We start from the raw sequence: 115343 nt of genomic DNA, 5'->3' as shown, positions 1-115343 counted from the left end.
CCTATACGTCCACTTTCGTGTTTGCAGAGTGCTGTGTTTTTAATAAACAGTCGCAGCGGCCTGGTATCTTCGACCGGCGTGGGCTTACGCAGCAAGTGCTTCACCCTCACCGGCGCACCTTCTCCCGAAGTTACGGTGCCATTTTGCCTAGTTCCTTCACCCGAGTTCTCTCAAGCGCCTTGGTATTCTTCTACCCAACCACCTGTGTCGGTTTGGGGTACGGTTCCTGGTTACCTGAAGCTTAGAAGCTTTTCTTGGGAAGCATGGCATCAACCACTTCGTCACCCAAAGGGTAACTCGTCATCAGCTCTCGGCCTTAGAATCCCGGATTTACCTAAGATTCCAGCCTACCACCTTAAACTTGGACAACCAACGCCAAGCTGGCCTAGCCTTCTCCGTCCCTCCATCGCAATAACCAGAAGTACAGGAATATTAACCTGTTTTCCATCGACTACGCTTTTCAGCCTCGCCTTAGGGACCGACTAACCCTGCGTCGATTAACGTTGCGCAGGAAACCTTGGTCTTTCGGCGTGGGTGTTTTTCACACCCATTGTCGTTACTCATGTCAGCATTCGCACTTCTGATACCTCCAGCAAGCTTCTCAACTCACCTTCACAGGCTTACAGAACGCTCCTCTACCGCATCACTTGCGTGATACCCGTAGCTTCGGTGTATGGTTTGAGCCCCGTTACATCTTCCGCGCAGGCCGACTCGACTAGTGAGCTATTACGCTTTCTTTAAAGGGTGGCTGCTTCTAAGCCAACCTCCTAGCTGTCTAAGCCTTCCCACATCGTTTCCCACTTAACCATAACTTTGGGACCTTAGCTGACGGTCTGGGTTGTTTCCCTTTTCACGACGGACGTTAGCACCCGCCGTGTGTCTCCCATGCTCGGCACTTGTAGGTATTCGGAGTTTGCATCGGTTTGGTAAGTCGGGATGACCCCCTAGCCGAAACAGTGCTCTACCCCTACAGTGATACATGAGGCGCTACCTAAATAGCTTTCGAGGAGAACCAGCTATCTCCGAGCTTGATTAGCCTTTCACTCCGATCCACAGGTCATCCGCTAACTTTTCAACGGTAGTCGGTTCGGTCCTCCAGTTAGTGTTACCCAACCTTCAACCTGCCCATGGATAGATCGCCCGGTTTCGGGTCTATTCCCAGCGACTAGACGCCCTATTAAGACTCGCTTTCGCTACGCCTCCCCTATTCGGTTAAGCTCGCCACTGAAAATAAGTCGCTGACCCATTATACAAAAGGTACGCAGTCACCCAACAAAGTGGGCTCCCACTGCTTGTACGCATACGGTTTCAGGATCTATTTCACTCCCCTCTCCGGGGTTCTTTTCGCCTTTCCCTCACGGTACTAGTTCACTATCGGTCAGTCAGTAGTATTTAGCCTTGGAGGATGGTCCCCCCATATTCAGACAAAGTTTCTCGTGCTCCGTCCTACTCGATTTCACTTCAAGATCCTTTCGCGTACAGGGCTATCACCCACTATGGCCGCACTTTCCAGAGCGTTCCGCTAAAATCAAAGAAGCTTAAGGGCTAGTCCCCGTTCGCTCGCCACTACTAAGGGAATCTCGGTTGATTTCTTTTCCTCAGGGTACTTAGATGTTTCAGTTCCCCTGGTTCGCCTCTTGCACCTATGTATTCAGTACAAGATAACCATCTTATGATGGCTGGGTTCCCCCATTCAGACATCTCCGGATCAAAGTCTGTTTGCCGACTCCCCGAAGCTTTTCGCAGGCTACCACGTCTTTCATCGCCTCTGACTGCCAGGCATCCACCGTATGCGCTTCTTCACTTGACCATATAACCCCAAGCAATCTGGTTATACTGTGAAGACGACATTCGCCGAAAATTCGATCTTGCTCTAAGAGCAACTCACAAATTTTACCTTAGCCTGATCCGTTACCAGTGAAAGTAACGTTCAGTCTATCTTTCTATCACATACCCAAATTTTTAAAGAACGATCTAATCAAAAGACTAGAAATCAACATTCACCATCACGTATGGAATGCTCATTTCTAAGCTTTCAGAAGCAGTTTATGGTGGAGCCAAGCGGGATCGAACCGCTGACCTCCTGCGTGCAAGGCAGGCGCTCTCCCAGCTGAGCTATGGCCCCATTACAAAATTGGTGGGTCTGGGCAGATTCGAACTGCCGACCTCACCCTTATCAGGGGTGCGCTCTAACCAACTGAGCTACAGACCCAATTTCGAGCTTGTAACTGTTAGCGTGAGCTATCAGCTTGGAGCTTAAAGCTGCTTCTATCGTCTTCTTCAATGAATCAAGCAATTCGTGTGGGAGCTCATGGAGCAGCTGCGGTCGTCGATTAAGGAGGTGATCCAGCCGCAGGTTCCCCTACGGCTACCTTGTTACGACTTCACCCCAGTCATGAATCACACCGTGGTAACCGTCCCCCCGAAGGTTAGACTAGCTACTTCTGGTGCAACCCACTCCCATGGTGTGACGGGCGGTGTGTACAAGGCCCGGGAACGTATTCACCGCGACATTCTGATTCGCGATTACTAGCGATTCCGACTTCACGCAGTCGAGTTGCAGACTGCGATCCGGACTACGATCGGTTTTGTGGGATTAGCTCCACCTCGCGGCTTGGCAACCCTCTGTACCGACCATTGTAGCACGTGTGTAGCCCAGGCCGTAAGGGCCATGATGACTTGACGTCATCCCCACCTTCCTCCTGGTTTGTCACCGGCAGTCTCCTTAGAGTGCCCACCATTACGTGCTGGTAACTAAGGACAAGGGTTGCGCTCGTTACGGGACTTAACCCAACATCTCACGACACGAGCTGACGACAGCCATGCAGCACCTGTCTCAATGTTCCCGAAGGCACCAATCCATCTCTGGAAAGTTCATTGGATGTCAAGGCCTGGTAAGGTTCTTCGCGTTGCTTCGAATTAAACCACATGCTCCACCGCTTGTGCGGGCCCCCGTCAATTCATTTGAGTTTTAACCTTGCGGCCGTACTCCCCAGGCGGTCAACTTAATGCGTTAGCTGCGCCACTAAGAGCTCAAGGCTCCCAACGGCTAGTTGACATCGTTTACGGCGTGGACTACCAGGGTATCTAATCCTGTTTGCTCCCCACGCTTTCGCACCTCAGTGTCAGTATCAGTCCAGGTGGTCGCCTTCGCCACTTGTTCCTTCCTATATCTACGCATTTCACCGCTACACAGGAAATTCCACCACCCTCTACCATACTCTAGCTCGACAGTTTTGAATGCAGTTCCCAGGTTGAGCCCGGGGCTTTCACATCCAACTTAACGAACCACCTACGCGCGCTTTACGCCCAGTAATTCCGATTAACGCTTGCACCCTCTGTATTACCGCGGCTGCTGGCACAGAGTTAGCCGGTGCTTATTCTGTCGGTAACGTCAAAACACTAACGTATTAGGTTAATGCCCTTCCTCCCAACTTAAAGTGCTTTACAATCCGAAGACCTTCTTCACACACGCGGGGCTGGATCAGGCTTTCGCCCATTGTCCAATATTCCCCACTGCTGCCTCCCGTAGGAGTCTGGACCGTGTCTCAGTTCCAGTGTGACTGATCATCCTCTCAGACCAGTTACGGATCGTCGCCTTGGTGAGCCATTACCCCACCAACTAGCTAATCCGACCTAGGCTCATCTGATAGCGCAAGGCCCGAAGGTCCCCTGCTTTCTCCCGTAGGACGTATGCGGTATTAGCGTCCGTTTCCGAGCGTTATCCCCCACTACCAGGCAGATTCCTAGGCATTACTCACCCGTCCGCCGCTCTCAAGAGGTGCAAGCACCTCTCTACCGCTCGACTTGCATGTGTTAGGCCTGCCGCCAGCGTTCAATCTGAGCCATGATCAAACTCTTCAGTTCAAACATCTTTGGGTTTTGAGAAAACCCTAAACTTGGCTCAGCAATCGTTGGTTACATCTTTGATTTCTCGCGGAGTAACTTGTGATGCTGATAATCTGTTGACTAGCAGTCTGACTCCACAAGCACCCACACGAATTGCTTGATTCAGTTGTTAAAGAGCGGTTGGCTGAGTCTTTCGTCTCAACCGAGGCGCGCATTCTACAGCGCCCGTGTATCTGTCAAGCGGTTATTTTAGAAGTTTTCAAAGTTTCCTTATCAACTTCAACCACTTGCGCTTCCGATCTCTCGTTAGCGGGAGGCGAATTCTACAGCGTTACTCGCTGCTGTCAACACCTCTTTTTCACCGCTTTCGACCGAGAAGATCGAACCGCTGATAGAGCCAAACAACACCGCTCTATCTGCTCCTTCCAGACCTCGATGAACTGAAGCCAAACCCCTTCGAAACTTACTTAACTCATTGAATCTCAAGGAGTTTTCCGTTTCGACTGCGCCGGAAGTGGGGCGAATTATAGACGTCCAGAATCTGCCGTCAACCCTTAATTTCGCTTTTCTATCAATAACTTGCGCAGTACCGCTTTTACCCTTTCAAAATGCTCCTCTATATAGAAGAGAAGACTCACAGCACCCCAGCCTCCCTGAACGCCGCAACCGCAGCTTCGTCCAACCCCAACACTCGCTGCAGCACCTCCAGCGTATGCTCCCCTAATAAAGGCGGTGCATTGCGATACTCCACTGGCGTCTCGGACAGTCGAATCGGACTGGCCACCTGCGGCACTTTACCGGCCAGCAGGTGAGGCAATTCCATCGCCAACCCACGAGCCTGCACCTGAGGATCGGCAAACACCTGGGCCAGGTCGTTGATAGGCCCGCACGGCACACCCGCCTGCTCCAATTGGGTCACCCATTCAGCGGTGGTCTTGAACACCGTTGCCTGGCGAATCAACGGAATCAACACCGCCCGGTTCGCCACCCGGACCTTGTTAGTAGCAAAACGCGGATCATCAGCCCACTGCGGTTGACCAGCAACCTCAGCGAACTTTCGGAACTGACTGTCATTACCCACGGTAAGGATGAAGTCGCCATCAGCCGTAGGAAAATCCTGATAGGGCACGATATTCGGATGAGCATTACCCAGCCGCTTCGGCGCATTGCCCGTGGTCAGGTAATTCATCGCCTGGTTGGCCAGGCAAGCCACTTGAACATCCAGCAAGGCCATGTCGATGTGCTGCCCGCCGCCGGCATGATCACGATGAGCCAGCGCCGCCAAAATGGCAGCCGTCGAATACAACCCCGTGAGGATATCCGTCAGCGCAACCCCCACCTTAACCGGTCCCGCCCCCTCATCCCCCTCAGGGCGGCCGGTCAGGCTCATCAAGCCCCCCAGCCCCTGAATCATGAAGTCATACCCGGCGCGCTTGGCATAAGGACCCGTTTGACCAAAGCCAGTTATCGAGCAATAGATCAATTGCGGGTTGATCGCCTTTAGCGAGTCATAGTCCAGGCCATACGCCGCCAGGCCGCCCACCTTGAAGTTCTCGATCAGAATGTCGGACTTGGCTGCCAGTTCTCGTACCAGCCGCTGGCCCTCTGGGCGCGTGAAATCGATGGTCACCGACTGTTTATTGCGATTGGCCGACAGATAATAAGCGGCTTCGGTCGTGTTCTCGCCTCGGGCATCCTTCAGGAAGGGTGGCCCCCAGGCGCGTGTATCGTCACCATTGCCGGGACGCTCGACCTTAATGACATCAGCCCCCAGGTCCGCCAGGATCTGTCCGGCCCACGGCCCGGCCAAGACCCTCGATAAATCCAATACCCGCAGATGCGAAAGCGCGCCCATGACCGTTCTCCTATTAATAGAACGCCTGGATACCGGTTTGCGCACGCCCCAAAATCAGCGCATGAACGTCGTGCGTGCCTTCATAAGTGTTCACGACTTCCAGGTTCACCAGATGACGCGCGATGCCGAACTCATCGGAAATACCATTGCCGCCCAGCATGTCCCGCGCCATGCGAGCAATATCCAGGGACTTGCCGCAGGAGTTGCGCTTCATGATCGAGGTGATCTCGACTGCCGCCGTGCCTTCATCTTTCATACGTCCCAGACGCAGGCATCCCTGCAGGGCCAGCGTGATTTCAGTCTGCATATCGGCCAGTTTCTTCTGGATCAACTGATTCGCAGCGAGCGGACGACCAAACTGCTGGCGGTCCAGCGTGTACTGGCGAGCGGTGTGCCAGCAGAATTCAGCAGCCCCCAAGGCGCCCCAGGAGATGCCGTAGCGCGCCGAGTTCAGACAAGTAAACGGACCCTTCAAGCCACGGACATCGGGGAAAATGTTCTCTTCCGGAACGAATACATTGTCCATGACGATTTCGCCGGTGATCGAGGCGCGCAGCCCGACCTTGCCATGAATAGCCGGCGCACTCAGACCTTTCCAGCCTTTCTCGAGAACGAAGCCGCGGATATCGCCAGCGTCATCCTTGCCCCAGACCACAAATACGTCAGCGATCGGACTGTTGGTGATCCACATCTTGCTGCCCGTCAGGCTGTAGCCACCTTCCACTTTGCGCGCACGAGTAATCATCGCGCCCGGGTCGGAACCATGGTTCGGCTCGGTCAGACCAAAGCAGCCGATCCATTCACCCGACGCCAGCTTCGGCAAATACTTCTGCTTTTGCGCCTCAGTTCCGAATTCATTGATCGGCACCATGACCAGCGAGGACTGCACGCTCATCATCGAGCGATAGCCGGAATCAACGCGTTCCACTTCACGAGCGATCAGACCATAGCTGACGTAGTTCAACCCACTGCCGCCGTACTGCTCAGGAATGGTTGCCCCCAGCAGGCCCACTTCTCCCATCTCGCGGAAAATCGCCGGGTCGGTTTTCTCATGGCGGAATGCTTCCAGCACTCGCGGTGCGAGCTTCTGCTGGGCGAACTGCTCGGCAGTATCGCGGATCATGCGTTCTTCTTCGGTGAGCTGTTGATCCAGCAATAATGGATCGATCCAGTTGAAGCTCGCTTTACCGGCCATGAAAGAGTCCTCGCCAATTAAATGAAAATCGTGGATTGATCCTAGGCTTGGTTTCCTACAAGGGCAAACGAGGATTACGCACTATCTTGTGCTAATTTCTCACTCCGGAAACGCCGAAAACCCCGTTTATCCGGCTATCGAGTGAGGCTTACGTATATGCGCCGCAAAATCCCCAGCACCGCCGCCCTGGTCAGTTTCGAGGCTGCCGCGCGCCATGAAAGCTTCACCAAGGCGGCGCAGGAGCTTTCTCTCACGCAAGGCGCTATCTGCCGACAGATCGCCAGCCTGGAGGACTTCCTCAGCGTGGAGCTTTTCCGACGCTCGCGCCGCGGGGTCAAACTGACCGAAGCAGGTCTTTCCTACAGCCGACGGGTTGCCACCCAACTGGACGCCGTCGAGCGCGACACGCTTTCAGTGATGGGCCACACCGGTGCGAACGTGATCGAACTGGCGGTGGTTCCAACTTTCGGCACCCAATGGCTGCTGCCACGCCTCAAGGACTTCCAGCAGCAGCATCCGGAAGTCACCGTCAACCTGACCAACCGCACGCGCCCCTTTCTCTTTGCAGACACGGAGTTTGACGCCGCTATCTATTTTGGCGATGCGGACTGGTCCGGTACCGAATCCCACAAGCTGATGGGCGAAAATCCGATGCCGGTATGCAGCCCTACCTTGCTAGACGGTCGCAAGAGCCTGACGCCGGAGGCCATCGCCGAGTTGCCCTTGCTCCAGCAGACCACTCGCCCGTATGCGTGGCGCCAGTGGTTCAACGCTCAGAACCTGAACATTGCACGAGACCTGACAGGCCCGCGTTATGAACTATTCTCCATGCTCGCCCAAGCAGCTATGCATGACATGGGCATTGCGCTGATTCCGCCCTTTTTGATTCAGCGCGAGCTGGCAGAGAAACGACTGATCGTGGCCAACCGTAACGCGCTGTCGAGCATCAAGGCCTACTACCTGATGATTCCAGAGCGAAAGGTCGAATCTGCCTCCCTTCGAGCTTTTCGTGATTGGCTCGTGAAACAAGCAAGCACCTATCTTCTTGATTAAAAAGGAAAAAGCAAAAACACACCTAGGTAGTCAACTAACAAAAGTCGCTACAGATATAAGTTTATGTCGCATTCAGTCAATCTGTTATCAAGCCCGTGCAGTAGTCTCCAAAGCGTCTAAATACATGGCTTTGAGCCATATCGCGCAACGCATCAGCGCTTATTCATCTGGCCGATGGGAAAAATAGTCAATTTGAACCTGAATCCTTGGAAAGCACGGCCCACAAGGGCTGTCGATCGATAATTGCGACATTCGGTCACAGGGTGACTTGTAGTTAATTTTCCGTCACCCGTCATAATCCCTTGAAGGGCTGAATTTTCGCCTGCAAAATGCCGCGCCCCGCCTGGTTTGGCGGGATCGTGCTGATCGGCCGCCCCAGCCGCACCATCCGAAGTGCCTGGGTTTACTCAATAAGATCACGCAGGAGATTTGACGTGCACATTGGTGTTCCCCTCGAAACCCAAACGGGTGAAACACGGGTTGCTGCTACCCCGGAAACCATCAAGAAGTTGATCGGCCAAGGCCATAAAGTCACTGTTCAAAGCGGCGCCGGTATCAAGGCCAGCGTTATCGACAGTGCCTATGAGGCAGCGGGCGCAACCATTGGCAGCGCCAGTGATGCATTCGGGGCCGAGCTAATCCTCAAGGTGGTGGCCCCCAGCGACAGCGAACTGACGCTGATCAAGAGCGGCACCGTTCTGGTGGGCATGCTCAATCCGTTCAACAACGAAACCATCGCCAAGCTGGCCGAACGCGGCATTACCGCTTTCGCCCTCGAGGCCGCGCCACGTACTTCCCGAGCCCAGAGCCTGGATGTGCTGTCGTCTCAAGCGAACATCGCCGGTTACAAAGCCGTGCTGCTGGCCGCCCATCACTATCCGCGCTTCATGCCGATGCTGATGACCGCGGCGGGTACCGTGAAAGCAGCGCGGGTGCTGATTCTCGGTGCGGGTGTGGCCGGGTTGCAGGCGATTGCCACTGCCAAGCGCCTGGGTGCGGTGATCGAGGCTTCGGATGTGCGTCCGGCGGTCAAGGAGCAAATCGAATCCCTCGGCGCCAAGTTCGTCGACGTGCCCTACGAGACCGACGAAGAGCGTGAATGCGCCGTCGGTGTCGGTGGATACGCCCGGCCCATGCCGGCCAGCTGGATGCAGCGCCAGGCTCAAGCCGTGCACGAGCGCGCCAAGCAGGCGGACATCGTCATCACCACTGCATTGATTCCGGGCCGCAAGGCACCGACTTTGCTGAGTGCCGAAACCGTCGCGCAAATGAAACCTGGCTCGGTGGTCATCGACCTCGCGGCAGCCCAGGGCGGTAACTGCCCGTTGACCGTGGCCGATCAGGTGGTTGTCGAGAATGGTGTGACCATTTGCGGTCCGACCAACCTGGCCGGTGAAGTCGCGGCTGACGCTTCGGCGCTGTACGCCCGTAACCTGCTGGACTTCCTGAAGCTGGTCTTCACCAAGGAAGGTCAGTTCGACGTGAACCTGGAAGACGACATCGTCGCCGCGTGCCTGATGTGCCGCGACGGCCAAGTCATCCGCAAAAACGCCTAAGCAGGGATTCAGACAATGGAAGAGCTTATCTCCCCCGGTATCTACAACCTGATCATCTTCGTGCTGGCGATTTATGTCGGTTACCACGTGGTCTGGAACGTAACGCCCGCGCTGCACACGCCGTTGATGGCGGTGACCAACGCCATTTCGGCGATCGTGATCGTTGGCGCCATGCTCGCCGCCGCGCTGACCGTGACCCCTTTGGGCAAGACCATGGGCACCCTCGCCGTGGCCCTCGCCGCGGTGAACGTGTTCGGTGGCTTCCTGGTGACGCGCCGCATGCTTGAGATGTTCAAGAAAAAAGCCCCGAAAGCCGTAAAAGAAGAGGCGCCCAAGTAATGAGCATGAACCTGGTAACGACGCTCTACCTGATCGCGTCGATCTGCTTCATCCAGGCCCTCAAAGGCCTGTCGCACCCCACCACCTCTCGCCGTGGCAACCTGTTCGGCATGCTCGGCATGGCGCTGGCGGTGCTCACCACCGTGGGCCTCATCTATAAGCTCGGTGCTGAGCTTGCGACTGCCGGCATCGGCTACGTCATCGTCGGCCTGCTGATCGGCGGCACCGCCGGCTCGATCATGGCCAAACGCGTCGAAATGACCAAGATGCCGGAGCTGGTGGCGTTCATGCACAGCATGATCGGCCTGGCGGCGGTGTTCATTGCCATCGCGGCGGTCGTCGAGCCGCAATCCTTGGGCATCGTCAAGCAATTGGGCGATTCGATTCCGGCGGGCAACCGCCTGGAGCTGTTCCTCGGCGCCGCCATTGGTGCAATCACCTTCTCCGGTTCGGTGATCGCGTTCGGCAAGCTGTCGGGCAAGTACAAGTTCCGCCTGTTCCAGGGCGCACCGGTACAGTTTGGCGGCCAGCACAAGCTCAACCTGATCCTGGGCCTTGCCACACTGGGCCTGGGCCTGGCCTTCATGTTCACCGGCAACCTCGGCGCGTTCGCCCTGATGCTGGCCCTGGCCTTTGTGTTGGGCGTGCTGATCATCATCCCGATCGGCGGCGCGGACATGCCGGTGGTGGTCTCGATGCTCAACAGTTATTCCGGTTGGGCCGCAGCGGGTATCGGCTTCTCGCTGAACAACTCGATGCTGATCATTGCCGGTTCGCTGGTGGGTTCGAGCGGTGCGATCCTTTCGTACATCATGTGCAAGGCGATGAACCGTTCGTTCTTCAACGTGCTGCTCGGTGGCTTCGGCAATACCGCAGACGCTGCTGGCCCCGCAGGCTCGAAAGAAGCCCGTCCGGTTAAATCCGGCTCGGCTGACGACGCAACCTTCCTGCTGACCAACGCCGACACCGTGATCATCGTGCCGGGCTACGGCCTGGCGGTGGCACGGGCGCAGCATGCGCTCAAAGAGCTGACCGAGAAGCTGACCCACCACGGCGTGACCGTTAAATACGCGATCCATCCGGTGGCCGGTCGCATGCCCGGGCACATGAACGTATTGCTGGCCGAGGCCGAAGTGCCCTACGACCAGGTGTTCGAGATGGAAGACATCAACTCCGAGTTCGGCCAGGCCGACGTGGTGCTGGTGTTGGGCGCCAACGACGTGGTCAACCCGGCCGCGAAGAACGATCCGAAGTCGCCGATTGCCGGCATGCCGATCCTCGAAGCGTTCAAGGCCAAGACCATCATCGTCAACAAGCGCTCGATGGCCAGCGGCTATGCGGGCCTGGATAACGAGCTGTTCTATCTCGACAAGACCATGATGGTGTTCGGTGACGCCAAGAAGGTCATCGAAGACATGGTCAAAGCGGTGGAATAACCCCTCACTGCTTCACCCAAAACGCCCCGACTTGTCGGGGCGTTTTGATTTGCATCAAAGCAAAATATTACCGATCCGGTAATGATGTTTTGCCTGAAACGCCCGTAATAGACGCCTGAAATGCGACCTTTGTAGCGGGTCGGGCACAGCGCTAATTCACTAGACTGCGCATCTTGCTTTCCAGCCCGAGATAACCACCTATGTACCGTGATCGCATCCGCTTGCCTTCGTTATTGAATAAAGTGATGAGCGCTGCCGAAGCAGCCTTGTTGATTCAGGACGGCATGACCGTCGGCATGAGCGGCTTTACCCGCGCCGGAGAAGCGAAAGCAGTGCCCCACGCCCTGGCTGAACGGGCCAAGGTCACTCCGCTGAAAATCAGCCTGATGACCGGTGCGAGCCTGGGCAACGACCTCGACAAGGAGCTCACCGAAGCCGGTGTACTGGCGCGACGCATGCCGTTCCAGGTCGACAGCACGCTGCGCAAGGCGATCAACGCAGGCGAGGTGATGTTCATCGACCAGCATCTCTCGGAAACCGTCGAACAACTGCGCAACGGCCAGCTCAAACTGCCCGATATTGCCGTGATCGAAGCGGTGGCCATTACCGAGCAAGGGCATATCGTACCGACCACATCGGTGGGTAATTCAGCCAGCTTCGCCATCTTCGCCCGGCAAGTGATCATTGAGATCAACCTGGCTCACAACCCTAATCTGGAAGGGCTGCACGACATCTATATCCCGACCTATCGCCCCACCCGCACACCCATCCCCTTGGTGAAAGTCGACGACCGTATTGGCAGTCCCGCTATTCCGATCCCGCCGGAAAAAATCGCCGCCATTGTCATTACCAACCAAGGGGACTCGCCTTCGACCGTCGCGCCACCGGACAGCGACACCCAAGCTATTGCGGATCACCTGATCGACTTCTTCAAGCAGGAGGTTTCGGCCGGACGCATGACCAACAAGCTCGGACCGTTGCAGGCCGGGATTGGCAACATCGCCAATGCCGTGATGTGCGGGCTGATCGATTCCCCGTTCGAAGACCTGACCATGTATTCCGAGGTTCTGCAGGACTCGACCTTTGACTTGATTGACGCCGGCAAGCTGAGTTTCGCCTCCGGCAGCTCGATCACCCTGTCGGGTCGACGTAACGCCGATGTGTTCGGAAACCTGGAAAGGTACAAGGACAAATTGGTCCTGCGCCCACAGGAAATCTCCAACCATCCCGAGGTGGTGCGCCGTCTCGGCATCATTGGTATCAACACCGCGCTGGAGTTCGACCTATACGGCAACGTCAATTCCACCCATGTCTGCGGCACGCGGATGATGAATGGCATCGGCGGCTCGGGGGATTTCGCCCGCAATGCTCACCTGGCGATTTTCGTTACCAAATCGATTGCCAAGGGTGGTGCCATTTCCAGTGTCGTACCGATGGTCAGCCATGTGGACCATACCGAACATGACGTCGACATCCTGGTGACCGAGATCGGCCTGGCCGACCTGCGAGGCCTGGCACCCAGGGAACGCGCACGAGTGATCATCGACAACTGCGTGCACCCCACCTACCGCCAAGCCTTGAATGAGTATTTCGACGCTGCGTGCGCCTTGGGCGGACATACCCCACATATCCTGCGCGATGCACTGAGTTGGCACCTGAACCTGGAAGAAACCGGGCGCATGTTGGCCGTCTGATACAGCTGGATCACCGCTACCGCAAATACAGTTTTGGTTGCAGGCTGTCATTCGAGCCAGGATCGACAAAAACTGTACTGCTGTACCGGTGTTTTCTTACAGTCTTTTCCCACAAAACAACCATCTAACTGTAAATTTGCACCAATAATGTGCAGATAGGTACAGTTGCCTCAATATCGACCAGTACACCACCCTTTAACAGTTAACTGGTCTCTCACAATACAGGTGAACTGTATCTAGAGAGACTGGCCAAACGAGAGGATCATGGGCACCAGTCAAACCACTACCTAATCCCGCCACAAGCGGAAGGATGTCAACCATGGAACGTACACTCAGTTCCGAGCTGTTTTTCGAAGACAAAGCTGAAAAAAACCAGGCTTCCCTGCCTCTTCGCGTTATCGCCAACCTGATGTTGTGGCAGCGCCGCATCGCCAGCCGTCACCAACTGGCACGTCTGGATTCGCGCCTGCTGGCTGATGCCGGTATCAGCGAAGCACAACGCTACGAAGAGCTGAGCAAGCCGTTCTGGCGCTAACTCAGCGTCGCTGGCCCTGACCCACCGGGTCCACCGCCAGCACCGAATTGAACAAACAAGACCCGTCGCGGGTAACCGCGACGGGTCTTGTCGTTTCCGGGCCTGTTTTTTGGGAAACCGGAGAGAAATAACAGTTTCCTCACAGACAAAAAAATACCAGTACAGTTATTCTTGAGCCGTAACGGACAATGCAAGCCTCCGCAGCCAATGGCTCGCGCAAGGGCTGTCAGCCAACGCGTTCCTGTCCTAATATCGGAGCGAACGTGGCGAAGCGAGTCGAGCATGCGTCTCCTCTTCCAGCTACACGCACCGGCATCACCTCATCATTCAAGGAGTTTCATCATGATCCGTCTTCGCCTGCTCAGCGCGGTTGCCCTGCTGGCCGTAGCCGCCCACTCCAACGCCAGCAGCTTCATCGTCACCACCGACTCCCTCGTCGGAGCACTCAAGGCCACCTCCGACGTGACCTCCGATGCAACCTCATCCCTGCGGGACAACAAGATCGTTCAAGCCGCCCGTGATGACGCCGCCAGCTTCGTGGCCAGCGAAGGCGCCATCCGTGGTGTGAAACTGGAAAGTGCCCTGGATTACATCCGCCAGCAGGCACCGCAGCTCAACGCCACCGATGCACAACTGGCCCAGGCCATCCTGGTGATCTGAAGCAACATGAAACATCGGACGCCAAAGGGTGTTCCGATGTTTCAGCACTGGCTCTGGCCCGCAGGTTTGAGCTAGCCTTCAGGCTCGCCATCAACCGTCGAGTCCCATGCGTTTTTACTCAGATCTGTTCATCGCATCTTTCTTCGTCGTTTTTTGCTGGTCCGTGCCGGCCCATGCTTTCGATGTATCCACCCAGCAAGTGGTGGTCAGCGGCTATGCCACGAGCATGGTGACCTCCGCGCCCTTCGACCATAAACTGATCGTCGCCGCTCACGATGATGCTGCGGCCTTCATTGCCAGCGACGGGCAGTTGCGAGGTGCACAACTGGAATCGGCCCTGAATTACCTGCGCCGGACCCAGCCAAAACTTCATGCCAGCGACCTTGAACTGGCACAGGCAATTCTCGTCCAATAGTTATCCTTATTTTTCCGGAGTCGTTCCATGCGTAGCCCGCTGATTGCTGCCGCCCTAGGCCTGCTGGTGTTGGCCGATGTGGCCCAGGCACATACCCTGGTAGCCACCAGTAACATCATCGTTCGCGCCTCCCAGCGCACGATTGATTTCACTTCAGACACCACCACGTCCATCCGTGATTCGAAAATCGTCCGCGAAGCCCATGACGATGCGGCCAGTTTTGTCGCCAGCAATGGTGAAATTCGTGGCGCGCACCTCGAGGCTGCCTTCGACACCTTGCGCACCCGCGTGCCGGAAGCCCGCGACGCCAGTGACCAGGTTCTCGCCGAAGCCATCCTCGCATTGTGAGGCGGTTCGCCGCCTGGCTGGCGGCCGGGGTCTTGCTGCTCACGGGCAGCATGGCCCACGCCGGCCTGCAATTGCACCTCAACGCCGAAGGCCTGAGCCCGGCGCAACAGCAGGCCAGCCAGGCACTGCTCGATGAAGCCATGCAGGCCCTGCCGCCGCGCTTCATCGAGCGGCTGGACCGACGCATCGATGTCGGCTGGACCGACCAGATGCCCGTCAACGCCTACGGCCAGGCCTCGCTGGTGTCGCAACTGGACCTCAATAGCAACCTGCTCGACAGCCTTGTCGACGGCAGCGCCGCGACGCAAAAGACCCATCGTCCCCACGGCACCGTACGCCGGGAAATGCTCGCCACGGTCCTGCACGAACTGACCCACATCTATGACCGCTCGCGTCTATGGCCAGATGTCGAACGCGCACTGATCCAGCGTTGCACCCGACGCAACAGCAGCGCCGGGTTGATCGGTCTTCCCGATGAATGCCGGGGCCAGAACGACCGCCGCTTCACCCTCAGCGATGATCCCCGCTTGCTGGACCTCGCCGGCTGGCCGCAATACGTCGGTCGTCGCGGAGAACGGGAACAGCACAACCGCCAGGTCGCCCGCAGCCCGGATCTCTATGAAACGAGCAGCCCCAAGGAGTTCGTCGCGGTCAATATGGAGTACTTTCTCCTGGACTCCAGCTATGCCTGCCGACGCCCCGCCCTGTATCGCTATTACCAGGAACACTTCGGTTGGGCACCCGCCGCCAAGGACACCTGCGCCCAATCGTTCGCCTTCCTCAACGCCGGCAACGACTTCGCCAAGACACCACTGGGCAAGGTCGATCCAGAACGGGTCTATGCCATTGATTACCTGCTGGCCGAAGCCAATCAGAACTGGGTGAGCCGCTGGGGTCACAGCATGCTCCGGCTGGTGATCTGCGCACCGGGCCGGCCACGTGGCCCGGACTGTCGACTGGATCTGGACCAACACCTGGTGCTGTCGTACCGCGCCTTCGTGGGCGATGTGCAGTTGTCGAGTTGGGACGGGCTGGTCGGTAAATACCCGTCGCGCCTGTTCATATTGCCATTGGCCCAGGTGATCGATGAATACACCAAAACCGAACTGCGCAGCCTGGCATCGGTGCCACTGAACCTGTCGCGCACCGAGATCGAGGAAACGGTCGAGCACGCCGCCGAAATGCATTGGAGTTACGACGGCAACTATTACTTCCTGTCCAATAACTGCGCCGTGGAGAGCTTGAAGCTGCTGCGCAGCGGCAGCAATAACGAGCAGCTCAAAGGCCTGGACAGCATCATGCCCAACGGCCTGCTGGAGGTACTCAAGGGCCGGGGCCTGGCGGATACCAGCGTGCTGGACGATCCCAAGGAAGCCTTGCGGCTGGGCTACCGCTTCGACTCCTTCCGCGAGCGGTATCAGGCGATGTTCAACGTGCTGAAGAAGTATCTGCCGATCAAGCAACAGACGGTGGAAGACTGGCTGGCCCTGGACGCCGCCGAACGCCGCGTCTGGTTCGAGCAAGCCGACCTGCGCACCAGCGCGGCGTTGTTGCTGCTGGAACAGGCCAGTTATCGTCGGCAACTGTTGTTGGCGCAGGATGAGGTCAAACAGCGTTACCTCGGCGCCCGTGAGTTGCAGAACGGCGGTATGGAAAGGGCTAACGCGACACTGCAGCAGATCCTCGCCAACAGTGGTTTCCTGAGCCGTCCGGCCGAACTGTTGGGCAGCAGCGGCTACGGCTTGCCACAACCCAGCGAGTGGCAACGCTTGGAATCGGAAAGCAGTTTGCGGCAGAAACAACTGCAAACGCTGACAGGCGATCTGGACAAGGAAGTCCGGGCGTTGCTCGAGCCGAGCCGCGCGGCTGAAATTGCCGCGAGCGAGGCGAATGTGAAAGCGATCGGCGAACATTTGCGCAAGCTGCACAAGGCCGGAGGCGGATTGGAGTTGCCCTGACGAACAATGCCGCCGTTGTGGCGAGGGAGCTTGCTCCCGCTGGGTCACAAAGCGCCCCAAACAGGCTTCATGCAATTTTTCAGACAGGCCGCATTGGCTGGTTTACGACTGCTTCGCAGCCGAGCGGGAGCAAGCTCCCTCGCCACAAGAGCAGTCGTGACGTAATAGAAAAAAAGGGGTTCAGAACTTGGTTCTGAACCCCTTTTTCGTGGCTGCGAGTCGAATCAAAATCAGCCAAGACGCGCCTTGCGCACACCATCAGCCAGAGCGGCACACAAGCTCAACACGCCATCAATCGCCTGTTCCGACGTATCGGCACTGGCGATATGGTCGATCAGCGCCGAGCCCACCACCACACCATCGGCCAATCGTGCAATGGCGGCAGCCTGCTCTGGCGTGCGGATGCCAAAACCAATGCTGATGGGCAGATCGGTATGACGACGCAGGCGCGCTACAGCTTCTTCCACATGCTCCAGGGTCGCGGCACCAGCACCGGTCACACCCGCCACCGACACGTAGTACACAAAACCCGAACTGCCGTTAAGCACCGTCGGCAAACGCACATCGTCAGTGGTCGGCGTGGTCAGTCGGATGAAGTCCAGGCCAGCTGCCTGGGCCGGTTCACACAGTTCGCTGTTGTGCTCGGGCGGCATGTCCACAACGATCAGGCCATCCACGCCAGATTCCAGCGCCTCGCCAATGAAACGCTGCACGCCATAACGGTGGATCGGGTTGAAGTAGCCCATCAGCACCAGCGGTGTCTCAGTATTGTCTTTGCGGAACTCGCGAACCATCTGCAGGGTTTTCGCCAGGTTCTGCTGGGCGCCCAAGGCACGAATATTCGCCAACTGGATCGCCGGGCCGTCGGCCATCGGGTCGGTGAACGGCATGCCCAGCTCGATCACGTCGGCACCGGCCGCTGGCAGGCCCTTGAGGATTGCCAGCGAGGTGTCGTAGTCCGGGTCGCCAGCCGTGACAAAAGTCACCAGGGCGGCGCGGTTCTGTTCCTTGAGTTGGGCAAAACGGGTTTGCAGGCGGCTCATCAGTGTTTCTCCTGCTGGGACTGTTCCATGTGGTGCATCACGGTTTGCATGTCTTTGTCGCCACGGCCGGACAGGTTGACCACCATCAGGTGATCTTTCGGCAGGTTGGGTGCGCGTTTGAACACTTCCGCCAGGGCATGGGCGCTTTCCAGTGCAGGAATGATCCCTTCCAGGCGGCAGCATTTGTGAAAGGCTTCCAGCGCTTCGGCGTCGGTCACCGAGGTGTACTGGACACGACCAATGTCGTGCAACCAGGCATGTTCCGGGCCGATGCCGGGGTAGTCGAGCCCCGCGGAAATCGAGTGGGCGTCGATGATCTGGCCATCGTCATCCTGCAACAGGAAGGTGCGGTTACCGTGCAGTACCCCCGGAACGCCGCCGTTCAGGCTCGCCGCGTGCTTACCGGTCTCGATGCCATAACCGGCGGCTTCGACGCCGATGATTTCGACGCTCTTGTCGTCCAGGAACGGGTGGAACAGGCCCATGGCGTTGGAACCGCCACCGATGCACGCCACCAGGCTGTCCGGCAGGCGACCTTCCTGGGCTTGCAGTTGATCGCGGGTTTCCTTGCCAATCACGGCCTGGAAGTCGCGCACCATAGCAGGGTACGGATGCGGGCCAGCCACGGTGCCGATCAGGTAGAACGTGCTGTCGACGTTAGTGACCCAGTCGCGCAGGGCCTCGTTCATTGCGTCCTTCAGCGTGCCGGTGCCGGCGACCACCGGGATCACTTCAGCGCCCAGCAGCTTCATGCGGAACACGTTGGCCTGCTGGCGCTCGATGTCGGTGGTACCCATGTAGATCACGCAATCCAGACCGAAACGCGCGGCCACGGTGGCGGTGGCCACGCCGTGCATGCCGGCGCCGGTCTCGGCGATGATGCGTTTTTTGCCCATGCGCCGCGCCAGCAGGATCTGGCCGATGCAGTTGTTGATCTTGTGCGCGCCGGTGTGGTTCAGCTCTTCACGCTTGAGATAGATCTTGGCGCCGCCGCAGTATTCGGTCAGGCGCTCGGCGAAGTAGAGCGGGCTCGGACGACCAACGTAGTCGCGCTGGAAGTAGGCCAATTCCTCGATGAATGCAGGATCTTCTTTCGCCACTTCGTATTCACGGGCCAGATCGAGGATCAGTGGCATCAGTGTCTCGGCCACATAGCGGCCGCCGAATGCACCGAACAGGCCGTTGGCGTCGGGGCCGCTGCGCAGGTTGAAGGGGGTCGTAGGCTGGGTCATCGGGCGCTCCAGGCAAATGCGTTGAAAGACAATGAGGCTCACTCTACCCCTGACATCCCGCGCTGAAAACCGATAAGATCGCCACAACCTGTCAGGAAAACTCACATATTCCATGAGCCACGACCTGCCTCCCCTCAACGCCTTGCGCGCCTTCGAAGCCACCGCCCGCCTGAACAGCGTAAGCCAGGCGGCCGAACAGTTGCACGTCACTCACGGTGCCGTCAGTCGACAGTTGAAGGTGCTGGAAGAGCATTTGGGTGTCAGCCTGTTCGTCAAGGATGGACGCGGCTTGAAACTCACAGATGCCGGCATGCGTTTGCGCGATGCCACCACTGACGCGTTCGAGCGGTTACGCAGCGTTTGCGCGGAGCTGACACAAAGTACGGCAAATGCCCCGTTTGTCCTGGGCTGCTCGGGAAGCCTGCTGGCGCGCTGGTTCATTCCCCGCCTGGGCAGACTCAACGCCGACTTGCCGGATTTGCGCCTGCATTTATCCGCCGGCGAAGGCGACTTGGACCCCAGGCGGCCGGGGCTGGACGCGTTGCTGGTATTCGCCGAGCCGCCCTGGCCGGCCGATATGCAGGTGTACGAACTGGTGAGCGAGCGGATCGGCCCGGTGATGAGCCCGCACTATGCCGGATTCACCCGCTTGCAGGGTGCACCGGCCAGCGCGCTGCTGGATGAACCGTTGCTGCACACCACGTCCCGCCCCCAGGCCTGGCCGACCTGGGCACGACAAAACGACCTTGAACCCCAGGCACTGAAGTTCGGGCAGGGATTCGAGCATTTGTATTATTTGCTGGAGGCCGCCGTAGCGGGGTTAGGCGTGGCGATCGCGCCCGAGCCACTGGTGACTGAGGACGTGCGCGCCGGTCGCCTGGTCGCGCCGTGGGGCTTTGATGAAACCACGGCGCGACTGGCGTTGTGGCTGCCCAAGCGCGCCGCAGACGGACGCGCTCGGCAACTGGCCCAGTGGCTCAGGCATGAGCTGAGCCAACCGACTCAGTCGCCGCGCTTGCACAGCAGGTAAGCGGCCAGCAGACCCAACGCACCGACAGCGACACCGGCCGTGGTCCATGGGTGTTCCTGAGCGTAGTCCCGTGTGGCGATCCCGGTTTCACGGGTTTTCACCTTGACCTCTTCATAGGCATCGCTGAGCAGATGGCGAGAATGTTTCAGCGCGTTCTCGGCATTGGCCTTGAGCGACTTGAGGGTCTTACGCGACTCGTCCGAAGCATCGTCCTTCAGGCTTTCCAACGACTTGAGCAGACTCTCGATCTCCGCTTCCATGCTTTGCAACGAGGCTTTACGTAACGAATTGCTGGCCATGGTGGCTCTCTCCTGCAGTGGTTGAGTGGCGTGTGTGAATTGGGACTCCAGTCGTTTCTGAAAGTGCAGTAAATCTGAACTTCAGCGCGCGAACGACGACACACGTAAGGCGAAAAATCGCTGCTAGGCTGTTAAACACAACCAAGGAGAATCCCCATGAGTGATCATCACACTTACAAAAAGGTCGAGCTGGTCGGCTCGTCTCCCTCCAGCATTGAAGACGCCATCAACAACGCCCTGGCCGAGGCCAGCAAAAGCCTCAAGCATCTGGAATGGTTCGAAGTCACAGAAACCCGCGGCCACATCGAAAATGGCCGGGCCGCGCACTTTCAGGTGACCATCAAAGTCGGGTTCCGGATCGCCAATAGCTGAGGTTCTTTTGAACTTGCACGCTGGCGGAGTGCCATAGGGAGTGGCGATGCGCTATGGTCTGCGCATTACGTTTTTCCAAAACCTGCCCTATTGATCCGACCAAGGAGTGCGAGCGATGAAAAAGTTGATGGTGGCCCTGGGTTTGCTGAGCCTTGCCGGTGGTGCGTTTGCGGCCGCTAAGCCCTGCGAAGAGCTGAAAAGCGAAATCGCAGCGAAGCTGGACGCCAAGGGCGTGTCAGGTTATTCGCTGGAAATCGTCGATAAAGGCGCAGCGGCTGAAGGACAACGAGTCGTCGGCACCTGTGAGGGCGGTACGAAAGAAATCGTCTATAAAAAGTGATTCTTTTCGAACATCAAAGCCGACGCACAGCGTCGGCTTTTTTTTATTGGCCGCGATTCAGCCTTTCATGACCTGCGCCAGCAACTCGTAGGAGTGCAAGCGATCGGCGTGCTCATACAGGTCACTGGTGAAAATCAGCTCATCGGCCTGGGTTTGCTCGATCAGCACTTGCAGCTTGGCGCGAATCTTCTGCGGACCGCCAACCATGGCCAGGCCCAGGAAATCGCCGACCGCCTCTTTCTCATGGGGCAGCCAGAGACCGTTCATGGTTTCCACCGGCGGACGCTGCACCAGGCTCTGGCCACGCATCAGCGCCAGGATCCGTTGGTACACCGATGTCGCCAGGTAATTGGCCTGTTCATCGGTATCCGCCGCCACCAGCGGCACACCGAGCATCACATAAGGCTTGTCGAGCACCGCCGACGGTTTGAAGTGGTTGCGGTAGATGCGAATTGCCTCGTGCATGAAGCGCGGAGCGAAATGGGAGGCGAATGCGTAGGGCAAACCGCGTTCACCGGCCAATTGCGCACTGAACAGGCTCGAACCCAGCAGCCATACAGGCACTTTGGTCCCGGTGCCGGGCATGGCGATGATGCGTTGATCCGGGGTGCGCGGGCCCAGGTAGCGCATCAGTTCGGCCACGTCTTCGGGGAAATCGTCCGCACTGCCGGAGCGCTCGCGACGCAGCGCCCGGGCGGTCATCTGGTCGGAACCTGGCGCACGACCCAACCCCAAATCGATTCGACCGGGGTAGAGGCTCTCCAGCGTGCCGAACTGTTCGGCGATGATCAACGGCGCGTGATTGGGCAGCATGACGCCGCCGGAGCCGACGCGAATGGTCGAAGTACCTCCCGCCAGATAGCCCAGCAACACCGCCGTCGCCGAACTGGCAATACCGTCCATGTTGTGGTGTTCGGCCACCCAGAAGCGGGTGTAGCCGTATTTTTCCACGTGCTGCGCCAGATCCAAGGAGTTGCGCAGGGATTGGGCGGCATTGCCATCGGCGCGCACAGGCACCAGGTCGAGGGTTGAGAATTTCACGTCGGACAGCTGTTTCATGTGCCGGGATCTCCAACGGCGTTCCGGGCTTTTTCCTACGGGCAAAAGCCTGCCGTTTCTATAGGTGTGTTCCATGCAATGTGGGCATATACCCGAGTTTCAATAGCAGCAACGAATTTTCCTACTAAATCGGTCGGCTAATCGACAGGATGAACTTTATCGGGCGGTCTATCCTCACAACCCTGACAACGAAAAACACCAGGCGCGAACCTCGCGCCGGATATTGAGGAGGCAGACATGGCTATCATCAAGAAAGCATCGGCTCATTGGGAAGGTGACCTGAAAACCGGTATCGGCTCCATCTCCACGGAAACCGGTGTGTTGCGCGAAGCGCCCTATGGCTTCAAGGCCCGATTCGAAGGCGGCAAGGGCACCAACCCGGAAGAATTGATCGGCGCGGCCCATGCCGGCTGCTTTTCCATGGCCTTTTCGATGATCCTCGGCGACGCCGGGTTCAAGGCCGACAGCATCGACACCAACGCCGAAGTAACCTTGGACCAGGTCGAGGGCGGTTTTGCGATCACCGCGGTCAAGCTGGTGCTCAAGGCAAAAATCCCCGGTGCCACCCAGGCACAATTCGAGGAACTGAGTAACAAGGCCAAGGAAGGTTGCCCGGTTTCCAAAGTATTGAATGCCAAGATCACCCTGGATGCGACGCTGGTGAGCTGACGCATGAAAGGATCGCAGCCTTTGCAGGCGCTGCCGAAGGCTGCGATTTTATTGAATGCGGTCGAGCTGTTTACCCTGGCGCAATTATGATCGAATGTAGCCCGCAGTTTCAGCGCACAGGCAGTGCGCGCTGCCATGAGGAATTCGAACATGAAACGATCAGCCCTGGTGGTCATCGGCTGCGCATTCGCTGCATGGGCCCTTGCAGCCCCTAAATCCTGTGAAGAGCTGAAAATGGAAATCGAAGCGAAGATCCAGGCCAATAACGTGTCGTCCTACACCCTGGAAATCGTCACGAATGACGAAGTCCACGACCAGAACATGGTGGTGGGCAGTTGCGAAAACGGCACGAAGAAGATCATCTACCAAAAGAACGATCGCTAGGGCGCTTTACGGAACGCAATTGACTTGTCGCTCCTCGGCCACGATTTGACGCTTGGCGTCATAGAGCCGGGCGCTCGGCGTGAACGCCAGGTTGCGAGCCTCCAGCCGATAGCGTTGGCCGGCCTCGAAATGGTCGTAACGCACGAGCATGTAGCACAGTCGCTCTTGCGGTTCGGCTTGCATACCCAACCCGCCACCGCTGAACACCTCGAAGTCGAAGCGTACTTTCAGTTCGTGGCTGCCCGGCGACACCTGAAAGAACCGCCCGTCGCGCAATCGCTGGCCGTCCAGGCTTTCAGCCATCAGTACTTTACCGCCAGGCATGGGGGTGGCGAAATCAATCCAAGCCATGTTCGGGTCGACCTGGGGCAGCGGGCTCGTTGCGCATCCGCTCATGGAGACCAGGGCCAGTAACAGTAAAGGTAAGCGCATGGTGAGTTTCCTGAAGATCAGGCGCTGAGCATAGCGCCAATCACGTTTGTTGGCAGCCCGCCGGTGTACCTTGCCCCACTACCTTGCGCTGCTGATCGTAAAGCTTGGCCCACGGCCGGAAACCAATGTTGCCGGCTTGCAGTTGGTAACGTTGTCCGGCGTTGAAATCCTTGAATTTCACGTTCAACCGGCAATCACGCCACAGTGGCTCGGCATCCGGACCGATGTTGCCGGGTTCGACGGCAAACTGGTAGCGCACCGTCAGCTCATGGCTGCCGGGTTGCACTTCGAAATAACGCCGGTCAATGGACATCTTGTCATCGACTTCCAGCGCTTGTAGCGCGGTGTCCTGCTGGTTTCCCAGGTCGATCCACGCTTGAGAGGGATCGGGGTCAGGCAAGCCGGCACAACCGGTGAGCAACAACAGGCCACTCGTCAGCATCAACACGCGCATAGCGAAGCTCCAGGCAAGCGAGATAGTCTTGTGGGCAGACTTCCCAGGGTGATTCCAATTGATCAGGCCGCGTTCAAGCCATCGGTTACTCGACCGTGTTTTCCAGATTTTGTTTCCAGGCCTCCTGCTTTTGTTACTGAACGGTTGCACCAGCGCCGGTTATTACAGCCAGCTCGTCGGCGGGCAACTGCGGTTGTTGCAGGCCCGAGAGCCTATCGACCAGGTCATTGCCGACCCCGCTCGCGATCCCCAACTGAAGGCGCACTTGGCCCAGGCGCGCGAGGCGCGGGCGTTCGCCAGTGATCACCTGCATTTACCGGACAATCAAAGCTATCGCCTGTACGCGGACATTGGCCGGCCGTTCGTAGTCTGGAATGTCTTTGCCACGCCAGAGTTTTCCCTGACGCCGCACAATCATTGTTTTCCCATTGCCGGTTGCGTGGCTTATCGCGGTTATTACAGCCAGGGCGCCGCCCGTGGCGAGGCCGCGTTGCAGCGCTTGCAGGGTATGGACGTGGCGATTGGCGGTGTAGAGGCCTATTCGACGCTGGGCTGGTTCAACGATCCGATCCTGAGCTCGATGATGCATTGGGGCGATGAACGCCTGGCGACGCTGATCTTTCATGAACTGGCGCACCAACGGTTTTATGTAAAGGACGACACCGAATTCAACGAGTCCTTCGCCACCTTCGTCGAACAGGAAGGCACCCGGCAATGGCGCGCCAGCCGTGGGCTGGGGCCGGATAACAGCAAACGGGGGCGCCAGCGCGACCAATTCATTCAACTGATCCTCGACACCCGTCAGCGCCTGGAACAGCTCTATACCCAACCCCTGCCGGCCGAACAGATGCGCCAACGCAAGGCAGCAGAATTCGAGCGCCTGCGTGCCGACTATGTGCGAATGCGCGACACCCAGTGGGCAGGCGACAAATACTACGATTCCTGGGTCTACGCGCCACTGAACAATGCGCGATTATTACCGTTCGGGCTGTATAGCCAGTGGGTGCCGGCGTTTGCGACGTTGTTCAAGCGCGAGGGCGGTGATTGGGTTGGGTTTTATGCAGCGGTGGAAAAGCTGGGCAAATTACCGGTCGGCGAGCGCAAGGCGGCCTTGAAGGCATTGGCGGAGCCGAAGAGTTCTGCTGACTAAGCGGACGTCATCGCGAGCAAGCTCGCTCCCACACTTGTTCGTCGCTATGCATGCCATCAGGCTTGACGCAGTTCCAATGTGGGAGCGAGCTTGCTCGCGATGACGACAGTACCGACTCCCTTGAAGGAGCTGACCCACCGCTATCGGGAGCAAGCTCACTCCTACATTGGATGCTTGGCCACAGCCTGCAACCCCACACAAAAAAGGGCATACCGATTCATCGATATGCCCTTTTGATTGCCGCTTTCTTCCCCCTGGCCGAGGTACTCGTAGCAATTATGGGTTAACGCTGTCTTTCAAGAACTTGCCTGGTTTGAAGGCAACGGTGTTGCTGGCCTTGATCTTCACCGGCTCACCGGTCTGTGGGTTCTTGCCCGTGCGGGCGCCGCGGTGGCGTTGCAGGAAAGTACCGAAGCCCACCAGGGTAACGCTGTCCTTGCGGTGCAGGGCGCCGGTGATTTCTTCGAGGACGGCGTTGAGGACGCGGTTGGCTTGTTCTTTGGTGAGGTCTGCTTTTTCCGCGATAGCGGCGGCGAGTTCTGGTTTACGCATGAATGAAGCCCCTTTGACGGTTTTTTTGTTGTTATGTCCGTGCTGTCCTCTTTGGAACAGCCCCTAAGGCGCCGCAGGCTCTACTCTGCGGCAGACGGAAGTGAGGATGGCACGGTGCCGAAAACCGCGCCAGTGGCCGGGCGACCTTTGTGGGACCAAAAGTAGGGTTTTTGCGACAGAACGACCAGTATTTACGCCAGCAGGGCTGGAAGCTCCTTGTTCAGCGCCAGTTTTTCCATCACCGCCGTGCCTGTCAGGGCGTAGCCCAACAGGTTTGCCTTGAGCATCGCGGCACAGCGCCTTGATGTCCGCGCCCTGCCCTTCGACGCTCCACACACCCTCGCTGCCTCGCGGTGGCGGCGACACCACCAGGGGGCACACCGGGGTTTTTACGGTAATCGGCATGGGGCCGTAGCTGACGGCTGTCGGGTTGCCGGCCAGGGTTTGAGCCAGGGCACGAGCGCAGCTCATCAGCGGCATGACATACAGCAGGTTCAAGCCGTCGACCTCCGCGCAGTCGCCCAGGGCGTAGATGTTGGCGTGGGAGGTCTCTTCAGGTGACGGTCGACCACGACGCCGCGGTTGACCACCAGACCGGCGGCGGCTGCCAGGTCGATGCGCGGACGCAGGCCGATGGCCGAGACCACCAGGTCGCAGGCGATCACCTGGCCATCGGACAGGTGCGCCTCCAGCCCGTCGGCGACCTTCTGCAAGCGGTTGAGCACGGGGCCCAGGTGGAAGCGCGCACCGAGGCTTTCCAGTCCGGCCTGGACCGCTGCCGCAGCGGCCGGGTGCAACAGCGTCGGCATGACTTGCTCGCACGGCGCCACCAGTTGCACTTCGTAGCCGCCCAGGCTCAGGTCATTGGCGAACTCGCAGCCAATCAGGCCGGCGCCCAGCAGCAACACCCGGTGCTTGCCAGCCGCCGCGACCCTGAAGCGTGCGTAGTCTTCCAGGTCGTTGATGGGAAAGATCAGGTTCGCCGCATCGCCCTGTACCGGCACACGCACGGCTTCGGCGCCCCAGGCCAGGACCAGGTCGCGGTAGCTCACCGCCTCTTCGCCGATCCACAGCCGTTTGTGGCCCGGATCGATGCCGCTGATGCGGGTGTGGGTGCGCACTTCGGCCTTGAGTTGCTCGGCCATGGCCCCCGGCTCGGCCATGCTCAGGCCGTCGGCGTCTTTGTTCTTGCCAAAGCCGGTGGAGAGCATCGGCTTGGAATACGAGCGACCGTCGTCCGCGGTGATCAGCAGCAACGGGGTTTCGCTGTCGAGCTTGCGAAACTCCCGGGCCAAGTTATAACCGGCCAGCCCAGTACCGACGATGACGACAGGTGCACTCATGTTGCTCTCCATTTGATGAAACGATCAGTTGATTTCGATCATTTCGAAATCCATTTTGCCAACACCACAGTCCGGGCACAGCCAATCTGCCGGTACGTCTTCCCAGCGAGTACCGGGTGCGATGCCATCATCCGGCCAACCGTCAGCTTCGTTGTAGATCAGGCCGCAGACGATACATTGCCACTTCTTCATTCCAATACTTCCTCGTGATATCAGGCCTTGGCCGGTATTTTCCGGCTCAGGGCCGTTTTGTACTGATCGGCTGCAACAGATGCAAGCACGATCAGCAAGGCAGCCGGCCGGGCCAATCAAAACCAGTGACCGGCATGGTAAGCTCGCGACCTCCTTTGCTGCCATTCAAGACCTCTGTGCCGCATACAAATTCGATATTTCCTACACTCCAATGGCTACCCCAGCACCTGCTGTCGCCCCGCCCCGATGCGGCTGTACTCGACTGGCTGTTCGACGAAGGCTCCCTGACCCGGCGTCTCACGCGCCTGTCGGACGGGCATTTCAGCGTGACGCCATTGTTCGAAGGTTGGCAGCCCTTGCGCGCCGACGAATGTGCCGCCCTGGACCTGGCCGAGGGCAGCGAGGGCTGGGTACGCGAGGTGTATCTGCGCGGCCGCGACCAGCCTTGGGTGTTCGCCCGCAGCGTGGCGGCGCGCAGCGCCTTGCAGGGTGACGGCTTGCAGATGGACGAGCTGGGCAGCCGCTCCCTGGGCGAATTGCTGTTTTGCGACCAGGCTTTCCAGCGCCGGGCCATCGAGGTTTGCCATTACCCCGAGGCCGGGTTGCCGGAAGACGTCCGCGCCAGCGGGCTATGGGGTCGCCGTTCACGTTTCGATCGCGGTGCGTTGAGCGTGCTGGTGGCGGAAATCTTCCTGCCCCGCTTGTGGACCGTCGCCCGCGCCTATTCGGAGAATTTTTGATGTACGTGCAACTGCTCAAATCCTTGAATCGCCTGAATCCACGGGCGTGGGACTTCGTGCAATTGACCCGCATGGACAAGCCCATCGGCATTTACCTGCTGCTGTGGCCGACGTTGTGGGCGTTGTGGATTGCCGGTGAAGGCTCGCCGTCCGTCGCCAACGTGGTGATTTTCGTCCTCGGCGTGGTGCTGACCCGCGCCGGCGGCTGTGTAATCAATGACTGGGCCGACCGCAAGGTGGACGGCCACGTCAAACGCACCGAGCAGCGCCCACTGGTGAGCGGCAAGATCAGTTCGAAAGAAGCGCTGGTGTTCTTCGCCGTGCTGATGAGCGTGAGCTTCTTGCTGGTGCTGTGCACCAACGCCCCGACCATCCTGTTGTCCCTCGGTGGTCTGGCGCTGGCGTTCAGCTACCCGTTCATGAAGCGCTATACCTATTACCCGCAAGTGGTATTGGGCGCGGCGTTCTCCTGGGGCATGCCGATGGCGTTCACCGCCGAAACCGGTCATCTGCCGGCGGCCGCGTGGCTGCTGTACATCGCCAACCTGCTGTGGACGGTGGGCTACGACACCTATTACGCGATGACCGACCGGGACGATGACCTACGTATCGGCGTGAAATCCACGGCGATCCTGTTTGGCGATGCCGACCGGGCGATCATCCTGACGCTGCAAGGCTTGGCCTTGGGCTGCCTGCTGTTGGCCGGGTCGAAGTTCCAGCTGGGCGGCTGGTTCCACCTGGGGCTGGTGGCCGCTGCCGCGTGCTTCGCCTGGGAGTTCTGGTACACCCGTGGCAGGGACCGGATGCGCTGCTTCCAGGCATTCCTGCACAACCACTGGGCTGGCTTGGCGATTTTCGTGGGGATTGTGCTGGATTACGCGTTGCGCTGAGGCCACCGGTCTCCAAGCCGTTAACGTGTGGCGAGGGGATTTATCCCCGTTTGCTGTGGGAGCAAAGCTTGCTCGCGAACCAGGCGCCTCGATTTCTGAAAGACCGCAGCGCCTTCATCGCGGGCAAGCCTTGCTCCCACATCAATCCCCTCGCCACAAATGATCTGCGTTCACCTTGGTGAAGTCTGTCAATTCTACTTGGCGACGTGCCAGACGCCTCCTTTGCCGTCACCATTCTTATCGCCCGCCTTCTTGTCTTCAATGTAGGTATACAGCGGTTTGCCCTTGTAGGCCCACTGCTGCTTCGCATCGTCTTTACGTTCGATCACGGTCCAGTCGCCCGTAGGCTTGGCTGCGCCTTCAACCTTGAGCGGTGGCCAGTTCTTCGCACATTGGTCATAGCACGCTGATTCGGTGCCTTTGTCCTTGTCAAACGTATACAAAGTCATGCCGTGGTGATCGGTCCACACGCCGCCTTCTTTCATCGCCGGTTCAGCCGCGAACGCCAATGCCGGCAGCGCCAGGGCAGCCGTTACCGCCAGTGCCTGGATGGATTGGGTGAAGTAATTCATGGAAACCTTCTTTTGTGGTTGTCAGGATTCGGACTGAAAAGCGTAGCCCAGGATCCCCTTCGCTGCCGGATTACGAAATATCTGTCACACGACTGCAATAATTCCGTTATCTAATGCGGCGCAAGACAGTTAAATGACAAGAGGATTACCCCATGGTTGGCAGGAGCATTCTGATCGTCGACGACGAGGCACCCATCCGCGAGATGATCGCCGTTGCGTTGGAGATGGCCGGCTATGACTGCATGGAAGCAGAAAACTCTCAACAGGCCCACGCCATCATCGTCGACCGCAAGCCCGACCTGATCCTGCTGGACTGGATGCTGCCCGGCACGTCAGGCATCGAACTGGCGCGACGCCTCAAGCGCGACGAGTTGACCGGTGATATTCCGATCATCATGCTCACCGCCAAGGGTGAAGAGGACAACAAGATCCAGGGCCTGGAAGTCGGCGCCGACGACTACATCACCAAGCCGTTCTCCCCGCGAGAGCTGGTGGCGCGCCTGAAAGCCGTGCTGCGACGCGCCGGGCCGACCGATGGTGAAGCGCCGATTGAAGTCGGTGGCCTGCTGCTCGACCCGATCAGCCACCGCGTGACCATCGACGGCAAACCCGCCGAGATGGGCCCGACCGAATACCGCCTGCTGCAGTTCTTCATGACCCACCAGGAACGTGCCTACACCCGCGGCCAACTGTTGGACCAGGTCTGGGGTGGCAACGTCTACGTCGAGGAACGCACCGTGGACGTGCATATCCGGCGCCTGCGCAAGGCTCTCGGCGATGCCTATGAAAATCTGGTACAAACCGTGCGCGGCACCGGTTATCGTTTTTCGACAAAGGCCTGATCCGAGCCCTTACCGCCCGACAAGCTGACAAGGACGCGCGTCACGTGAATCAAAACTGGCATGGCACCCTGATTCGCCACATGTTGTTGCTGGTGACCGGTTGTTTGCTGATCGGCCTGATCAGCGGTTATTACGGCTGGAGCCTGGCGGCGGGGCTGGGGCTTTACCTGGCCTGGACACTCAAGCAACTGCTGCGCCTGCATGAATGGCTGCGCCTGCACCAACCCGACGAAGCCCCGCCCGACGGCTATGGCCTGTGGGGTGAGGTGTTCGACAGCATCTACCACCTGCAACGGCGCGACCAGCGCGTTCGCGGACGCCTGCAGGCGGTGATCGACCGGGTCCAGGAATCCACCGCCGCGCTGAAAGACGCGGTGATCATGCTCGACAGCGACGGCAACCTGGAGTGGTGGAACCGCGCTGCCGAGACCCTGCTGGGCCTCAAGACGCCCCAGGACAGCGGCCAGCCGGTGACCAACCTGGTGCGTCATCCGCGCTTCAAGGAATATTTCGAGCAAGCCAATTATGCCGAGCCGCTGGAGATTCCTTCGCCCACCAATGATCGGCTGCGCATCCAGTTGTACATCACCCGCTACGGCAACAACGAGCACTTGATGCTGGTGCGCGATGTCACGCGTATCCATCAACTGGAACAGATGCGCAAGGATTTCATCGCCAACGTTTCCCACGAACTGCGCACGCGGTTGACGGTGATCTGCGGTTACCTGGAAACCTTGCTCGACAACGTCGAGGAGGTGAACCCGCGCTGGAGCCGGGCCTTGCAACAGATGCACCAGCAAAGCGGGCGCATGCAGACCCTGCTCAACGACTTGTTGCTGCTGGCGAAGCTGGAAGCCACCGACTACCCGTCGGACAACCAACCGGTGCACATCGAGGACCTGCTGCAGACCATTGCCGAAGATGCTCAGGAACTGTCCGGCTCCAAGCAGCAGACCATCACCCTGGAAGCCGACCCGGCCGTGCAGCTCAAAGGCAGCGAGGCGGAACTGCGCAGTGCGTTTTCCAACCTGGTGTTCAACGCGGTCAAGTACACGCCGGAGCAAGGTCGGATCCATGTGCGCTGGTGGGGCGATGAACAAGGCGCGCACCTGAGCGTGCGCGATTCAGGCATCGGTATCGACAGCAAGCACCTGCCGCGCCTGACCGAACGCTTCTACCGCGTCGACTCCAGCCGCAACTCCAACACCGGGGGCACCGGGCTGGGTCTGGCGATCGTTAAACACGTCCTGCTGCGCCATCGTGCCCGCATGGAAATCAGCAGCGTACCCGGCCATGGCAGCACCTTTACCTGCCATTTCGCCCCGGCCCAGGTGGTTCGAGCACGCCTCGCCCGCCCCGCTGATTGAGCACACCCCCTAGGCAATCGCCGAGTCAGCCGCTACATTGACTGACTTGCGCCTGCCTCTTCGGGCGCCCATTTCCAACTCCCACGACTATTCGGAACCCGCAAAACCCCATCATGGACCCTTCCCCTGGCTTGTCCCTCGTTACACTCTTCGCCGAATTTGGCATGATTCTTTTTGCTCTGATCCTGGTTTTGCTCAACGGCTTTTTCGTTGCGGCCGAATTCGCCATGGTCAAGCTGCGCTCGACCCGGGTCGAGGCCATTGCCGAGCAGAACGGCTGGCGCGGGCATATCCTGCGCACCGTCCACAGCCAGCTCGACGCCTACCTGTCGGCGTGCCAGTTGGGCATCACCCTGGCGTCCCTGGGCCTGGGCTGGGTCGGTGAGCCAGCGTTCGCCCACATCCTCGAGCCGTTGCTGGGCGCGGTCGGCGTGCAGTCGCCGGAAGTAATCAAGGGCGTGTCGTTCTTCACCGCGTTCTTCATCATTTCGTATCTGCACATCGTGGTCGGTGAACTGGCGCCCAAATCCTGGGCCATTCGCAAACCCGAGCTGCTGTCGCTGTGGACCGCCGTGCCGCTGTACCTGTTCTACTGGGCCATGTACCCGGCGATCTACCTGCTCAACGCCAGCGCCAACGCCATCTTGCGCATCGCCGGCCAAGGCGAGCCCGGGCCCCATCACGAACACCATTACAGCCGTGAAGAACTGAAGCTGATCCTGCACTCCAGCCGTGGTCAGGACCCGAGCGACCAGGGCATGCGCGTGCTGGCCTCGGCCGTGGAAATGGGCGAACTGGAAGTGGTGGACTGGGCCAACTCCCGGGAAGATCTGGTGACGTTGGAGTTCAACGCGCCGCTCAAGGAAATCCTGGCGATGTTCCGTCGCCACAAGTTCAGCCGTTATCCTGTGTACGACAGCGAGCGCCAAGAGTTCGTCGGCCTGCTGCACATCAAGGACCTGCTGCTGGAACTGGCGGCCCTGGACCACATTCCCGAGTCGTTCAACCTGGCCGAACTGACCCGGCCGCTGGAACGGGTGTCGCGGCACATGCCGCTGTCGCAGTTGCTGGAGCAGTTCCGCAAGGGCGGCTCGCACTTCGCCGTGGTCGAGGAAGCCGACGGCAACATCATCGGCTACCTGACCATGGAAGACGTGCTGGAAGTGCTGGTGGGCGACATCCAGGACGAACACCGCAAGGCCGAGCGCGGGATCCTGGCCTACCAGCCGGGCAAGCTGCTGGTACGCGGCGACACGCCACTGTTCAAGGTCGAGCGCCTGCTGGGGATCGACCTGGACCACATCGAAGCCGAAACCCTGGCCGGCCTGGTCTATGAAACCCTCAAGCGCGTGCCGGAAGAGGAAGAAGTGCTGGAAGTCGAAGGCCTGCGGATCATCATCAAGAAGATGAAAGGGCCGAAGATCATCCTGGCGAAGGTGTTGATGCTCGATTGAGGGTCAACCCGTTCCGGCGAGCCGGTGGAAAAGCTGTGGGAGCAAAGCTTGCTCGCGATACAGGCGACTCGATTTCTGAAAGACCGCGGCGCTTTCATCGCGGGCAAGCCTTGCTCCCACAGATAAATCCCTCCACCACAAATGCACCTTCATCACGCCTCGGCGCTATTGCTTGCCCAACGCAAAGTTGGGCAAGTCGCCCACTGGCTGATTGAACTGGTAGGGAATCGACACCAGCCCCAACCCGGTATTGCGCTGCACCACGAAATGCAGGTGCGGGCCTGAGCTGTTGCCGGTATTGCCCGACAACGCCAACGGCGTGCCCACACCGACCCGCTGCCCTTCCCGTACGCTCACCGAGCCTTTCTGCAGGTGCAGGTAGACGCCCATGGTGCCGTCGTCGTGCAGCACCCGCACGAAATTGCCCGCAGGGTCGTCCCCGCGGCCGGTCTGCGCATTTTCGGTCTTGATGACCACGCCACCCCGCGCGGCGATGATCGGCGTGCCGACGGGCATGGCGATGTCCATGGCGTAGCGGTTCTTCGGGCCGTAATGGCTGTATTGGCCGTTGGCTCCCTGGCTCAGCCGGAACGGCCCGCCACGCCAAGGCAACGGGTAGCGATAGGCCTGCGCCGCACCGGCCGGGTCGCCCAGGGAATATTCGAACCGAGGGGTATACACCAACGGCCTGCCGGGTCGGGCGGCCGTGAGCAGCGCCAGGCGCAGGTTGCTGCGCGCCGGCAGCACCCGACGAATCGGTCGGCTCGGCGCACCGCTGACGTTGCGCAGCCCGGCGAAACTCAACTCGATCTCCACCGGCGCGTATAGGTCATTGCGCACGAACACCGCATCAGCGCCGTTCTGTTTCTTGATATCGAGAAACACCTGCCGCTCCAGGCGTTCAACCATGCGGTCACGGAACACGAACACTTGGGCGCCCCTACTGGGACGGTCACTGCAGGACACCACGCCATTGGCGTCGGTGGATTTATAGATCGTCATGGCCACGGCCGAGGTGGAGACCAGGACAAGAGCGCAGGCGTACAACAGGGGCGCGAGCATGGGCAAAAGTTCTGTCGAAAAAGGAAGGCCTGAACAGCAGCCTAGCAGCTGGGATGGACCAGCGTAGTCGACGGATGTTTCAAAATGGGTTGGCGAGATGCCGAAGCTGATGGCCCCATCGCGAGCAAGCTCGCTCCCACATTGGATCTACGGTGAACGCAGATTCAATGACCACTGAAGATCAACTGTGGGAGCGAGCTTGCTCGCGATAGCGGACTCAAAGGCACCGCCGTATCAGGCGCCTGGCACGAAGTGTTTCTGCGCGGTGCCGCGGGCGATCAGGCGGGAGATGTAGTCGAGTTTCTGCGGGTCTTTGTCAACGAAGCGGAACGTCAGTTGCAGCCATTCGCTGTCAGGCGTCTGCTCATGGGCGACGATGGCGTGCAGGTAGCCGTTCAGACGTGCGGTTTCGGCGTTGTCGCCCTGTTCCATGTCCAGCACCGCGCTTTCGAGCACTTGTGGCAGGGCGTCGCTGCGCTTGACCACCAGCAGCGCTTCCTTGAGGCTCAGGGCCTTGATCACGCATTGCTGGGTGCCGCTGGACAGGCGCAACTGGCCTTGGCCACGGTTGGTCGCCGAAGCCGCGGCTACAGGCGCCTTGACCGGTGGGCTGTTGAGCAAGCCACGGGCCGGGGCAGCAGCGGCTGCAGGAGCGGGAGCGGCGGCCGGCTTGGTAAAAGGATTCGCCGCGGGCGCCGAAGCAACAGCCGCCACCGGAGTCTTGCCGCCCGTCAGGGCGCTGAGGGAATCATTGCCGAACGCCGAGTTCATCTTGGTCGGGGCACTGTTCATCAGCGTGTCGAGCTTGCCGACCTTGTGCAGGGCCTGCTTGACCTTGGTCAGCAACTGTTCGTTGGTGAACGGCTTGCTGACGTAGCCGGAAACGCCGGCCTGGATCGCCTGGACCACGTTTTCCTTGTCGCCACGGCTGGTGACCATCACGAACGGCATACCCTTGAGGTTGTCCTGCTGGCGGCACCAGGTCAGCAGTTCCAGGCCGGACATCTCCGGCATTTCCCAATCGCACAACACCAGATCGAACGCCTCGCGAGCCAGTAGGGCCTGGGCTTTCTTGCCGTTCACCGCGTCTTCGATACGCACGCCCGGGAAGTAGTTGCGCAGGCACTTCTTCACCAGGTCACGAATGAACGAAGCATCGTCCACGACCAACACACTGACCTTACTCATCCAGATACACCTCTAAAAAATCCCGGCAAGCATACCGCTTTTACTGATGGCACATTGCCAAAAAACCTTCAGTCACGCCGGGACTTTTCGTTCGCGGGGTGCTGCTTTCGATTAAAAAAAACCCAAAAAAAAGCCCGGCCAGAAGGCCGGGCGCTTTTCTTGGCAATCTTACTTATCGTCAGTTTCACCCGGAACATTAGCAGTTTCGGACGGGGTACCCTCAACTTCTTCCTTCATCCGCTTGAGGCCCATATGGCGCACATCGGTACCGCGCACCAGGTAGATGACAAGTTCCGAGATGTTGCGCGCATGATCGCCGATACGCTCCAGAGAACGCAGCACCCAGATAATGCTCAACACCCGGGAGATGGAGCGCGGGTCTTCCATCATGTAGGTCGCCAGCTCGCGCAGGGCGGTCTTGTATTCGCGGTCAATGATCTTGTCGTACTGGGCCACCGACAACGCCAGGTCGGCGTCGAAGCGGGCGAAGGCATCCAGTGCGTCGCGGACCATGTTGCGCACCTGGTCGCCAATGTGGCGAACCTCGACGTAACCGCGCGGCGCCTCGCCCTCTTCGCACAACTGAATGGCACGACGGGCGATCTTGGTGGCTTCGTCGCCGATCCGCTCAAGATCGATCACCGACTTGGAAATGCTGATGATCAACCGCAGGTCGGACGCGGCCGGCTGACGACGGGCCAGGATACGCAGGCACTCCTCGTCGATATTGCGTTCCATCTGGTTGATCTGGTCATCGATTTCGCGCACCTGCTGGGCCAGGCCGGAGTCGGCCTCGATCAGCGCGGTCACCGCGTCGTTGACCTGCTTTTCCACCAGCCCGCCCATGGCCAGCAAGTGACTGCGCACTTCCTCCAGCTCGGCATTGAACTGTGCGGAAATGTGGTGAGTAAGGCCTTCCTTCGAAATCATCTTGTTCGCTCCGCGAAAGTTGCAAGCTTCAAGCTGCAAGCTTCAAGCAGTTAAATGTTGATCCTGATAGCGCAGTGCGGCTATGCAGTTGCCTCGACTAGCCGTAACGACCGGTGATGTAGTCTTCGGTCTGTTTCTTCGCCGGATTGGTGAACAGCGTATCGGTATCGCCGAATTCCACCAGTTTGCCCATGTACATGAACGCGGTGTAGTCGGAAACCCGCGCCGCCTGTTGCATGTTGTGGGTCACAATGACGATGGTGAACTTGGACTTGAGCTCGTAGATCAGCTCTTCGACTTTCAGCGTCGAGATCGGGTCCAGGGCCGAGCAGGGTTCGTCGAGCAACAGCACTTCCGGCTCCACGGCGATGGTGCGCGCGATGACCAGACGTTGTTGCTGGCCGCCGGACAGACCGAGGGCAGACTCATGCAGGCGGTCCTTGACCTCGTCCCACAGCGCCGCGCCCTTGAGGGCCCATTCCACGGCTTCGTCGAGGATGCGCTTCTTGTTGATGCCCTGGATGCGCAGGCCGTAGACCACGTTCTCGTAGATGGTTTTCGGGAACGGGTTGGGCTTCTGGAACACCATGCCCACGCGACGGCGCAGCTCGGCCACGTCTTCGCCCTTGCGGTAGATGTTGTTGCCGTAGAGGTTGATTTCACCTTCGACGCGGCAGCCGTCCACCAGGTCGTTCATGCGGTTGAAGGTGCGCAGCAAGGTTGACTTGCCGCAGCCCGACGGGCCGATGAACGCGGTGACGCGCTGTTTCGGGATGTTCAGGCTGACGTCATACAGCGCCTGCTTTTCGCCGTAGAACAGATTCAGGCCGGGCACTTCGATGGCGACGGTTTCCTGGGCCAGGTCCAGGCTTTGCTTGTCGCGGCCCAGGGCCGACATGTTGATGCCGTGTGTCTGTGTTTCGTGTTGCATGGGAGGCTCCCTGTGCTAACAAATTCGGTTCGGAACGCCTGTGTGGCGGCCCCATAAAATTCCAGTGAACGCCGATCAGTGTGGGAGCGAGCTTGCTCGCGAAGGGGCCCTCAAGGCCGCCAGAAGCTTCGCGAGCAAGCTCGCTCCCACATGAAAATCAGCTATCCAGTGCTTTGTACTTCTCGCGCAGGTGGTTACGGATCCACACCGCCGACAGGTTGAGCGTGGCGATCACCAGCACCAGCAGCAGCGCCGTGGCGTACACCAGCGGTCGCGCCGCTTCGACGTTCGGGCTCTGGAAGCCGACGTCATAGATATGGAAGCCCAGGTGCATGATCTTCTGGTCCAGGTGCAGGTACGGGTAATTACCGTCCAGTGGCAGCGATGGGGCCAGTTTCACCACGCCCACCAGCATCAACGGCGCCACTTCACCCGCGGCACGGGCCACGGCGAGGATCATCCCGGTCATCATCGCCGGGCTCGCCATGGGCAGGACGATTTTCCACAGGGTCTCGGCTTTGGTCGCGCCGAGGGCCAGGGAGCCTTCACGCACGGTCCGCGGGATCCGCGCCAGGCCTTCTTCGGTGGCCACGATCACTACCGGCACCGCCAGCAGCGCCAGGGTCAGGGACGCCCAGAGCAGACCCGGGGTGCCAAAGGTCGGTGCCGGCAAGGCTTCGGGGAAGAACAAACGGTCGACCGAACCACCCAGCACGTAGACGAAGAAGCCCAGGCCGAACACACCGTAGACGATGGCCGGAACACCCGCCAAGTTGTTCACCGCGATGCGGATCAGGCGGGTCATCGGGCCCTGGCGGGCGTATTCACGCAGGTAGACCGCCGCCAGCACGCCGAACGGCGTCACGATCATTGCCATGATCAGGGTCATCATCACGGTGCCGAAAATCGCCGGGAAGATGCCGCCTTCGGTGTTGGCTTCACGGGGGTCGTCGCTGAGGAATTCCCAGACCTTGCTGAAGTAGAAACCCATCTTGGTGAACGTGCCCATGCCGTTTGGCTGGTAGGCGTGCACCACTTTGCCGATTTCGATCTCCACTTCCTTGCCGTTGGCATCGCGGGCCGTCAGGCTGTCGCGGTTGAACTGCGCATGCAGGTCGGCCAGGCGTACTTCGATGTCTTTGTAGCGGGCGTTGAGTTCGGCGCGCTCGCTTTCCAGGTCGGCCTGGGCCGAAGCGTCGAGCTTGCCATCCAGTTCCAGTTTTCGACCGTGCAGGCGGACACGCTCCAGGCCGGCGTTGATTGCACCGATTTCGACTTTTTCCAGGGTCTTGAGCTCGGCGGCCAACTGATTGACGCGCTGTACGCGGGCCTGCAGTTGCGGCCAGGCGGCCTCGCCTTCGGCGATGACCTTGCCGCCTTCCTTGACGTTGACCAGGTAGCCGTAGAAGTTGCCCCACTCACGACGCTCGATGGCCATCAGTTCTGGCGGCGTGGTCTGGTTGGTCAGCCAATCGCCGACGATCCAGGTGAAGTCGGTACCGTTCAGGTCCCGGTTGCCGACCTTGATCAGTTCACGGGTCATGAACTCGGGGCCTTCGTCCGGCACCGGCAGGCCGGCGCTTTTCAGGCGCTCGCGAGGCACTTCTTCTTTCTGCACGACTTCGCCGACCACCAGGTGCGCAGGCATGCCTGGCACGTTGTAGCTAGCGTGGATCAGGTCCGCCGGCCAGAAGTGGCCCAGGCCGCGCACGGCGATCACCGCCAGCAGGCCAATGGTCATGATGACCGCGATGGACACCGCGCCACCGCTGATCCAGACGCCGGGGGCGCCGCTCTTGAACCATCCTTTCAGGGAGTTCTGTTTCACAGACTTCTACCTTTCTTAAAGCGACGAATATTTCTTGCGCAGACGCTGACGGATCAGCTCGGCGAGGGTGTTCATGACGAAGGTGAACAACAGCAACACCAAGGCCGACAGGAACAGCACGCGGTAATGGCTGCCGCCGACTTCCGACTCAGGCATCTCCACCGCCACGTTGGCCGCCAGGGTGCGCAGGCCTTCGAACAGGTTCATTTCCATGACCGGTGTGTTACCGGTGGCCATCAGCACGATCATGGTCTCGCCCACCGCACGGCCCATGCCGATCATCAGCGCCGAGAAGATGCCGGGGCTGGCGGTGAGGATCACCACGCGGGTCATGGTCTGCCACGGCGTGGCACCGAGGGCCAGGGAGCCCAGGGTCAGGCCACGCGGCACGCTGAACACGGCATCTTCGGCGATGGAATAGATGTTCGGGATCACCGCGAATCCCATCGCCAGGCCGACCACCAAGGCGTTGCGCTGGTCGTAGGTGATGCCCAGGTCATGGGAGATCCACATGCGCATGTCGCCGCCAAAGAACCAGGCTTCCATGTACGGGCTCATGTACAGCGAGAGCCAGCCCACGAACAGGATCACCGGGATCAACAGGGCGCTTTCCCAGCCGTCCGGCACTCTCAGGCGAATGGATTCCGGCAGGCGGCTGAAGGCGAAACCGGCGACCAGGATGCCGATCGGCAACAACATCAGCAGGCTGAAGATGCCCGGCAGGTGCCCTTCGACGTACGGCGCCAGGAACAGGCCGGCGAAGAAGCCAAGGATCACCGTCGGCATCGCTTCCATCAGCTCGATCACCGGCTTGACCTTGCGACGCATGCCCGGAGCCATGAAGTAGGCGGTGTAGATCGCCGCAGCCACCGCCAGCGGCGCGGCCAGCAGCATCGCGTAGAACGCCGCCTTCAAGGTACCGAAGGTCAGCGGCGAGAGGCTCAGCTTGGGTTCGAAGTCGGTGTTGGCGGCGGTCGACTGCCAGACATATTTAGGTTCGTCGTAGTTTTCGTACCAGACCTTGCTCCACAACGCGCTCCACGACACTTCCGGGTGCGGGTTGTCCAGCGTCAACGGTTGCAACTTGCCGCCCTGTTCAACGATCAGGCGGTTGGCCCGCGGCGACATGCCGAACAGGCCCTGGCCGTCGACCACCTGGTCCACCAACAGGGTGCGGTGGGCGGTGCTGTGGAACACCCCCAGCTTGCCGGCGGCGTCGAGCGCCACGAAACCTTTGCGACGTTCTTCGGCGCTGATCTCGACGATAGGCGCGCTGCCCATCTGGAAGGTACGAATCTGTTTGAAGCGCAATTCGCCGTCTGGATCGCGGGCCATGAACCACTGGGCCAAGCCGCCCGTGGAATCGCCGACGATCAGCGAGATCCCGCCCACCAACTGGGCGGCAGCGGTGACTTGGGCGTCGCCGTTCTCCAGCAATTTGTAACGACCGTTGAGGCTCTTGTCCCGCAGGCTGAATACATCGGCCTGGGCACGTCCGTTGACCACATACAGCCATTGCTGGCGCGGGTCGACGAAGATGTTCTTCACCGGCTCGGTCATCTGCGGCAGGTCGATACGCGTCTGCTCGCTGGTGATTTCACCGGTCATCATGTTTTCTTCGCTGGTAAGCGACAACACTTGCAGCTGGGCGCCGCTGGAACCGGCCAGCAGCAGCGTCGAATCCGTGGCGTTGAGGCTGACATGCTCCAGGGCCACGCCCTGTTCGTTCAACGCGATCGGCGCCTCGCCGTAAGGATATTCGATGGCGGGCGAGATGGTTTTCTTGCCGTCCGGGTAGGAGACCTTATACGTGTGACGGAACACCAAGGCCTGACCGTTGGACAGACCAATGGCCACCAACGGGCTACCGGGCTGATCCTCGCCAATGGCGGTCACGCTGGCACCGGCTGGGATCGGCAGGTCGACGCGGCGCAGCTCGGCACCGCTGTCGAGGTCGTAGAACAGCGCCTGGCCCTTGTCGGAAACCCGCATGGCCACTTGGTTCTGTTCTTCGATAGAGATCATCAGCGGTTTGCCGGCATCTTGCATCCAGGCCGGGGTAATCGAATCCTTGGCGCTCAGGTCCGCGCCCTGGAACAGGGGCATCACCACGTAGGCCAGGAAGAAGAAAATCAGGGTAATGGCCGCCAGGACGGCGAGACCGCCGACCAGCACATACCAGCGTGTCAGGCGATCCTTGAGCGCACGGATGCGGCGCTTGCGTTGCAGCTCAGGCGTATTGAAGTCAATGCGCTTGGGAGGGGAAGTCGTAGTCATTGTGGAGTTGGCCAGATCATTCATGCGCACACCCTAGCGATCCTGTATGACAGAAAGATGACAGTGAAGTGACGCAACAAATCCGCCGCTGGTGGAAACCGGCAGCGGACAGGAATTTGGTCTGTGGGAGCGAGCTGGCTCGCGATGAAGTCATCCCATCCAACATCAACGGTGACAGACCTACCGCTATCGCGAGCAAGCTCGCTCCCACAGTAGCCCGGGCGTTGGCCCGGGCTCAGGTGTTACTGCTTCGCGACGTTGCCGCCTTCTTGCAGACCCAGGTCAGCCAGTGCCTTGGCGGCCACCTTGGCTGGCAGTGGGATGTAGCCGTCCTTGACCACAACTTCCTGGCCTTGCTTGGACAGGATCAGCTTCACGAACTCGGCTTCCAGCGGGGCCAGAGGCTTGTTCGGCGCCTTGTTGACGTAGACGTAGAGGAAACGCGACAGCGGATACTTGCCGTTCAGGGCGTTTTCTTCGGTGTCCTCGATGAACTCGCCGCCTTCTTTCTTGGCCAGGGCAACGGTTTTCACGCTGGCGGTCTTGTAGCCGATACCCGAATAGCCAACGCCGTTAAGCGAGCTGCTGATCGACTGCACAACCGAAGCCGAACCGGGTTGTTCGTTGACGTTTGGCTTGTAGTCGCCTTTGCACAGGGCTTCTTCCTTGAAGTAGCCGTAGGTGCCAGACACCGAGTTACGACCGAACAGTTGGACCGGCTTGTTGGCCAGGTCGCCGGTCACGCCCAGGTCGCCCCAGGTCTTGACGTCAGCCTTGGCGCCGCACAGGCGAGTCGAGGAGAAAATGGCATCGACCTGAGCCATGGTCAGGTGCTTGATGGGGTTGTCCTTGTGCACGAATACGGCCAGGGCGTCCACGGCTACCGGGATAGCGGTTGGCTTGTAGCCGTATTTGGTTTCGAAGGCCTGCAGTTCGTTGTCCTTCATCTTGCGGCTCATCGGGCCCAGGTTGGCGGTGCCTTCGGTGAGTGCAGGCGGCGCGGTGGAGGAACCGGCGGCTTGAATCTGGATGTTTACGTTCGGGTATTCTTTCTTGTAGTTCTCGGCCCACAAGGTCATCAGGTTGGCCAGGGTATCGGAGCCGACGCTGGAGAGGTTGCCCGACACACCAGTGGTCTTGGTGTAGCTCGGGATCGCAGGGTCAACAGCGGCAACCGCGTTGGCAGTCGCAACGCCAGCAGCGACAAACGTCATTGCCGCCATCAAACGCTTCAGTTTCATGCCTTACTCCTAGCAGATAGGTGTGTTAAGTCGGCCAAGTATTGGTAAGCCGTGTGAACACTCTATGGCTGAAATATGACAATTGGATGAAAGGCCAGCATTGAGTTTTGCAGGATGATTCCCTGGCGATAGAGCATTTACAGAGAGGACTAATCCGTGGCGAGGGAGCTTGCTCCCGCTTGAGTGCGCAGCACTCACAAAAAAGGGGGTCGCTGCGCAACCCAGCGGGAGCAAGCTCCCTCGCCACAATGAACACACCTGCCTTATGTGGGCAGCGCCGCCTTAGCGACCCTTCTTCCAGAGATACCCGCCCACCACAATCCCGATCCCACAGATGGCCGCCACGTAATACGCCGGCCCCATCGAGCTCTCCTTCAACAGCAAGGTCACGATCATCGGCGTCAACCCGCCGAAGATCGCGTAAGCCAGGTTGTAGGAAAACGACAGACCGCTGAAGCGCACCACGGCCGGGAAGGCATTGACCATGACATACGGCACCGCGCCGATGGTGCCCACCAGCAAGCCACTCAAGGCATACAGCGGGAACAGCCACTCGGGGTGGTCGAACAGGCAGTGGTAAAAGGTCCAGAACGTGATCATCAGCAAACCGCTGCCGAAGACAAACACCCGGCCGGCACCGAAACGGTCGGCCAACACACCCGCACCGATGCAACCGAAACTCAGGAACACGATCGCCAGGCTGTTGGCCTGCAATGCAACGGTCGGGCTGAAGTGGTACACCGTCTGCAGCACGGTCGGTGTCATCAGGATGACCACAATGACGCCGGCCGACAGCAGCCAGGTCAGCAGCATGGAAATGGCGATGGCGCCGCGATGATCACGCAGCACGGCCCGCAGCGGCACTTCCTCGGCCAGGGCCTTGCGCAGTTGCAGTTCGGCGAATACCGGGGTTTCGTGCAGCCAGCGCCGCAGGTACACCGAAAACAGGCCAAACACACCGCCCATCAGGAACGGAATCCGCCAGGCGTAATCCGCCACTTCCACCGGCGTATAAATGCTGTTGATGGCCGTGGCGACCAGCGAACCCAACAGAATCCCCGCCGTCAGGCCGCAGGTCAGGGTGCCGCAGGCATAGCCGATGTGGCGTGCCGGAACGTGTTCGGAAACGAATACCCAAGCGCCCGGCACTTCCCCGCCGATGGCCGCGCCCTGGATCACGCGCATCAACAACAGCAGGATGGGCGCCCACATGCCGATCTGTGCATAGGTGGGCAACAGGCCCATGATCAGGGTCGGCACAGCCATCATGAAAATGCTCAGGGTGAACATTTTCTTGCGCCCCAGCAGGTCGCCGAAGTGGGCCATGATGATCCCGCCCAGGGGCCGAGCCAGGTAGCCGGCGGCAAAAATGCCGAAGGTCTGCATCAGGCGCAGCCATTCAGGCATTTCGGCAGGAAAGAACAATTTGCCGACCACGGTGGCAAAGAACACGAAAATGATGAAATCGTAGAACTCCAGCGCACCGCCCAGGGCTGAAAGCGACAGGGTCTTGTAATCGTTGCGAGTCAATGGACGTGCCGGCTGTGCGGGTGTCGCCGTGCTCGAAGGCGCAGTGGTCATTGGCAAGGGCTTCTCTTATAGTCGGTTCTGCAACCCTGGCAACACGGGTTGGGGCCTGGACAGGTTCGGCACGATAGCAAATTGTTCGAAAAAGCACATAGAGGCGCGTATTTGACAGTCGAAATCAGAACCGAGTGGTCGTCTCGACGTCTATCGCCCGATATACTCGCAACCTTGCAGTACTCTGTAAGGGGTTGCTGTGCGAAAACGTCGTTGGTGACGTAGTACCAGAACCAGCCGGTTTCGCAGAGTTTCCCTTTGGCACGCCTTTACGAAAAACGTGACGAACGCAGTATGTTCGGGCTGAATCGTTTTTTAAAAAGACGGCTATTCACCTGAAGTACCAGACAGCGTTACGGGTCAGAGGCACCCCCGGCATGATAGAGCTCGAACAAGAAGATCCAATCCCGCAAGGCGACCTGGCCCTGCAAATTACCGCGCTCCCTCGCGAGACCAACGGCTTCGGCGATATTTTCGGCGGTTGGCTGGTGTCCCAGATGGACCTGGCCGGCACCGCCATGGCCAGCAAAGTGGCTGGCGGACGCGTAGCCACTGTGGCGATCGATCGCATGGCGTTCCTGGTGCCGGTGGCGGTGGGTGCGCAGTTGTCGTTCTATACCCAGGCGCTGGAAATCGGCCGCAGCTCGATCCAGATGATGGTCGAGGTCTGGAGCGACGATCCGCTGTCCAGTGAATGGCGCAAGGTGACCGAGGCGGTCTTTGTCTTCGTCGCCATCGACGGCAGCGGGCGTACCCGCTCGGTTCCGCCGCGCGCCCGTTAAACACGGCGGCCGTTTTGCGGTCCATTGCAGTCCCTGATACCGAGCGAGATTTGCAACATGCCTACGCCCAACGTCGAAGCGGTCAAACTGGATGAACTGAACGCCTGGCGCATCCGTCACGGTCAGGCCGAGTTGCTGGTGGCCCAGCAAGGCGCGCACATCCTCAGTTATCAAGTGGACGGCCAGCCGCCACTGATCTGGCTCAACGACCAGGCCACGTTCAAGGCCGGCAAAAGCATCCGCGCGGGCGTGCCGGTGTGCTGGCCGTGGTTCGGCAACCTGACGCGCAACCCCGACAGCGTGCAGGCCATGCGCGTGAGCAACGACCCGGCCACCGCCCACGGTCTGGTGCGGGCCATGGATTGGGAATTGAAGGGCATCGAAGCCGAAGGCGAAAGCCTCAAGGTGGAGTTCGTGCTGCCCTATCCTGAAAACGGCCTCTCGGGCTGGCCTCATCAGGTGGACCTGACGCTGGCCATCGTGATGGACGAGCAACTGCACATCCGCCTCACCAGCCATAACCGTGGCAGCGAAACCGTCAGTCTCAGCCAGGCGCAGCACAGCTATTTTGCCGTGAGCGACGTGCGCAATGTGCACGTCGAAGGGGTGGATGGCTTGAGCTATATCGAAACCCTGGACGACTGGAAAACCGTCACCCAGGCCGGCGACCTGCACTTCGCCGGCGAGACCGACCGTATCTACCTCAATACCCCGCCGAAGCTGAGCATCCTTGATCCGCAGTGGGAACGTCGGATCGAACTGACCAGCAGCGGTTCGCGCTCGGCAGTGATCTGGAACCCCTGGACCGAACGCGCCAAGGCGTTCAGCGACATGGCCGACGATGGCTGGCAGCGCATGCTGTGCATCGAGACGGCGAATGTGATGGACGATGTGGTGACGTTGTTGCCGCAGGCCAGCCATACCTTGGGCGTGAGCGTCGGCAGCAAGCCGCTCTAGGCCACACTGAAAATCCCCTTGTGGGAGCGGGCTTGCTCGCGAAGGCGGTGTATCAGTTGATACTCATTTGACTGACACGCCGCCTTCGCGAGCAAGCCCGCTCCCACATTTGGATCTACGCCATATCTGCGGCCTGTTACAAATCCGCCTCCTGCACCACCCTAACCTTCTCCGCCTCCAGCGCATACGCCGCACTCGCCAGGTCGTTGTCGACCTTTTCGATCTTCAGCGTGCCCGTCACCCAGAGCGGCGTGTAGATGTCGTCCAGCTTCAGGCCCTTGGGATAGCGCACCAGTACCAATTGGTTAGGCGGCGGTGGCGGGACGTGGATGCAAGCGCCGGGGTAGGGCACCAGAAAGAACAGCGTGCTGCGGCCCTTGGCGTCGGTTTCCAGCGGCACCGGATAACCGCCAATGCGGATGTGCCTGTCGTTCATCGCCGCCACGGTCTTGGTCGAATACATCACCGCCGGCAAGCCCTTGCTTTGCTTCAGGCCGCCTTTTTCAGTGAAGGTGCCGTTGGCTTCCGGGGAGTTGTGGTCGATCTCGGGCATGGCCTCGAGGGCTTTCTGGTCCGACTTGGGCATCAGTTCGAGCCAGTCGGTTTCCGGCAGCTCGGCAGCATGGGCCAGGCCACTGCCCAGCAGAAGAAGGGTCAATACTAGACGGCGCATGAAAGGGCTCGGCAATGAATGAAAAGTGAAACGCCGAGCATTCTAGCCCCCTCTGCTCGCCACGCAGAGGGGGCCTTGATGCATTTGGATCAGTTTCTTTTGATCAGGCCGTAGATCACCAGCAACACGATCGCGCCCACCAGGGCACCGATAAAGCCAGCGCCTTGGCCGGCCTGGTAGATGCCCAGGGCCTGGCCGCCATAAGTGGCTGCCAACGAACCGCCGATACCGAGCAGGATTGTCATGATCCAGCCCATGCTGTCATCGCCCGGTTTCAGGAAGCGCGCCAGCAGGCCAACGATCAAGCCGATAAAAATGGTTCCGATGATTCCCATGGCATTCCCCTCTGGTTAAGTCAGTAAGCCAAAGCCCGGTCAGGCTTTGGCACTTAGCCATGAGAGAGATTAGCCGACGAATGGTTCCACCGCCGTCCCAGATTATTGTTCGGCGATCAGCGTCTCGACCTTGATGATCTGCTGGGCCAGTGTGGCCCGGTCTGCGCAGCGCAGGTTGGCGTGGCCGACCTTGCGCCCGACCTTGAACGCCTTGCCATAGTGATGCAAATGACAGTCGGCAATCGCCAGGACCTTGTCGCTGTCCGGGACCTTGCCGATGAAATTGAGCATCGCGCTCTCACCGACCTTGGCGGTCGAGCCCAGCGGCAGCCCGGCCACCGCCCGCAGGTGGTTTTCGAACTGGCTGCACTCGGCGCCTTCGGTGGTCCAGTGCCCGGAGTTGTGGACCCGAGGTGCGATTTCGTTGGCCTTGAGGCCACCGTCCACTTCAAAGAACTCGAACGCCATCACGCCGACATAGTCGAGTTGCTTGAGCACCCGGCTGGAGTAATCCTCGGCCAGGGCCTGCAACGGATGATCGGTGCTGGCGACGGACAGCTTGAGGATGCCGTCCTTGTGGGTGTTGTGCACCAGCGGGTAGAAGCGGATCTCACCGTCGCGGGCACGCACGGCGATCAGCGAGACTTCCCCGGTGAACGGCACGAAACCTTCCAGCAGGCAGGCCACGCTGCCGAGTTCGGCGAACGTACCGACCACGTCTTCAGGCGTGCGCAGGACTTTCTGGCCCTTGCCGTCGTAACCCAGGGTGCGGGTCTTGAGCACGGCCGGCAGGCCGATGGCGGCGACGGCGGCGTCCAGGTCGGCCTGGGACTGAATGTCGGCGAAGGCCGGCGTGGGGATGCCCAGGTCCTTGAACATGTTCTTTTCGAACCAGCGGTCACGGGCGATCCGCAAGGCTTCGGCGCTCGGGTAGACCGGGACGAACTGGGACAGGAAGGCCACGGTTTCGGCCGGGACGCTTTCGAATTCGAAGGTCACCAAGTCGACTTCATCGGCCAATTGGCGCAGGTGATCCTGGTCGCCATAGTCAGCCCGCAGGTGTTCACCCAGCGCCGCGGCACAGGCGTCCGGCGCCGGGTCCAGGAAAGCGAAGTTCATCCCCAGCGGCGTACCTGCCAGGGCCAACATGCGACCCAACTGGCCGCCACCGATTACACCGATCTTCATTCGTCAACAACCTCAGGCAATGCGTGGGTCTGGATTGTCCAGGACGCTGTCTGTCTGCTCAGCGCGGAATTTTTTTCAGCACGGTATGAAATTGTGGATGCTTGGCGCCCAGGATGCTCGCCGATAGCAGGGCCGCGTTGATCGCGCCGGCCTTGCCGATGGCCAGGGTGGCGACCGGGATGCCGGCTGGCATCTGCACGATCGACAGCAACGAATCGACGCCCGAGAGCATCGACGACTGGACCGGCACGCCCAGCACCGGCAGGTGGGTCTTGGCCGCGCACATGCCCGGCAAGTGGGCCGCGCCACCGGCACCGGCGATGATCACCTCGATGCCACGCGCCTCGGCCTCTTCGGCGTACTGGAACAGCAGGTCCGGGGTACGGTGGGCGGAGACCACTTTCACCTCGTAAGGGATGCCGAGCTTTTCCAGCATATCGGCGGTGTGGCTAAGGGTGGACCAATCGGACTTGGAGCCCATGATCACGCCAACCAGTGCACTCATCGTCGTGCCTCTTCTCTCTGGGCGCCCGCAGGCGCGTCAAAAACCAACAAGCCACGCAGGAAACCGGCGTGGCTTGTTGTACGAATTATGGCCGGGCGAACCGACCGAAGGCCGGGCAGTATACCGAAAATGGTGCGTTAAACGCACTTTCGCCGACCATCTGTCGTTTGCAGTTAAGCGGCGGTTTTATTGACCTGCAGGTCAGCGAGGGAATAGCGCTGATCCATTGTGGGAGCGAGCTTGCTCGCGATAGCGACAGGTCAGTCAATGCAACTTTGAATGTCAGTCCGTCATCGCGAGCAAGCTCGCTCCCACAGGGGCTCTGTGATGCCTGATATCCGTGACATTCCCACAAAGGGTCTGCGTTGTTTTCAGGATCCGATGGCACCCTGCGCCGCGCCGCCTTCGAGCTTGCGCCACAGCAGTCGCACATTGGCCTTGCGCACCAGGGCGCAGCGGTACAGGCGGATCTCCAGGGGCACGTGCCATTGCGTGCCGCCGCAGATCACCAGCTCACCCCGGGCCAGTTCGGCACGTACGCTCAGGTGCGGCACCCAGGCGATGCCCAGGCCTTCCAGGGCCATGCTTTTCAGGCTGTCGGCCATGGCCGTCTCGTAGATCGTGGTAAAACGCAGCGCCCGCTGACGCAGCAACTGGTTGACCGAACGCCCCAGGAAGGCCCCGGCGCTGTAGGCCAGCAGCGGCACGCTGGCCTCGCCTTCAAGGTCGAACAGCGGGTTGCCGTTGGCATCGGCGGCGCACACCGGCAGCATTTCGGTCTGGCCCAGGTGCAGCGACGGGAAAATCTCCGGGTCCATCTGCATGGCTGAATCCGGATCGTAGAAGGCCAGCATCAAGTCGCAGCCACCTTCCCGCAAGGCGTGGACGGCGTCGCCGACGTTGGTCGCCACCAGTCGCGTGGCGATGTTCATCCCCTTCATTGCGCAGTTGCGCGATCCAACGCGGGAAGAAGCCCAGCGCCAGGGAGTGGGCGGCGGCCACTTGGATGACTTCGCCCTGCCCGCCTTCCAGGTGATGCAAATGGCGCAACACTTCACCCAACTGCTCCACCACCGTACGCGCCGTCACCAGGAACAACTGCCCCGCCGCCGTCAGCTCGACGGGCGTACGTGAACGATTGACCAGGGTCAGCCCCAGCGCCGCCTCAAGGCTGCGGATCCGTCGGCTGAACGCCGGCTGCGTCACGAAACGCCGCTCGGCCGCCTGGGAAAAACTGCGGGTAGCGGCCAGGGCACTGAAGTCCTCAAGCCATTTTGCTTTCAAGATTCATCACGTCCTCCCCTACACGCACCAAAACAGGTCACACGTTCGCCGCACCGCCGGCGTCACACCGGCATTATGCCGAATATGCATAGGCCAGTGTTTAACAGCATTGGCCCTATTTTCTCCCAGAGCCTAGGATCCACAGCGTTCCGGCTCAGACCGGGTCCTTATCGAGATGATTTCCGTCATGTCCTCCGCTGCATCATTCCGCACAGAAAAAGACCTGCTTGGCGTACTCGAAGTACCAGCGCAAGCGTATTACGGCATCCAGACCCTACGAGCGGTGAACAACTTCCGTCTCTCCGGCGTCCCGATCTCGCATTACCCTAAACTGGTGGTCGGTCTGGCAATGGTCAAACAGGCTGCCGCTGACGCCAACCGCGAACTGGGCCAGCTCAGCGAAGCCAAGCACGCCGCCATCAGCGAAGCCTGTGCACGATTGATCCGCGGCGACTTCCACGAAGAATTCGTGGTGGACATGATTCAGGGCGGCGCCGGCACGTCGACCAACATGAATGCCAACGAAGTCATCGCCAACATCGCGCTGGAGGCCATGGGCCACCAGAAAGGCGAGTACCAGTACCTGCACCCCAACAACGACGTGAACATGGCGCAGTCCACCAACGACGCCTACCCGACCGCGATCCGCCTGGGTCTGCTGCTGGGTCACGACGCCTTGCTGGCCAGCCTCGACAGCCTGATCCAGGCGTTCGCGGCCAAGGGTGAAGAATTCAGCCACGTCCTGAAAATGGGCCGCACGCAGCTGCAAGACGCCGTGCCGATGACCCTAGGCCAGGAATTCCGCGCCTTCGCCACCACCCTGAGCGAAGACCTGGCGCGCCTGAAAACCCTGGCGCCTGAACTGCTCACCGAAGTGAACCTGGGCGGTACCGCCATCGGCACCGGCATCAACGCCGACCCGCGCTACCAGGCCCTGGCCGTGCAGCGCCTGGCGACCATCAGCGGCCAGCCGCTGGTCCCGGCCGCCGACCTAATCGAAGCCACCTCCGACATGGGTGCCTTCGTGCTGTTCTCCGGCATGCTCAAACGCACCGCGGTCAAGCTGTCGAAGATCTGCAACGACCTGCGCCTGCTGTCCAGCGGCCCACGCACCGGCATCAACGAAATCAACCTGCCGGCCCGCCAGCCAGGCAGCTCGATCATGCCCGGCAAGGTCAACCCGGTAATCCCGGAAGCGGTCAACCAGGTGGCATTCCAGATCATTGGCAACGACCTGGCCCTGACCATCGCGGCCGAAGGCGGCCAACTGCAACTGAACGTGATGGAACCGCTGATCGCCTTCAAGATCTTTGACTCGATCCGCCTGCTGCAACGGGCCATGGACATGCTGCGCGAGCACTGCATCGTCGGCATCACCGCCAACGAAGCGCGCTGCCGTGAACTGGTCGAGCACTCGATCGGCCTGGTCACCGCCCTGAACCCGTACATCGGCTATGAAAACGCCACCCGCATCGCCCGTGTTGCCCTGGAAAGTGGCCGCGGCGTGCTGGAACTGGTGCGCGAAGAAGGCTTGCTCGACGACGCCATGCTCGACGACATCCTGCGCCCGGAAAACATGATTGCTCCGCGTCTGGTCCCGCTCAAAGCGTGATCGACACGGCCACCGCTCACCAGGTCGAGGGACTAGACACCTCTCACCTTTTGAGGGCTTGGGGATCTTCCCCAAGCCCTTTTTTTAATTGATAGCCGCAAAGGATGACCGAACCTGTGGGAAGGAACCTGCTCGCGATAAACGACGACGCGCTGCCCGTTGTAAACCGCGTCGCCAGCCAACGCGAGCAGGCTTTCCCCCACAAGAACCTGACCGTAAGGCCAGGTGTTTCAAAGGGTCCGCTTCGTCGGACGCACCACAACTGTGCAGACGGGCACCGCACTGATAGGTATAGTGCCGCCCCTCTTCGCATGAGCGGTCGTCCGCAACGAAACCCTTAAACATGCGAAAACCGAACTAATAACAAACCCGCGAAAATGGACCGGGACGAAACTTCGCCTCACCTGTCGGGGCGCGCGCCGACCGATGTAACGCGATGTTTCCAAATGGCCAGCATTTGCTTAAACAAAAAACAGCGAGGAATACTCATGCTCGAAGTCATCAACGACTTCCTCTCAGGGAAAGTGCTGATCGTGCTCATTGTCGGGCTCGGAAGCTACTTCACGATCCGCTCGCGTTTCGTCCAGTTCCGTCACTTCTTCCACATGTTCACGGTGTTCCGTGACAGCCTGAAAAGCAGCACTGACCAGCTCAGTTCCTTCCAGGCCCTGATGCTCAGCCTGGCCGGCCGTGTCGGCGCGGGCAACATCGCCGGTGTCGGCATCGCCGTGACCCTCGGCGGTCCTGGTGCGGTGTTCTGGATGTGGGTAACCGCTCTGGTCGGTATGTCCAGCAGCTTCTTCGAGTGCTCCCTCGGCCAGCTCTACAAGCGCTGCGACTCCGAAGGCCAGTATCGTGGCGGCCCGTCCTATTACATCCAGCACGGCCTGCAGAAACGCTGGTTGGGCATGATCATGGCGTTCCTGCTGCTGGTCACCTTCGGCTTCGCCTTCAACGGCCTGCAAGCCCACGCGGTTACCCATTCCCTGAACAACGCCTTCGGCTTTGACACCACCTACACCGGCCTCGGCCTGGCGGTGCTGCTGGGCCTGGTGTTCATCGGCGGAATCAAGCGCATCGCCAAGGTTGCCGACCTGCTGGTACCGGTCAAGACCCTGGCGTATATCGCCGTGACCCTCTACGTGATCGTGCTGCAGTTCGAACACGTACCGGGCATGCTGGCGACTATCGTCAAGAGCGCCTTCGGTCTGGACCAAGCCTTCGGCGGCCTGATCGGCAGCGCCATCGTCATGGGCGTCAAGCGTGGCGTGTTCGCCAACGAAGCCGGCCTGGGCAGTGCGCCTAACGTCGCCGCCGTCGCGTCGGTCGAACACCCGGTCGCCCAAGGCGTGGTCCAGGCGTTCAGCGTGTTCCTGGACACCTTCGTGATCTGCACCTGCACCGCGCTGCTGATCCTGCTGTCGGGCTTCTACACCCCGGGCTTCGAAGGCGACGGCATTGCCCTGACCCAGAACTCCCTGGCGGCCGTCGTGGGTGACTGGGGCCGGATATTCATCTCCGTGGCCCTGTCGTTGTTCGTGTTCACCTCGATCCTCTACAACTACTACCTGGGCGAGAACAACCTGCGCTTCATGATGGGTGACAATCGCAAGGTCCTGATGGGCTACCGTGCGCTGGTCCTGGTCCTGATTTTCTGGGGCGCCATCGAAAACCTCGGCACCGTGTTCGCGTTCGCCGACATCACCATGACCCTGCTGGCGTTCGTGAACCTGATCGCGCTGTTCCTGCTGTTCAAGGTCGGCATGCGCATCCTGCGTGACTACGATGACCAGCGTTCGGCCGGCATCAAGGTACCTGTGTTCGACTCCAGCAAGTTCCCGGACCTGGACCTGGACCGCAACGCATGGCCAGCTACCCCGTCGGCACCGGTTACCAAGCCTGACGCCGCGACTGCTGGCGTGGCCGCAGCGCAACGCTGATCGGTAATAAGCTGTTTGGAAAAAACCGGGCGCATCCCCTGCGCCCGGCGTGACACAACCTAAGGTCGGCGTCATGCTCGGCCTTATGTTGTGGCGGCTGACCCAAGCTGCCGCTTTCGTCCTCGGAGAACAACCATGAATTCCTTGACCTACCCTGCCGCCCAGCACGTCATGGTGCTCTACACCGGCGGCACCATCGGCATGCAGGCCAGCGCCCACGGCCTGGCCCCGGCATCCGGTTTCGAAGCGCGGATGCGCGACTACCTGCACAGCCAACCCGAACTCGTCGTGCCGCAATGGCGCTTCCGGGAAATGTCGCCGCTGATCGACAGCGCCAACATGACCCCGGCCTATTGGCAGCAACTGCGCGAAGCGGTGGTCGATGCCGTGGACGTGCAGGGCTGCGACAGCGTGTTGATCCTGCACGGCACCGACACCCTGGCCTACAGCGCGGCGGCGATGAGCTTCCAACTGCTGGGCCTGCATGCGCGGGTCTGCTTCACCGGCTCGATGCTGCCCGCCGGCGTGACCGACAGCGACGCCTGGGAAAACCTCAGCGGCGCGCTGGTCGCCCTCGGCCAGGGCCTGGCGCCGGGCGTACACCTGTACTTCCATGGTGAGCTGCTGGCGCCGACCCGTTGCGCGAAGGTGCGCAGCTTCGGTCGTCACCCGTTCAAGCGCCTGGAACGCCAGGGCGGTGGCGTCAAAGCCTCCTCGTTGCCGGCGCAGTTGAACTACAACCAGCCCAAGCAACTGGCGAACATCGCGGCGCTGCCGCTGTTTCCCGGCATCAGTGCACAGATCCTCGATGGCCTGCTCGGCAGCGGTATCCAGGGCCTGGTGCTGGAGTGCTACGGCAGCGGCACCGGGCCGAGCGACAACCCGGCCTTCCTCGCCAGCCTCGAGCGGGCGCGGGACAGCGGCGTAGTGGTCGTGGCGGTAACCCAATGCCATGAAGGGGGCGTCGAGCTGGACGTGTATGAAGCCGGTAGCCGCTTGCGCGGTGTCGGCGTGCTGTCCGGCGGCGGCATGACCCGCGAGGCCGCGTTCGGCAAGTTGCAGGCGTTGATTGGCGCCGGCCTGCCGGTGGAAGAGGTTCGGCGGCTGGTAGAACTGGACCTGTGCGGCGAGCTGAGCTGAGCTTAGACACTGCAAAAACCTGTGGGAGGGGCTCTTGTGGGAGCAAAGCTTGCTCGCGATGCAGGCGACACGGATCAACTGTAAGGTCGCGTCATCATTCTTCGCGAGCAAGCTTTGCTCCCACAGGTTCACTCCCACATTAGAGGTTGTGTTGAACTTCCGATTTTTACCCGGCATATAACTTGCTCCGTTTCCAGCTCCCCCAGGCTGGAAACGGACATGCTTCATTCCCACCTCACCACCCTCAACGCCGTCTCACTGGTGCTGAGCACCTTTAAAAGCGCAGGGTTGCCCAGCGATGCCTTGTTGGCTGGCAGCGGCATCAGCGCGGCGGACCTGAGCCGGGCCGATACGCGCATCACCACCAACCAGGAGATGCAGGTCTGCGCCAACGCCGTGGCCCTCAAGCGCGACATCGGCCTGGAACTGGGCCTGCGCATGCACGTTTCGTCCTACGGCATGCTCGGCTATGCCCTGCTCACCAGTGCCACCTTAGGTGACGCTTTGCGCCTGGCACTGCGTTATCCGGCGCTGTTGGGAACACTCTTCGAACTGAGTCTGGACGACGATGGCAAGCACATCTGGTTCAGCGCCAGCGATTATCGGGAGAACCCGGCCCTGGCGGTGTTCAATGCCGAGTTCTGCATGGTTTCGCTGAAGGTGATCTGCAATGACCTCCTCGGCCATGCGTTGCCCTTGCACGCTGCGCGCTTCGAACACCCGGCGCCCGATTACCAGGCGCACTACACCGCGCTCTTCGACTGCCCGGTGCGCTTCGACAGCGTCGATAACGCGTTCGCCTTCGACCGCCACTGGCTAGAACAACCCTTGCCCCTGGCCGACCCCATTACCCACCACGCCATGGCCGAACGCTGTCGCCGGCAGAACACCGAATTCACCGGACGCCAAGCCTGGCTGGGACGGATCCGCCAGTTGCTCGACGCCCAACTGGACGCCGCCCCCGGCCTGGAAGGCCTGGCCGAACAGATGAACTGCTCGGCGCGCACCTTGCGCCGCCACCTCAAGGACCTGGGCTGCAGTTACCAGGAGCTGCTGGACGAACTGCGCTTCGAGCGGGCCAAGCAGATGCTCTGCGAGGACCAATTGCCGATCTATCGAATCGCCGAACGCCTGGGCTTCAGCGAAACCGCCAGCTTCCGCCATGCCTTCGTGCGCTGGAGCGGCGTGGCGCCCAGCCAGTTCAGGGCCTGAAGCGGCGCTTTCATCTACCCTTGTCGGGCCAGGCATGGCTACCCCCGTGGCGAGGGAGCTTGCTCCCGCTGGGTGGCGAAGCCGCCCCAAAAAGGCTGGCGCATCCGTCCAATCAAACCGCATCAGCCTGGTTACGACGGCTGCGCCGCCGAGCGGGAGCAAGCTCCCTCGCCACAAGTGGACGCCTTGAGGCTGGGGGGGTATGGGCTGCCGCCATCGCGAGCAAGCTCGCCCCCACAGGGGGTGGTAGTAGGCAACCGATTTTGTGGGCGCTTCGGAATACTGTGGGAGCGAGCTTGCTCGCGATGGCGATCCAGTCAGCGCCGCAAAAACGCCTGATGCAACTCACCCACCGTCTGGAAGTGATACGCCGGGCGCTCGGTGCTGAGCTCTTCGTGGCTGCCAAACCCATACCCGACCGCTGCCGCATCCAGGCCATTGCTGTGGGCGCCGATCAGGTCGTGTTTGCGGTCGCCGATCATCAGGGTGCTGGCCGGGTCGAGGCCTTCTTCGGCCAGCAGGTGGGCGATCAGCTCGACTTTGTTAGTACGGGTGCCGTCCAATTCGCTGCCGTAGATCACCTTGAAGTGCCGGGCGAAGTCGAAGTGGCGGGCGATTTCCCGGGCGAAGACCCAGGGTTTGGAAGTGGCGATGTACAACTGGCGCCCTTGGCCGCCCAAGGTTTCCAGCAGCGGCATCACGCCGTCGAAAACACGGTTCTCATAAAGACCGGTGACCTTGAATCGCTCACGATAGAAATTCACCGCCTCCCAGGCCTTCGCTTCGTCGAAGTCATAGAACTGCATGAAGGCCTGCAACAGCGGCGGGCCGATGAAGTGCTCGAGGCGGGTCAGGTCGGGTTCGTCGATGCCCAGCTTGCTCAAGGCGAACTGGATCGAACGGGTGATGCCTTCCCGGGGATCGGTGAGGGTGCCGTCGAGGTCGAAGAGTACGGTTTGGTAGTGCATGGCTGTTCCTGGGTGGTCATGCAGTTCACTCAACAGGCTGAATGAAACTGTGGCGAGGGGATTTATCCCCGCTGGGCTGCGCAGCAGCCCCCAAAAGACTGAATGTAACAACCTGGCACACTGCGGTGGTCGGCTTCGGGGCTGCTGCGCAGCCCAGCGGGGATAAATCCCCTCGCCACAACGGTTCATTCGACATCTTAGGTGGGCGATTCAGGCCGGTCGTAACCTTCAGCCAGATGCAGGTCCTTGAGCTTCACGTAGTTCGCCGCGCTGTAGGTGAAAAACGCACGTTCCTTGTCCGTCAGCGGCCGGACCTGTTTCACCGGGCTGCCCACATACAAAAAGCCGCTTTCCAGGCGTTTGCCCGGCGGCACCAGGCTGCCGGCACCGATGATCACATCATCTTCGACCACCGCGCCGTCCATGACGATGCTGCCCATGCCGATCAGGATCCGGCTGCCCACCGAGCAACCATGGAGCATGACCTTGTGGGCGATGGTCACGTCGTCGCCGATCAGCAACGGGAAACCCTCCGGATTGAAGGGCCCGGCATGGGTGATGTGCAGCACGCAACCATCCTGGACGCTGGTACGCGCACCGATACGGATGCGGTGCATGTCGCCGCGAATGACCGTCAGCGGCCAGACGGAGCTGTCTTCGCCGATTTCGACGTCGCCGATCACCACCGCGGTGCTGTCGACAAAAGCACCACGGGCAAGCCGTGGGCTGTGGTTCTGGTACGTGCGAAGGGTCACGATAGGCTCTCTCTTATCCGGTGATAGGCGCTGCTAGCTGCGGTGAGCGCCGATTGTAATTAAGATGGGCCGATGTTTCTTCCAGCCAAGGTGTCGACCGTGAGCGTGAACAACCCTCTTTTGCAGCCCTATGACCTGCCGCCATTCTCGGCGATCCGTGCCGAGCACGTGCAACCGGCCATCGAGCAGATCCTGGCTGATAACCGTGCGGCCATTGCCGAACTCCTCAAGACCCAAGTCCAGCAGCCTACCTGGGCCGGCCTGGTATTGGCGATGGACGAACTCAATGATCGCCTGGGCGCGGCCTGGAGCCCGGTCAGTCATCTGAATGCCGTGCGCAACAGCACGGAACTGCGCGAAGCCTACGAGGCCTGCCTGCCGGCGCTGAGTGCCTACTCCACCGAACTGGGCCAGAACCGCGAGCTGTTCCAGGCCTTCGAAGCCTTGGCAAACAGCCCGGAAGCCGCCGGCTTCGACGTGGCGCAGAAAACCATCCTGGAACACTCCCTGCGCGATTTCCGCCTGTCGGGCATCGACTTGCCGCCCGAGCAGCAGAAGCGCTACGCCGAGGTGCAGAGCAAACTGTCCGAGCTGGGCAGCCGTTTCTCCAATCAACTGCTGGACGCGACCCAGGCCTGGACCAAGCACGTCACCGACGAGGCCGCCCTCGCCGGCCTGACCGACTCGGCCAAGGCGCAAATGGCTGCGGCCGCCCAGGCCAAAGAACTCGACGGCTGGCTGATCAACCTGGAATTCCCCAGCTATTACGCGGTGATGACCTACGCCGAAGACCGCGCCCTGCGTGAAGAAGTCTACGCCGCCTACTGCACCCGCGCCTCGGACCAAGGCCCGAATGCCGGGCAGAACGACAACGGCCCGGTGATGGAGCAGATCCTCGACCTGCGCCAGGAACTGGCCCAACTGCTCGGTTTCGCCAACTTCGCCGAGTTGAGCCTGGCCACCAAGATGGCCGAATCCAGCGATCAGGTCCTCAGTTTCCTGCGGGACCTGGCCAAGCGCAGCAAGCCGTTCGCCGCCCTGGACCTGGAGCAGCTCAAAGCCTTCGCCGCCGAACAGGGCTGCCCCGACCTGCAAAGCTGGGACAGCGGTTTCTACGGTGAAAAACTGCGCCAGCAGCGTTACAGCGTGGCCCAGGAAGCCCTGCGCGCCTACTTCCCGATCGACAAGGTACTGAGCGGCCTGTTCGCCATCGTGCAGCGCCTCTACGGCATCGAGATCGCCGAACTGAAAGGCTTCGACAGCTGGCACCCGGACGTGCGCCTGTTCGAAATCAAGGAGAACGGCCAGCACGTCGGCCGCTTCTTCTTCGACCTCTATGCCCGCGCCAACAAGCGTGGCGGTGCCTGGATGGACGGCGCCCGCGACCGTCGTCGCACCTTCGACGGCGTGCTGCAAAGCCCGGTCGCCAACCTGGTGTGCAACTTCACCCCGGCCGACAGCGGCAAGCCGGCGCTGCTGACCCACGATGAAGTCACCACCCTGTTCCACGAGTTCGGCCATGGCCTGCACCACCTGCTGACCCGTGTCGAACACGCCGGCGTGTCCGGCATCAACGGCGTGGCCTGGGATGCCGTGGAGCTGCCGAGCCAGTTCATGGAGAACTGGTGCTGGGAACCCGAAGGCCTGGCGCTGATTTCCGGCCACTACGAAACCGGTGAACCACTGCCCCAGGACCTGCTGGAAAAAATGCTCGCGGCGAAAAACTTCCAGTCCGGCCTGATGATGGTCCGTCAGCTGGAGTTCTCGCTGTTCGACTTCGAGCTGCACGCCACCCACGGCGATGGCCGCAGCGTGCTGCAAGTGCTCGAAGGCGTGCGCGACGAGGTGTCGGTCATGCGTCCACCGGCCTACAACCGCTTCCCCAACAGCTTCGCCCACATCTTCGCCGGCGGGTATGCGGCGGGCTACTACAGCTACAAATGGGCGGAAGTATTGTCGGCCGATGCCTTCTCCAAATTCGAGGAAGACGGCGTGCTCAATGCCGACACCGGTCGCGCCTTCCGCGAGGCGATCCTGGCCCGTGGCGGCTCCCAGGAACCGATGGTGCTGTTCGTCGACTTCCGTGGCCGTGAGCCGTCGATTGACGCACTCTTGCGCCATAGCGGCCTGACCGAGGACGCGGCAGCATGAGCGAGGGGCCTGTGATTACCAAACGACGCTTTATCGCCGGGGCGGTCTGCCCGGCCTGCAGCGAGCCGGACAAATTGATGATGTGGAACGAAGACGGCGTACCGCACCGCGAGTGCGTGGCCTGTGGTTATTCCGACACGCTCAACGAGCAAGGCCTGTCGGTGCCCAAAGGAATTGGGCACCCGGGTCAACACCTCGGCGCTCAAGGTGCCGGACGCCAAGGTCCAGGCGGTGCAGTTTTTCCCCAATCCCAAGTTGAAGAAAAAAACCGACTGAATGATCCGGTATCACCTTCCGGGCCCCACGGCCCGGAAGCGATACATATATATCGCCCTGCCGCACACCGGCCTGCCCAGACTGTTCATCCCGTTCAGTCCATGGAAGGCTTCCGATGCCCACCGATGACAATCCGCTGTTGCAGGCCCATGACCTGCCGCCTTTTTCCCAGATCCAAGCCCGGCATTTTTCGCCGGCCCTCGACCAGATCATTGCCGAGAGTCGCGCTCAAGTGGCCGAGATCATCAGGACCCAGACACCGTTTCCCACCTGGGACGACCTCGTGTTGGCAATGGACGAGATTCACGCCCGGTTGAAGGGCTTCGGTTATGTGCTGGAGCGTCTGGCCTGGAACAGGATCGGTGACGACTGGGTGCAGGCTTCGCTGGACTGCAGCGAACGACTACAGGATTTCCAGCGATCGCTCAAACACAACCCCGAACTGTTTCAGCTTTATCAGCGGTTGGCGAACAGCCCGATAGCCCGGCATTTCACCCTGGCGAGAAAAAGAACGCTGGAAAAAATCCTCCGACAGTTTCGTCGCAACGGATTGGCCGACACCACGCAGACAGGCCTGAAAGACCTGAAGCTGCGCATCCAAGGCGCTCAGATGCTGTTCCTGGAACATGTGTACGAGGCCAATAAAGCCTGGCGCACAGCGTTTGACGATGAAACCCGATTGAGCGGCCTGCCGTCGTCGTTCAAACAACGCATGGCCGACCAGGCGCGCGATGCTGGACACACGGGGTGGTTGCTGACGCTCAATGAAGAGTCGTTTCGCATCGTCACCTGTTACGCCGACAATCACCTTTTGCGTAAGCAAATGTACGTGGCCTACAGCACTCGCGCATCGGATCATGGACCGCACGCCGGCATATTCGACAACGGTGAAGTGCTCCGGCAATTGCTCAGGGACCGTCATCACTACGCTACCTTGCTGGGCTATTCGAGTTATGCCCAAATGGCGATCGAACCAGAGCAAGCCGAGTCGCCCGAACAGGTCCTGATGTTCTTGCAGGAACAACTCAAACAACAGCAAAGCGTGTTTATCCGGGACGCTCAACAACTGGAGGCATTTGCCACAACACAAGGTTTCAGCGAGCTACAGCCCTGGGATTATCCATACCTGGCAGAAAAGCTTCGTCGGCAGGCGGCTGGTGTTTCAGAACAAAGCGTCAGAGCCTGGTTTGCGCTGGATGCCACGTTTTTGCAGCTGACGCTGATCGCAAGGGACCTGTTCGGCGTGGACATCATCGAGCGTAAAGACGTAGTTGCTTGGCATCCCGACGTAAGCCTTTTTGAAATTCGCGAGCGGGACGAGACCCTAGGCTATCTCTATTTCGACCCGTTCGAGGATGAGAACGAACAAGGCTTCCCCAATACCACCACCTTGCGAAATCGTCGCGTCACCGCCGAGGGCCGCCCGCGGCATCCCATTGCCGTTCTACATGGCTGGTTACCACGCGCCTCAGATGCCAATCCTGTCCTGTTGGATCATCGGCAACTACGCATCCTCTTTCATGAATTCGGCCATTGCTTGCACCACTTGCTGACCCGGGCTGAGTATCGTGATGTTTCGGGCATTACCGAACTGTCCAGGGATACGGCGGAATTTGCCGGAGTCCTGTTCGAGCGATGGTGCTTTTCCAAGCCATGTCTGATTCGTATATCCAAACACCACCAAACCGGGAAGCCACTGCCGGACAGGATTGCCGATCAGTTGCTGGTCTACCTCAATACCCAGACCAGTTGGGGGTTTGCCGCGTTCTTGCGCGATGCGTTGTTTGACATGCAGGTGCACCATCACCACGGCGACGGACGTACGGCTCAAGACGTGTTCGATCAAGTCAGCGCACACGTCGGCCACCTGCCCGTGTCCGCCACCGAACGCTGGCCCAATGGCCTGGACTATCTGGTGACCGGCTATGGCGCCGGGATCTACGCCTACGCCTGGTCGAAAGAACTGGCGAATAGCGTCTTCCAAAAATTCCAGCGCGACGGGCTGTTCAATCCGCAAACCGGGCGGGCGTTGCGCGAGACGATTTTCGAGCCGGGCGATACGCGACCGTTGTTCGAATCGATCCAGGCGTTTTTAGCCACATGACCGATCAGCGCTCTGGAAGCACAGCCTGAGGATCAAGGTGATGGGCCGTGGTCGTCGAGTTGACCCAACTCTCCAGAGAACAAAGGGCAAAGACGCTGGTGCTGCAATCGCCGTTCGCCAGCGCCGTGCGGAGTTTGTCGACATCGGCCTGCATCATGTAGCGCACGCCGTCCTTGAAGTGATGACTGTCACCGAAGCCACCTTCGGTCATCTCGTTCAACGCGTCCTCCTTGCTCCAACCCTGGACCACCACCCGGTACATGGCGGCCACCAGCCCGGTGCGGTCCGAGCCGTGCTTGCAGTGCATCAGCACCGGCCCCTTGGCTTCGGCCGCCTGGACAGCGCGCAAGGCCCTGAGTATGTCGCTGTCGTCGACATGGTTGGTGCGATAGGGCAACTGCACTTGCTCGATGCCGGGGGTGGACAGCCAGCGTTGGTCCGACTCCGGCAGAAAGTTGATGACCGTGCCGATCCTGAGCTTCGTCAGCCAGGGCAGCGTCCCGCCGTCCGGCAGGGAGCTGCGGTAAAGCGTCGGAGACATCTGATAGAGGGTTGTAGTCCTTTGCCACCGGCTGCGCCCATTCAGCGGGCCTCGCATCAATGGAATCGGCCGCTTGGGCGGGCGCCTCGGCCAGCCCGGTGAGCAAGGCCAGGCACAACAACGAATGGGAACAGAGCTTGAGCATGCACGGACGACCGAGTACGAAGAAACACGAGAGGCTCAGTGTCGGCTCGCTCCGGTTAAAAGCCTGTGAGTAGAACGTCAAAGCGTTGTGAACGCCGATCCGGTATTTGGGCTGCTCAATGGCACTGGTCTTAATCGAACACAGCGAATACTGTATGCACATACAGCTATCGGAGTATTCCCATGCCAGCCTCCCTTCCACCGCGCGGCCGCGGCACCGCGACCAACCCGCACAACCGCTTCGCCCCGAGTCGCTCGGTGGCCGAAGATGACGGCTGGTACCAGGAAGTCCCGCCGACCCAAGGCACCGAGGTGCGCATCGAAACGGCGAAGACCATCATTACCCGCAACACCTCGTCCGATATTCCGTTCGACCGCTCGATCAACCCGTACCGAGGCTGTGAACACGGTTGCATCTACTGCTACGCACGGCCCAGCCATGCCTATTGGGACCTGTCGCCGGGGCTGGATTTCGAAACGAAGCTGATCGCCAAGACCAATGCCGCCGATGTGCTGGAAGAGCAATTGTCCCGGCGCGGTTATCAGTGCGCGCCGATCGCACTGGGTTCCAACACCGATCCCTATCAGCCTATCGAACGCGAACAGCGGATAACCCGCCGGATTCTCGAGGTGCTGCTGCGTTATCGGCATCCGGTGACCATCGTCACCAAGGGTTCGCTGATCCTGCGCGACCTGGACCTGCTGACCGAGCTGGCGCAACAGCGCCTGGTGCACGTGATGATCAGCCTCACCACCCTGGACGATGAACTCAAGCGCATTCTCGAACCCCGGGCGGCGGCGCCCAAGGCGCGGCTGCGGGCGATCAAGGTCATGCGCGAGGCGGGCATTGCCGTGGGGGTACTGTGTGCACCGATGATCCCGATGATCAACGACAGCGAGATCGAGAACCTGCTGGCCGAAGCCCACGCCGCCGGCGCGCAGAATGCCGCCTACGTCATGCTGCGCCTGCCGCTGGAAGTCGCGCCGCTGTTCGAGGAATGGTTGCAGGCGCACTACCCACAACGCGCCGCCCATGTGCTGAGCCTGGTGCGCCAGAGCCGCGGTGGCGAACTGTATGACAGCCGCTTCGGTGCGCGGATGCGCGGCGAAGGCCCGTTCGCCGACCTGCTGGCCCAGCGATTTGCCAAGGCACTCAAGCGCCTGGGGCTGGAGCGCCGTGACGGATACAATCTTGACTGCGATGCCTTCTGTCCGCCGGGCCGACAGATGTCGTTGATTTGATTAAAGTTGACCCTGTAAAGGCCACTGGACATGATCTGCGCCAGTGTTTCGCCACCCCTGGAATCGTTGTCCTAGAGCCTTCGATTTCAGTTTGAGTTAAGTTTCGGCCGCTACCTTGTTCAGCGAGTGACTGACGGGTCGAACATCTCGACCTGGATGTTTTTTAACCAGCCACTGGCGTCATACCGTCAAAGAGGATGAATCATGAGTGACAAGGATAAACAGCCGTTGGCTGCGTCGGCTTCAGCCCAACCCGAGGCGGAAACCGCCGATGCAGCGCTGCAGCATATTGTTGACGGCTTTTTGCATTTCCATCACGAGATCTTTCCGCAACAGGAAGAACTCTTCAAGAAACTCGCCACCGCCCAAGCGCCCCGGGCGATGTTCATCACCTGCGCCGATTCGCGCATCGTGCCCGAGTTGATCACCCATAGCTCCCCCGGCGACCTGTTCGTGACCCGCAACGTCGGCAACGTCGTGCCGCCTTATGGGCAAATGAACGGCGGCGTCTCCACCGCCATCGAATACGCCGTGCTGGCCCTCGGCGTGCAGCACATCATTGTCTGCGGCCATTCCGATTGCGGCGCCATGCGTGCGGTGCTCAACCCCGACACCCTGGAAAAAATGCCCACGGTAAAAGCCTGGCTGCGCCACGCCGAAGTGGCCAAGACCATGGTCCACGACAACTGTCCGTGCGGCGATGAAAAACAGACCATGCCCATCCTCACCGAAGAGAACGTGATCGCGCAATTGCAGCATTTGCGAACGCATCCCTCGGTCGCGTCGCGCATGGCCAGCGGTCAGTTGTTCATCCATGGCTGGGTGTACAACATCGAGACCAGCGAGATCAAAGCCTTTGACGCGGACCAGGGACGTTTCCTGCCGCTCGATGGCAGCCATCCGATACCGGTGGCGACGCCCAAAGCGCGCTTCTAACCACTCTTAAACTTGTGTGGTTCAAGCCTTGCCGCCATTTGCGCGGTAGGGCTTCGCCATGCCTGAAGAAAACTTCGGGAGAGTCGCCATGCGTGCTGCTCAATTAAAAGCTGTTCTGCCACGGGAGCTACTGGCTTCGGTGGTTGTGTTCCTGGTGGCGCTGCCCTTGTGCATGGGCATTGCCATCGCCTCCGGCCTGCCACCGGCCAAAGGCCTGATCACCGGCATCATCGGCGGTCTGGTAGTCGGTTTTCTGGCCGGCTCCAAGCTGCAAGTCAGCGGCCCGGCCGCCGGGTTGGCGGTGTTGGTCTTCGAACTGGTACGCCAGCATGGCGTGGCAATGCTCGGGCCGATCCTGTTGCTGGCCGGTCTTCTGCAATTGTTGGCCGGGCGTTTTCGCCTCGGTTGCTGGTTCCGGGTCACGGCGCCTGCGGTGGTGTACGGCATGCTGGCGGGTATCGGCGTGCTGATCGTGTTGTCCCAGGTCCATGTGATGCTCGACGCCGCGCCCAAGCCCTCAGGGCTGGATAACCTCGCGGCGTTCCCGGCGGCGGTGGCCCAGGCCTTGCCGTCCTTCGGCTGGCAGGCCGGCCTGCTCGGCCTGTCGACGATTGCGGTGATGTGGCTGTGGGAAAAATTTCGTCCCCACAGCCTGCGCTTCGTCCCTGGCGCCTTGCTGGGTGTCGGCTTGGCGACCGTCGCCAGCCTGCTGCTGGCCTTGCAGGTCAAGCGCGTGGAAGTGCCGGAGAACCTGGCCGAAGCTATTGATTGGCTGCGCCCGGCAGACCTGTTGAACCTGGCCGACCCGACGCTGCTGGTCGCCGCATTCGCGGTCGCCTTCATCGCCAGCGCCGAAACCCTGCTGTCGGCGGCCGCCGTCGATCGCATGCACAGTGGTGAGCGTGCGGACTTCGATCGGGAGCTGTCGGCGCAAGGGATCGGCAACATGCTCTGCGGCCTGCTCGGAGCCCTGCCGATGACCGGGGTGATCGTGCGCAGCTCGGCCAACGTCCAGGCCGGGGCCACCACGCGGATGTCGACGATTTTCCACGGCCTGTGGTTGTTGCTGTTCGTGCTGTTGCTGTCCAGCGTGCTGCAAAGCATTCCGGTGGCAAGCCTGGCGGGTGTGTTGGTCTACACCGGTTTCAAACTGGTGGACCTCAAGGCGTTTCGCAGCCTGGGTCGTTATGGCCGGATGCCGATGTTCACCTACGCCGCAACGGCGCTGGCGATCATCTTCACCGACCTGCTGACCGGTGTGCTGATCGGCTTCGGCCTGACCCTGGTGAAACTGGCCTGGAAAGCCTCGCGCCTGAAAATCAGCCTGATCGACCTGCCCCAGGAAGGCGAGATGGAACTGCGACTGGTCGGGGCGGCCACCTTCCTCAAGGTACCGGCGCTGACCCAGGTGCTGGGCACCATACCGACAGGCGCGACCGTGCATGTGCCGCTCAATAACCTGAGCTACATCGATCACTCCTGCCTGGAGTTGCTGGAAGAATGGGGCCGGGCGAACGCCAGCAAGGGTTCGAAGCTGCTGATCGAATCCCGTGGGCTCAAGCGCCGGCTGGAAGGGCGGTTGCGTACCACCGTGGGGGTTGGCGCAGCCTCTGCCTGACACCTCGCTCCCATAGGAGTTGGGTGTAGGGCACATGATTCATGAACACCACAGACCCAATGTGGGAGCGAGCTTGCTCGCGATAGCGATGTATCAGCCAACTGCGATGTTGCTGGTCCAATGCAATCGCGAGCAAGCTCGCTCCCACAGGGGTTGTGGTGTCGCGCATATGATTGATGAACACCACAGATTCAATGTGGGAGCGGGGTTGCTCGCGAAAGCGGTGGATCAGTTAGCTAAATGCTGCCTGACACTCCGCCTTCGCGAGCAAGCCCGCTCCCACAAGGGGTTTGCATTTCAACTCATCAAGCCGCCGGCTGATCCAGCTCCAGCCCAACGCCCAGCTGGCGTGACAGGCAAGGCCAGCGCTTCCAGGCTGCACCCGTGTCCGGGCTGCCGATTTTCTCGCGGTAAGACTCCACCGATTCCAGCGCAAAGCTGTCTTCGTCGAGCATTTCATCCACGGCGTGATGCACGGCTTCGTCCAACTGGTTGGCGAACGGCTCGCCGATCAGATGGTGAGCGATCAGGTTGGCGACGGTCATGTCCAACGGAATCAGCGGCTGGCTGAAGTGCTTGATGTACAGATCGTTGACCTCCTCCACCAGCCGGTGGGCCAGGTAGGCCTCGTCCAGCAGGCTGTCCAGGCCAACGTGGCCTTCCATCAACTTCGGTGGCTGAAGAAAAAACTGTTCGGCGATCTTCAGCACCGGCTTGATCTGCGATTCGATCCCGGCTTCGCGAGCCACCTCGTTGGCGGCGTCCAGCAGGTCCGGTACTTGCTCGATGTAAGCGGTGACAAAACGGGTCATGACGCCCTTCGCGTCGATGTCTGGCAATTGGATCGCGGCATGCAGGTGCGGCAGCTGGGCCTCCAGCTGGCGGGTCAATTGGCCGGTCTCGGCTTCGTGTTGTTGGGCTTTTTGGATCTGCTCGCGCAATGCGGCGGTGTTCATGACAACTCCAGGAAACAAGGCAATGAAATAGGGAAGACATAACTTAGCTGGCGCAAAAACACTCCTAAGACCTATTTTTCATAACCGCCTCATCCTTGCTGCGCCACAGTTATATCGGTTTGCCATCACTCAGTTCGCATCCTTCTCCATTCGTGGGCTCTAGCGCAAGCCCCGGCTGTTTCAAACGATTTACGCCATCGCGTTGCGAGGTTGCAGGTGCTGTCTATACTCGGTTTGGAATGGAGTTAGCTGATGACACCCGATTGCATGTGCAGCAAGGCGCGGCGAGTCAATTAAGCAGTCTGAATAGCCGATCCCTTGCCGCAGGCTTTACGCCTACGGGATAACAAGAACGATAAGGGGAACCCGCAATGACGCGACATCCACACGTATGGATGGGCCTCCTGTTGTGGTCGATTTTCAGCCAGGCACAAGCGGCCTGGACTGTGAATATGGCGCCTGGAGCGACACAGATCAGCAACGCAGTATTCGACCTGCACATGACCATCTTCTGGATTTGTGTGGTCATCGGCATCATCGTCTTCGGCGCCATGTTCTGGTCGATGATGATGCACCGCCGTTCAACCGGCCAGAATGCTGCGCATTTCCACGAAAACACCCGCGTCGAAATTCTCTGGACCATCGTGCCCTTCCTGATCCTGGTGCTAATGGCGATTCCCGCCACCGCCACCCTGATCAAGATGTACGACTCCAGCGAGTCGGACATCGATATCCAGATCACCGGCTATCAATGGAAGTGGCACTACAAGTACCTGGGCCAGGACGTCGAGTTCTTCAGCAACCTGGCGACCCCCGCCGAACAGATCCATAACCAGAGCGCCAAGGGCGAGCATTACCTGCTGGAGGTCGACAAGCCGCTGGTGCTGCCGGTCGATGCCAAGGTGCGCTTTCTGGTGACCTCCGCCGACGTGATCCACTCCTGGTGGGTGCCGGCCTTCGCGGTCAAGCGCGATGCGATCCCCGGGTTCGTCAACGAAGCCTGGACCCGTGTCGACAAGCCCGGCCTGTACCGCGGCCAATGCGCCGAGCTGTGCGGCAAGGACCACGGCTTCATGCCGATCGTGGTGGAGGTCAAGAGCAAGCCCGACTACGAAAAATGGCTGGGCGAACGCAAGGCCGAGGCCGCGCAGCTTAAGGAATTGACCAGCAAGGAATGGACGCGCGAAGAACTCGTTGAGCGTGGTGACAAGGTCTACCACACCACCTGCGTAGCCTGTCACCAGGCCGAAGGCCAGGGCTTGCCGCCGATGTTCCCGGCGCTCAAGGGCTCGAAAATCGCCACCGGGCCGATCAAGGATCACCTGAACATTGTCTTCCACGGCAAACCCGGCACCTCCATGGCCGCGTTCGGCAAGCAGCTGTCGGAAGTCGATATCGCCGCGGTCGTGACCTATGAACGCAACGCCTGGGGCAACAACAAGGGCGACATGGTGACGCCTAAAGAAGTGCTGGAACTCAAACAGGCGGACAGCCAATGAGCCGGCCTGACGTTTGTTCCCGTAACCGGTCGGGGCTCACCGCCCCGCACCGTCCAGCCCACTCGTTCGAAGGAGACAGGACATGAGTGCTGTGATCGATGACCACGGTCATGCCGGTGCCGACCACGCCCATGGCCCCGCCAAGGGCCTGATGCGCTGGGTACTGACCACCAACCACAAGGATATCGGCACGCTGTACCTGTGGTTCGCCTTCTCCATGTTCCTGCTGGGCGGCTCGTTCGCCATGGTAATCCGCGCCGAGCTGTTCCAGCCCGGCCTGCAGATCGTCCAGCCGGAATTCTTCAACCAGATGACCACCATGCATGGCCTGGTGATGGTCTTCGGCGCGGTGATGCCGGCCTTCGTCGGCCTTGCCAACTGGATGATCCCGTTGATGATCGGCGCGCCGGACATGGCCCTGCCGCGCATGAACAACTTCAGCTTCTGGCTGTTGCCGGCGGCATTCCTGATGTTGGTCTCGACGCTGTTCACCCCGGGTGGCGGGCCGAACTTCGGCTGGACCTTCTATGCGCCGCTGTCCACCACCTATGCGCCGGAAAGCGTGACGTTCTTCATCTTTGCCATCCACCTGATGGGCATCAGCTCGATCATGGGCGCGATCAACGTGGTCGCCACCATCCTCAACCTGCGCGCCCCCGGCATGACGTTGATGAAAATGCCGCTGTTCGTCTGGACCTGGCTGATCACCGCGTTCCTGCTGATCGCCGTGATGCCGGTGCTGGCCGGCTGCGTGACGATGATGCTGATGGACATCCATTTCGGCACCAGCTTCTTCAGTGCCGCCGGTGGCGGTGACCCGGTGCTGTTCCAGCACGTGTTCTGGTTCTTCGGCCACCCCGAGGTGTACATCATGATCCTGCCGGCCTTCGGTGCCGTCAGCTCGATCATCCCGGCGTTCTCGCGCAAGCCGTTGTTCGGCTACACCTCGATGGTCTATGCCACGGCCGCCATTGCGTTCCTGTCGTTCATCGTCTGGGCGCACCACATGTTCGTGGTGGGCATTCCGCTGGTGGGCGAACTGTTCTTCATGTACGCCACCCTGCTGATCGCCGTGCCCACCGGAGTGAAGGTGTTCAACTGGGCGAGCACCATGTGGCAAGGCTCGCTGACCTTCGAGACACCGATGCTGTTTGCCGTGGCGTTCGTGATCCTGTTTTCCATCGGTGGGTTCTCCGGGTTGATGCTGGCCATCGCCCCGGCGGACTTCCAGTACCAGGACACCTACTTCGTGGTCGCGCACTTCCACTATGTGCTGGTGCCCGGCGCGATCTTCGGGATCTTCGCCTCGGCCTACTACTGGCTGCCGAAATGGACCGGCCACATGTACGACGAAACCCTCGGCAAGCTGCACTTCTGGCTGTCGTTCATCGGCATGAACCTGGCGTTCTTCCCGATGCACTTCGTCGGCCTGGCGGGCATGCCCCGGCGGATTCCCGACTACAACCTGCAGTTCGCCGACTTCAACATGGTCTCGTCCATCGGCGCGTTCATGTTCGGCACCACGCAGATCTTCTTCCTGTTCATCGTGATCAAGACCATCCGTGGCGGCGAGCCGGCACCGGCCAAGCCATGGGATGGGGCCGAAGGGTTGGAGTGGAGCGTGCCGTCGCCGGCGCCGTATCACACCTTTACTACGCCGCCGGAAGTGAAATAGATGACACCGGGGCCTTGTGTGGGAGCGAGCTTGCTCGCGATAGCGGCGACTCGGTGTGTCAGACACACCGCTATCGCGAGCAAGCTCGCTCCCACAGGGTTCTGGGTAGGGATTGGAAACCATGGCTGATTCGATTTCGCTGAAGAAGCTGGTCACTCGCCTGCTGATAGTGGTGGTGGCGATGTTCATCTTCGGGTTTGCCCTGGTGCCGATCTACGACGTGATGTGCAAGGCGTTCGGCATCAACGGCAAGACCGGCGGGCAGTACCAAGGCGAGCAGACCGTCGATGAATCACGCCAGGTCCGCGTGCAGTTCCTGTCGACCAATTCGGTGGACATGGTCTGGGACTTCTACCCCAAGGGCGATGAGCTGGTGGTCAAGCCCGGGGCGGTCAACGAGATGGTGTTCGTCGCCCACAACCCCACCGACCGGCCGATGAGCGCCCAAGCAGTGCCGAGCATCTCGCCGAGCAACGCGGCGGCGTATTTCCACAAGACCGAATGTTTTTGTTTTACCCAGCAAGTGCTGCAACCCGGCGAACGCATCGAAATGCCCATGCGCTTCATCGTTGACCGGGACATGCCCAAGGAAGTGAAGCATCTGACGCTGTCCTACACGCTGTTCGACATCACCGCTCGTCATCCACCGGTGGCTCTAAACACTGACCGATAGCGTGCCCGATAAGGAGAACAATAAATGGCAACTCACGAACACTATTACGTTCCGGCCCAGAGCAAATGGCCGATCATCGCCACGGTCGGGATGTTCGTCACGGTGTATGGCCTGGCAACCTGGTTCAACGACCTGAAGGCGGCGCGCCCGGATTCCCACGGCCCGCTGATCTTCTTCGTCGGCGGCCTGCTGGTGGCCTACATGCTGTTCGGCTGGTTCGGCGCGGTGATCAAGGAAAGCCGCGCCGGGCTGTACAGCGCACAGCTCGACCGCTCGTTCCGCTGGGGCATGAGCTGGTTCATCTTTTCCGAAGTGATGTTCTTCATCGCCTTCTTCGGTGCGCTGTTCTATGTGCGCACGATCTCGGCGCCGGGCCTGGCGGGGGAAGGCAGCAAGGGTTTGTCGGAGATGCTCTGGCCGAACTTCGAATACGTCTGGCCGTTGTTGAACAACCCCGATCCCAAGCTGTTCCCACCGCCCAAGGATGTGATCAGCCCGTGGGGGTTGCCGCTGCTCAACACCATCCTGCTGGTCAGTTCCAGCGTCACCGTGACCATCGCCCACCATGCCCTGAAAAAAGGCCATCGCGGCGCGCTGAAAATCTGGCTGGCGATCACGGTGCTGCTGGGTTGCGCCTTCCTGGGCTTCCAGGCCGAGGAATACATCCACGCCTATAAAGAACTGGGCCTGACGTTGGGCTCGGGCATCTACGGCGCGACGTTCTTCATGCTCACCGGGTTCCACGGCGCCCACGTCACCATCGGCACGATCATTTTGTTCGTGATGCTGATGCGCATCATGCGCGGGCATTTCGACAACGAGCATCAGTTCGGCTTCGAGGCCGCGAGCTGGTACTGGCACTTCGTCGATGTGGTGTGGATCGGCTTGTTCTTCTTCGTCTACATCCTCTGAGGCAGCCGTTACCAGGGCGCTTGGGACACCAACTGGCCGCTGAAAAAACCCCAGGCGATCAAGCCGACGGTGGCGGCGGCCAGACTGACCCGAATCGCCAGGGCGATGACCAGGCGATTGGAACTGCTGTCGTCCTTGACCAGAAAAAACAGGCCGCTGAACAGGCTGGCAACCGTGGCAATCAGCATCAGGACGATGGCTGCTTTTAGCATTAGGGACACTCCGGGGGGACGCGATGCACGTGAGTATAGCTATCCCGTTCGATGGCTTTCGGACGGCGCCATGAAAGGTTTCCGGCCAGGCATCGTGCCGTCATTGGTGGTGGCCGTGCTGGTGCCGGTGATGGTGTGCCTGGGGTTCTGGCAATTGAGCCGGGGCGAACAGAAGCGTGTACTCATGGACACTTACGCCGAGCGCCGCGTGGCGTCGCCGATGGACAGCACCGAGCTGGCGCACACCGCCGATCCGGCGTTTCGGCCGGTCACGCTGCAGGGCCAGTTCGACGCCGAGCACAGCCTCCTGCTGGACAACCGCCAACACGACGGCAAGGTTGGCGTCGAGTTGCTGCAACCGTTCCTCGACCACCGCACCGGGCTCTGGCTGCTGGTCAATCGCGGCTGGCTGCCTTGGCCCGACCGACGCACTCCACCGGTCTTCAACACACCGGAACAACCCGTAAGCCTCCAGGCCTGGGTCTATGTCGCCCCCGGCGCGACGTTCCAGCTCCACGCCGACCCGGCGAGCGCCCCCTGGCCGCGACTGGTCACCGCCATCGAGCCGGACAAGCTCTGGGCCGAACTGGACCGCAACGGCTTCAACTATGAATTACGCCAACAAAGCGGCCCTGGCGCCTACCGGACCGATTGGCCGGTGGTGGCCATGGGCCCGGAAAAACACCTCGGCTATGCCGTGCAGTGGTTCGCCATGGCGGCGGCACTGTTCGGCCTGTTCCTTTATCTCGGATGGCACAACGCAGGGAGACACCATGGGAAGCACCATGAATCCAACCAACACGTCTGAGGCGCCCGTGACACCCAACCGTCGCAAGGGCCGCGTGCAATTGCTGTTGATCGTGCTCGGGGTGATCGGCCCGATGATCCTGGCCACCGGCATGTACAAGTTCCAGTTCTGGGTGCCTGACAGCCGCAGCTACCACGGTGAGCTGATCGGCAACGGCCAGACCCGCGCCGAGATTGGCGTGCAGGCCGATGAGCAGCGCTGGCAGATCCTGGTCACGGCGCCACAGGAATGTTCGGTGGATTGCCGGCAACTGGTGTACCTGGCCCGCCAGGTGCAGATCGGCCTGGGCCGCGAAGCCGGCCGCGCCAGCCATGCCCTGGCGATCGCACAACCGCTGGACGCCGAGTATGACGCCCAACTGCAGCGCGAATACCCACAACTGCAACGTTATCCACTGGACCTGCCGGCCTATCAGAAAGGCGCCCAGGGCTCCGGCGGCGCCCAACTGTGGATCATCGACCCCCACAGCAACCTGGTGCTGCGCTACGACGCCCGGGTCAAGGGCAAGGACTTGCTCAACGACCTGCGCCACCTGCTGAAACTGTCGAACATCGGATGAGGGCATCGACATGGCCAAACCTGGATTTCGCCTCGCGCTGTTTGCCACGTTGCTGGCATTGATCGTCGTCCTGCTGGGCGCCTACACCCGGCTCACCCACGCCGGCCTCGGTTGCCCGGACTGGCCCGGTTGCTACGGGTTCATCAGCGTGCCCAAGAGCGAAGCCCAACTGGCCCATGCCGAACTGCACTTCCCCGACGCCCCGGTGGAGGCCCACAAAGGCTGGAACGAGATGGTCCACCGCTACTTCGCCGGCGCCCTGGGGCTAATGATTACCGTACTGGCCGCCCGGGCCTGGATGAACCGTCGCCACCCCGGCCTGCCGTTGAAACTGCCGCTGTTCCTACTGGCCGTGGTCTTCGCGCAAGCGGCGTTCGGCATGTGGACCGTGACCCTCAAGCTCTGGCCGCAGGTGGTCACCGGGCATTTGCTGGGTGGGTTCGCGACCTTGAGCCTGCTGTTTCTGCTGACCTTGAGATTGTCCGGCGTGCTGCCGGCGCTGACCGTGCCCAAGCGCCTGCAACACTGGGCCACGGCCGGGCTGCTGCTGGTGATCGGCCAGATCGCCCTGGGCGGCTGGGTCAGCTCCAATTACGCGGCGGTGGCCTGCATCGACTTCCCCACCTGCCACGGCCAATGGCTGCCACCCGCCGATTTTGCCAACGGCTTCCATCTGACCCAGCACATCGGCCCCAACTACCTGGGCGGGCAACTGGACAGCGACGCCCGCACCGCCATCCACCTGACCCACCGCATCGGCGCCTTGCTGGTGACCGTGGTGCTGCTGGGGCTGGCCTGGCAATTGAAGACCGTCGGCATGACCCGGCTGGCCGGGCTGGTGCTGACTGCCCTGGCGGCGCAGATCACCTTGGGCATCAGCAACGTGCTGTTCCACCTGCCGTTGCCGGTGGCCGTCGCCCACAACGCCGGGGGCGCCGCGTTACTGCTGACCCTGGTATTGGTCAACTATCACGCCCGGACCAGCCTGGTCCGGGTCAAGCATCAGGTCCCGCTGCGCTGGCGGTTCAACCCGCATAAACACAGCGTCAGCCCCATAACAATAAAAGGAGAGATGCCATGGCAACCTTGACCGGTGAACGCCACAACCAGGCGATCTGGCGCGACTATCTGGAGCTGACCAAGCCGAAAGTGGTGGTGCTGATGCTGATCACCTCCCTGGTAGGCATGTTCCTCGCCACCCGTGCCGGCGTGCCGTGGACGGTCCTGGTGTTCGGTAACCTGGGCATCGCCCTGTGTGCCGGCGGCGCGGCGGCGGTCAACCATGTGGTGGACCGCCGCATCGACGCGGTCATGGCCCGCACCCACAAGCGGCCGTTGGCCGAGGGCAGGGTCTCGCCGGCCGCCGCCCTGACCTTCGCCTTGGCGCTGGCCGTGGCCGGCCAAGCCTTGCTGCTGGCCTTCACCAACCCGCTGACCGCCTGGCTGACCCTGGCCTCGTTGCTGGGCTATGCGGTGGTCTACACCGGTTTCCTGAAACGGGCAACGCCGCAAAACATCGTCATCGGCGGCCTGGCCGGCGCGGCGCCACCGCTGCTGGGCTGGGTGGCTGCCACCGGTCATGTCAGCGCCGAACCGCTGCTGCTGGTGCTGATCATCTTCGCCTGGACCCCGCCACACTTCTGGGCGCTGGCGATTCACCGCAAAGAGGAATACGCCAAGGCCGACATCCCCATGCTGCCGGTGACCCACGGCGAGCACTACACCAAGATCCATATCCTGCTCTACACCCTGGTGCTGCTGGCGGTGAGCCTGATGCCGTTCGTGATCCACATGAGCGGGATGCTCTACCTGGTGTGCGCGCTGGTGCTCGGTGCCAGGTTCCTGCAATGGGCCGTGGTGTTGTACCGTGGCAGTCGGCCGCACGCGGCGATCAACACGTTCAAGTACTCTATCTGGTACTTGTTCCTGCTGTTCATCGCCCTGCTTGTAGATCATTACTTACTGTTGAGCCTATGACTCGAACCCAGAAAACCGTCTTCATTCTCGTGGCCGTGATCGCGCTGATCCTCGGCCTGACCATCAACAAAGTGCTGTCCGGCAAAGGCCAGGGCGACCCGACCGCGCTGATCGATGCCGGCATCATCCTGCTGCCCCAGAGCCGCAACCTGCCGGACGTGAAAATGACCGACCAGGACGGCCAGCCCGTAGCGATGGACGGCTTGAAAGACAAATGGAGCCTGCTGTTCTTCGGCTACACCTTCTGCCCGGACATCTGCCCGACCACCCTCGCCCAACTGCGCCAGATCAAAAGCGAACTGCCGCCCGAGGCTGTGGATAAGTTGCAGATCGTGCTGGTGAGCGTCGACCCGAACCGCGACACACCCAAGCAACTCAAGCAGTACCTGGGTTACTTCGATCCGCAGTTCAAAGGCCTGACCGCTTCATCGGTTGAAGACCTGCAGAAACTGGCGAATGCGGTGAGCATTCCGTTCATTCCGGCGGATACCAGCAAGCCCAACTACACGGTTGATCACAGCGGTAACCTCGCGGTCATTGGGCCGGACGGTACTCAACGCGGGTTTATTCGTGCGCCGTTGAATAATCAAAAACTGGTGGCGCAGTTGCCGGAGATGCTCAAGCGTAAATAAGGCCAAGGCGAGACCCCTGCGGAATACAGTATCTGCAACACCCCGATCCCCTGTGGGAGCGAGCTTGCTCGCGATGACGCCCGCCCAGACACCCCCATGGCGAGGGAGCTTGCTCCCGCTCGGCTGCGCAGCAGTCGCAAAACCGGACGATGCGGTTTGCCTGAAGAAATGCAGGGGGCCTGCTGCGCAGGCCAGCGGGAGCAAGCTCCCTCGCCACAGGGGTTTGTGTCGAACCGAATATCCAGCCCAACGCAGCCCCCTGTGGGAGAGCGGGCTTGCTCTATCGAGGCGTCATGTGGCACAGGGTATTCATCAGTTGATTGAGCTGAGTTCGTTGCTGGCGAATCGAGTGTTGGATAACGTGAAGCCGCGGCAATAGTATTTATTCTCCAACGAAAAACCTGACGTGTTGCGTCAGGTTTTGGTTTTCCATGGAGGCAGACGAATCCAGTTGAGAATAATATGAAAGTTCGAAAAGCCTTACTCACCGATGCAGAATCGGTGTCCAAACTTCTGAACCAGTTAGGCTACCAAGCCTCGCCAAAGCTAGTCCGAGATAAGCTTGAAGCTTTAGAACTCAGCGCTCGCGATACCGTGCTGCTGGCACAGGAAGGTAAAAATATTATCGGTGTTATAAGTTTGCATGTGCTTGAGCTGTTTCATCAGCCCGGTAGGCTCGGACGCATTACCTCCCTTGTCATTGATGATGACTTCCGAGGACAAGGAGTTGGGGCAATGCTGGTTTCTGCTGCGGATGCGTTTTTTTTAGAGCAACTTTGCGTCCGGGCTGAAGTGACTAGCAGCGACCACCGAATACAGGCTCACACTTTTTATCAGCAGCAAGGTTACGCGGTCGACGAGCGTCGGTTTGTCAAACGGTATGGCTCTTTGGGGCATAGCGGAAACGGGGACAGATCACGATTATGAGACGGTCCGATTACAGGTGAATGAGAAAAGGAGAAAAGGGGACAGATTTATTTCCAGCAAATGATTCTGTCCCCTTTTCAGTCAACGCAGGATGCACCGACCGCTGTCGCCCGGCGTAACTGCCACACGACATTCCCCGCCGTAATCACCGCTGCAGGCGACATTGGACAGTTGCTCGCGGCCAGCGCCTCTGCGACCCAGGTATTGCAGGTATAAAACAGCGAATAGCGACCCTCAGCCTGGTAGAACCGGCTCTCTCCATACAGGCCAGGCCCGAGCACTACCAAGGTGCCCGTCGCTGAGCGGGTGAAGGTCCCGGCCACGAACGCGAGCAGTCGTTGGTAGCTGTCCTCCGTCACCCGCACTTCGATGACCTCGCTTGTGGCGAAACGCCGCCTGGGGTCCCCGTCAATCTTGATCGCATGCAGCACGGTTGCCGTCGACCCGAACAAGGCTCGCAAGGCGAGGCTCAAGGTGGCCTGTGGGGCTCGATAAAAATCCTCGTCGCCCCAACCGAACTCAACGAAGTCGCCGTCGCTGAACGCTTCGGCCAATGCGGGAAGCACCTGAAGTAGATCGGGGCGCGCAATGACCAACCCGGTATGCAGGCCATGATTCACTACATAGAAGGACCGCCAATCGCCACCCTCGCCCCTCGGCGGGTCCGACGCGGTAGCGCAGCCGAACAGCATGAGGACCAGGGCCAGCACTACAATGCGCATACACAAGGGCTCGGTGGCTCGCTAACGAAACGTGGGAAAACCCGGCGGGGGTTGGCGCTATATCTCGGCCAGAAGCAACCATGGCGCTTAGGCACCCAAAGCAGCAATACGCACAAGATATCTCAGAGACCAAGCCTAGCATTCAGAGCTTGGGGCACTCGCCAACGCTCCCCCCTTTTCAAATCCCCTTTTTACTCAAAAATCGATAGTCCCCGAGAACTTCACCAAGCGTGGGTCACCCTGCGAGAGGTAGCCGCCGTTTGCCGAGGCCCAGTAGTTCTTATCGGTAATGTTTTCCACGTTGATGCGCAACGTCAGGTCTTTCTCCACGAATTTCATTTTGTAACGTGCGCCGGCGTCGAAACGGTTCCAGGTAGGCAAGCTCAGGTTGTTAGCCTGATCAGAGTACTGCCCGCCAGTGCGCAACATCCTTGCGCTGAGCGCGGCCCCTTCGATACCCGGAACATCCCAATCTACGCTGGCATTGAGCTGAAACGTTGGCACGCCAATGGCGTGATTGCCATCGTTGAAACCACCAGCGGTTTTTTTCAGCTCAGACGTCATGCGGGTACCGCCGGCCATCAACCGGAGGCCTTCGATGGGCTCGCCGAAAACGCTGAGCTCCAGCCCCTTGTTGACCTGCTCGCCATCCCGCACATAAAGCCTCTGCACGTTGTCGACGTACCCGTCGGAAGGTTTCTCGATACGGAAAACACCCAGGTTGGCACCGAAGGTTTGCAGGTCCAACTTGATGCCCGCTTCCAACTGTTTGGTGCGGCCAGGGGGAAAGGCTTCACCCAGGTTCGTGATACCGGAACCGGACGCCACCGGCCCTTTTGCAAGGCCTTCGATTCGGTTGGCGTAGAGCGACACGCTCTCCACAGGCTTGTAGACGATGCCGTAAACAGGCGTGGTAATGGCTTCATCGTAGAGCGCGCTACGACTGCCATCGTTTGCTGGATTGGCTCCACCGTTTGAAGTAGTGCCATCGTACTTATAGTTTTCGACACGCAACTGCTGACGACGAACACCATAAGTGACCAGCAATTTGTCATCGAACAAGCCCAGCGTGTCGGAAATCGCCAGACTACGGTTGCGGGTTTTGCCGGTCACCCCGGGATCGCCCATTTTGCCGCCAGTGCTGGACACCGTAGTCGGCTTAGGAAGCTTGGGGGTGTCGTAGATATTGCTGTTCCCGGTCACGGAACGATAGAACGTGTAGGCGTTTTCCTGCTCGGTCCAGATCGTTGAGCCGCCGATCGCAACCTGGTGGGAAACAGGGCCAGTATTAAAGCGCCCGTTCAACCCGCCACTGAACGATGTATTGTCTTCATTGTGAGGAATTTCCGAGCCACCGATCGTCGCTACGCCGTTATTGCCGACCAGTGTCGGTGTGGCGTACACCCCGGTTTCTCGGGTGTGCTTTACACCGCCAGCCAGGTAGGCGGTCCAGTTTTCGTTCAGATCCCAATCGCCACGAACCATGCCGAAAGTGTCTTCCGTTTCGGAGTAAGTCCAGTCCTGCCCATAATTGTGGCTGGCGTGCGGAGCCGTGGGAATGCGGGTGGCGTTGCCGATATTCACGGAATTACGCAGCCCATTGATACGCTGTTTCTGATACCCGAAATCGGTGGAAACGCGGAAGTTATCCCCTTGATAGTCCAGGCCCGCCACGAACAACTTTGTGCGCTGATCCTGGTTGTCGATCGCTGTTTCACCTTCCCGCTGGCTCAGATTCAACCTGGCACCAAAGCGGTTATCCTCGCCGAATCGCTGCCCGATATCCAAATGCTCGCCAATGCGGCCATCGGTGCTGATGTCCTGGGTATAGCGACGCGTCGGCACATCCTCTGCGCGTTTGGGCTGCAAGTTGACGCCGCCCCCAAGACCCGAGCCCGTCGGACTGACACCGTTGATAAACGCGTTGGGGCCTTTGAACACCTCGACACGCTCGATAGCATCCGTCGACAGAATTTGACGCGGTAAAACGCCATACAGCCCATTGTAGGAAATGTCGTCGCTGTTAAGCGGCAAGCCTCGAATCACGAACACTTGGGATTGGTTACCAAACCCATAGGCCTGGCGCACCGACGGATCATTGAGAAGCACATCACCCACGTCTTCAGCTTGTTGATCTTCAATCAGCTGCGAGGTGTAACTCGTCATCACGAACGGGACATCCATGTTGTCCTGATTTCCCAGCACCCCCATCTGGCCTCCCCTCGCCACCTGGCCTCCCGCATAGGGCGTGGGTAGCGTGTTGGAGTTGGTCGCACTGGCAGTAACGTCGGTCGCTCCCAATTCAATAGGGGCTGCCGCCTGGGCAAGAAAACTGACTGAGCAACATGCAGCCAGCAACGTAAGGCGAGATGGAAATAGCATGGGATGAGTACCTGCGGGGAAACGGGAAATCAATGCAGGTAATGCTAATGATTCGCAGATAGATTATCTATAACAAATGGCACGTTGCCATAAAAGATTTGGAAAGCGGTTTAGTCAGCCAGACAGCTCCCTCCCACACAGGTGTGAACACAGTATCTGCAACCACTCCGCTTCTCTGTGGGAGCGAGCTTGCTCGCGATGAAATCACCCCAATTCCAGAGCAGAACACCCCGCCCGCATCCCCAAAAAACCTCCCTCCTACAGCCCCCACCTACACCGTCTATCAAGCTACGCATCCTTGCGCCTTTGCCTACAACTACGCCAGAATCCGCCCGCTTGTGCGCCTTGTCCCTGGGTTCTATTGTCTTCCTGCCACTGCCCATCAGTGGTCGGGTTTAGTAGCCCGGTTCACACCTCGGTTGTACAAGTCTCATCAGTCAGGTACTTGCCTGTTCTTGATGGTGGCTGTGCGCATGGCGCCCTCGGGCGCGCCGGTTTTGGTGTGATTCGCCGGTCTACTAACTTGCGCACAGCCGCCACCCTTCCGTTTAGTAGCGAGATGGAGCGGCCCTTACGAGGATCACACCAATGTTCAAAGCTACTCCGAATCCCCCAGATGCAGACCCCACCCCACAATCCGCAAAATCCAAAGCCAAGCAGCAAGACGAAACCACCAAACGGGTGCTCGATCACTACTTGCCACCGAAACCGGATAAATCCCAAGACGACCCCAAACCAGGGCAGCTATACACCGTCGTGAAAGGCCTCGATAACGAATGTTTGCTTGCCAACCTCAGCGAGACGTTGGCTTCGGCTGATGCGATGGTGAGTGATCTGGCGTTTGATCTGGAGGGATCGAGGCGTCATGTGGCGCAGGGGATTCAGCAGTTGATTGAGCTGAGTTCGTTGCTGGCGAATCGGGTGCTGGATAACGTGGAGCCGCGGCAGTAGGATTTAATTCCTCAACGAAAAAACCCGACGTTTTGCGTCGGGTTTTGTTTACGAAGAGTTACGCGTATGCATCAATCTGTGGACGTTCGACCTACCAAGCTTCGTGGTTGCCTTGGTCAGTACAGTAGCTGTAACTTCGATCTTCAGTTATCGAGGAAATCTCATTGAACGACTCTGAACATCTGAAAGAACTGTGCGCACGTTTCAACTCTGGAGAACATCTGAGCTTTACGTTTTTCTGGGGGCACCAGCGCAGCAAAACTGTCGTCACGGCGTCGTGCTTCAGCCAATGGTTCGAGGCTGGGTTCATTGTCGAGGGGCAACATTACCCGACGGCCGAACACTTCATGATGGCAGAGAAAGCGGCCTTGTTCGACGATCAGGAAATTCGTGCGCAGGTGCTCCAAGCCCCTACTCCTAATGCCGCCAAAGCACTTGGCCGCAACGTGCGCGGATTCAATGATAAGGTTTGGCTGCAACACCGATACGACATTGTCGTTCGAGCGAACCAGGCCAAGTTCTCTCAGAATCCGCAGTTGAACGAATATCTTCTACAAACCGGTTCGCGCGTTATTGTCGAAGCCAGCCCGGTTGATAACATCTGGGGTATAGGGCTCGCACAGGACAACGCAGATGCGAACAATCCGAATCTGTGGAAAGGCTTGAATCTGCTGGGATTTGCACTGATGCAGGTGCGGGACGGGACTAGTACGCCAGCCCCAAGGTAGTGCCCTGACCTTACTCACGAAAAACGCAAAAAACCTTGGCGAACACAGAGGGCGCACAGAGGGGACAGATTTATTTTCCAGCAAATAAATCTGTCCCCTTTTCAGTATTAATCCTGTAGTAAAAAGGAGGTTTACATCGCCATGGAAATCCAGGAAATCAAGCAACGCCTGGCCCGCCCCGCCGTGAAGCTCATTGCCGGCGGCTTTCGTCCTGCCGGCACCGATGAAGAAAGCTGGCTGGGCAATGTATTCCTGTTCCGACCGGATGAAGAGGTGCCCACTAATCAGGCGGGGCAACAGTTGCTCCCCTATGCGCAGTTTTACCTGCCCGCCCTGCCCATCAATAGCCCTCTGCTAGCGGGGGTTCGTGTGCTGACGGTGTTCATTTCAAACCCGTTCCCCGAGCACTTTGAGCCGATGGGGAATAATTGGGTCATCCGCGAGTATGGGTTGGATGATGTGTTGGTGCGCAAGTCTCTGTCGGTGGCAGGTACATTCCTCAAACCCTTCCCACTGACAGCGCAAGCTGTGCCGGAGGACTTTCCACTGTGGGATGGCGGTGGTGTTCCGGAGGACCTTGAGCAAGCAATCCTCACGCTGGAACGCGCGGGCAAGATCCAGAGCTATTACGACTTGGTCACCCACACCTACGAACACAAGATCGGCGGTTACCCCTCGTTCTGCCAGTCGGGTGTTGATCCGGGTGAAGGCTTTGAGTTTGTGTTCCAGATCTCATCGGACTCGAAGATCAATCTGAACGTGGTCGACAGTGGGAGCCTGATGTTCTGGAAGCACAACAAAACTGGGGAGTGGGCTCTTTACTACGACTTTTACTAGGAGTCGGGGACAGATTTATTCCCAGGAGATAAATCCGTTTTTTGTCATCGCTGATCCTCAAAGGAAATACATGACAACCGAACTGCATACCGGGGCGCACGCGGGCTACAGCGCTCTCGACTGGCACGATGGATACGACGTTAACCTGGGCGACCTCATTCGCCAGCTTCCTCAGCTCGTACGTGGGCGTTATGTGGCGATTGCTGCGTCGGATAGCGGGCCCTATAACCTTAGCGCCGTTGAGATCGCTAGCGGGTGGCAACGTGTAGGTGACTTGGCGATCAGTCCTATCATTATGGATATCGATCAGTTGCCCACGCCGGGCTTTGATGAGTGGTATGTTTTTGAGCGCTTGCCTGATCGGGTGAGGCTCTTAAAATTTAGCAGCGCTATCGCATTTCAACCGTTCGGAGAGAGCGATAAGGTCGACAAGTTCTGGGCACAAATTGAAGATTTACAACCCGTGCATGCTCTGCTTGGCGCCTGTCGCCTCTTACTGATAACTCAAGACGCAGCAATATATGAGAGCGTACTTACGTTCTGTTCAACCTAAGGGTTGAGGTGTTGTCTTGGGGAAACGGAACAGACCACGATTATGAGACAGTCCGATTACAGGTGAGCCCAAATCGTGGTCTGTCCCCCGGTTTCTTCAAGAATCGGCCACAGCGGGCGCCTAGAAATCAATCTCACACCTGGCTTCCTCCGCCTGAATCCGTAATGTCAGCCCGGACGCAAAACACATAACTAAATGCTGGTCTGCCGGAATGTTATCCGACAGGTAAAAACTTTCCGTCTCGGCATCAGTCTCGACAGTGCCAATTGCATGCAGTACACAATCATCCTCGGCCAAATCAGGATCGCGCCCTTCGGCACGGAAGTAGCTCACCTCATGAAACGTCACGGTGATCTGTCTAGCTTCCTCTGGTGGCACCCAGTCTTCGGGGTGCCGAGTAAACCTGAGAGTAAGCGTCCGTTCTAGCGCTACATAGTTAATGGCGCTGACCGCATAGAAGTTATGTAGGTCGTAGGCGCGTCCTTCGACCTCGACCTCAATGTGGCCGAACGTAAAACCTCGAAATTGCATCAAGGGCTCCTGGTGCATAAAAAAGAGTGCTAGGCATTAGAGCTTGAACTAAACGCTGCTGCCTCTGCAGCATAAAGTGGCTGAAACGGCCCTGGATCCTGGTATCTCGGAATATCAGACAAACCGCGTTGGCTGTTTGGGGCTGCTGCGCAGCCCAGCGGGGATAAATCCCCTCGCCACAGAGTTTTGTGTGTTGGCTGCTCGGCGGGCGGGTATTGAAAACGTGGTGGGCTTTTTTATGAGTGCTTCGCACTCAAGCGGGAGCAAGCTCCCTCGCCACAAAAAGCGGTTTGTGTGAATTCAGGGATGGCGATCCAATTTTTGAAGAATAGGCCTGCTTGCCGCCGTGGGCTCGGGCAGCTTCCAGGCCTTGTTCTCAGGCTGGCGTGCTGCCGTTTGCGCTCTACACCCAGACGTCGTCAGCCACTCCGACCAACCGAATAGCCTCCTCTTCCAAAGGCTCGGCGAAGACGATATTCAAGTTACCGTAACCGGAGTGGTCCCCTACCAGACTCAACTCAAATCGAGCCCCAGAGGCGTCAGCTTCATAACTCTTCAAATAAGTCAGGTTCTTGGCCTCATTGAGAACCACATCCAACGTGCCGTCGTAACCATCTCCCAGCCGGGTAAAGCCCAAGGCCGACAAGTCGATCGTGTCTTCACCCGCGGTATAGTCCATCAAGCGATCAGTGTGGTTTTCGGTGGCGGTACGGTAGCTGTCGCTCAGTCCGTCGAAGCGGAACACATCATTGTTCCCGCCACCCACCAACAGGTCTCGACCCTCTCCGCCAACCAACACATCATTCCCTAGCGCGCCATAAAGGCGATCATCGCCCGCGCCCCCTTCGATGATTTCGCCCAGAGCATTGCCTTGTAGACGATCGTCCCCTTCGGTGCCCGTCAACCTGGCTTGCTGAAACAGGATGTTGGTTTCATTCAGCGTTTGGCCCAAGTTACCGTCGAAAACCACTTCGAAGCGTTCCCCATCGACGTTGGCCTCGAAACTTTTGAGGTAGGTCCGCGTCCCGCTTTCATTGACGCGTATCGCCAGCGTTCCGTCATGGCCATTGCCCAGCCCGAGGAAGCCCAGGGAGGAGAGGTCGAGGGTATCGCTGCTGGGGTCGAAGTCGGTGATGCGGTCGCTATGGGCCGCGTTTGCGGTGCGGTAGCTGTCTGTGACTGCCTGGTAACGGAAAGTATCGTCCCCGGCGCCGCCCGTCAGCAGGTCACGACCTTGCTGGCCATCGAGCAGGTCGTTTCCGGCCCCGCCAAAGATCGCATCGTCGAACGAGGCGGTCCCGAGCAAGAAGTCATCATCGCGGCCACCGTCAAGGTGGTAATAGCCGTCGTCGGGGTTGCCAAAGCTGTGGTCCAGGCTGCCGTCGGGGTTCAACTGGACCAAGGCGGCCAGGTAGCCGTCCGCGCTGGTCCCTTGGCTTCCACCAATCAACAGCCTGCCGTCGGCCAGCACGATCATGTCGGCGACTGCGAAAGGAGCGCTTTCCGAGCCCCAACGTACCTGACCCTGATCACCGAAATCGGTGTCGAGTGAGCCGTCGGCATTGAGTCGGATGACGGTCGCCACGCCGCCCGAGGCGCCCGCCAGCAGGATTTTGCCGTCATCCTGGATGACGAGGGCGTCCGCGTGAACATCCAGGGCCAGGCTGCCGCCGTTCGCAAAGCTGCTATCCAGCGTACCGTCCGGGTTGAGGCGGGTCAGGGTATCTTGCCCCGTGACCAATACCTTCCCGTCTCCCTGCAGCGAAACGTCGAACGTGCTACTGGGGTGAATGCCGACGGCCGCGGGTAGGTGCAGGATCCCAGCCTCTGCGAAAGACGAGACCAAGGCCCCCGTCGCATCGAAGCGGGCGATATAGATCTCCCCGGACGGATACCCAGCGCTTGCGAAGAAGCTGCCGTCGCGTTGCACGGAGAACGACGCTTGCTGGCCTAGATCTTCATTCCAATAGAAAGGCACTGTCACGGTGCCGCCGTTCCCGAAACTCGTGTCGAGGCTGCCGTCCGCCAAGTTACGACTGACGCCCGACACCCAGGCGTCGCCTACTTTCACGTAGCGCGCCACCAGGTAGCCCCCGCCCGGCTGCACGGCGGCATTACCGCCGTCCTCGATGTCGAGCGACACCGGGAGGAGGGATTTACCGTCGCCGCTGAAGTCGCGGTCCAGGCTACCGTTGGCATTGAACCGGACCAGGCTGCCGGTGAAGCCTGAATCCTCTTCACCTCCCAGCCCCAGGCGGCTATAAGCGCCAAGCCAGATAGCACCGTCCGGATCGACCGTGATACCTGCGATTTTGTCCGAGCCCCATAAGGTCGTGGCGACCATGCCTGTTTTTTGCGCAGTTGAAGCGGCGGGTGAAATGCTCTGGCTCATGTCCATGCCTCCGGTAGCTATCTAGCGCCAAAGACTATAGGCACGGGTCGGTCGGGTTGCCACTTTACGAGACGAAGGGAGGTGATTGGACGGCCGGCGATTCTCTACAACGAACGTATGGGATTCAAATAATTTCGCTTTGCCGGCAGTATCCTGAAACTCTAGTGATTAGGATCGGCACTTTTAATGCCATAAAGCTGCAACTGATAATAAATATAAAAACAGGAAGCCATTAAAAACATCAGGAAAGTTGGTAAATGGTTTGGGTGCAACCAGTAGATTAGATTATCAAGCAATAGGACTGACGTTACGATTGTGGCGAGTACGCTTGCGGTTTTTGTAAGAAGGGAGCGGGGCATGTTGTTTGATTTTTTTAACCGATAAGGTCTCTGCAGCATCAGAACTAGCAGCGATATGAACAGCGTACTCATAATTGCTGTGAATGGGATAACGATAGTGTCATACTCGATCGCATACAAGTTATTCTCGTAGTTAGAGTATAAATTGTAACCACCGATTATTGGAGTAGCTGAGAGACTTGCCAAATAAAAAAACAACGAATTCCTTATCTTCATGTTTTTGTCCTTGTGCCATGGCAACAGTGTTACTCAATGCCATGGCACTATTATTTATAGTTCTTTGTCGGTATCGTAAGCCACCTTTGGGCCCACCGGATGATACGTGCCCGTGATTTAGTGCTCTCGATAGCCTGCTTCAATAATGAGATATTGTGCTCTTTTATTTGCAAACCAATATTATTGAAATCGAACTCAAGCTCCTCTCCCTTCCCCATAAATAGTGCGTCAATGCTTTAACCGCCATTTACCAGCGTTGGGGTAAATCAATCCGTTCTGCTTCATTAACTCAAGTCCTTTTGATCGTAAAGTTAAATGTGCTGTGGCCAGAACTGCTTGTCTGGTTTTCTAATTAAGCACGGAGATGTAGGAGGCTCAATACCTCAATGACAGCTTAGGAGATGGACTACAGGGTTTTCGGAATAAGGGGACGAATTTATTTCTGGTATTAGATACGTTCCCTTTTCTCGTTCAGCTAATCTGCTCAAACCGCCGCCGTTTCAGGAACAACCCGCCCCCCAAAGAGCAATGATCATTTGGGTAATTTCGGACATGTGTGTTTCCAGTCAGGTCTTGATGATCAGTATCGAGAGGGCGCGTTGGGGACCGAGCCGCCGTTGACCTGCGCCTCAATGCTGACCAGTACGTCACTACAACAAGCGGATTGGGTTCAAATCATTTCATTTTTACTGGACTGGGAGAGCGGGGAGTGCCGATCAGTTCAGCCACAAACCTGTGGGAGCAAAGCTTGCTCGCGATTGGGGCAGGTCAGTCGACAACTGGTTTGGCTGGTCTACCGCTATCGCGAGCAAGCTTTGCTCCCACAGATTTTGCGCCGGCTGAGCTTTTAGCGGATCGGCAGTGGATTGGGTGGGCTTTTTTGTGAGTGCTGCGCACTCAAGCGGGAGCAAGCTCCCTCGCCACAAAAGCAGTTTTGTGTGAAGTCAGGGGTGGCGGTCCAGTTTTTTGAGGAACACGGTCATTTCTTTTTCGGCTTGTTTGTCGCCGTGGGCGCGGGCGGCTTCGAGGCCTTGTTCCCAGGCTTGGCGGGCTGCCGGTAGGTTGCCTTGGCCTTGGTGGGCCTTGCCCAGCAGTTTCCAGGCGGCTGAGTATTTGGGGTCGAATTCGACGCAGCGTTGGAAGTGTTCGGCGGCACGGGCGAATTCGCCGAGGTCCAGGTAGCCCTTGCCCAGGCCGAAGCGCAGCAGGGCGTTGTCCACACCTTTGGCGAGCATTTTTTCCAGGGAGTCGAGCATGGCGGCGTCCTTATCTGGTGTGTCAGGGGTTGATTAGTTGGCTGCTAGATAGCTATCGCGAGCAAGCTCGCTCCCACAGGGGGTTGGGGTGGCTCACAAATATTTGTGAGCCATGGAGATCCTCTGTGGGAGCGAGCTTGCTCGCGATGAGGCCATTGCTGCCACCGCAAAGCCTGGATCAGAAGAAACTCAACCCCACATGGAACAGCTTCTCCACATCGCGAATGTGCTTCTTGTCCACCAGGAACAGGATCACATGGTCGCCGGTCTGGATGGCGGTGTCGTCGTGGGCGATCAGCACTTGTTCGTCGCGGATGATCGCGCCGATGGTGGTGCCCGGCGGTAGGCCGATGTCGCGGATGGCCTTGCCGATGACTTTGCTGGACTTGGCGTCGCCGTGGGCGATCGCCTCGATGGCTTCGGCCGCGCCACGGCGCAGGGAGTGCACGCTGACGATGTCGCCGCGGCGCACGTGGGCCAGCAGGGTGCCGATGGTTGCCAGTTGTGGGCTGATGGCGATGTCGATGTCGCCGCCCTGGATCAGGTCGACGTAGGCCGGGTTGTTGATGATGGTCATGACCTTCTTCGCCCCCAGGCGCTTGGCCAGTAGCGACGACATGATGTTGGCTTCGTCGTCGTTGGTCAGGGCCAGGAAGATGTCCGCATCGGCGATGTTCTCTTCCAACAGCAGGTCGCGGTCCGAGGCACTGCCCTGCAGCACCACGGTGCTGTCGAGGGTGTCGGAGAGGTAGCGGCAGCGCGCCGGGTTCATCTCGATGATCTTGACCTGGTAGCGGCTTTCGATGGCTTCGGCCAGGCGCTCGCCGATCTGCCCGCCACCGGCGATGACGATGCGCTTGTAGTTCTCATCCAGGCGACGCATTTCGCTCATGACCGCGCGAATATTCGCTTTGGCGGCGATGAAAAATACCTCGTCGTCGGCTTCGATCACCGTGTCGCCCTGGGGCAGGATCGGCCGGTCACGGCGGAAGATCGCCGCGACCCGCGTCTCCACATTCGGCATGTGCTCGCGCAACTGGCGCAGTTGCTGGCCCACCAGCGGCCCGCCGTAGTAGGCCTTGACCGCCACCAGTTGCGCCTTGCCTTCGGCAAAGTCGATCACTTGCAAAGCGCCGGGGTGCTCGATCAGGCGCTTGATGTAGTTGGTCACCACCTGCTCGGGGCTGATCAGCACATCCACCGGGATCGCTTCGTTGTCGAACAGGTCGGCGCGGGTCAGGTAGGCCGCTTCGCGCACCCGGGCGATCTTGGTCGGGGTGTGGAACAACGTGTGGGCGACCTGGCAGGCGACCATGTTGGTTTCATCGCTGTTGGTCACGGCCACGAGCATGTCCGCGTCGTCGGCGCCGGCCTGGCGCAGCACCGTCGGCAACGAGCCGCGACCTTGCACGGTGCGGATGTCGAGGCGATCACCGAGGTCGCGCAGGCGTTCGCCGTCGGTGTCGACCACGGTGATGTCGTTGGCCTCGCTGGCCAAATGTTCCGCCAGCGAACCGCCGACCTGCCCTGCACCGAGGATGATGATTTTCATCCAGCCACTCCTATCGAATCGGTTTAACCGCGTGCGGCGGCAATCTTGATCAACTTGGCGTAATAGAACCCATCGTGCCCGCCTTCTTGGGCCAGCAACTGACGGCCATGGGGCTGCTTGAGGCCGGCCTGGGTCGCGATGTCCAGCTCCCGGGCGCCCGGGGTGCGAGCGAGGAATGCCTCGATCACCTCGGTGTTCTCGGTCGGCAAGGTCGAACAGGTGGCGTAAAGCAGCATGCCGCCCACGTCCAGGGTCGACCACAGGGCATCGAGCAGTTCACCTTGCAGCACGGCTAATGCGGCGATGTCGTCCGGCTGGCGGGTGAGCTTGATGTCCGGATGCCGGCGGATCACGCCGGTGGCCGAGCATGGCGCGTCCAAGAGGATGCGCTGGAAGAGCTTGCCGTCCCACCAGCTCGCGGTGTCGCGGCCATCGGCGGCGATCAGTTCGGCATCCAGGCCCAGGCGTTCGAGGTTTTCCTTGACCCGCACCAGGCGCTTGGCTTCCAGGTCCACCGCCACCACGCCGGCCAGCTTCGGCTCGGCCTCGAGAATGTGACAGGTCTTGCCCCCCGGCGCGCAGCAGGCGTCCAGCACCCGTTGACCGGGCGCCAGTTCCAGGAGGTCGGCGGCCAGTTGGGCAGCTTCGTCCTGGACGCTGATCCAGCCCTCGGCAAAGCCCGGCAGTGCCCGTACATCGCCCGGGGTTTCCAGGACGATGCCGTCGCGGCTGTACTGGCACGGGATGGCTGGGATGCCCGCCTCGCCCAGCAACGCCAAGTAGGCATCGCGGCTATGGTGGCGACGATTGACCCGCAGGATCATCGGCGGATGGGCATTGTTGGCGGCGCAGATGGCTTCCCATTGCTCGGGCCAGAACGCCTTGAGGGATTTCTGCAACCAGCGCGGGTGGGCGGTGCGCACCACCGGGTCGTGTTCCAGCTCGGCCAGCAGGGTTTCGCTTTCCCGCTGGGCGCGACGCAACACGGCATTGAGCAGGGCCTTGGCCCAGGGCTTCTTCAGCTTGTCGGCGCAGCCCACGGTTTCGCCGATGGCGGCGTGGGCGGGGACGCGGGTGTAGAGCAGTTGATAGAGCCCCACCAGCAGCAGCGCCTCGACGTCGGCATCGGCGGCCTTGAACGGCTTCTGCAACAGCTTGGCCGCCAGGGCCGACAGCCGTGGCTGCCAACGAGCGGTGCCGAACGCCAGGTCCTGGGTGAAACCGCGATCACGGTCTTCCACCTTGTCCAGTTGGGTCGGCAGGGAACTGTTCAGCGAGGCTTTCCCGCTGAGTACCGCGGCAAGTGCCTTGGCGGCGGCCAGACGCGGGTTCATGAGGCGTCCGTCGCTTGGCCGAGATGGGTGCCGACGGCAAATTTCTCACGGCGGCTGTTGAACAGGTCGCTGAAGTTCAGCGCCTTGCCACCCGGCAGTTGCAGGCGCGTCAGGCACAACGCCTGCTCACCACAGGCCACGACGAGGCCGTCCTTGCTGGCGCCGAGGATTTCACCCGGTGCGCCCTTCCCTTCGGCGTAATGGGCCGCCAGCACTTTCAGGGCTTCGCCGTTCAGGGTGCTGTGGCAGATCGGCCAAGGGTTGAAGGCCCGCACCAGACGCTCCAGCTCAACGGCCGGGCGGCTCCAGTCGATGCGGGCTTCGTCCTTGTTCAGTTTGTGCGCGTAGGTGGCGAGGCTGTCGTCCTGCACGTCGCCCTCCAGCGTGCCTGCGGCCAGGCCAGCGATGGCCTGGACCACGGCGGGCGGGCCGATCAGGGCGAGGCGGTCGTGCAGGCTGCCACCGGTGTCTTCGGCGCTGATGGGGGTGCTGACCTTGAGCAACATCGGCCCGGTGTCCAGGCCGGCCTCCATGCGCATCACCGTGACGCCGCTCTCGGCATCGCCGGCTTCCACGGCGCGCTGGATCGGCGCGGCACCGCGCCAGCGCGGCAGCAGCGAGGCGTGACTGTTGATGCAACCCAGGCGCGGGATGTCCAGCACCACTTGGGGCAGGATCAGGCCGTAGGCGACCACCACCATCAAGTCCGGCTTCAGCGCCGCCAGTTCGGCCTGGGCTTGCGCGTCGCGCAGGGTCGGCGGCTGCAACACCGTGATGCCGTGCTCCAGGGCCAGCTGCTTGACTGGGCTGGGCATCAGTTTTTGCCCGCGACCGGCCGGCCGGTCCGGCTGGGTGTAGACCGCGACGATGTCGTGGGGGCTGGCCAGCAGGGCCTTGAGATGTTCGGCGGCAAATTCGGGAGTGCCGGCAAAGACGATGCGCAGGGGCTCAGTCATGGGTAGCTCTCAATTACAAAGCAGTCGCAAAAAGAAAAAGGCTTGCCGCGGCAAGCCTTTGAAGGGGGGCATCAAGCATTCTGGCGATGAAGTTTTTCCAGTTTTTTCTTGATCCGGTCACGCTTGAGGGTGGACAGGTAATCCACGAACAGCTTGCCGTTGAGGTGGTCGCACTCGTGCTGGATGCACACCGCCAGCAAGCCTTCGGCGATCAGTTCATAAGGCTGGCCGTCACGGTCCAAGGCCTTGATCTTGACCTTCTGCGGACGGTCGACGTTTTCGTAGAAGCCCGGCACCGAAAGGCAGCCTTCCTGGTACTGGTCCATCTCATCGGTCAGGGTTTCGAACTCGGGGTTGATGAACACCCGGGGCTCGCTGCGGTCTTCGGATAGGTCCATCACGACGATACGCTTGTGCACGTTGACCTGGGTCGCGGCGAGGCCGATGCCTGGCGCCTCATACATTGTTTCAAACATGTCGTCGACCAACTGACGCACTTCGTCGTCCACTACGGCCACCGGTTTGGCGATAGTGCGCAGGCGCGGGTCCGGAAATTCGAGAATGTTCAAAATGGCCATAAGCTTGATAAATGCACGTGTGAGGTAAAGTCGGGTGGCTGGCCTGGCGTGTCTTGGGATGCAGGCTACCGTTGTAAAACGATGCGCTTGTGGAGAATAGCTCCTTAAGCAGCGAGCCACGGGGGCTCTGGCGTTTTACGCGAACGCACATAATAAAGGGATTCACCGCATGAGGAAATCACTACTCGCCCTGCTGCTCCTGGCCTCGGCCGGTATCGCGCACGGGCAAGTGCAACTTCGGGAAGGTTTTCCCCAGCAATACACGGTGATGACGGGGGACACATTGTGGGACATTTCCGGCAAATACCTGCGCGAGCCGTGGAAATGGCCCGAGCTCTGGCAGGCCAACCCGCAGATCGAAAACCCCCACCTGATCTATCCGGGCGACACCCTGTCGCTGGTCTACGTCAACGGCCAACCGCGCCTGACCCTCAATCGCGGCGCCTCGCGCGGCACCATCAAGCTGTCGCCGCGCATTCGCAGTTCGCCGGTGGCCGATGCCATCCCGAGCATTCCGCTGCAAGCCATCAACAGTTTCCTGCTGAGCAACCGCATCGTCGACACGCCTGAAGATTTCGACAAAGCGCCCTACGTCGTCGCCGGCAATGCCGAGCGGGTGCTCAGCGGCATGGGGGATCGGGTCTTTGCCCGTGGCACATTCGACTCGAACCAGTCGGCCTATGGCATCTTCCGCCAGGGCAAGGTCTACACCGACCCCGAGACCAAGGAATTTCTGGGCATCAACGCCGACGACATCGGCGGCGGCGAAGTGGTCGCCACCGAGGGCGATGTCACCACCCTGGTCCTGCAACGCACCACTCAGGAAGTGCGCCTGGGTGATCGCCTGTTCAGCGGCGAAGAGCGTTCGATCAACTCGACCTTCATGCCCAGCGCGCCGAAATCGGACATCAACGGCTTGATCCTCGACGTGCCCCGGGGCGTGACCCAGATCGGCGCGCTGGACGTGGTCACCCTGAACAAGGGCCGCCGTGATGGCCTGATCGAAGGTAACGTGCTGGCGGTGATGAAGACCGGTGAAACCGTACGCGACCGCATCACCGGCGCGCCGGTGAAAATCCCCGATGAACGGGCCGGCCTGCTGATGGTATTCCGCACTTACGACAAACTCAGCTACGGCCTGGTGCTGTACGCCTCACGCTCGCTGTCGGTGCTCGATAAGGTCCGTAATCCATAACGGGTCTCACAAGTTACCAACAGAGTTATCCACAACTTGTTCCCGTTTTTACGGGGCTCATAACGGTCAAGGATGATCGCATGTCATTACCTGAATCTGCTCCGGTTTCCCCTGCGGAACTGGAGGCCCGGCTACGCCTTCACCGCTTGCCGGAACTCGGTCCCAAGCGTTTCATGACCCTGATGGAGGCCTTCGGCTCGGCCTCCAAAGCCATCAGTGCACCGGCCAGTGCCTGGCGTGCATTGGGCTTGCCGCTGGTCTGCGCCGAGGCCCGGCGCAACCCGGATGTGCGTGACGGGGCCGCCCATGCATTGGCCTGGCTAGAGCGTGCGGGCCAGCATTTATTGATGTGGGACCAACCCGACTACCCGGCGCTGCTGGCGCAAATCAGCGACGCGCCGCCGCTGCTGTTTGTCGCCGGCGACGCCTCGATCCTGGAAAAACCCCAGCTGGCGATGGTCGGCAGTCGACGGGCATCGCGGCCAGGCATGGACACCGCGGCGGCGTTTTCCCGCAGCCTGGCCGGGGCCGGTTTTGTCATCACCAGCGGCCTGGCCTTGGGCATCGATGCGGCGGCCCATCAGGCCGCGCTGGATGTTGGCGGACGTACCGTCGGTGTGTTGGGCACTGGCCTGGAAAATTTTTATCCACAGCGCAATCGTCGGCTGGCGGACGCGATGATTGCCCAAGGCAGCGCGGTGCTGTCGGAGTTCCCGTTGGACGCGCCGCCCCACGCCAGCAATTTTCCGCGACGCAACCGGATCATCAGCGGCTTGTCCCTGGGGGTGCTGGTGGTAGAAGCCAGTGTCGCCAGCGGCTCGCTGATCACCGCTCGCCTGGCGGCGGAGCAGGGCCGCGAGGTTTATGCGATTCCTGGATCGATCCATCATCCCGGCGCCCGAGGCTGCCATCAGCTGATCCGCGACGGTGCGGCGCTGGTGGAAACCGTCGAGCACATCCTCGAAGCATTGCGCGGTTGGCAGCGGTTGCCGCTGGCTTCGGTGCCCGAGCCCGTGACCCATCCGCTGCTGCGCCTACTGCATGCCGCGCCCCTGAGCAGCGAGGCGTTGGCCGACGCCAGCGGCTGGGGCTTGCCCAAAGTGCTGGCGGCGTTGACCGAGCTGGAGATGGAAGGACGCGCCAGCTGTGACAACGGACGTTGGTTTGCACGCTAGGTTTTATGGGGAAGATCGGTAAACTGCCCACAGCCTTATTTGCGTTGCGGGAGAATCGTTCATGGTCAACAGTTGGCGTGTGCAACAAGCCGCGCGAGAAATTCGCGCCGGGGCGGTGATTGCCTATCCAACCGAAGCGGTCTGGGGCCTGGGTTGTGACCCGTGGAACGAGGAGGCGGTGGAGCGCCTGCTGGCGATCAAGTCGCGGCTGCCCGACAAAGGCCTGATCCTGGTGGCTGACAACATCCACCAGTTCGACTTTCTGTTCGAAGACTTCCCCGAAACCTGGATGGACCGCATGGCCAGCACCTGGCCGGGGCCCAATACCTGGTTGGTCCCGCACCAGAACCTGCTGCCGGAATGGATCACCGGCGTGCACGACACCGTTGCCCTGCGGGTCAGCGATCATCCCACCGTGCGCGACTTGTGCTCGTTGGTCGGGCCACTGGTGTCCACCTCGGCCAACCCCCAAGGACGCCCGGCGGCGCGCACGCGGATTCGCGTCGAGCAGTATTTCCGCGGGCAGATCGACCTAGTGCTAGGCGGCAACCTGGGCGGGCGCAAGAACCCCAGCGTGATTCGTGACCTGGCGAGTGGGAAAGTAGTACGGCCGGACTGATTCCGAACACACATTCTGCATCTTGCACAAAACCACTGTGGGAGCGAGCTTGCTCGCGATAGCGTCAGATCAGCCCAGGATTGATGTTGACTGACACACCGCTATCGCGAGCAAGCTCGCTCCCACAGGGGATTTGCGGTGGCCAGGGAAATCGAACTCACCACTGATCCGAGTGTGGGAGCGGGCTTGCTCGCGAAGGCGTCGGCACATTCAACATTGATGCAAGCTGACCCACCGTTTTCGCGAGTAAGCCCGCTCCCACAAGGTTTTGTGTTGCACACAGTATTTATGAACACCACAGGTTCTTCAGCGAGCTCTAAATCAAGGCAGAAGAATGGTCGAACCGGTCGTGCGCCGCGCCGACAGTTCGGCCTGGGCCTTGGCCGCTTCCGCCAGTGGATAACGCTGGTTGATGTCCACCGTGATCTTGCCGCTGGCGATCATTCCGAACAGTTCATCGGCCATGCGCTGCAGGTTTTCCGCATTGTTGGCGTAAGTCGCCAGGGTCGGGCGGGTGACGTACAGCGAGCCCTTGGCCGAGAGAATCCCCAGGTTCACACCGTCCACCGCACCCGAGGCATTGCCGAAGCTCACCACCAGACCCCGGGGGGCGACGCTGTCCAGGGAGGTCAACCAGGTGTCCTTGCCAACCCCGTCGTACACCACGGGCACCTTCTTGCCGTCAGTCAATTCCAGCACGCGCTGTGCGACGTTTTCCTTGCTGTAGTCGATGGTTTCCCAGGCGCCGTGGGATTTGGCGATGGCGGCTTTTTCCGGCGAACTGACGGTGCCGATCAGCTTCACGCCCAAGGCCTTGGCCCACTGGCAGGCCAATGAGCCCACGCCACCGGCGGCGGCGTGGAACAGAATGGTTTCTCGGCCCTTGAGTTCATAGGTCTGGCGTAACAGGTATTGCACGGTCAGGCCCTTGAGCATCACGCCGGCGGCCTGTTCGAAACTGATGGATTCGGGCAGGTGCACCAGATTGGCTTCGGGCAACACATGCACATCGCTGTAGGCCCCCAGCGGGCCGCTGCCGTACGCCACCCGGTCGCCGACCTTGAACCGCGTAACGCCCGAACCGATGGCCTCGACCACACCCGCGCCCTCGGCGCCCAGGCCCGAAGGCAGCGTCGGTGGCGGATACAGACCGCTGCGGTAGTAGGTGTCGATGAAGTTCAGGCCGATCGCCTTGTTGCTGACGCGCACCTGCTGCGGGCCCGGCTCGGCAGGCTGATAACCCACATACTCAAGCACTTCGGGACCACCGTGGGAACTGAACTGGATACGTTTGGCCATCTTCACTTTCTCCTTGTCGCAGGACTTTTTACCAAGCCTGCTATCGGACTCCTAAGCTTGACCGTCGTCAACTGTGGCGTGGGCAAGTGCGGTGGTATCCTGTGCGCCCATTTGCCACCGGCCCGCTATACGCCGCTTAGCGTAGCCCTGATCAAGGTGATGTCATGTCCACTCGCACCGAGGCCGTGAAAGCCTACCTGCTCGACCTGCAAGACCGTATCTGCGCCGTCCTGGAAACCGAGGACGGTGGCACGCGCTTCGTCGAAGATGCCTGGACCCGGCCGGCCGGTGGTGGCGGTCGCACGCGGGTGATCGAAAACGGCACGGTGATCGAAAAGGGCGGCGTCAACTTTTCCCACGTCTTCGGCAGCGGTCTCCCACCCTCGGCCAGCGCCCATCGACCAGAACTGGCCGGTCGTGGCTTCGAAGCCTTGGGCGTGTCGCTGGTGATCCACCCGCACAACCCCCACGTACCGACCTCCCACGCCAACGTGCGTTTCTTCATCGCCGAGAAGGAAGGTGAAGAGCCGGTCTGGTGGTTCGGTGGTGGCTTCGACCTGACGCCTTACTACGGCGTGGAGGAAGATTGCGTGCATTGGCACCGCGTCGCCGAGCAAGCCTGCGCGCCGTTCGGCCCCGAGGTGTATCCGCGCTACAAGCCTTGGTGCGACAGCTACTTCCACCTCAAGCATCGCAACGAGCCCCGGGGTATCGGCGGCCTGTTTTTCGACGACCTGAATGAGTGGGATTTCGACACCTGCTTCGCCTTCATCCGCGCCATTGGCGACGCCTATATCGAGGCGTACCTGCCGATCGTGCGCCGCCGCAAGCACGACGCGTTCACCGCCAAACAGCGGGAGTTCCAGGAGTTCCGCCGTGGGCGCTACGTGGAGTTCAACCTGGTCTACGACCGTGGCACGCTGTTCGGCCTGCAATCGGGCGGACGGACTGAATCGATCCTGATGTCCCTGCCACCGCAAGTGCGCTGGGGCTACGACTGGAAAGCCGAACCGGGCAGCGAAGAGGCGCGGCTGACCGAGTATTTCCTGCAAGATCGCGATTGGCTGGCGACGGCCTGAACGGGGATTATCCATGGACCGCTACGTTGTAATGGGTAACCCGATCGGCCACAGCAAGTCGCCGTTGATCCATCGCCTGTTTGCCGAGCAGACCGGGCAAACCCTGGACTACAGCACGCTGCTGGCGCCCCTGGAGGATTTCGCGGGTTGCGCCCGAGAATTTTTCCGCGAGGGTCGTGGGGCAAATGTCACGGTGCCGTTCAAGGAAGACGCCTTCCGGCTGGCCGACAGCCTGACCGAGCGGGCCCAGCGAGCCGGGGCGGTCAATACATTGAGCAAACTGGCCGACGGGCGCCTGTTGGGTGACAACACCGACGGCGCCGGACTGGTCCGGGACCTGACCGTCAACGCCGGCTTCAGCCTCCAGGGCAAGCGCATCCTGTTGCTCGGGGCCGGCGGCGCGGTGCGCGGTGCCCTGGAACCGCTGCTGGCCGAAGCGCCGGCCTCGGTGATCATCGCCAACCGCACGGTGGAAAAAGCCGAATTGCTGGCCGAGTTGTTCGCCGACCTGGGCCCGGTCTCGGCCAGCAGCGGGTTCGATTGGCTGCAAGAGCCGGTGGACCTGATTATCAACGCGACCTCCGCAAGCCTGTCGGGGGATGTACCGCCGATTGCCGCCAGCTTGATCGAGCCGGGCAAGACGGTCTGCTACGACATGATGTATGGCAAGGAACCGACGTCGTTCTGCCGTTGGGCCAAGGAACACGGCGCGGCAGTAGCGATGGATGGCCTGGGCATGCTCGCCGAACAGGCGGGGGAAGCGTTCTACCTGTGGCGCGGGGTACGCCCGGACACCGCGCCGGTGCTGGCCGAGTTGCGCCGCCAACTGGCGCTCTAGGCTTCAAGCTGTTGTGGCGAGGGGATTTATCCCCGCTGGACTGCGAAGCAGTCCCAAAAGACGGGGCCGCTGCGCGCCCCAGCGGGGATAAATCCCCTCGCCACAGGTGTATGTGTGAGCCTTAAGCTCTCTGCGATTTCTTCAGTCCTCGAAATGGATCGGGCACTTCTGCGCCCCCCTCCAGCTTCAACAACTCCTCCACCACCTGGGGCCGGGCCATGCGCAAGGTCAGGCTACGTCCCTGGCTGCGCAGGCGCCGGGCTTCCTGGTGGAGCATTTCCACCCCGGAATAATCGATGAAGTTGATCTGCTGGGCATCGATGACCACCCGCTGCGCCTGCAACCGCTGCAGGCGTACTTGCAGGTAATGGCTGGCGCCGAAAAAGATCGAACCGCCCACCCGCAGGATCTCCGCCTCCCCTTCGCGAAAATGCTGCACCCGCGGCTGCGAGGTGCGCTTGAGGTAGAAGAACAGCGAAGCCAGCACGCCGGCGTAGATGGCGGTTTGCAGCTCCAGCAGCAACGTAGCCAGGCAGGTCAGGCTCATCACCATGAATTCGGCGCGACTCACGCGGAACAACGCCCGGATACCGCGGTGGTCCACCAGCCCCCAGGCGATCAGCAGGATGCTGCCTGCCATGGCCGGAATCGGGATGTGTGCGATCAGTTTCGCCCCGGCGACCGCAAACAACGCCACCCACAAGGCCGAGAACACCCCGGCCAGGGGCGAGCAGGCCCCGGCTTCATAGCTGAGGCCGGAACGGGTAAAGGAACCGGCCGACAATGATCCGGCGAAAAATCCGCCCACGATGTTGGAAAGCCCCTGCGCCCTCACCTCCTGATTCGCATCGAGCAGTTGCCCGGACCGTACCGACAACGAACGGGCGATGGACAGGCTGGTGACCAGCCCGAGCATGCCCACCGCGACGGCCCCGGGCAGCAGGCGCAGGATCAGCTCCAGGTCCAGCGGCAGCGGCGTGAGCGGCGGCAGGCGCCCGGCAAAGGCGCTGACCAGCGCCACATGCCCGAACATCGCCGGCCACAACCAGACCACCAGGCTGCTGATGACTAAAGTTATCAACAGGCTCGGCCAGCGCGGCAGCAAGCGCTTGAGCACAATGCCCAGGAGCAGCGTGCCCACCCCCAGCAACAGCGAGGGCTTATCCACAGCCCCGATGTGATCGACCAGCATCAGCAGGCCCCTCAGCGCCGTGGCTTCGTTCGCCAGGTCGAGGCCCAGCAGGTTCGGCAACTGCCCCAGGGCAATAACCACCGCCGCGCCCAGGGTGAAGCCCAGCACCACCGAGTGGGAAACGAAATTCACCAGCGCACCGAAACGCAGCAACCCCAGCAGCCATTGGAAAATACCCGCCAGCACCGTCAGCAGCAGGATCAAGGTGATGTAGTCCTGGCTGGCGGGCACGGCCAGCGGACTGACGGTGGCGTACAGGACGATGGAAATCGCCGCCGTGGGGCCGCAGATCAGGTGCCACGACGACCCCCACAAGCAGGCGATCAGCACTGGCACGATCGCCGCGTACAAGCCGTATTCGGGGGGTAAACCGGCAATCAAGGCGTAGGCAATGGACTGCGGCAACGCGAGAATCGCGCCGCTCAGGCCGACGATCAGGTCGCGGCCGACACTGGCGCGGGTCTGCCGGGGCAGCCAGCCCAGGAAGGGAAAGAGTGAATGGCGAGTGGGGATTGCCATGGGGCCTCAAGGATGGGGTTTGCGAGCAAGGGTATCAGGACAAGGCACCATTCTCCCTGTGGCGAGGGGATATATGTGGGAGCAAAGCTTGCTCGCGAAACAGGCACCTCGGTCTCTGAAAGACCGAGTCGTCTTCATCGCGGGCAAGCCTTGCTCCCACAATAATCCCCTTGCGACAGTGCTCCGCCGTCAGAGCTTGGCCTTCACCGCCGCCAACGCATCCTTGCCATCCAGGGTTTTCACACCGTCCAACCACTTATCCAGCACCGCCGGGTTGGCCTTGATCCAGGCCTTGGCCGCATCGGCGTTGCTGACTTTGTTGTTCACCACCTCAGCCATGATGCTGTTTTCCATCTCCTGGGTGAAACTCAGGTTGGTCAGCAGCTTGCCGACGTTCGGGCAGGCCTGTGCATAACCTTTGCGAGTCAGGGTGTAGACGCTGCCGGTGTCGCCGAAGTATTTCTCGCCGCCCTTGAGGTAGTGCATTTTCAACTGCACGTTCATCGGATGCGGGGTCCAGCCGAGGAAGGTCACGAATTTCTGTTTTTTCACCGCCCGGGAGACTTCCGCCAGCATCGCCTGCTCGCTGGACTCCACCAGTTTCCACTCGCCCATGCCGAAGTCGTTGGTCTTGATGATTTCTTTCAAGGAAAGGTTGGCCGGGGCGCCGGAGCCGATGCCGTAGATCTTCTTGTCGAACTTGTCGGCGAATTTGTTCAGGTCGGCAAAGTTATGCACACCGGCGTCCCAGACGTAGTCCGGGACCGCCAGGGTGAACTCGGTGCCGTCCAGGTTCTTGGCCAGTTGCGTGACGTCGCCATTGGCCACGAACTTGTCATAGAAGCCCTGCTGCGCCGGCATCCAGTTACCCAGGAACACATCCACCTGGCCGTCCTTGAGGCCACCGAAGGTGATCGGCACCGCGAGGGTGTCGACCTTGGCTTTGTAGCCCATCCCGTCCAGCAGGAAACCGGTGATGGCGTTGGTCGCGGCGATATCGCTCCAGCCCGGATCGGCCATCTTCACGGTCTCGCAGCTTTGCTCGGCCCAGGCCGAAATACTGCTCAACGCCAACAGTCCAGCGGTCAGTACTGTGGATAACTTTTGCATGTGCGTGCCCCTTACGTTATTGGTTTTGGCAGGGTTGTGGATAACGGGCCTTGCGCTCCAGATCGTCGAGGTCGATGTGGTTACGCATGTACTGCTGGCTGGCGTCCACCAGCGGCTGGTGGTCCCAGCTCTTGAGTTTGCCCAGGGTCAGCGCCTGGGCGACGAAACGACGGCGACGCTGGCTGGCGAGCACCTGTTGGTGAATCGCCGGAATATCCCACTTGGCGCGAGCTTCGGCGAGAAAATCGGCGAACAGGGTTTGATGCTCAGGGGATTGGCTGAGATCTTCCACTTCCTTGGGGTCGTTGCGTACGTCGAACAGCAGGCACGGGTCATCTTCGCTGTAGATGAATTTCCACGGGCCACGACGGATCATCATCAACGGGCTGATGGTGCCTTCGGCCATGTATTCACCGAAGACCTCGTCATGCCCGCCCTGCCCTTGCAGATGCGGCACCAGCGAGCGACCATCCAGCGGCAAGCCCGGTTCCAGCGTGCCGCCGGCCAGTTCCACCAGGGTTGGCAGCAAATCGGCGGTGGACACGGCCGCGCCTACCCGGCCGGCGGCGAACTGCCCCGGCGCACTGATCAGCAACGGTACGCGAGCGGCCATTTCGAACCAGTGCATTTTGTACCAGAGGCCCTTTTCGCCGAGCATGTCCCCGTGATCGCCGGAGAACACGATGATCGTGTCGTCCAGCAGACCGGTGTCTTCCAGGGTTTGCAGTAGCTTACCGACGTTGCTGTCAATGTAGCTGCACGCGCCAAAATAGGCGCGGCGAGCATCCCGAATCTTATCCACAGGCAGAGGCTTGTCCCAGAGGTCATAAACCTTCAGCAGCCGCTGGGAATGGGGATCGAGGTCCGTTTGCGCCGGGGTCTGTGGCAACGGGATGTCGTTGTCGTCATACAAATCCCAGAACGCCTTGGGAATCGTGTACGGGTCGTGTGGGTGAGTCATCGACACGGTGAGGCAAAACGGCTGGTCACCCTCCTCGCGGATGTGATCGAACAAGTACTGCTGGGCCTTGAACACCACTTCTTCATCGAAATCCAACTGGTTGGTGCGCACGCAAGGGCCGGCCTGCAACACCGACGACATGTTGTGGTACCAGCTCGGCCGCACGTCCGGCTCATCCCAGTTCACCGCCCAGCCGTAGTCGGCAGGATAGATGTCGCTGGTCAGGCGCTCCTCGTAGCCGTGCAGTTGGTCGGGGCCGCAAAAGTGCATCTTTCCGGACAACGCCGTGCGGTAGCCGAGGCGGCGCAGGTAATGGGCATAGGTCGGCACGTCTGCGGGAAAGTCCGCCGCGTTGTCGTACGCACCGATCTTGCTCGGTAACTGGCCGCTTACCAGGGTGAACCGCGACGGCGCGCACAGCGGGCTGTTGCAATAGGCGGCGTCGAACACCACGCCCTCAGCCGCCAGGCGCGACAGGTTCGGCAGCTTGATCGGCGAAGGACCGTAGATCGGCAACATTGGCGCGGCCATTTGATCGGCCATGATGAAAAGAATGTTCTTGCGCTTCATGTATTCGCGGCATTCCATAGTAGGCAGTTATGCGACATTGCTGCGATTGAGCATGTAGCCCCCGGGTTTTGGGGTAAAGCCCATGCAGGATAATGACTAGGATAAGCACAGCTTATGTATGACGCCCTGGGTAACCTGTCCCTGGAACTGTTCCGTGCCTTTGAAGCCGCAGCCCGCCAACAGAGCTTTACGGCGGCGGCGATTGAACTGGGCACCACACAACCGGCCATCAGCCAGCAGATCAAGCGCCTGGAAGAACAACTGGGTACGCGGTTGTTTGACCGGATCTACCGTGGCATCGAACTGACCGAGGCCGGGACGATCCTGTTCGAACAGGTACAGGCCGGCTTGCAGAGCATCGATGCCGGGCTCAGCGCGATCACCGCCCAGCACCAGCACGAGGTGCTGCAGGTCGCCACGGACTTCGCCTTCGCCGCCTACTGGCTGATGCCGCGCCTGCATCGCTTTCACGCCGCCAATCCTCAGGTGGACGTGAGCCTGGTGACCAGCGAACGTAACCACAACATGCTGCGCACCGATATCGACGTTGCCGTACTGTTCGGCGATGGTCGCTTCAAACAAGGCGAAAGTCGCTGGCTGTTCAGCGAAGAAGTCTTTCCGGTGTGCAGCCCACTGCTACTCAAGGAACGTCCCCTGCCCTTGCCCGCCCAGGACTTGGCGGAATTTCCGTTGCTGCACCTGCGCGCGGGCAACAGCAACAGCTGGTTCGACTGGAGCGGCGTATTCCGCGAGCTGGGCATCACCTCGCCGCCAGCCCCCGGGCAATTGCGCTTCGACAACTACACGTTGCTCATCCAAGCAGCGATTGGCGGCCAAGGCGTCGCCATCGGCTGGCGACACCTTGTGGATAACTTATTGGCCCAGGGGCTGCTGTGCCGTCCGATCGCTGAAACGGTGCTGTCGCGGCTGGGGTATTACGTGGTCTTGCCCCAGCGTAAACGGCGCGGTGTGTTGATCAGGCAATTCGTCGATTGGCTGATGGAAGAACAGGCCAACAGTGCCGAATCGCTCACGGGGCTGCCGTTGCCGTCGATTGCTGTTTGAGTACAGGGCGAGGCTTGAGTGGGTCATCGTCTTTTTGGGGCTGCTTCGCAGCCCAGCGGGAGCAAGCTCCCTCGCCACGGTTATCACCGCTCTGTGGCGGCCACGAAGCTGACGTGTTCGCCCACATGCAGGTTCAGGCGCAGCTCATCGGCGATGCCGACCGCCACGCGGTTAAGCCGTTCCAGGGATTCGGCCATGCCGGGTTCGAGGCTGGTACTGACCTGGCTGAAATGTTCGATGCCCAGGCCAGGCGCCGCATAGGGTGCGTTGATCAAGGTCCATTGCAACGTGCTGTTTTTCAGGGCATCGAGCACTTCTTCGGCGGCATGGCGCTGCAAATCGTCGTCGGCCGGTTCTTCGTCGAGCACCGCAAAGTCACCCACCAGGAACAGCCGGGCAATGTTCACCGCCTGCATGCCGGCGATCAGCGCATCCACCGCCAGGACTTGCTCCACCGGGCCGGGAATCAAGGTGCGCTCCACGTGTTCGCTGTTCATCGGCAACCCCGGCGCGTTCAACAGACACACCACGGCGTTGGCGCCGGCGACGCTTTGCTTGACCCGCTCCGGGTCGAACAGATCGCCGGTCTTGGTCCGCAGGCCCGGACGTGGAGCCAGGGCGGTAAGATCGTCGAGAATGGCGATGACCTCATGCTGGCGCCTTAGCATTTCAGCCATCAACGCACTGCCGAGGCTGCTCATGGCACCATAGAGCACCACTTTGATGACCGGGGTTTCGGCGTTTTTCATGGCTGCTTTCCTCTTTGTCCGGCATGTAAAGGCTCTGACCCGCGGCAAACGGCGAGGGTTCGGCCTCTTTTTCAAGGAGTACAGATGCAGCGGATCAAGGGCTACCACGCCCACGTGTATTTCGACGCCACCACCCTCGACCAGGCGCGAGCCCTGTGCGAGGAAGCGGCGCAACTGTTTCCACTGAAAATGGGCCGCGTCCATCAGCGCCCAGTCGGCCCGCACCCGGATTGGAGTTGTCAGCTGGCGTTCGATCCGCAGTACATCGGCGTGGTCCTGCCGTGGCTGGCGCTCAATCGCAAGGGCTTGGTGATTTTCCTGCACCCGGAGACCGGCGATGACCTGGTGGACCACACCGAGCATGCGATCTGGATGGGCGCGGTGCGGCCGTTGAATCTTTCGGCATTTTGATTGACCGGTGGCGCACCGACTTTCTGTGGGAGCAAAGCTTGCTCGCGATAAAAACGCCGCAGCTCTCAAGCGGGAATGCGTCAACTTCATCGCGAGCAAGCTTTGCTCCCACAGGTAAACCTCGCCCCCACAGAAAACTCCATTGTCTGCAACGAAAGCTTGCTGAAAGCTAGCGCGATTAGGATCACCTCACTTCCGGCAACAGACCGGTCGGCCAAAAGCGAGTTTCAAAGCTCGTTCGGCCCTTTTAACAACAACAATGGTGATTTCTGATGTCCGCTGCTACCCGTCCCGCAGTACCCACTCCATCCGCTCCCCTCGTGCTTAGCATTTCGCGCTGACCTGTCCGGTTCGCATTTCATAGCCGCGCTACGCCTGGAGTATTTCCCATGCTGACTTTCCTTGGCTTCGCCATGGTCATCACGTTCATGTTCCTGATCATGACCAAGCGCCTGTCCGCGCTGATCGCCCTGATCATCATCCCGATCCTGTTCGCCCTGTTCGGTGGCTTCGCGCCGAAAATCGGCCCGATGATGCTTGAAGGCATCACCAAGCTCGCCCCGACCGGGGTGATGCTGATGTTTGCGATTCTGTATTTTGCCCTGATGATCGACTCCGGCCTGTTCGACCCGGCCGTGCGCAAGATCCTCAAGCTGGTCAAGGGCGACCCGTTGAAAGTTTCGGTCGGTACCGCCGTTCTGGCGCTCGTCGTTTCCCTCGATGGTGACGGCGCGACCACTTACATGATCTGCGTGGCCGCAATGCTACCGCTCTACAGCCGCATCGGCATGAGCCCACGCATCATGGCGGGCCTGATCATCCTCGCCGGCGGCGTGATGAACATGACCCCATGGGGCGGTCCGACGGCCCGAGCGGCCAGTGCGCTGCATGTGGATCCGTCCGACATCTTCGTGCCGATGATTCCGGCGATGCTGGCCGGTGTCGTGGCGATCCTGGCAATCTCCTACATGTATGGCAAACGCGAGCGCGCACGCTTGGGTGAATTGCACCTGGCAGGTGATGAAATCGACCACAGCGAAATCAGCGTTTCCCAGTTCCCGGATGCCCGTCGTCCGAAGCTGATCTGGTTCAACGGCGCCCTGACCCTGGCCCTGATGTGCACCCTGATCGCCGGCCTGTTGCCGTTGCCGGTGCTGTTCATGGTGGCCTTCAGCATCGCGATGATCGTCAACTACCCGTGCCTGCAACAGCAGAAAGACCGCGTCGCGGCGCACGCCGGCAGTGTGTTGGCGGTGGTCGGGCTGATTTTCGCAGCGGGTATCTTCACCGGCATCCTGTCCGGCACCGGCATGGTCGACGCCATGTCCAAGAGCCTGCTGGCGGTGATTCCGGAATTCCTCGGTCCTTACCTGGCGGTCATCACCGCGCTGGTAAGCATGCCGTTCACCTTCTTCATGTCTAACGATGCATTTTATTACGGGGTGTTACCGGTTCTCGCCGAAGCAGCCAGCCATTACGGCATAACCGCCGTTGAAATGGCCCGTGCCTCCATCGTCGGCCAGCCCGTCCACCTGTTGAGCCCACTGGTTCCGTCGACCTACCTGCTGGTAGCCTTGGCCGGGATCGAGTTCGGCGATCACCAGCGCTTCACCCTGAAGTGGGCAGTACTGGTTTGCCTGTGCATAATGTTCGCCGCCTTGCTGATGGGGATTTTTCCGCTGTTCAGCACTCTATAAAAGCAACGCTCGCTGCGCCGTGCCCGTCTGACAAAGGCGCGGCACGGCCTAACACTCGCTCAAAGGAACTCACATGGAATGGCTGACCAACCCGGAAATCTGGGTTGCCTTCTTTACCCTGACCGCCCTGGAAATCGTCCTGGGCATCGACAACATCATCATGATCTCGATCCTGGTCAGCCGCATGCCCAAGCACATGCAGGCGCGTACCCGGATCTTCGGCCTGGCGTTGGCCATGGTCACGCGGATCCTGTTGCTGCTGTCCATCACCTGGGTCATGCGCCTGACGGCCGATTTGTTCGAAGTGTTCGGCCAAGGCATCTCCGGTCGTGACCTGATCCTGTTCTTCGGTGGCCTGTTCCTGCTGTGGAAAAGCTCCCAGGAGATGTACCACGCGCTGGAAGGCGAAGACGAAACCGGCGAGACGCCTACGGGCAAGGGCGGCAGCTTTATCTACACCATCGTCCAGATCGCGATCATCGACATCGTGTTCTCCCTGGACTCGGTCATCACCGCCGTGGGCATGGTTTCCCATGTACCGGTAATGGTCGCAGCGATTATCGTGGCGGTGCTGGTGATGATGCTGGCGGCGGGTACCATCAGTGCATTCATCGACAAGCACCCGTCGCTGAAGATGCTGGCGCTGTCGTTCCTGCTGGTGGTCGGTACCGTGCTGATCGCCGAGTCTCTGGACGTGCACGTGCCAAAAGGCTACGTGTACTTCGCCATGGCGTTCTCCCTGGCGGTCGAAGCGTTCAACATCAAGATGCGCACAGCCATGGCGCGCAAGCGCAAGCAGCAGGATCCGGTGAAACTGCGCAAGGACATGCCGGGTCAGTGACGGTATAGGCGATGAATGAAGGGGCTCATGGAGCCCCTTTTTCATGCCCTCCGGAAAGCAACCAGATGCAAAACCTGTGGGAGCGAGCTTGCTCGCGATGAGGCCATGACATCCAACATCTTCCTTGACTGTCAGGCCGCTATCGCGAGCAAGCTCGCTCCCACAGGGTTCTGGGGTTTTCGATGAAGCGGTTTTTATGACGGTTTTGTTTCAAACGATTCTTTAGCTGTGCAATGCTGGCGCCCGAACCGTTCGCCAACTACAGCTTAAGTACAAGAACGAAGAATGTGGCATCGTCAATTTGTTCCTTTGGGACGCTAACAGGGGGCCTTTCATGCTGACCCTGCTGAATTTGCTCTCCGCCGTGGCCCTGCTGATCTGGGGCACGCATATCGTGCGTACCGGCATCTTGCGGGTCTATGGCTCGAACCTGCGCCATGTCATTGGCCAGAACATGTCCCGGCGCTGGCTGGCGTTTATCGCAGGGATCATGGTCACGGCCATGGTCCAGAGCAGCAATGCCACGGCCATGCTCGTCACCTCGTTCGTCGGCCAGGGCCTGATGGCGCTGACCCCGGCCCTGGCGACCATGCTCGGCGCCGATGTCGGCACCGCGCTGATGGCCCGGGTGCTGACCCTCGACCTGTCGTGGCTGTCGCCGCTGCTGATTTTCCTCGGGGTGATTTTTTTCCTCTCGCGTAAACAGACCCGCGTCGGGCAAATGGGCCGGGTCGGCATCGGCCTGGGCCTGATCATCCTGGCCCTGCAATTGATCGTCGAGGCCGCCGCGCCCATCACCCATGCCCAAGGCGTGAAAGTGATCTTCGCCTCGCTGACCGGCGACATCCTGCTCGATGCATTGGTCGGCGCGCTGTTCGCGATGATCTCCTATTCCAGCCTGGCCGCCGTGCTGCTGACCGCGACCCTCGCCGGCGCCGCGGTGATCAGCCTGCCGGTGGCCATCGGTCTGGTGATCGGCGCCAACATCGGCAGCGGCGTATTGGCGTTCCTCAGCACCAGCATGCAGAACAGCGCCGGGCGCCAGGTGGCGCTGGGCAGCCTGTTGTACAAGCTGATCGGCCTGGTGTTGATCATTCCGGTGCTCGATCCACTGGTGGGCTGGCTGGACGGCCTGGATTTCAGCCCCCAGGAAACGGTGATCGGTTTTCATCTGCTCTACAACACCGTGCGGTGCCTGGTGCTGCTGCCCAGCGTCGGCCCGATGGCCAAGCTCTGTGCCTGGCTGCTGCCGGAGCGGCCCGAAACCAACGGCACGGCCAAGCCCCGCCACCTGGACCCCACGGCCCTCGCTACCCCGAGCCTGGCGTTGGCGAACGCGGCCCGGGAAACCTTGCGCATTGGCGACCTGATCGAAAACATGCTCGAAGCCATGCTGGACGTGCTGCGCGGTGCGCAAACGGCGGTGACCCAGGACGTACGGCGCATGAGTGATGACGTCGAAGCCCTGTGCAGTGCCATCAAGTTGTACATGGCGCAAATGCCCCGTGAAGACCTCAGCGAACAGGACAGCCGCCGCTGGGCGGAGATCATCGAACTGGCGATCAACCTCAAGCTGGCCAGCGACCTTATCGAGCGCATGTTGCGCAAGGTCCAGCAGCAGAAGACTTCGCAACGCCGTTCCTTTTCCGATGTGGGCCTGGAGGAATTGGCGGGGCTGCACAGCCACTTGATCGCCAACCTGCGGCTGGGGTTGTCGGTATTCCTCAGCGCCGACCGGGAAAGCGCCCGCCAGTTGCTGCGTGAGAAACGGCGCTTTCGGGCGCAGGAACGGCGTATGGCCCACGCCCATGTCAGCCGTTTGCAACGCAAAGTCGTACAAAGCCTGGAGACCAGTTCCCTGCACCTGGAGCTGATCGCCGACATGAGACGCCTCAATTCGCTGTTTTGCGGCAGCGCCTATGTGGTGCTGGAGACGGCCGAGATCGGTGCGCTGGCGGTCGATGAAATTTCCGACATAACCCATTCGCCGTGAACGACTGGCGCATTGGTCAGTCATTAACAAAGGCTCGGGCCTGAAACCGTTCACCGGCCCGCCTGCTCCCGTTGTCATGAACACCGCATAGATTCGATAGGGGGAGCGAGCCGACTCCGGGCGATGCTCCGCCGATGACGGCCTGCCCGGCACCATGGACCGCCACTCAGCCGCCAGGAAGCCCTTATGCGTTGTCTGTTGCTCGCCTTTCTTTTGCTCGGTTCACTGCCCGTGGTTGCCCTGGACCGGTTCCAGGTCGAAGGCTATACGCTGCCCAACGGCCTGCAGCTGATGCTCAAACCCGGCACCGAGCGCGGGCATGTGGCGATCCGGCTGGTGGTCGGTGTGGGCCTGGACGACTTCAGTTGCGCCGACAAGGAACTGCCGCACCTGCTCGAACACCTGCTGTTCAGCGGCGTCGACGAGAGTGGTGAAGGTGGGCTGGAAGAGCGCATGCAGGCCTTGGGTGGCGAGTGGAATGCCTTCACCAGCAACGCGGACACCACGTTCGTCATTGAGGCGCCGGCGCGCAATCAGCGCAAGGTGCTGGACCTGCTGCTGGCGCTGTTGACCCGCACCCGCATCGATGAAAAAGCCCTGGAGGCAGCCAAGCGGGTGGTGGAACGCGAGGACGGCGGCCACTACACCCACTTGCAACGCTGGCTCGATCACCAAGACCTGGGCCACAAGGCCAGCAACCAGTTGGCGGTTGAGTTGGGCCTGCGCTGCGCGGAACGGGCCGAGGTCCAGCGCCATACCCTCGCCCGCCTCGAACAAGTGCGCAAAGCCTGGTATGCGCCGAACAACATGACGCTGATCGTGGTCGGCGACCTCGACCGACTGCTGCCTGCCTACCTGGAACGCGCCTTCGGCGAACTCGAGCCGGTGGAGCCCAGCGCTCACGAGGCGCTGCCGCAGATCCGCTACAAGGCGGTCACCAAGCGTAACTTGATCCGTGGCTTGGCTGGCGACAGCGCCAAGCTTCACTGGTTGTTCCCGGAACCGGTGTTGGACGAGCAGCATGACGAAACCTTCGACCTGCTCAAGGATTACCTGGATTGGGCGCTTTATCGCCAGCTGCGCCTGGCCCGCGGCCTGTCCTACGGGCCGTGGACCGAGCGCGAAGTGTTCGGCGGCGTCGGCTTCTTCAGCCTGAACGCCGACCTGTCCCGCGAAGACTTGCCCGAAGCCGAACAGGCGCTCGAAGAACTGCGCAAGACCTTGCTCAAGGATGGCCTGGACCCCGCCAGTTTCGTGCGCATCAAACGCGCGGCCATCGCCCACCAGTCCTGGGCGGTTCAAGGTAACAGCGCACTGGCCGATTACTACTGGGGAGCCTTGGGCGACTATGAAGACGGGCGCTTCGCCAACCCGGCCGTGCGCCTGCAGGAGGTGAGCCTGGAACAGGCCAACATGGCCCTGCGTGAACTGCTCAAGGATCCGGGTTACCTGCGCATCGAAAAGCCGTTGCTCAGTGACGATGAGCTGGTTTGGGGACTGGGTGTTGTGCTGGGGTTGCTGTTGCTCGGGTTGGTGGTGTGGCAAGTGCGCCGGCGGGCCCGAACGAACGAAGAATGATCTCGTGGCGGCCCACATTTGTGGCGAGGGCATCTGTCTGCTGTGTGGGAGCAAGGCTTGCCCGCGATGGAAGCGACGCGGTCTTTCCGAAACCGAGGCGTCTGTTTCGCGAGCAAGCTTTGCTCCCACAGCAAATCCCACTTGCCACAAGAGCACTCGTCACATCGATGCCCTGGCGATACTCTGTCAGGGATATTTCCTACGACTTACTGTGAAACCACCGAATGCAAAACCTGACGGTCTATATCCAGCGCATCCTTGAATTGATGAAGCGCTATCCAGGGGTCATAGCGCTCGGCGGTTTCATCTCCGGGGTCGGCAGTTTCATGCTGGTGGACCGCCAGCAGGGCCTGGCGACGTGGATCGCCATCATGATGCTGGTGAGCTGGCTCTGGCTGATGGTCGAGAACAGCATGACCCGGCTGTTCACGCGGATTTTCAAACGGGAAATCCCCCAGCCGCTGTTGCGCTACGCCACGCAGATGATTCACCAGGAAAGCCTGTTTTTCGTCCTGCCGTTTTTCTTCATCACCACCACTTGGAACAGCAGCCAGCTGCTTTTCACCGGTTTGCTGACTATCGCGGCGCTGATCTCGATCATCGACCCGCTGTACTACAAATGGCTGGCGCCCCGGCGCTGGGCGTTTCTGGCGTTGCACACGCTGACGCTGTTCGCCGCCCTGCTCACCGCGTTGCCGGTGATCCTGCACCTGACCACCGACCAGAGCTTCAAGTTGGCGCTGGGCATCGCCATGCTGCTGTCGTTTCCCAGCCTGGCCTCGATCTTCCCGATCCGCACCGTGCGCAACGCCGTGGCGATCCTCTGCATCACCGTGGGGATTGGCGCCGCCGGCTGGGTGCTGCGCTCCTGGGTGCCGCCGGCCACGCTGTGGATGACCGAAGTGGCGATCAGCACCCAAGTGGAGGACCGCACGCCGGGCGCCAGTCTCAAGCAGGTCAGCGCGGCGCAGATCCGCGGCAATGGCCTGTACGCCTACACGGCCATCAACGCGCCGCGAGGGCTCGACGAGCGGATTTATCACGTCTGGCAGTTCAACGGCAAAGAAGTCGACCGCATCGCCCTGGACATCCACGGCGGGCGCAAGGAAGGCTATCGCGCCTGGACCCACAAGCAGAACTTCCCGGACGACCCGACAGGCAAATGGCAGGTGCGGGTGCTCACGGAAAACGGCCAGTTGATCGGCGTGCTGCGTTTCGAGGTGAACGCTGCCGTACCCGAGGCAAAATAACGGTGGTCGTGCTATTAGGTAGCGCTGTTCAAGTCGAACGAGCATGGAGCATATGACCCCCGGATCCCACACTGGCACTGCCCGGCTGGACACGTCGGGCTCTGCGGCGAAGCTCTGGGTCGGCGGCGACTGGACGCTGGCCCATTACGCGCAGCTCAAGCGCGTGAGCGAATCCTTGCGCGGCCAATACGACGAAAACACCCTGATCGACCTCAACAGCCTCGGCGCCCTCGACACCGCCGGGGCTTCGTTGCTGGTGGAACTGCTGGGGTCGGAACGGCTGGGCAAGACCGCCGAGCACCCCGATTGCAGCTTGCCGGCCGCCGAGCGAGCGCTGTTGCAGACGGTCTACTGCTCGCTGACGGACTTCTGTGTGCCGGTGAAAGAGCCGCAGGTCAGCGTGATGACCCAGTTGCTGACGCGTATCGGCCGCGCCGTGGACAAAGTCTGGCAAGACACCCTGCAACTGCTGGGTTTTGTCGGCCTGATCCTGGAAACCCTGGCCCGCAACCTGTTTCGCCCCAAGCGCTGGCGCATGACAGCGATGGTCGTTCATATCGAACAGACCGGCCTGGACGCGGCCCCCATCGTCGCCCTGCTGACGTTCCTGGTAGGCGCGGTGGTGGCGTTCCTCGGCGCGACGGTGCTGGCCGATTTTGGCGCCAGCATCTTTACCGTGGACCTGGTGGCGTTCTCGTTCCTGCGCGAATTCGGCGTTTTGCTCACGGCCATCCTCATGGCGGGCCGCACCGCCAGCGCGTTCACCGCGCAGATCGGCTCGATGAAGGCCAATGAAGAAATCGACGCGATCCGCACCCTTGGCCTCGATCCGGTCGAGTTGCTGGTGATTCCACGGGTGCTGGCGCTGTTGGTGGCGCTGCCGATGCTGACCTTCCTGGCCATGCTCTCCGGGATTATTGGTGGGGGTGTGGTCTGCGCTTTGTCGCTGGGTATTTCACCGGCCATGTTCCTGACGCTGTTGCAGTCAGACATCGGCGTGCAGCATTTCGTGGTGGGGATGGTCAAGGCGCCGATCTTTGCCTTCCTGATCGCTGCCGTGGGCTGCCTGGAAGGTTTCAAGGTCAGTGGCAGTGCCGAATCGGTCGGAGCTCACACCACCTCCAGCGTGGTGCAGTCGATTTTCGTGGTGATTGTGCTCGATGCCGTGGCCGCGCTGTTTTTCATGGAGATGAACTGGTGAGCCAACCCTTACGGCCGCCCACCGAGGCGGTGATTCAGGTGCGGGGCCTGTGCAATCGCTTTGGCCGCCAGAGCGTGCATGAAAACCTCGATCTGGATGTGTACAAGGGCGAGATTCTCGCCGTGGTCGGCGGCTCCGGCAGCGGCAAATCGGTGCTGCTGCGCAGCATCGTCGGCCTGAATCGGCCCAGCGAGGGTGCTGTGCGGGTGTTCGGCGAGGACTTGCCGAGCCTGCCCCCGGAACAACGTTCGCGGGTGGAACGGCGCTTTGGCGTGTTGTTCCAGAAAGGCGCGCTGTTTTCGTCACTGACCGTGACAGAAAACGTCGCCCTGCCACTGATCGAACACGCCGGGCTCAGCCGGGCCGACGCCGAGCACTTGGCGGCGGTGAAACTGGCGCTGGCCGGGCTGCCACTCTCGGCCGCCGACAAATACCCCGCCTCACTGTCCGGCGGCATGATCAAGCGCGCCGCCCTGGCCCGTGCGCTGGCCCTGGACCCGGACATCCTGTTTCTCGACGAACCCACCGCCGGCCTCGATCCCATCGGTGCGGCGGCGTTCGACCAGCTGATCCTGACACTGCGCGATGCCTTGGGCTTGAGCGTGTTCCTGGTCACCCACGACCTGGACACCCTCTACACCATCACCGATCGGGTGGCGGTACTGGCGCAGAAAAAAGTACTGGTGGCCGATGTCATCGACAAGGTGTCGGAAACCGACGATGCCTGGATTCACGAATACTTCCATGGCCCTCGCGGCCGCGCGGCGTTATCGACCGCTACATCATCCAACGAGGTTTGACATGGAAACCCGAGCCCATCATGTGTTGATCGGCCTGTTCACCGTCATTGTGGTGGCCGGCGCCCTGCTGTTTGGCCTGTGGCTGGCCAAGTCCAACGTGGACAGTGAATTCAAGTATTACGAAGTGGTGTTCAACGAGGCGGTCAGCGGGCTGTCCCGGGGCAGCTCGGTGGAGTACAGCGGGATCAAGGTCGGCGACGTCGTCAATCTGCGCCTGGACCCGAACGACCCGCGCCGGGTGTTGGCACAGGTGCGCTTGAGCGGGGAAACACCGGTCAAGCAAGACACCCAGGCCAAGCTGGCATTGACCGGCA

At 60.3% G+C, this 115343-nt stretch carries 100 protein-coding genes, 2 tRNA genes, 2 rRNA genes and 7 pseudogenes (2 of these 111 cut by a window edge); 63 read left to right on the top strand and 48 right to left on the bottom strand.

The window, feature by feature from the left end:
- The 6 genes from PSH84_RS00810 to PSH84_RS00785 all read right to left on the bottom strand — a co-directional run.
- A 23S ribosomal RNA gene (locus PSH84_RS00810) occupies positions 1-1810 on the bottom strand (it extends 1081 nt beyond the left edge of the window).
- A gap of 239 nt (positions 1811-2049) precedes the next feature.
- Positions 2050-2125 (bottom strand) — tRNA-Ala (locus PSH84_RS00805).
- Between the two features lie 10 nt (positions 2126-2135).
- A tRNA-Ile gene (locus PSH84_RS00800) sits at positions 2136-2212 on the bottom strand.
- A 122-nt stretch (positions 2213-2334) separates the two neighbouring features.
- Positions 2335-3867, bottom strand: a 16S ribosomal RNA gene (locus tag PSH84_RS00795).
- Together the 16S and 23S rRNA genes with 2 tRNA genes alongside form the textbook arrangement of a ribosomal RNA operon.
- 616 nt (positions 3868-4483) lie before the next feature.
- Positions 4484-5704: a CaiB/BaiF CoA transferase family protein gene (locus PSH84_RS00790; RefSeq protein ID WP_305469077.1), complete on the bottom strand. Its 1221-nt coding sequence runs from the start codon at positions 5702-5704 to the stop codon at positions 4484-4486.
- A 13-nt stretch (positions 5705-5717) separates the two neighbouring features.
- On the bottom strand, positions 5718-6899 hold the full coding sequence (locus PSH84_RS00785) for an acyl-CoA dehydrogenase (RefSeq protein WP_014335919.1): 1182 nt from the start codon (positions 6897-6899) through the stop codon (positions 5718-5720).
- Between the two features lie 156 nt (positions 6900-7055).
- On the opposite strand from PSH84_RS00785, the gene PSH84_RS00780 reads away from it, so the two are divergent.
- The 10 genes from PSH84_RS00780 to PSH84_RS00735 all read left to right on the top strand — a co-directional run bounded on the left by PSH84_RS00780 (position 7056) and on the right by PSH84_RS00735 (position 16893).
- Positions 7056-7952, top strand: a complete 897-nt coding sequence (locus PSH84_RS00780) for a LysR family transcriptional regulator (RefSeq protein WP_122567809.1) — start codon at positions 7056-7058, stop codon at positions 7950-7952.
- Between the two features lie 434 nt (positions 7953-8386).
- Positions 8387-9508 (top strand): Re/Si-specific NAD(P)(+) transhydrogenase subunit alpha, encoded by a 1122-nt coding sequence (locus tag PSH84_RS00775; protein ID WP_053127087.1) that lies wholly within the window; start codon positions 8387-8389, stop codon positions 9506-9508.
- A 15-nt stretch (positions 9509-9523) separates the two neighbouring features.
- Positions 9524-9847 (top strand): NAD(P) transhydrogenase subunit alpha part 2, encoded by a 324-nt coding sequence (locus PSH84_RS00770; RefSeq protein WP_003187010.1) that lies wholly within the window; start codon positions 9524-9526, stop codon positions 9845-9847.
- Positions 9847-11283: an NAD(P)(+) transhydrogenase (Re/Si-specific) subunit beta gene (locus PSH84_RS00765; RefSeq protein ID WP_053127085.1), complete on the top strand. Its 1437-nt coding sequence runs from the start codon at positions 9847-9849 to the stop codon at positions 11281-11283. Before PSH84_RS00770 ends, PSH84_RS00765 begins: the two co-directional genes overlap by 1 nt.
- 200 nt (positions 11284-11483) lie before the next feature.
- Positions 11484-12977, top strand: coding sequence for a succinyl-CoA:acetate CoA-transferase ScpC (scpC, locus tag PSH84_RS00760; protein WP_305482145.1), 1494 nt, complete (start codon positions 11484-11486; stop codon positions 12975-12977).
- A 319-nt stretch (positions 12978-13296) separates the two neighbouring features.
- Entirely contained in the window at positions 13297-13512 is a 216-nt protein-coding gene (locus PSH84_RS00755) for a DUF1127 domain-containing protein (RefSeq protein ID WP_003187014.1), read from the top strand.
- Between the two features lie 342 nt (positions 13513-13854).
- Positions 13855-14172, top strand: coding sequence for a DUF2388 domain-containing protein (locus tag PSH84_RS00750; RefSeq protein ID WP_053127081.1), 318 nt, complete (start codon positions 13855-13857; stop codon positions 14170-14172).
- Positions 14173-14278: 106 nt separating this feature from the next.
- Positions 14279-14587 (top strand): DUF2388 domain-containing protein, encoded by a 309-nt coding sequence (locus tag PSH84_RS00745; RefSeq protein ID WP_305482144.1) that lies wholly within the window; start codon positions 14279-14281, stop codon positions 14585-14587.
- 27 nt (positions 14588-14614) lie between these two features.
- Positions 14615-14935, top strand: coding sequence for a DUF2388 domain-containing protein (locus PSH84_RS00740; protein ID WP_003187020.1), 321 nt, complete (start codon positions 14615-14617; stop codon positions 14933-14935).
- Positions 14932-16893 carry a DUF7844 domain-containing protein gene (locus PSH84_RS00735; RefSeq protein WP_305482143.1) on the top strand — a complete coding sequence of 654 codons (1962 nt, stop codon included), beginning with the start codon at positions 14932-14934 and terminating at the stop codon, positions 16891-16893. The genes PSH84_RS00740 and PSH84_RS00735 overlap by 4 nt, the downstream gene beginning before the upstream one ends.
- 230 nt (positions 16894-17123) lie before the next feature.
- On the opposite strand, the gene trpA is transcribed toward PSH84_RS00735, so the two are convergent.
- Entirely contained in the window at positions 17124-17936 is an 813-nt protein-coding gene (trpA, locus tag PSH84_RS00730) for a tryptophan synthase subunit alpha (protein WP_122567805.1), read from the bottom strand.
- A complete protein-coding gene (gene trpB, locus PSH84_RS00725; protein WP_053127073.1) occupies positions 17936-19168 on the bottom strand; it encodes a tryptophan synthase subunit beta in 1233 nt (410 codons plus the stop codon). The genes trpA and trpB overlap by 1 nt, the downstream gene beginning before the upstream one ends.
- Positions 19169-19280: 112 nt before the next feature.
- On the opposite strand from trpB, the gene PSH84_RS00720 reads away from it, so the two are divergent.
- Positions 19281-20198, top strand: a complete 918-nt coding sequence (locus tag PSH84_RS00720; RefSeq protein WP_305482141.1) for a LysR family transcriptional regulator — start codon at positions 19281-19283, stop codon at positions 20196-20198.
- Here the strand turns inward: PSH84_RS00720 and PSH84_RS00715 are convergent.
- Positions 20171-20497 (bottom strand): ElaB/YgaM/YqjD family protein, encoded by a 327-nt coding sequence (locus PSH84_RS00715; protein ID WP_003196426.1) that lies wholly within the window; start codon positions 20495-20497, stop codon positions 20171-20173. The genes PSH84_RS00720 and PSH84_RS00715 overlap by 28 nt on opposite strands.
- 156 nt (positions 20498-20653) lie before the next feature.
- Between PSH84_RS00715 and PSH84_RS00710 the strand changes: the two genes are divergently transcribed.
- Together PSH84_RS00710 and PSH84_RS00705 are read left to right on the top strand one after the other, a co-directional pair.
- Positions 20654-20869 (top strand): dodecin, encoded by a 216-nt coding sequence (locus tag PSH84_RS00710; RefSeq protein ID WP_305469064.1) that lies wholly within the window; start codon positions 20654-20656, stop codon positions 20867-20869.
- Between the two features lie 115 nt (positions 20870-20984).
- The gene (locus tag PSH84_RS00705; RefSeq protein WP_305482140.1) at positions 20985-21209 is read left to right on the top strand and encodes a DUF1161 domain-containing protein; all 225 of its coding nucleotides are present in this window, start codon (positions 20985-20987) and stop codon (positions 21207-21209) included.
- A gap of 57 nt (positions 21210-21266) precedes the next feature.
- On the opposite strand, the gene PSH84_RS00700 is transcribed toward PSH84_RS00705, so the two are convergent.
- The gene (locus PSH84_RS00700; RefSeq protein ID WP_305482139.1) at positions 21267-22268 is read right to left on the bottom strand and encodes an LLM class flavin-dependent oxidoreductase; all 1002 of its coding nucleotides are present in this window, start codon (positions 22266-22268) and stop codon (positions 21267-21269) included.
- Positions 22269-22505: 237 nt separating this feature from the next.
- Between PSH84_RS00700 and PSH84_RS00695 the strand changes: the two genes are divergently transcribed.
- Entirely contained in the window at positions 22506-22937 is a 432-nt protein-coding gene (locus PSH84_RS00695; RefSeq protein ID WP_122567801.1) for an OsmC family protein, read from the top strand.
- A 150-nt stretch (positions 22938-23087) separates the two neighbouring features.
- Positions 23088-23321, top strand: coding sequence for a DUF1161 domain-containing protein (locus tag PSH84_RS00690; protein ID WP_305482138.1), 234 nt, complete (start codon positions 23088-23090; stop codon positions 23319-23321).
- Between the two features lie 6 nt (positions 23322-23327).
- On the opposite strand, the gene PSH84_RS00685 is transcribed toward PSH84_RS00690, so the two are convergent.
- Both PSH84_RS00685 and PSH84_RS00680 read right to left on the bottom strand, forming a co-directional pair.
- On the bottom strand, positions 23328-23753 hold the full coding sequence (locus PSH84_RS00685) for a PA0061/PA0062 family lipoprotein (RefSeq protein ID WP_305469061.1): 426 nt from the start codon (positions 23751-23753) through the stop codon (positions 23328-23330).
- Between the two features lie 40 nt (positions 23754-23793).
- Entirely contained in the window at positions 23794-24207 is a 414-nt protein-coding gene (locus PSH84_RS00680) for a PA0061/PA0062 family lipoprotein (RefSeq protein ID WP_122567798.1), read from the bottom strand.
- Between the two features lie 58 nt (positions 24208-24265).
- Here PSH84_RS00680 and PSH84_RS00675 point away from each other — a divergent pair, with 58 nt between their 5' ends.
- Positions 24266-25357: an aminopeptidase gene (locus tag PSH84_RS00675; RefSeq protein WP_305482137.1), complete on the top strand. Its 1092-nt coding sequence runs from the start codon at positions 24266-24268 to the stop codon at positions 25355-25357.
- Between the two features lie 276 nt (positions 25358-25633).
- Here the strand turns inward: PSH84_RS00675 and PSH84_RS00670 are convergent, their stop codons facing one another.
- From PSH84_RS00670 to PSH84_RS00660, 3 genes and pseudogenes are all read right to left on the bottom strand, one after another.
- Positions 25634-25909 (bottom strand): HU family DNA-binding protein, encoded by a 276-nt coding sequence (locus PSH84_RS00670; protein WP_003177201.1) that lies wholly within the window; start codon positions 25907-25909, stop codon positions 25634-25636.
- Between the two features lie 191 nt (positions 25910-26100).
- Positions 26101-27252: pseudogene (locus PSH84_RS00665) on the bottom strand (NAD(P)/FAD-dependent oxidoreductase).
- A 24-nt stretch (positions 27253-27276) separates the two neighbouring features.
- Positions 27277-27444 (bottom strand): rubredoxin, encoded by a 168-nt coding sequence (locus PSH84_RS00660; protein ID WP_003177199.1) that lies wholly within the window; start codon positions 27442-27444, stop codon positions 27277-27279.
- 176 nt (positions 27445-27620) lie between these two features.
- Here PSH84_RS00660 and PSH84_RS00655 point away from each other — a divergent pair, with 176 nt between their 5' ends.
- Positions 27621-28184, top strand: a complete 564-nt coding sequence (locus PSH84_RS00655) for a chorismate--pyruvate lyase family protein (protein WP_163006814.1) — start codon at positions 27621-27623, stop codon at positions 28182-28184.
- Complete coding sequence (ubiA, locus tag PSH84_RS00650) at positions 28184-29074, top strand: 4-hydroxybenzoate octaprenyltransferase (protein WP_305469052.1); 891 nt, start codon at positions 28184-28186, stop codon at positions 29072-29074. Before PSH84_RS00655 ends, ubiA begins: the two co-directional genes overlap by 1 nt.
- A 194-nt stretch (positions 29075-29268) precedes the next feature.
- Here ubiA and PSH84_RS00645 read toward each other — a convergent pair whose 3' ends face one another.
- On the bottom strand, positions 29269-29646 hold the full coding sequence (locus PSH84_RS00645; RefSeq protein ID WP_122567793.1) for a COG4315 family predicted lipoprotein: 378 nt from the start codon (positions 29644-29646) through the stop codon (positions 29269-29271).
- A 152-nt stretch (positions 29647-29798) separates the two neighbouring features.
- Here PSH84_RS00645 and phoB point away from each other — a divergent pair, with 152 nt between their 5' ends.
- The 3 genes from phoB (at position 29799) to PSH84_RS00630 (ending at position 33309) form a co-directional block, all read left to right on the top strand.
- Positions 29799-30488: a phosphate regulon transcriptional regulator PhoB gene (phoB, locus tag PSH84_RS00640; RefSeq protein WP_003177195.1), complete on the top strand. Its 690-nt coding sequence runs from the start codon at positions 29799-29801 to the stop codon at positions 30486-30488.
- 80 nt (positions 30489-30568) lie between these two features.
- A complete protein-coding gene (gene phoR / locus PSH84_RS00635; protein ID WP_305483202.1) occupies positions 30569-31855 on the top strand; it encodes a phosphate regulon sensor histidine kinase PhoR in 1287 nt (428 codons plus the stop codon).
- Positions 31856-31968: 113 nt separating this feature from the next.
- A complete protein-coding gene (locus PSH84_RS00630) occupies positions 31969-33309 on the top strand; it encodes a hemolysin family protein (RefSeq protein WP_030138217.1) in 1341 nt (446 codons plus the stop codon).
- Between the two features lie 165 nt (positions 33310-33474).
- Here the strand turns inward: PSH84_RS00630 and PSH84_RS00625 are convergent, their stop codons facing one another.
- From PSH84_RS00625 to PSH84_RS00590, 8 genes are all read right to left on the bottom strand, one after another.
- Positions 33475-34371, bottom strand: a complete 897-nt coding sequence (locus PSH84_RS00625) for a peptidoglycan DD-metalloendopeptidase family protein (RefSeq protein WP_305482136.1) — start codon at positions 34369-34371, stop codon at positions 33475-33477.
- A 234-nt stretch (positions 34372-34605) separates the two neighbouring features.
- Positions 34606-35559, bottom strand: a complete 954-nt coding sequence (locus tag PSH84_RS00620) for a response regulator (RefSeq protein WP_122567790.1) — start codon at positions 35557-35559, stop codon at positions 34606-34608.
- Between the two features lie 168 nt (positions 35560-35727).
- Positions 35728-36489 carry a phosphate signaling complex protein PhoU gene (phoU, locus tag PSH84_RS00615; protein ID WP_030139132.1) on the bottom strand — a complete coding sequence of 254 codons (762 nt, stop codon included), beginning with the start codon at positions 36487-36489 and terminating at the stop codon, positions 35728-35730.
- 97 nt (positions 36490-36586) lie between these two features.
- Positions 36587-37420, bottom strand: coding sequence for a phosphate ABC transporter ATP-binding protein PstB (pstB, locus tag PSH84_RS00610; protein ID WP_122567789.1), 834 nt, complete (start codon positions 37418-37420; stop codon positions 36587-36589).
- A 157-nt stretch (positions 37421-37577) separates the two neighbouring features.
- Entirely contained in the window at positions 37578-39248 is a 1671-nt protein-coding gene (gene pstA, locus PSH84_RS00605) for a phosphate ABC transporter permease PstA (protein WP_122567788.1), read from the bottom strand.
- A 15-nt stretch (positions 39249-39263) separates the two neighbouring features.
- Positions 39264-41297 carry an ABC transporter permease subunit gene (locus PSH84_RS00600; RefSeq protein ID WP_205929646.1) on the bottom strand — a complete coding sequence of 678 codons (2034 nt, stop codon included), beginning with the start codon at positions 41295-41297 and terminating at the stop codon, positions 39264-39266.
- Positions 41298-41767: 470 nt separating this feature from the next.
- Complete coding sequence (locus tag PSH84_RS00595; RefSeq protein ID WP_122567785.1) at positions 41768-42766, bottom strand: phosphate ABC transporter substrate-binding protein PstS; 999 nt, start codon at positions 42764-42766, stop codon at positions 41768-41770.
- 282 nt (positions 42767-43048) lie between these two features.
- The gene (locus PSH84_RS00590) at positions 43049-44347 is read right to left on the bottom strand and encodes an MFS transporter (RefSeq protein ID WP_122567784.1); all 1299 of its coding nucleotides are present in this window, start codon (positions 44345-44347) and stop codon (positions 43049-43051) included.
- A 377-nt stretch (positions 44348-44724) separates the two neighbouring features.
- Here PSH84_RS00590 and PSH84_RS00585 point away from each other — a divergent pair, with 377 nt between their 5' ends.
- Positions 44725-45129, top strand: a complete 405-nt coding sequence (locus PSH84_RS00585) for an acyl-CoA thioesterase (protein WP_003177184.1) — start codon at positions 44725-44727, stop codon at positions 45127-45129.
- 57 nt (positions 45130-45186) lie between these two features.
- Positions 45187-46086 carry a D-hexose-6-phosphate mutarotase gene (locus tag PSH84_RS00580; protein WP_305482135.1) on the top strand — a complete coding sequence of 300 codons (900 nt, stop codon included), beginning with the start codon at positions 45187-45189 and terminating at the stop codon, positions 46084-46086.
- 136 nt (positions 46087-46222) lie between these two features.
- Here PSH84_RS00580 and PSH84_RS00575 read toward each other — a convergent pair whose 3' ends face one another.
- The 5 genes and pseudogenes from PSH84_RS00575 to PSH84_RS00555 form a co-directional block, all read right to left on the bottom strand.
- Positions 46223-46759 (bottom strand): DUF3299 domain-containing protein, encoded by a 537-nt coding sequence (locus tag PSH84_RS00575; RefSeq protein WP_122567782.1) that lies wholly within the window; start codon positions 46757-46759, stop codon positions 46223-46225.
- Positions 46760-46848: 89 nt separating this feature from the next.
- Positions 46849-47094, bottom strand: coding sequence for a GlsB/YeaQ/YmgE family stress response membrane protein (locus PSH84_RS00570; RefSeq protein ID WP_003187057.1), 246 nt, complete (start codon positions 47092-47094; stop codon positions 46849-46851).
- Positions 47095-47196: 102 nt separating this feature from the next.
- Positions 47197-48282, bottom strand: coding sequence for a 5-(carboxyamino)imidazole ribonucleotide synthase (locus PSH84_RS00565; RefSeq protein ID WP_122567780.1), 1086 nt, complete (start codon positions 48280-48282; stop codon positions 47197-47199).
- A 12-nt stretch (positions 48283-48294) separates the two neighbouring features.
- Positions 48295-48787 (bottom strand): annotated as a pseudogene (purE, locus tag PSH84_RS00560) (5-(carboxyamino)imidazole ribonucleotide mutase).
- A 371-nt stretch (positions 48788-49158) separates the two neighbouring features.
- Positions 49159-50074, bottom strand: a pseudogene (locus PSH84_RS00555) (LysR substrate-binding domain-containing protein).
- Between the two features lie 184 nt (positions 50075-50258).
- On the opposite strand from PSH84_RS00555, the gene aspA reads away from it, so the two are divergent.
- From aspA to PSH84_RS00535, 4 genes are all read left to right on the top strand, one after another.
- Complete coding sequence (aspA, locus tag PSH84_RS00550) at positions 50259-51683, top strand: aspartate ammonia-lyase (protein WP_003196363.1); 1425 nt, start codon at positions 50259-50261, stop codon at positions 51681-51683.
- 488 nt (positions 51684-52171) lie between these two features.
- Entirely contained in the window at positions 52172-53623 is a 1452-nt protein-coding gene (locus PSH84_RS00545; protein WP_122567778.1) for an alanine/glycine:cation symporter family protein, read from the top strand.
- Between the two features lie 135 nt (positions 53624-53758).
- A complete protein-coding gene (locus PSH84_RS00540) occupies positions 53759-54763 on the top strand; it encodes an asparaginase (protein WP_305482134.1) in 1005 nt (334 codons plus the stop codon).
- 219 nt (positions 54764-54982) lie between these two features.
- Positions 54983-55975: an AraC family transcriptional regulator gene (locus PSH84_RS00535; RefSeq protein WP_122567776.1), complete on the top strand. Its 993-nt coding sequence runs from the start codon at positions 54983-54985 to the stop codon at positions 55973-55975.
- A gap of 317 nt (positions 55976-56292) precedes the next feature.
- On the opposite strand, the gene PSH84_RS00530 is transcribed toward PSH84_RS00535, so the two are convergent.
- Positions 56293-56943, bottom strand: coding sequence for an HAD family hydrolase (locus tag PSH84_RS00530; RefSeq protein WP_305482133.1), 651 nt, complete (start codon positions 56941-56943; stop codon positions 56293-56295).
- A 197-nt stretch (positions 56944-57140) separates the two neighbouring features.
- Positions 57141-57698: a gamma carbonic anhydrase family protein gene (locus tag PSH84_RS00525; RefSeq protein WP_305482132.1), complete on the bottom strand. Its 558-nt coding sequence runs from the start codon at positions 57696-57698 to the stop codon at positions 57141-57143.
- A 72-nt stretch (positions 57699-57770) separates the two neighbouring features.
- Between PSH84_RS00525 and prlC the strand changes: the two genes are divergently transcribed.
- The 3 genes and pseudogenes from prlC to PSH84_RS00510 all read left to right on the top strand — a co-directional run bounded on the left by prlC (position 57771) and on the right by PSH84_RS00510 (position 62229).
- Positions 57771-59849 carry an oligopeptidase A gene (gene prlC, locus PSH84_RS00520; protein WP_305482130.1) on the top strand — a complete coding sequence of 693 codons (2079 nt, stop codon included), beginning with the start codon at positions 57771-57773 and terminating at the stop codon, positions 59847-59849.
- A pseudogene (locus PSH84_RS00515) lies at positions 59846-60125 on the top strand (YheV family putative zinc ribbon protein). Before prlC ends, PSH84_RS00515 begins: the two are co-directional and overlap by 4 nt.
- Positions 60126-60240: 115 nt before the next feature.
- On the top strand, positions 60241-62229 hold the full coding sequence (locus tag PSH84_RS00510; protein WP_305482129.1) for a M3 family metallopeptidase: 1989 nt from the start codon (positions 60241-60243) through the stop codon (positions 62227-62229).
- A 4-nt stretch (positions 62230-62233) separates the two neighbouring features.
- On the opposite strand, the pseudogene PSH84_RS00505 reads toward PSH84_RS00510, so the two are convergent.
- Positions 62234-62915: pseudogene (locus PSH84_RS00505) on the bottom strand (dual specificity protein phosphatase family protein).
- A gap of 182 nt (positions 62916-63097) precedes the next feature.
- Between PSH84_RS00505 and PSH84_RS00500 the strand changes: the two are divergent.
- The 3 genes from PSH84_RS00500 (at position 63098) to PSH84_RS00490 (ending at position 66710) form a co-directional block, all read left to right on the top strand.
- Entirely contained in the window at positions 63098-64156 is a 1059-nt protein-coding gene (locus tag PSH84_RS00500) for a PA0069 family radical SAM protein (protein WP_122567772.1), read from the top strand.
- Between the two features lie 204 nt (positions 64157-64360).
- On the top strand, positions 64361-65092 hold the full coding sequence (locus PSH84_RS00495) for a carbonic anhydrase (protein ID WP_060739823.1): 732 nt from the start codon (positions 64361-64363) through the stop codon (positions 65090-65092).
- Between the two features lie 88 nt (positions 65093-65180).
- Positions 65181-66710: a SulP family inorganic anion transporter gene (locus PSH84_RS00490; protein ID WP_122567771.1), complete on the top strand. Its 1530-nt coding sequence runs from the start codon at positions 65181-65183 to the stop codon at positions 66708-66710.
- A 305-nt stretch (positions 66711-67015) separates the two neighbouring features.
- Here the strand turns inward: PSH84_RS00490 and PSH84_RS00485 are convergent, their stop codons facing one another.
- Positions 67016-67666 (bottom strand): hypothetical protein, encoded by a 651-nt coding sequence (locus tag PSH84_RS00485; RefSeq protein ID WP_122567770.1) that lies wholly within the window; start codon positions 67664-67666, stop codon positions 67016-67018.
- Positions 67667-68037: 371 nt separating this feature from the next.
- Between PSH84_RS00485 and coxB the strand changes: the two genes are divergently transcribed.
- From coxB to PSH84_RS00465, 4 genes are all read left to right on the top strand, one after another.
- Entirely contained in the window at positions 68038-69165 is a 1128-nt protein-coding gene (gene coxB, locus PSH84_RS00480) for a cytochrome c oxidase subunit II (RefSeq protein ID WP_122567769.1), read from the top strand.
- Between the two features lie 82 nt (positions 69166-69247).
- Positions 69248-70840 (top strand): cytochrome c oxidase subunit I, encoded by a 1593-nt coding sequence (gene ctaD / locus PSH84_RS00475; protein ID WP_092167716.1) that lies wholly within the window; start codon positions 69248-69250, stop codon positions 70838-70840.
- Between the two features lie 121 nt (positions 70841-70961).
- A complete protein-coding gene (locus PSH84_RS00470) occupies positions 70962-71513 on the top strand; it encodes a cytochrome c oxidase assembly protein (protein ID WP_122567768.1) in 552 nt (183 codons plus the stop codon).
- Positions 71514-71537: 24 nt separating this feature from the next.
- The gene (locus PSH84_RS00465; RefSeq protein WP_072411165.1) at positions 71538-72425 is read left to right on the top strand and encodes a cytochrome c oxidase subunit 3; all 888 of its coding nucleotides are present in this window, start codon (positions 71538-71540) and stop codon (positions 72423-72425) included.
- Between the two features lie 8 nt (positions 72426-72433).
- Here the strand turns inward: PSH84_RS00465 and PSH84_RS00460 are convergent, their stop codons facing one another.
- The gene (locus PSH84_RS00460) at positions 72434-72637 is read right to left on the bottom strand and encodes a twin transmembrane helix small protein (protein WP_122567766.1); all 204 of its coding nucleotides are present in this window, start codon (positions 72635-72637) and stop codon (positions 72434-72436) included.
- Between the two features lie 70 nt (positions 72638-72707).
- Between PSH84_RS00460 and PSH84_RS00455 the strand changes: the two genes are divergently transcribed.
- From PSH84_RS00455 to PSH84_RS00430, 7 genes and pseudogenes are all read left to right on the top strand, one after another.
- Positions 72708-73445, top strand: coding sequence for an SURF1 family protein (locus PSH84_RS00455; protein ID WP_305469025.1), 738 nt, complete (start codon positions 72708-72710; stop codon positions 73443-73445).
- Positions 73411-74004, top strand: a complete 594-nt coding sequence (locus PSH84_RS00450) for a PA_0111/PP_0108 family redox-active disulfide protein (protein WP_122567764.1) — start codon at positions 73411-73413, stop codon at positions 74002-74004. Before PSH84_RS00455 ends, PSH84_RS00450 begins: the two co-directional genes overlap by 35 nt.
- A 10-nt stretch (positions 74005-74014) precedes the next feature.
- Positions 74015-75094, top strand: a complete 1080-nt coding sequence (locus tag PSH84_RS00445; protein ID WP_305482128.1) for a COX15/CtaA family protein — start codon at positions 74015-74017, stop codon at positions 75092-75094.
- Positions 75082-75981 carry a heme o synthase gene (gene cyoE, locus PSH84_RS00440; RefSeq protein WP_122567762.1) on the top strand — a complete coding sequence of 300 codons (900 nt, stop codon included), beginning with the start codon at positions 75082-75084 and terminating at the stop codon, positions 75979-75981. The genes PSH84_RS00445 and cyoE overlap by 13 nt, the downstream gene beginning before the upstream one ends.
- Positions 75978-76613 carry an SCO family protein gene (locus PSH84_RS00435; RefSeq protein ID WP_109752904.1) on the top strand — a complete coding sequence of 212 codons (636 nt, stop codon included), beginning with the start codon at positions 75978-75980 and terminating at the stop codon, positions 76611-76613. Before cyoE ends, PSH84_RS00435 begins: the two co-directional genes overlap by 4 nt.
- Positions 76614-76899: 286 nt before the next feature.
- Positions 76900-76992, top strand: a pseudogene (locus PSH84_RS28840) (DUF6124 family protein); the annotation flags it as partial.
- Between the two features lie 83 nt (positions 76993-77075).
- The gene (locus tag PSH84_RS00430) at positions 77076-77540 is read left to right on the top strand and encodes a GNAT family N-acetyltransferase (RefSeq protein ID WP_305482127.1); all 465 of its coding nucleotides are present in this window, start codon (positions 77076-77078) and stop codon (positions 77538-77540) included.
- Between the two features lie 77 nt (positions 77541-77617).
- On the opposite strand, the gene PSH84_RS00425 is transcribed toward PSH84_RS00430, so the two are convergent.
- Together PSH84_RS00425 and PSH84_RS00420 are read right to left on the bottom strand one after the other, a co-directional pair.
- Positions 77618-78262 carry a DUF2459 domain-containing protein gene (locus PSH84_RS00425; protein ID WP_305482126.1) on the bottom strand — a complete coding sequence of 215 codons (645 nt, stop codon included), beginning with the start codon at positions 78260-78262 and terminating at the stop codon, positions 77618-77620.
- A 195-nt stretch (positions 78263-78457) separates the two neighbouring features.
- Positions 78458-80644 carry a TonB-dependent receptor gene (locus tag PSH84_RS00420; protein WP_305482125.1) on the bottom strand — a complete coding sequence of 729 codons (2187 nt, stop codon included), beginning with the start codon at positions 80642-80644 and terminating at the stop codon, positions 78458-78460.
- 588 nt (positions 80645-81232) lie between these two features.
- Between PSH84_RS00420 and PSH84_RS00415 the strand changes: the two genes are divergently transcribed.
- The 4 genes from PSH84_RS00415 (at position 81233) to PSH84_RS00400 (ending at position 83713) form a co-directional block, all read left to right on the top strand.
- Positions 81233-81595 (top strand): DUF6124 family protein, encoded by a 363-nt coding sequence (locus tag PSH84_RS00415; RefSeq protein WP_305482124.1) that lies wholly within the window; start codon positions 81233-81235, stop codon positions 81593-81595.
- A gap of 164 nt (positions 81596-81759) precedes the next feature.
- The gene (gene ybiA / locus PSH84_RS00410; protein ID WP_176688853.1) at positions 81760-82323 is read left to right on the top strand and encodes a riboflavin biosynthesis intermediates N-glycosidase; all 564 of its coding nucleotides are present in this window, start codon (positions 81760-81762) and stop codon (positions 82321-82323) included.
- 141 nt (positions 82324-82464) lie between these two features.
- A complete protein-coding gene (locus PSH84_RS00405; RefSeq protein ID WP_305482123.1) occupies positions 82465-83160 on the top strand; it encodes a DUF1963 domain-containing protein in 696 nt (231 codons plus the stop codon).
- A gap of 70 nt (positions 83161-83230) precedes the next feature.
- Positions 83231-83713 carry a hypothetical protein gene (locus tag PSH84_RS00400; RefSeq protein WP_305482121.1) on the top strand — a complete coding sequence of 161 codons (483 nt, stop codon included), beginning with the start codon at positions 83231-83233 and terminating at the stop codon, positions 83711-83713.
- A 120-nt stretch (positions 83714-83833) separates the two neighbouring features.
- Here PSH84_RS00400 and PSH84_RS00395 read toward each other — a convergent pair whose 3' ends face one another.
- The 7 genes from PSH84_RS00395 to def all read right to left on the bottom strand — a co-directional run bounded on the left by PSH84_RS00395 (position 83834) and on the right by def (position 92887).
- Positions 83834-84244 (bottom strand): hypothetical protein, encoded by a 411-nt coding sequence (locus PSH84_RS00395; protein WP_305482120.1) that lies wholly within the window; start codon positions 84242-84244, stop codon positions 83834-83836.
- A gap of 403 nt (positions 84245-84647) precedes the next feature.
- Complete coding sequence (locus PSH84_RS00390) at positions 84648-86636, bottom strand: M10 family metallopeptidase C-terminal domain-containing protein (protein WP_305482119.1); 1989 nt, start codon at positions 86634-86636, stop codon at positions 84648-84650.
- Between the two features lie 1519 nt (positions 86637-88155).
- On the bottom strand, positions 88156-88467 hold the full coding sequence (locus PSH84_RS00385) for a tetratricopeptide repeat protein (protein WP_305482118.1): 312 nt from the start codon (positions 88465-88467) through the stop codon (positions 88156-88158).
- A 178-nt stretch (positions 88468-88645) separates the two neighbouring features.
- Positions 88646-90019 carry a Trk system potassium transporter TrkA gene (gene trkA, locus PSH84_RS00380; RefSeq protein WP_122567743.1) on the bottom strand — a complete coding sequence of 458 codons (1374 nt, stop codon included), beginning with the start codon at positions 90017-90019 and terminating at the stop codon, positions 88646-88648.
- A gap of 23 nt (positions 90020-90042) precedes the next feature.
- Positions 90043-91353: a 16S rRNA (cytosine(967)-C(5))-methyltransferase RsmB gene (gene rsmB, locus PSH84_RS00375; RefSeq protein ID WP_305469011.1), complete on the bottom strand. Its 1311-nt coding sequence runs from the start codon at positions 91351-91353 to the stop codon at positions 90043-90045.
- Complete coding sequence (gene fmt / locus PSH84_RS00370) at positions 91350-92309, bottom strand: methionyl-tRNA formyltransferase (RefSeq protein WP_305482117.1); 960 nt, start codon at positions 92307-92309, stop codon at positions 91350-91352. The genes rsmB and fmt overlap by 4 nt, the downstream gene beginning before the upstream one ends.
- Before the next feature lie 71 nt (positions 92310-92380).
- Positions 92381-92887, bottom strand: coding sequence for a peptide deformylase (gene def, locus PSH84_RS00365; protein ID WP_003196300.1), 507 nt, complete (start codon positions 92885-92887; stop codon positions 92381-92383).
- 169 nt (positions 92888-93056) lie between these two features.
- Here def and PSH84_RS00360 point away from each other — a divergent pair, with 169 nt between their 5' ends.
- The 3 genes from PSH84_RS00360 to tsaC all read left to right on the top strand — a co-directional run bounded on the left by PSH84_RS00360 (position 93057) and on the right by tsaC (position 95876).
- Positions 93057-94082, top strand: a complete 1026-nt coding sequence (locus PSH84_RS00360; RefSeq protein WP_305482116.1) for a LysM peptidoglycan-binding domain-containing protein — start codon at positions 93057-93059, stop codon at positions 94080-94082.
- A gap of 80 nt (positions 94083-94162) precedes the next feature.
- Positions 94163-95257 carry a DNA-processing protein DprA gene (gene dprA / locus PSH84_RS00355; protein WP_305482115.1) on the top strand — a complete coding sequence of 365 codons (1095 nt, stop codon included), beginning with the start codon at positions 94163-94165 and terminating at the stop codon, positions 95255-95257.
- Between the two features lie 61 nt (positions 95258-95318).
- Positions 95319-95876 carry an L-threonylcarbamoyladenylate synthase type 1 TsaC gene (tsaC, locus tag PSH84_RS00350; RefSeq protein WP_092205588.1) on the top strand — a complete coding sequence of 186 codons (558 nt, stop codon included), beginning with the start codon at positions 95319-95321 and terminating at the stop codon, positions 95874-95876.
- Positions 95877-96197: 321 nt separating this feature from the next.
- On the opposite strand, the gene PSH84_RS00345 is transcribed toward tsaC, so the two are convergent.
- Entirely contained in the window at positions 96198-97175 is a 978-nt protein-coding gene (locus PSH84_RS00345; protein WP_305482114.1) for an NADPH:quinone reductase, read from the bottom strand.
- Positions 97176-97339: 164 nt separating this feature from the next.
- On the opposite strand from PSH84_RS00345, the gene hemF reads away from it, so the two are divergent.
- Together hemF and aroE are read left to right on the top strand one after the other, a co-directional pair.
- Positions 97340-98254, top strand: coding sequence for an oxygen-dependent coproporphyrinogen oxidase (gene hemF, locus PSH84_RS00340; protein ID WP_305482113.1), 915 nt, complete (start codon positions 97340-97342; stop codon positions 98252-98254).
- A 13-nt stretch (positions 98255-98267) separates the two neighbouring features.
- Positions 98268-99092 (top strand): shikimate dehydrogenase, encoded by an 825-nt coding sequence (gene aroE / locus PSH84_RS00335; protein WP_305482112.1) that lies wholly within the window; start codon positions 98268-98270, stop codon positions 99090-99092.
- A gap of 141 nt (positions 99093-99233) precedes the next feature.
- Here the strand turns inward: aroE and PSH84_RS00330 are convergent.
- The 3 genes and pseudogenes from PSH84_RS00330 to betC form a co-directional block, all read right to left on the bottom strand.
- Positions 99234-100803 (bottom strand): annotated as a pseudogene (locus PSH84_RS00330) (SulP family inorganic anion transporter).
- Positions 100804-100992: 189 nt separating this feature from the next.
- A complete protein-coding gene (choX, locus tag PSH84_RS00325) occupies positions 100993-101913 on the bottom strand; it encodes a choline ABC transporter substrate-binding protein (protein WP_305482111.1) in 921 nt (306 codons plus the stop codon).
- A 16-nt stretch (positions 101914-101929) separates the two neighbouring features.
- A complete protein-coding gene (gene betC, locus PSH84_RS00320) occupies positions 101930-103444 on the bottom strand; it encodes a choline-sulfatase (protein ID WP_305482110.1) in 1515 nt (504 codons plus the stop codon).
- A 114-nt stretch (positions 103445-103558) separates the two neighbouring features.
- On the opposite strand from betC, the gene PSH84_RS00315 reads away from it, so the two are divergent.
- Positions 103559-104509 carry a choline sulfate utilization transcriptional regulator gene (locus tag PSH84_RS00315; RefSeq protein WP_305469001.1) on the top strand — a complete coding sequence of 317 codons (951 nt, stop codon included), beginning with the start codon at positions 103559-103561 and terminating at the stop codon, positions 104507-104509.
- Positions 104510-104592: 83 nt separating this feature from the next.
- Here the strand turns inward: PSH84_RS00315 and PSH84_RS00310 are convergent, their stop codons facing one another.
- Positions 104593-105258, bottom strand: coding sequence for an NAD(P)-dependent oxidoreductase (locus tag PSH84_RS00310; RefSeq protein ID WP_305482109.1), 666 nt, complete (start codon positions 105256-105258; stop codon positions 104593-104595).
- Positions 105259-105342: 84 nt separating this feature from the next.
- On the opposite strand from PSH84_RS00310, the gene PSH84_RS00305 reads away from it, so the two are divergent.
- The 9 genes from PSH84_RS00305 to PSH84_RS00265 form a co-directional block, all read left to right on the top strand.
- Positions 105343-105669, top strand: coding sequence for a DOPA 4,5-dioxygenase family protein (locus PSH84_RS00305; RefSeq protein WP_305482108.1), 327 nt, complete (start codon positions 105343-105345; stop codon positions 105667-105669).
- 389 nt (positions 105670-106058) lie between these two features.
- Positions 106059-107366 (top strand): CitMHS family transporter, encoded by a 1308-nt coding sequence (locus tag PSH84_RS00300; RefSeq protein ID WP_060739862.1) that lies wholly within the window; start codon positions 106059-106061, stop codon positions 107364-107366.
- A gap of 73 nt (positions 107367-107439) precedes the next feature.
- A complete protein-coding gene (locus PSH84_RS00295; protein ID WP_122567730.1) occupies positions 107440-108207 on the top strand; it encodes a TerC family protein in 768 nt (255 codons plus the stop codon).
- 334 nt (positions 108208-108541) lie between these two features.
- Positions 108542-110200, top strand: a complete 1659-nt coding sequence (locus PSH84_RS00290; RefSeq protein ID WP_122567729.1) for a Na/Pi cotransporter family protein — start codon at positions 108542-108544, stop codon at positions 110198-110200.
- Positions 110201-110386: 186 nt separating this feature from the next.
- A complete protein-coding gene (locus tag PSH84_RS00285; RefSeq protein ID WP_122567728.1) occupies positions 110387-111778 on the top strand; it encodes a M16 family metallopeptidase in 1392 nt (463 codons plus the stop codon).
- 224 nt (positions 111779-112002) lie between these two features.
- Positions 112003-113028 carry a DUF5924 family protein gene (locus PSH84_RS00280; RefSeq protein WP_122567727.1) on the top strand — a complete coding sequence of 342 codons (1026 nt, stop codon included), beginning with the start codon at positions 112003-112005 and terminating at the stop codon, positions 113026-113028.
- A 52-nt stretch (positions 113029-113080) separates the two neighbouring features.
- Positions 113081-114229 (top strand): MlaE family ABC transporter permease, encoded by a 1149-nt coding sequence (locus PSH84_RS00275; RefSeq protein WP_122567726.1) that lies wholly within the window; start codon positions 113081-113083, stop codon positions 114227-114229.
- A complete protein-coding gene (locus tag PSH84_RS00270; RefSeq protein ID WP_122567725.1) occupies positions 114226-115029 on the top strand; it encodes an ABC transporter ATP-binding protein in 804 nt (267 codons plus the stop codon). Before PSH84_RS00275 ends, PSH84_RS00270 begins: the two co-directional genes overlap by 4 nt.
- A gap of 1 nt (position 115030) precedes the next feature.
- A protein-coding gene (locus PSH84_RS00265) for an MlaD family protein (protein WP_122567724.1) crosses the window boundary here: on the top strand, positions 115031-115343 show its 5' portion. The gene runs 626 nt beyond the window's last position; the window shows 313 of its 939 coding nt (coding positions 1-313); its start codon is at positions 115031-115033; its stop codon lies off the right edge, out of view.

Source organism: Pseudomonas beijingensis (genome assembly GCF_030687295.1).
GTDB lineage: Bacteria > Pseudomonadota > Gammaproteobacteria > Pseudomonadales > Pseudomonadaceae > Aquipseudomonas > Aquipseudomonas beijingensis.
This window is presented reverse-complemented; position numbering and strand designations above follow the sequence as displayed.

Excerpts from the sequence above, each read along its gene's own strand:
- PSH84_RS00790 (WP_305469077.1), bottom strand. The coding sequence starts at position 5,704 with ATGGGCGCGCTTTCGCATCTGCGGGTATTGGATTTATCGAGGGTCTTG.
- PSH84_RS00785 (WP_014335919.1), bottom strand. The coding sequence starts at position 6,899 with ATGGCCGGTAAAGCGAGCTTCAACTGGATCGATCCATTATTGCTGGAT.
- PSH84_RS00780 (WP_122567809.1), top strand. The coding sequence starts at position 7,056 with ATGCGCCGCAAAATCCCCAGCACCGCCGCCCTGGTCAGTTTCGAGGCT.
- PSH84_RS00770 (WP_003187010.1), top strand. The coding sequence starts at position 9,524 with ATGGAAGAGCTTATCTCCCCCGGTATCTACAACCTGATCATCTTCGTG.
- PSH84_RS00765 (WP_053127085.1), top strand. The coding sequence starts at position 9,847 with ATGAGCATGAACCTGGTAACGACGCTCTACCTGATCGCGTCGATCTGC.
- scpC (WP_305482145.1), top strand. The coding sequence starts at position 11,484 with ATGTACCGTGATCGCATCCGCTTGCCTTCGTTATTGAATAAAGTGATG.
- PSH84_RS00755 (WP_003187014.1), top strand. The coding sequence starts at position 13,297 with ATGGAACGTACACTCAGTTCCGAGCTGTTTTTCGAAGACAAAGCTGAA.
- PSH84_RS00750 (WP_053127081.1), top strand. The coding sequence starts at position 13,855 with ATGATCCGTCTTCGCCTGCTCAGCGCGGTTGCCCTGCTGGCCGTAGCC.
- PSH84_RS00745 (WP_305482144.1), top strand. The coding sequence starts at position 14,279 with ATGCGTTTTTACTCAGATCTGTTCATCGCATCTTTCTTCGTCGTTTTT.
- PSH84_RS00740 (WP_003187020.1), top strand. The coding sequence starts at position 14,615 with ATGCGTAGCCCGCTGATTGCTGCCGCCCTAGGCCTGCTGGTGTTGGCC.
- trpA (WP_122567805.1), bottom strand. The coding sequence starts at position 17,936 with ATGAGCCGCCTGCAAACCCGTTTTGCCCAACTCAAGGAACAGAACCGC.
- trpB (WP_053127073.1), bottom strand. The coding sequence starts at position 19,168 with ATGACCCAGCCTACGACCCCCTTCAACCTGCGCAGCGGCCCCGACGCC.
- PSH84_RS00720 (WP_305482141.1), top strand. The coding sequence starts at position 19,281 with ATGAGCCACGACCTGCCTCCCCTCAACGCCTTGCGCGCCTTCGAAGCC.
- PSH84_RS00715 (WP_003196426.1), bottom strand. The coding sequence starts at position 20,497 with ATGGCCAGCAATTCGTTACGTAAAGCCTCGTTGCAAAGCATGGAAGCG.
- PSH84_RS00710 (WP_305469064.1), top strand. The coding sequence starts at position 20,654 with ATGAGTGATCATCACACTTACAAAAAGGTCGAGCTGGTCGGCTCGTCT.
- PSH84_RS00705 (WP_305482140.1), top strand. The coding sequence starts at position 20,985 with ATGAAAAAGTTGATGGTGGCCCTGGGTTTGCTGAGCCTTGCCGGTGGT.
- PSH84_RS00700 (WP_305482139.1), bottom strand. The coding sequence starts at position 22,268 with ATGAAACAGCTGTCCGACGTGAAATTCTCAACCCTCGACCTGGTGCCT.
- PSH84_RS00695 (WP_122567801.1), top strand. The coding sequence starts at position 22,506 with ATGGCTATCATCAAGAAAGCATCGGCTCATTGGGAAGGTGACCTGAAA.
- PSH84_RS00690 (WP_305482138.1), top strand. The coding sequence starts at position 23,088 with ATGAAACGATCAGCCCTGGTGGTCATCGGCTGCGCATTCGCTGCATGG.
- PSH84_RS00685 (WP_305469061.1), bottom strand. The coding sequence starts at position 23,753 with ATGCGCTTACCTTTACTGTTACTGGCCCTGGTCTCCATGAGCGGATGC.
- PSH84_RS00680 (WP_122567798.1), bottom strand. The coding sequence starts at position 24,207 with ATGCGCGTGTTGATGCTGACGAGTGGCCTGTTGTTGCTCACCGGTTGT.
- PSH84_RS00670 (WP_003177201.1), bottom strand. The coding sequence starts at position 25,909 with ATGCGTAAACCAGAACTCGCCGCCGCTATCGCGGAAAAAGCAGACCTC.
- PSH84_RS00660 (WP_003177199.1), bottom strand. The coding sequence starts at position 27,444 with ATGAAGAAGTGGCAATGTATCGTCTGCGGCCTGATCTACAACGAAGCT.
- ubiA (WP_305469052.1), top strand. The coding sequence starts at position 28,184 with ATGTACGTGCAACTGCTCAAATCCTTGAATCGCCTGAATCCACGGGCG.
- PSH84_RS00645 (WP_122567793.1), bottom strand. The coding sequence starts at position 29,646 with ATGAATTACTTCACCCAATCCATCCAGGCACTGGCGGTAACGGCTGCC.
- phoB (WP_003177195.1), top strand. The coding sequence starts at position 29,799 with ATGGTTGGCAGGAGCATTCTGATCGTCGACGACGAGGCACCCATCCGC.
- phoR (WP_305483202.1), top strand. The coding sequence starts at position 30,569 with ATGTTGTTGCTGGTGACCGGTTGTTTGCTGATCGGCCTGATCAGCGGT.
- PSH84_RS00630 (WP_030138217.1), top strand. The coding sequence starts at position 31,969 with ATGGACCCTTCCCCTGGCTTGTCCCTCGTTACACTCTTCGCCGAATTT.
- PSH84_RS00625 (WP_305482136.1), bottom strand. The coding sequence starts at position 34,371 with ATGCTCGCGCCCCTGTTGTACGCCTGCGCTCTTGTCCTGGTCTCCACC.
- PSH84_RS00620 (WP_122567790.1), bottom strand. The coding sequence starts at position 35,559 with ATGAGTAAGGTCAGTGTGTTGGTCGTGGACGATGCTTCGTTCATTCGT.
- phoU (WP_030139132.1), bottom strand. The coding sequence starts at position 36,489 with ATGATTTCGAAGGAAGGCCTTACTCACCACATTTCCGCACAGTTCAAT.
- pstB (WP_122567789.1), bottom strand. The coding sequence starts at position 37,420 with ATGCAACACGAAACACAGACACACGGCATCAACATGTCGGCCCTGGGC.
- PSH84_RS00600 (WP_205929646.1), bottom strand. The coding sequence starts at position 41,297 with ATGCAAGATGCCGGCAAACCGCTGATGATCTCTATCGAAGAACAGAAC.
- PSH84_RS00595 (WP_122567785.1), bottom strand. The coding sequence starts at position 42,766 with ATGAAACTGAAGCGTTTGATGGCGGCAATGACGTTTGTCGCTGCTGGC.
- PSH84_RS00590 (WP_122567784.1), bottom strand. The coding sequence starts at position 44,347 with ATGACCACTGCGCCTTCGAGCACGGCGACACCCGCACAGCCGGCACGT.
- PSH84_RS00585 (WP_003177184.1), top strand. The coding sequence starts at position 44,725 with ATGATAGAGCTCGAACAAGAAGATCCAATCCCGCAAGGCGACCTGGCC.
- PSH84_RS00580 (WP_305482135.1), top strand. The coding sequence starts at position 45,187 with ATGCCTACGCCCAACGTCGAAGCGGTCAAACTGGATGAACTGAACGCC.
- PSH84_RS00575 (WP_122567782.1), bottom strand. The coding sequence starts at position 46,759 with ATGCGCCGTCTAGTATTGACCCTTCTTCTGCTGGGCAGTGGCCTGGCC.
- PSH84_RS00570 (WP_003187057.1), bottom strand. The coding sequence starts at position 47,094 with ATGGGAATCATCGGAACCATTTTTATCGGCTTGATCGTTGGCCTGCTG.
- PSH84_RS00565 (WP_122567780.1), bottom strand. The coding sequence starts at position 48,282 with ATGAAGATCGGTGTAATCGGTGGCGGCCAGTTGGGTCGCATGTTGGCC.
- aspA (WP_003196363.1), top strand. The coding sequence starts at position 50,259 with ATGTCCTCCGCTGCATCATTCCGCACAGAAAAAGACCTGCTTGGCGTA.
- PSH84_RS00545 (WP_122567778.1), top strand. The coding sequence starts at position 52,172 with ATGCTCGAAGTCATCAACGACTTCCTCTCAGGGAAAGTGCTGATCGTG.
- PSH84_RS00540 (WP_305482134.1), top strand. The coding sequence starts at position 53,759 with ATGAATTCCTTGACCTACCCTGCCGCCCAGCACGTCATGGTGCTCTAC.
- PSH84_RS00535 (WP_122567776.1), top strand. The coding sequence starts at position 54,983 with ATGCTTCATTCCCACCTCACCACCCTCAACGCCGTCTCACTGGTGCTG.
- PSH84_RS00530 (WP_305482133.1), bottom strand. The coding sequence starts at position 56,943 with ATGCACTACCAAACCGTACTCTTCGACCTCGACGGCACCCTCACCGAT.
- prlC (WP_305482130.1), top strand. The coding sequence starts at position 57,771 with ATGTTTCTTCCAGCCAAGGTGTCGACCGTGAGCGTGAACAACCCTCTT.
- PSH84_RS00510 (WP_305482129.1), top strand. The coding sequence starts at position 60,241 with ATGCCCACCGATGACAATCCGCTGTTGCAGGCCCATGACCTGCCGCCT.
- PSH84_RS00500 (WP_122567772.1), top strand. The coding sequence starts at position 63,098 with ATGCCAGCCTCCCTTCCACCGCGCGGCCGCGGCACCGCGACCAACCCG.
- PSH84_RS00495 (WP_060739823.1), top strand. The coding sequence starts at position 64,361 with ATGAGTGACAAGGATAAACAGCCGTTGGCTGCGTCGGCTTCAGCCCAA.
- PSH84_RS00490 (WP_122567771.1), top strand. The coding sequence starts at position 65,181 with ATGCGTGCTGCTCAATTAAAAGCTGTTCTGCCACGGGAGCTACTGGCT.
- PSH84_RS00485 (WP_122567770.1), bottom strand. The coding sequence starts at position 67,666 with ATGAACACCGCCGCATTGCGCGAGCAGATCCAAAAAGCCCAACAACAC.
- coxB (WP_122567769.1), top strand. The coding sequence starts at position 68,038 with ATGACGCGACATCCACACGTATGGATGGGCCTCCTGTTGTGGTCGATT.
- ctaD (WP_092167716.1), top strand. The coding sequence starts at position 69,248 with ATGAGTGCTGTGATCGATGACCACGGTCATGCCGGTGCCGACCACGCC.
- PSH84_RS00470 (WP_122567768.1), top strand. The coding sequence starts at position 70,962 with ATGGCTGATTCGATTTCGCTGAAGAAGCTGGTCACTCGCCTGCTGATA.
- PSH84_RS00465 (WP_072411165.1), top strand. The coding sequence starts at position 71,538 with ATGGCAACTCACGAACACTATTACGTTCCGGCCCAGAGCAAATGGCCG.
- PSH84_RS00460 (WP_122567766.1), bottom strand. The coding sequence starts at position 72,637 with ATGCTAAAAGCAGCCATCGTCCTGATGCTGATTGCCACGGTTGCCAGC.
- PSH84_RS00455 (WP_305469025.1), top strand. The coding sequence starts at position 72,708 with ATGAAAGGTTTCCGGCCAGGCATCGTGCCGTCATTGGTGGTGGCCGTG.
- PSH84_RS00450 (WP_122567764.1), top strand. The coding sequence starts at position 73,411 with ATGGGAAGCACCATGAATCCAACCAACACGTCTGAGGCGCCCGTGACA.
- PSH84_RS00445 (WP_305482128.1), top strand. The coding sequence starts at position 74,015 with ATGGCCAAACCTGGATTTCGCCTCGCGCTGTTTGCCACGTTGCTGGCA.
- cyoE (WP_122567762.1), top strand. The coding sequence starts at position 75,082 with ATGGCAACCTTGACCGGTGAACGCCACAACCAGGCGATCTGGCGCGAC.
- PSH84_RS00435 (WP_109752904.1), top strand. The coding sequence starts at position 75,978 with ATGACTCGAACCCAGAAAACCGTCTTCATTCTCGTGGCCGTGATCGCG.
- PSH84_RS00430 (WP_305482127.1), top strand. The coding sequence starts at position 77,076 with ATGAAAGTTCGAAAAGCCTTACTCACCGATGCAGAATCGGTGTCCAAA.
- PSH84_RS00425 (WP_305482126.1), bottom strand. The coding sequence starts at position 78,262 with ATGCGCATTGTAGTGCTGGCCCTGGTCCTCATGCTGTTCGGCTGCGCT.
- PSH84_RS00420 (WP_305482125.1), bottom strand. The coding sequence starts at position 80,644 with ATGCTATTTCCATCTCGCCTTACGTTGCTGGCTGCATGTTGCTCAGTC.
- PSH84_RS00415 (WP_305482124.1), top strand. The coding sequence starts at position 81,233 with ATGTTCAAAGCTACTCCGAATCCCCCAGATGCAGACCCCACCCCACAA.
- PSH84_RS00405 (WP_305482123.1), top strand. The coding sequence starts at position 82,465 with ATGGAAATCCAGGAAATCAAGCAACGCCTGGCCCGCCCCGCCGTGAAG.
- PSH84_RS00400 (WP_305482121.1), top strand. The coding sequence starts at position 83,231 with ATGACAACCGAACTGCATACCGGGGCGCACGCGGGCTACAGCGCTCTC.
- PSH84_RS00395 (WP_305482120.1), bottom strand. The coding sequence starts at position 84,244 with ATGCAATTTCGAGGTTTTACGTTCGGCCACATTGAGGTCGAGGTCGAA.
- PSH84_RS00390 (WP_305482119.1), bottom strand. The coding sequence starts at position 86,636 with ATGAGCCAGAGCATTTCACCCGCCGCTTCAACTGCGCAAAAAACAGGC.
- PSH84_RS00385 (WP_305482118.1), bottom strand. The coding sequence starts at position 88,467 with ATGCTCGACTCCCTGGAAAAAATGCTCGCCAAAGGTGTGGACAACGCC.
- trkA (WP_122567743.1), bottom strand. The coding sequence starts at position 90,019 with ATGAAAATCATCATCCTCGGTGCAGGGCAGGTCGGCGGTTCGCTGGCG.
- rsmB (WP_305469011.1), bottom strand. The coding sequence starts at position 91,353 with ATGAACCCGCGTCTGGCCGCCGCCAAGGCACTTGCCGCGGTACTCAGC.
- fmt (WP_305482117.1), bottom strand. The coding sequence starts at position 92,309 with ATGACTGAGCCCCTGCGCATCGTCTTTGCCGGCACTCCCGAATTTGCC.
- def (WP_003196300.1), bottom strand. The coding sequence starts at position 92,887 with ATGGCCATTTTGAACATTCTCGAATTTCCGGACCCGCGCCTGCGCACT.
- PSH84_RS00360 (WP_305482116.1), top strand. The coding sequence starts at position 93,057 with ATGAGGAAATCACTACTCGCCCTGCTGCTCCTGGCCTCGGCCGGTATC.
- dprA (WP_305482115.1), top strand. The coding sequence starts at position 94,163 with ATGTCATTACCTGAATCTGCTCCGGTTTCCCCTGCGGAACTGGAGGCC.
- tsaC (WP_092205588.1), top strand. The coding sequence starts at position 95,319 with ATGGTCAACAGTTGGCGTGTGCAACAAGCCGCGCGAGAAATTCGCGCC.
- PSH84_RS00345 (WP_305482114.1), bottom strand. The coding sequence starts at position 97,175 with ATGGCCAAACGTATCCAGTTCAGTTCCCACGGTGGTCCCGAAGTGCTT.
- hemF (WP_305482113.1), top strand. The coding sequence starts at position 97,340 with ATGTCCACTCGCACCGAGGCCGTGAAAGCCTACCTGCTCGACCTGCAA.
- aroE (WP_305482112.1), top strand. The coding sequence starts at position 98,268 with ATGGACCGCTACGTTGTAATGGGTAACCCGATCGGCCACAGCAAGTCG.
- choX (WP_305482111.1), bottom strand. The coding sequence starts at position 101,913 with ATGCAAAAGTTATCCACAGTACTGACCGCTGGACTGTTGGCGTTGAGC.
- betC (WP_305482110.1), bottom strand. The coding sequence starts at position 103,444 with ATGAAGCGCAAGAACATTCTTTTCATCATGGCCGATCAAATGGCCGCG.
- PSH84_RS00315 (WP_305469001.1), top strand. The coding sequence starts at position 103,559 with ATGTATGACGCCCTGGGTAACCTGTCCCTGGAACTGTTCCGTGCCTTT.
- PSH84_RS00310 (WP_305482109.1), bottom strand. The coding sequence starts at position 105,258 with ATGAAAAACGCCGAAACCCCGGTCATCAAAGTGGTGCTCTATGGTGCC.
- PSH84_RS00305 (WP_305482108.1), top strand. The coding sequence starts at position 105,343 with ATGCAGCGGATCAAGGGCTACCACGCCCACGTGTATTTCGACGCCACC.
- PSH84_RS00300 (WP_060739862.1), top strand. The coding sequence starts at position 106,059 with ATGCTGACTTTCCTTGGCTTCGCCATGGTCATCACGTTCATGTTCCTG.
- PSH84_RS00295 (WP_122567730.1), top strand. The coding sequence starts at position 107,440 with ATGGAATGGCTGACCAACCCGGAAATCTGGGTTGCCTTCTTTACCCTG.
- PSH84_RS00290 (WP_122567729.1), top strand. The coding sequence starts at position 108,542 with ATGCTGACCCTGCTGAATTTGCTCTCCGCCGTGGCCCTGCTGATCTGG.
- PSH84_RS00285 (WP_122567728.1), top strand. The coding sequence starts at position 110,387 with ATGCGTTGTCTGTTGCTCGCCTTTCTTTTGCTCGGTTCACTGCCCGTG.
- PSH84_RS00280 (WP_122567727.1), top strand. The coding sequence starts at position 112,003 with ATGCAAAACCTGACGGTCTATATCCAGCGCATCCTTGAATTGATGAAG.
- PSH84_RS00275 (WP_122567726.1), top strand. The coding sequence starts at position 113,081 with ATGACCCCCGGATCCCACACTGGCACTGCCCGGCTGGACACGTCGGGC.